This is a genomic window from Giesbergeria anulus, assembly GCF_900111115.1.
In the GTDB taxonomy this organism is placed as follows: Bacteria; Pseudomonadota; Gammaproteobacteria; order Burkholderiales; family Burkholderiaceae_C; genus Simplicispira; species Simplicispira anulus.
The window spans coordinates 112425-225185 of the sequence record NZ_FOGD01000003.1; the positions used below are offsets into that span (position 1 = coordinate 112425).

Here is a 112761-nt window from a genome sequence, read left to right on the forward strand (position 1 = left end):
CCAGCGCGCCGAGCGCACCTTGCGCGCTGCCCAAGATGAATTGGTGCAGGCGGCCAAATTGGCGGTATTGGGGCAAATGGCGGCAGGCATTACGCACGAGCTGTCGCAGCCGCTGGGGGCCATCCGCATCTTGTCGGAAAACGCGGCAGAGTTTATGCGCCGGGGCGATCAGGCCACCGCTGAGCGCAATCTTGCCACAGTAGGGCAGTTGGCGGGCCAGATGGGCAATATCATCAATCCGCTCAAAACCTTTGCCCGCAAATCGTCTGCGGTGTCTTCTGCCGTGGATTTGGCCCATGCCACAGATGCAGCGCTGTTCTTGTTTGAGCAACGCTTGCAAAAATTGCAGGTGAAAGTGCAACGCAATCTGGAGCCGGGTGTCTGGCTGGCCTATTGCGACCCCAACCGCTTGCAACAGGTGCTGGTCAATTTGATTGGCAATGCGCTGGACGCGATGGCCCAAGCGCCACAGCGGCAATTGGGTTTGCAGGCCGAACGCCAAGCGCAACAGATTATCTTGCGGGTGTCCGATACCGGCTGTGGGCTAAGTGAACAGGCCCGCCAGCATTTGTTCGAGCCGTTTTTTACCACCAAGCAACCCGGCGAGGGGCTGGGCTTGGGCCTGACGATTTCGCGTGACATCCTGCGTGATTTTGGCGGCGACCTGCAAGCCGAAGCCTCCCCCAACGGCGGCGTATGCTTCGTTATTAGCCTGCCCAGTATTCCTTCTGAACAAGACGATCCCACCCATGCTTAAAGTCCTGCTGGTCGAAGACGATCCCCATGTGCGGCTGGGCTGCGAACAAGCCCTGCAACTCGATGGCATTCCTGTCTTGGCCGTGGGTTCGGTAGAGGAGGCCGAGCGGGCGCTGCTGGCAGAAGATTTTGGCACCGTGGTCACGGATATGCGCCTGCCCGGTGCCAGTGGCATGGAGTTGCTGCGCCGCGTGGTCGAGCGCGACCCCGGCCTGCCCGTCATCATCATTACCGGCCACGGCGATGTGACGCTGGCGGTGGAGGCCATGCGCAATGGGGCGTACGACTTCATGCAAAAGCCCTTTTCTACCGCCGATTTGGTTGATGTGGTGCGCCGGGGATTGGAAAAGCGCGGGCTGGTGCTGGAAGTGGAAACCCTGCGCCGCCGCCTAGACCACCGCGATGTATTAGAGACCCGACTGATTGGCCGCTCTCCCCAGATGAGCCGGGTGCGCCAGCGCATTTTGGACGTGGCCGAGGCCGCCGTGGACATCCTCATCATTGGGGAGACTGGCACCGGCAAAGAAATGGTGGCTCGCTGCCTGCACGACCTCTCCCACGGTAGCCAAGAAAATTATGTCGCTCTCAACTGCGGCGGCATGACCGACACCTTGCTCGACAGTGAACTGTTTGGCCACGAACCCGGTGCCTTTACCGGCGCACAAAAGCGTCGCATTGGCAAAATCGAATACGCCAGCGGCGGCACATTGTTCTTGGATGAGGTCGAATCCATGCCCATGGCGATGCAGATCAAGCTGCTACGGGTGCTGCAAGAGCGCGTGATTGAGCGGCTGGGGGCGAATCAGCAAATACCGGTATCGTGCCGGGTGGTGGCGGCCAGCAAAGCCGACCTCAAGGTGCAGGCCGAGCAGGGCCGCTTTCGCGCCGATTTGTACTATCGGCTCAATGTGGTGCCGATTGAGTTGCCGTCGCTGCGCGAGCGGCGCGAAGATATCCCTGAGCTGTACAACGAGTTTTTGCTCCAAGCCGCCAAGCGCTACAACCGCCCCCCGCCCACGCTCACTTCCGAGGCCCTGCGCCGTTTGATGGCACAGGACTGGCCGGGCAATATCCGAGAGTTGCGCAACGTGGCCGATTGTCATGCGCTGGGCATTAACCGCAGCACAGCCAGTGCCAAAGAGTTGCCCGTGCAGTCCCTGACCGAGGCGGTAGAGAGTTATGAGCGCCTGTTGATTGCAGACGAGTATGGCCGCCAATCGTGCAACATCACCCGCACCGCAGAGGCCCTGAAAGTGGCCCGCACCACCTTGCACGATAAATTGAAAAAATACGGCCTGCTGTAACTGCCCGTCTGGCCCGTTAGGCCGGGTGGTCTTGTGGGCAGGGCTGTGCTTTAACCGGGGCTGCGCCCTATACTTGGGCCTGCTCCGGGGTGTGCGTTGCACTGAGATGGGGGTGGCCAAGCCAATGGCGCATCCGCGAACCCGACGAACTTGATCCGGTTCATGCCGGCGGAAGAAGAGCCAATGCCCCCCTGCCCGCCTTGGCGCAAGGGCCAGGGCAACGATCTACACCGGAGCGCAACCCCCGCCACAGCCTCCGGAGATTGATTGATGAATGCCCCCGACACCCTTGCCCGCGAAAAGTTTGCCGACTTGTTGGCCCTGACTCGTGAGCCATTTCCTGCCTCGCGCAAAGCCTATATCCCCGGCCAATTGCACCCTGAACTGCGCGTGCCCGTGCGCGACATCGCCTTGACCAATGGCGAAACCGTGAGCGTTTACGACACCTCCGGCCCCTACACTGATGCTACCGCTGTGATCGATGTGCGCAAGGGCCTGCCCAGCGTGCGCAGCGCTTGGATTGAAGGCCGTGGTGATGTCGAGCACTACCAAGGCCGCCCCCCCGTGGCGCTGGACGACGGCCAAAAGAGCGACGATGCCGCCCGCTTGGCCGCCCTGCGTGCCGAAGCTGCTGCGCTGCAACGTCAGCCCCTGCGCGCTAAAAGTGGTGCCAACGTTACGCAGATGCACTATGCCAAAAAGGGCATCATCACGCCAGAGATGGAATTTGTAGCTATCCGCGAAAACGGCAAGCGCGAATGGATGGCGCAGTATCAACAAGATGCCGCCCGCGAGCAGCGCCTGATGGGCAACCCGCTGGGCGCGAGTATCCCCAAAATCATCACCCCAGAATTTGTGCGCGATGAAGTGGCCCGTGGCCGCGCCATCATCCCGGCCAATATCAACCACCCCGAAGTGGAGCCGATGGCTATTGGCCGCAATTTCTTGGTCAAGATCAACGCCAACATTGGCAATTCTGCCGTCACGTCCAGCATTGAAGAAGAAGTCGAAAAGCTGGTGTGGTCGATCCGTTGGGGCGCAGACAACGTGATGGATTTGTCCACCGGCAAAAATATCCACACCACCCGCGACTGGATTGTGCGTAACAGCCCGGTGCCGATTGGTACCGTGCCCATCTACCAAGCCTTAGAAAAAGTGGGCGGCATTGCCGAAGACCTGACTTGGGAAATCTTCCGTGACACGCTGGTGGAGCAGGCCGAGCAGGGCGTGGATTACTTCACCATCCATGCTGGCATCCGTTTGGCTTATATCCACCTCACGGCCAACCGCCGCACCGGCATTGTGTCGCGTGGTGGCTCTATCATGGCGAAATGGTGCATGGCCCACCACCGCGAGAGCTTCTTGTACGAGCACTTTGAAGACATCTGCGACATCATGAAGCAGTACGACGTCGCCTTTAGCTTGGGCGATGGCCTGCGCCCCGGTTGTGCGTCGGATGCCAATGATGAAGCCCAGTTTGCCGAGCTGCACACCTTGGGTGAATTGACGCAAGTGGCTTGGAAGCACGACGTACAAACCATGATTGAAGGCCCCGGCCATGTGCCCATGCACATGATCCAAGCCAACATGACCGAGCAGCTCAAGACCTGCCACGAAGCACCGTTTTACACCCTTGGCCCGCTGACCATCGACATCGCCCCCGGCTATGACCACATTGCCAGCGCTATTGGTGCTGCCATGATTGGTTGGATGGGCACGGCCATGCTGTGCTACGTCACGCCCAAGGAGCATTTGGGCCTGCCCGACCGCGATGACGTCAAGCAGGGCATCATTGCCTACAAAATTGCCGCTCACGCCGCTGACGTGGCTAAGGGCCACCCCGGTGCGCGCGCCCGCGATGATGCACTCAGCCAAGCGCGCTTTGATTTCCGTTGGCAAGACCAGTTCAACCTGGGCCTCGACCCCGAAACCGCCAAGGAATACCACGACGAGACCCTGCCCAAAGATGCGGCCAAGGTGGCGCATTTCTGCTCCATGTGCGGCCCCAAGTTCTGCTCAATGAAAATCACGCAAGAAGTGCGCGACTTTGCCGCACAAAAGGGCTTGGCCGAGGCTCAAGCGTTAGAGCAAGGCCTGCACGCCAAGGCTGAAGAGTTTCAGCAGGGCGGCGGTAGCCTGTACGTGCCGATCAAGCGCGTGGACTGATCGGCGTTTTCCGCCCGCTCAGTCGAAATACTTGACCAGCTGATCTAGCTCGCGGGCGGTTCGCTCTAGCCGCTGCGAGGCAGCCCAAGCACCTTGGACGTCTTCGCGGTTTTGTACGATCAGCCGCGCCACTTGGTGCAGTTGGCTAGACACCTCTTCCACCGCCAGCGCTTGGCTGCGCGCTTCGCTGGCCACGGTTTGCACCTGTGGGCCTAAATCGGTGGGGGCGGGGGTGAATGTAGGCCCTGCGCTCGGTGCCGGTGCGACGACTGGCTGCGCGGCAGGTTCTGGTGTTGGTGCGGGGGCTGGTGGCGACAGGCTGTCGCCAAACACCGCCATCAGTTCTGCGGGCATCAACTCAAAAGCGGGCATGGGGGCTTCGGCCTGCACTGGTGCCATCAACGCGGGGTGGCCGTTGTCGTTGTCACCAGCATGAACGGCTTCTAGCAAGGCGTCCATGTGCTCAGCAATCGCCGTCATGGCGGTGCGTGAGGCTTTGACGGCATCCACGGTTTGGTAGATGCGCTCTTGCTGCTCATCTGAGTGCTCTGCCAAGTCCATCATCACCCGGTTAAGCTGGTTGCATTGCTGGTGGATGGAGCCAGACGATTGCCGGATTTCGTGCAGCATCACTTTCAGGTGCATTTGTGTCACCATCACGGCGGTCATCACACGGCCCGGCTCGCCGTAGCCCGAAGGATCGACGTTGTCCGACAGTTTGCCTTCGGCAATGTTTTCTAAGGCCAGTACCGCTTTTTCCAGTGGGCGCGCCGTAATGCGGAAGAAGAAGAATCCGGCCACAATCAGCACCAAGCAGCTCAGGGCAATACCTGCCACGGCCATCTTGAAAATTAACTCACCGCGCTCGGTGGTGTCTACCAGTTTGTTGTGGGCGCGCTCAGACAGGTAGGTCAATAACGCCGAGGCGTGGGTATTGGCCGTGTCGTACAGGGGATTGACTTGGTTAAAAAACACCCGCTGCGCTTGTAGGTAGTCTTCCTCCTCCACCGCTTGGCTCCCTTGTGTCAGCCCCTCATTGACATAACGGTTGCGTGCTTGGATGTAGGCGCTGGCTAGTTGCTGCTCTTTGGCATCGGTGACTTGGCCGATATAACTGGCCCAGAGGCGGTTGATTTCGCTCTTGTTGGCGGCAATGGCCTGCATGTGGTTATTGCCTGCGCCATTGTTAAGCACCACATCCGAGTGGGCACCAAACTTAAAATTGAGGGCCAGTGCTAGCTGGGTGCGGTTGTCGGCCATCAAAAAGTTGATGCGCTGGATGGCCTGCACGGGCACCATTTCTTTGTGATAAAGCGCCTGAATATCCGCCTTGGACAAATTGAGGCCAGTAATGCCCAAAACGCCACCGCCAATCATCAGCAGGGTGACAAATGCAATCCACAGCGGAATCCCATTTTTGATCGATAGGTGTTTTTTCCAGCCCGGCGACAAATCTTCTTTCAGGATTTCAGGGCGGCTCTTGGCGCTTTCGTAGGCCGCTTCGGCGGCTGCCACATCTTCGCGCGAGGGGCAGCTACGCACCGACATATAGCCAGTGACCTCACCGTTTTTCTTGATGGGCACGATGCGGGCATCGACCCAATAATGGTCGCCGTTCTTGCAGCGGTTCTTGACGATGCCGCGCCACGGTAGGCCACGTTTTAAGGTTTTCCACATGATCTCAAAGGCCACCGGCGGCATGTCCGGGTGCCGGATCAAATTGTGGTTTTTGCCGACCAGTTCTTTTTCCGAAAAGCCACTGACCTCGACAAAATCTTGGTTGGCAAAGGTGATGATGCCCTTGGTGTTGGTCTTGGTGACCATGCTCTTGTCGGCAGAGAAGCGTTGTTCCTGTCCGGTGACCGGTAGATTCATTTTCATGGTGAGTCCCTTCAGGCTTCAATGGCGTAAATGTGGGCGTATTTAACCGGCCCAGACTTGCCGGATGGAGACGACAGCCGTCTGGCAGTCAGAAAACGGCACCAGACCGACAATTTCGCAGCCAGGCTGCGAGGTGTCACGGCGTGCGGGTGTGGTCAAAATCATGCCAGTTTTGCCATAAACGCTATAGACAATCGCGGCGTCCGATTTGACGGTGGGGCTTTTGACCACAGCAATCTCACCCGACTTGAGTCTGACCAAGGTTCCGGGCGAGAGTAGCCCAACCTTAGAGATCAGGATGCGCGCGATTTCTTCATCCACTTCCGTATCCTTTTTCAGATAGATTTCTTTCAGGGCGTTTTGCGGAAAGTGGGCTTGAGCGCGGTAGGGGCGCATTTTGGTCATGGCGCTGTAGCGATCAGACACAGCCAATATTTTGGCACCTAGGCTGAGTTCTTCGCCGCGCAAACCTGCCGGATAGCCCTTGCCGTCTGGGCGTTCGTGGTGGCTACGTACAGTAGCCAGCCAGACTGGATCAGTCACCCCGGCATGTTCTAGCAATTGGGCGCTACGCTGTGGGTGCTGGCGCATTTGTGTGAGCACATCGTCGGGTAGGTAGCCGGGGTGCTTGTCCAATTCAGGCTGCAACATGATTTGTCCGATGTCGCGCGTCAGGGCTGCGCACAGCAGTGGCAACCGCTGCGTGGCGTCTAGCCCTTTGCCTTGGGCAATTAGCTCGGTGAGTACAGCACCCATCATTTGGTGCGCTACAAGGTAGGGCACATGGGTATCTACCGAAGGGGCAGCCAGAGCGCTGTCCACATCTTTATGGCAAATGGTTTGCACGGCTTGGGCCATTTTGCCGATACGTGCGGTCACGTCTATTTGTTCGGGGCTTTTGAGGGTGGTGCCCAGTACGTGCTTGAGGTTGAGCAGCAGCCCGCTGAGGTGATCAAACGGGGGTGGGTCTTCGTAGACTGGTTCGGGTGGCGGCTCATTGGAGGCGTAGGGGCGTGGGTCGATAGTTTCGGCCTCGTTGTATTGGGCACCACGCACTAGCAAGCGCGATATCTGGTCGGGCATATGGATGACCGATCCCCGGCGAAAAAGCAGGGTGCCGTCCTCGCTGTAGATGGAAAACCCGATGGGTTGGCCAAGAACGATATCGCTGTGCATTACCTTCTTCACTGCTGCGCCTTTTCTTGCTCGCCCAAATTTAGCTTTGCTATAACAAAAAAATCGCTGGCGCACAGGGCATCCGCGATCAGTAGAGGACAGGGTACAGCAAAAAATGGCGGCTTTGGGTTGGTGGTGCTATGCCTTTTTGCTATCGATATTGCAAACAGCGTAGGAAATTTATTACATCGCATTGAACAAGAGTGCCCGCCACTTGCATGGCTAATGCCTGTAGCCAAAAATGCCGCTGCCTACGCGCACCAAGGTGCTACCGGCCAGAATGGCCGCTTCAAGGTCGGCGGTCATGCCTAGAGACAGGGTGTCCCATTGTTCTAACCCGGCGCTGGCACTGTTTTTGATCTGCTCAAACAGATTTTTGGCTGCTAAGTGAACGGCATACTGTGCGTGAAACTCTGGGGCAGGCTCTGGGATAGCCATCAGGCCACGCAGTTGCAAGCGGGGCAGTGTAGCCACGGCTTGGGCCAGTGCCAAAGCCTCGTCGGGGGAGACGCCCGATTTGTTCATCCCGCCATCCATATTGACTTGAATACACACTTGCAGCGGTGGCAGGTGCGCTGGCCGCTGCTCGGACAGGCGTTGTGCAATTTTGAGCCGATCCACCGTGTGCATCCAGTCAAAGTATTCGGCCACCAGCCGCGTTTTGTTGCTTTGCACCGGGCCAATGCAATGCCATTGCAGGGGCTGGGCCAGTGTGGCATCGTGGCGCAGCAGCGCGATCTTTTCTACGGCTTCTTGGAGGTAATTCTCGCCAAAAGCACATTGTCCGGCATGGGCAGCCTCGCGCACGGCGTCGGGGCCAAAGGTTTTGGATACCGCCAGCAGAGTCACACTGTGGCGCTCGCGCCCGGCGGCAATGCAGGCGCGTGCGATGCGTTCATGCAGCTGTTGGAGGCTGTGGGCAATGGTGCTCATTCAAGCAGCCACCAAGTCAAAACTGGTGGTGATGTCAGCCGTTTTGCCTAGCATGATGCTGGCCGAGCAGTATTTGTCGTGACTCATGGCAATGGCGCGCTCTACGGCACCGGGCGGGATGTCTTTGCCGGTCACGGTAAAGTGCATGTGGATTTTGGTAAACACCTTGGGGTCGGTATCGGCGCGCTCGGTGGTCAGTTTGACGCTGCAAGCGCGTACATCGTGGCGGCCACGCTTCAAAATCAGCACCACGTCGTAGGCGGTGCAGCCACCGGTGCCTGCCAGCACGGTTTCCATTGGGCGTGGTGCTAGGTTCTGGCCGCCGTTTTCGGGCCGGGCGGCATCGGGGGCACCGTCCATCACCAGCGTGTGGCCACTGCCGGTTTCGGCGATAAAACCCATGCCTGAGCGTGTGCCCGCAGCGCCCGTCCAGCTCACTGTGCATTCCATGATGGTTTCCTTGATGGTTGTTTTTTAACCACAGCATTGTCGTGGATTTTGTTGCTGTGCAACATAAGATCACACCGTGGCTTATAATTCAAATCACGCAATGCTTACTTTGGTATTAACCCGAAGCATTGCACCATTTGTCTCCTCCATCTCCTCAAAGGATGGATTCAGCCCCAAGCCTCACGGCTTGGGGCTTTTTTTTGCTTTGGGCCCTATGATGTTCGCCATATTCTCTGCTGTCCAATCATGACTGAGCCTCTTTCTCCCCTTGATTATCTAAAAAAAATCCTCACGGCCCGCGTCTATGACGTTGCCATTGAGACCGACTTGCAAGTGGCGCGTACCCTGAGCCAGCGCTTGGGCAACAAAGTCTTGCTCAAACGCGAAGACCAGCAGCCGGTGTTCAGCTTCAAGCTGCGCGGTGCTTACAACAAGATGGCGCACCTGACGCCCGGTCAGTTGGAGCGTGGCGTGATTTGCGCCTCAGCGGGCAACCACGCCCAAGGCGTAGCCATGAGCGCGCGCAAGCTGGGGGCGCGGGCGGTCATTGTTATGCCCACCACCACGCCACAGCTCAAAATTGACGCCGTGCGGGCTTTGGGCGGCGAGGTGGTGCTGGCAGGTGAGAGCTATTCCGATGCTTACGCCCATTCGGTCAAGCTAGAGCAAGAGCAGGGCCTGACTTTTGTCCATCCCTTTGATGACCCTGACGTCATTGCCGGGCAGGGCACTGTTGCCATGGAAATTTTGCGCCAGCTGCAAAAGCTAGGCAGCAACCGGCTCGATGCGGTGTTTGTCGCCATTGGCGGCGGTGGCTTGATTGCCGGTGTGTCTAACTACATCAAAGCCATCCGCCCTGAGATCAAGGTGATTGGCGTACAAATGAGGGATTCTGACGCCATGGTGCAATCGGTGCTCAAGGGGGAGCGCGTTACGCTGCCCGATGTGGGCCTGTTTTCTGATGGCACGGCGGTCAAGTTGGTGGGTGAAGAAACTTTCCGCATTGCGCAAGGGTTGGTGGACGAGTTCATCACCGTCGATACTGATGCCGTGTGTGCGGCCATCAAAGATGTTTTTGTCGATACGCGCTGCATTGTGGAGCCAGCGGGTGCGCTGGCGGTGGCCGCCATCAAGCAGTATGTGACCACGCACCACACCGAAGGCGAAACCTACGCCGCCATTTTGTGTGGTGCCAATATGAACTTTGACCGCCTGCGCTTTGTGGCCGAGCGTGCTGAGGTGGGCGAAGAGCGCGAGGCCCTGCTGGCTGTGACCATCCCCGAAGAGCGTGGCAGTTTTAGGCGCTTTTGCGAGATCATTGGCGGTTTGCCGGGTGGCCCGCGCAACGTCACTGAGTTCAACTACCGCATCAGTGATGCCGCACGCGCCCATGTTTTTGTCGGCCTGACCACGCACGGCAAGGGCGAATCAGCGCAATTGGCCCAAGCCTTTAGTCAGCACGGCTTTAACGCCCTCGACTTGACGCACGACGATCTGGCTAAAGAGCACCTGCGCCATCTGGTGGGCGGCCTGTCGAACTTGGCGCAAGATGAGCGCTTGCTGCGCTTTGTCTTTCCAGAGCGCCCCGGTGCCTTGCTCAAGTTTTTGAGCCTGATGCAGCCCAGCTGGAATATCAGCTTGTTTCACTACCGCAACCAAGGGGCCGACTATGGCCGTATTTTGGTTGGTATTCAGGTGCCGCCTGAAGATGGCGCGGCTTTTGCTGATTTTCTGGCAACCTTGGGCTACCCTTACGTGGAAGAGACGCAAAATCCGGCTTATCGCCTGTTTTTGCAGGCACCCGCCACCCACTAAACAAGGCCCATGCTGCCCCAAGTCCAACCGATCGGTTCACTCAAGACCCGCATCACCTTGTTCACGCTGGCCATTTTTATGACCAGCCTGTGGTCATTGACGTTTTATGCTGGCCATATGCTGCGCCAAGACATGCAGCGGCAGTTGAGCGATCAGCAGTTTTCGGTGGTGTCCTTTATTGCCAGCGCCGTGGATGTGCACTTGACGGAACGCATCCGGACGTTGGACTTGGTGGTCAGCAGCATTGACCCGTCGATGATGGGTCAGCCCACGGTTTTGCAGCACCTGCTGGATAACCGCACGGTGCTAGGAACCATGTTCAGTGGTGGCGTGCTCATTACTGATAAGTTGGGCACTGCCGTGGCCGAGGCCCCGCGCTCGGTAGGGCGGGTGGGCCTCAATTTTATGGATCGAACCGCAGTGGCTGGGGCCTTAAGTCAAGGCCAAACCGTGATTGGTACTGCCGTACTGGACAAGCGTTTGGGCGTGCCGGTAATTGGTATTGCGGTGCCGATACTCGATGCTCACGGGCGCAGCATTGGCACCCTCGCGGGGGTGATGGCACTAGAACACGCCGGGTTTTTAGACCAACTGACCCAAAGCGCTTATGGCAAGACGGGCAGCTATTTTTTGATGGATCGCCAGCAGCGGCTGATTATTGCAGCCACCAACAGAGAGCGCGTGTTGCAGCCTTTGCGCCCGCGTGGTGAAATTCCGGCCATTGACCGCTTTGTGGATGGCTTTGAAGGCTCGCAGGTGTACAGCAACTTAGCTGGGGTAGAGGTGCTCAACTCGGTCAAGCGCCTCACGGTGGCCGATTGGGGCGTTTCGGCCTCTATTCCTACGGCAGAAGCGTTTGCGCCTATCCGCGCCATGCAGCAGCGCATGGTGATGGCGGCATTGCTGCTCACGGTGCTGGTGGGCGCTTTGACTTGGTGGCTGTTGCGGCGCAATTTATTGCCACTGACCAACACTACCAAAATTTTGGCGCAGATGGCATTGTCGCCAGAGCTGCCGCAGCCCTTGCCGGTAGAGCGCCAAGACGAGATTGGCATCCTGATCCAAAGTTTTAACCACCTGCTCCACAGCATGGCGCAGCAAAAAGAGGCGCTAGAAGTGCAGTTGCGCTTGTTTTCTGCGTTTATCGATGCGCTGCCCAACCCGGTTTTTATCAAAAACAAGGAAACGGTTTTTACGGCCTGCAACAAAGCCTACGAGGAAGCCTTTGGCATCGAGCGCGCCCACTTTATCGGCAAGACGGTGCTAGAGCTGGACTACCTGCCCTTGGCAGCCCGGCAAGCTTTTCAAGTCGCTGATGTGGCCTTGATAGCACAGGGTGGCCAGACCAGCGAGGAGATTGAGCTGATTTTTTGCGATGGCCTGCGGCGTACGGTGCTGTACCAGCGCTGCACCTTTGATTTGGGGCCAGAGCAGGGCGGGGGCATGTTGGGCTTGCTGGTGGATATTTCTGAGCGCAAACAGGTAGAAGAAGCCCTGAAGCTGCGCGAAGCGCAGTACCGGCTGCTGGCAGAAAATGCCAACGATGTGATTTGGACACTGGATGTGCAGGGGCGCTTTACCTATGTTAGCCCCTCGGTGGCTAAACTGCGCGGCTACACCAGTGCCGAAGTAATGCAGCAATCGTTGCAACAAGCCCTGATGCCCCAAGGCGTGCCGTTGGTGCTACAGGCCTTGCAAAAAAGCCAAGCCGCTGCCAAAGCGGGTTTGACCATTCCAGAATGGCGCGCTGAGTTAGAGCAGCCTTGTAAGGACGGCAGTACAGTTTGGACGGAAGTTACTACCAATGGGGTGCTAAATGCCGACGGCGAGTTTTTGGGCCTGTTGGGCATTACCCGCGACATTTCTGAGCGCAAAGAACGTGATGATTACCGGCGCTTTCACAGCCAAATTTTAGAAAAACTGGCCGCTGGCACCCAACTCAAGGCCATCTTAGAAGCCATTGTGTTGGGCATTGAGGCGTTGCACCCCAACAAGCTGTGCAGCATTTTGCTGCTGGATGAGGCGGGCCAGCGTGTCACGGGCTGCATTGGCCCTAGTCTGCCCGACTTTTACAACAAGGCTTTGGAGGGGTTGGTGGTAGAGCTGGGCATGGGCTCGTGCGGTACCTCGGTATGTACTGGGCAGCGGGTGGTGGTGGAAGACATTGCCACCCATGCTTACTGGGCACCGTTTCGGGTGTTGGCCGCCCAAGCACGGTTGGGGGCTTGCTGGTCGGAGCCGATCCGCTCTGGTTCAAACCGGATTTTGGGGGTTTTTGGCATTTACCACCGCAACAAACACACCCCCAGCGATGCCGACATCGCCTTGATCGAACAAACGGCCCGGCTGGCTAGTATTGCGATTGAGAAAACGGTTGCTGAGGAGCAAATCCGCAATTTGGCCTACCGCGACAGTCTGACCCGGCTGCCCAACCGGCGTCTTTTGGATGAGCGTTTGGCCTTGGCCTTGGCCAGCAGCCGACGCACTGGGCTGCATGGTGCGCTGATATTGTTGGACTTGGACAACTTTAAGCCACTCAATGACACCTACGGCCATGCGGCAGGCGATTTGTTGTTGATCGAGGTGGCTCGCCGCTTGAGTGCCAGCATCCGGGAGGTAGATACTGTGGCCCGTTTGGGCGGGGATGAGTTTGTGGTGGTGATTGGTGATTTGGAGGCTGATGCCAAAGTGGCCTTAGAACACGCGCAGGCAGTGGCCGAAAAAATTCGGGCAGCATTGGCCCAACCCTACCTGTTGACCGTGGTAGCACACCAAAACACCCCAGCCATCATGATTGAGCACCACGGCTCATGCAGCATGGGTTTGGCCCTGTTTACGGGGCAAGATACCCAGCGCCAAACAGAACTGCTCAAGCAAGCCGACGATGCCATGTACCGAGCCAAGCAATCGGGCCGCAACACCATTCATCTGTGAGGTTGCCGTTTCTCATGCAAGCTATTCGCCACTATCTGCTGGCCGTGCAGTTTTTTACCCGCATCCCTATCACGGGGCGGTTGGCCCACTGGGTTGGCTTTAGCCCAGCCATGTTGCGTGCCAGCAGCGCGCATTTTCCCGGCGTTGGTTGGATCGTGGCGGTGTGGGCGGCGTTAGTCTATGCCGCATTGCATGCAGCGCTGGGTAGCAACCCTTTTGCCCCAGCGGTGGCCGCTGTGGGTTGCACCATTGCCACGGTGCTGCTGACTGGCGGCTTTCATGAAGATGGCTTGGCCGATGTGACCGATGGCTTGGGCGGTAGCTATGACCGCGAGCGTGCGCTGGACATCATGAAGGATTCGCGCATTGGTGCTTTTGGCGCGATGGCCTTGGTGCTGGCTTTGTTGGCTAAGTGCAGCTTGTTGGCGCTGCTGGGGGCGCACAGTTTGGGGGCAGCATTGGCAGCGTTGGTGGGCGGTCATGTGCTATCGCGCTGGTGGCCGCTGTGGCTGGTGCGTTGTTTGCCCCATGTTGGGGATACGGCCAAATCCAAAAGCAAGCCCCTGGCTGATCAGATCAGCAACTTCTCTTTGGCTGCGGCGGGTCTGTGGTGCGTAGCACCACTGGCGCTGGTGTGGCAACTGCAATCGGTGCTTTTGGTGGCGCTGGCGGCCTTGTGCAGCGCTGTGGCTGCGGCGCATATGGCGCGCCGACTGGCCCGGCGCTTGCAAGGCTTTACCGGCGATGGTTTGGGCGCGGTACAACAGCTGGGCGAGGTGGGGTTTTATTTGGGCGCAGCCTTGGCACTGGGGCCTCTGGCACAAGGCGTTAGCGCATGAGGGTACCGCAATTGTGGCTGGCCCGCCATGCACAGCCCTTGGTGGCCCCCGGCCATTGCTATGGCGTGCTGGATGTGCCTGCCGATGCGCTGGCTACAGCACAGGCCGCGCAGCGCCTAGCGCAAGCCTTGCCTGCAAGCCTTGCGGTTTGGCATTCGCCGCTGCAACGTTGCACCCAACTGGCGCATGCTTTGCAAGCGCAGCGGCCTGAGCTGCACAGCCAGCCCGACACCCGTTTGCAAGAAATGGATTTTGGCTGCTGGGAGGGCCGTGCTTGGGACAGCATTGCCCGCACCGACATCGACCGGTGGGTGGCAGGTTTTGCCACGCACCGCCCCGGTGGGGGCGAGAGCTTGCAAACCATGCTGGCACGGGTAGCAGCAGCCCTGCAACAGGCCAAAGATACGGCGCAACAAAAGCACACCGATGTGCTCTGGCTCACCCATGCCGGGGTGGCGCGCTGTGTGCAATGGTTGCTAGAAAGGCACCATCAAGCCCCGTGCGCCGCGCAGTGGCCGGTAGTAGCCCCTGAGTGGGGTGGCTGGGTCTGCTGGCCCTTGGCCTGAACCGTGGGTTAGGTAGTTGTGTTTAGTGCCGTGGCGGCATGTCCAGCGTCAGGGTGGCTGGCCCATTGAGCGTAGCCCCTAGGCGGGCTTGGCGTGGCTCTAAGGCTTGCAGTACCAGCCCGTCAGCCACTTGTGCGCCCACGCGAAATGGCTTGGCAGGTTGGCCTCCGACGGCAATCAGCGCTGCGCCCAAGCTGCTGCGCTGCCCGGCCAGTACACCCAGCAGAGTGAGTGGTGCTTTGGTGGCTGGTTCTGTGGCCTGTGGCTTCTCGGCTCCTGTGGGAGCTGCTGCGCTGCCCAGTAAACGGCTGATGGCGGCCACATCGGGTGCCACCGGCGCAGCCACAGCCACGGCAGGCACGGCCCCACCCAAAGGGGCGGACAGGCGCAGGCCCCAATAGGCCGCGCTGGCAGCGGCGGCGGCCCAAAGCGCCAAGGTGGCTAGGCGCACGCCCCAGCCGGTATCTGTAGTGGTCACCATCGTCGGATTATCATTCAGGCGCTTTGTGTGACTGCCCTTCTTCTGGATACCGATGCATCTTCTTGACTTTGCCCGTAGTGCACGCCACTCTCTTCAACGTGGCTTTACCCTGATCGAACTGATGGTGGTGCTGGTCATTATTGGCGTGCTGGCCGCGCTGATCGTGCCCAATGTGCTGGATCGGGCCGACGATGCACGCACCACAGCGGCGCGCACCGACGTGACCAACGTCATGCAGGCCCTCAAGCTCTACAAGCTCGATAACCTGCGCTACCCCACCGCAGAACAGGGCTTGCAGGCCCTCGTAGCCAAACCCAACGCTGGGCCACCAGCACCCAATTGGAAGCCCTACCTAGAAAAACTTCCCAACGACCCTTGGGGTCGCCCGTACCAATACCTCAACCCCGGCATCAAGGGCGAGATCGATGTGATGTCCTTTGCTGCGGATGGTCAACCGGGTGGCGAAGGCAAGGATGCCGATATCGGTAGCTGGCAATAAGCTGCCCGTGGTACATGCCCCTGTGGCCTGCACAGCACACCAACGCCAGCGCGGCTTCACGTTGCTGGAGTTGTTGGTGGTGATCAGCATCATCGCCGTAGCCACGGCTGGTGTGGCACTGGCCCTGCGCGACAACGCTGGGGCCACGCTAGAGCGCGAGGCGGTGCGCTTGGCTGCGCTGCTAGAGGCGGGCCGGGCGCAGTCGCGCGCCAGCGGTGTGCCGGTGCGCTGGCGCAGCGTGGCTGGGGGGTTTAATTTTGAGGGTCTGGCCGAAGGCCAGTTGCCCACGCAGTGGCTATCGCCCAGCACCTCGGTGCGTGGCGATGATGCCTTGCTACTGGGGCCAGAGCCTTTGATTGCCGCCCAAGGCGTGACGCTGGTGAACCGCGATGAGCCGCAAACGGCGTTGCGCGTATCTACCGATGGCCTGCGCCCGTTTGCTGTGCAGGCCACGCCATGAGGCTGCACTGCACACCGTCGCCTGTCACGAGGGCCGCCGGTTTTACGCTGGTTGAAGTGCTGGTAGCCTTGGCGATTGTGGCGGTAGCGCTGATGGCCGGGTTACAGGCCAGCGCGGCACTGATCCGCAATGCCCAGCGCCAGTCTGATATTTTGCTGGCCCAGTTGTGCGCTGAAAATGAACTGGTCAAAATCCGGCTAGCGCGCCAAATGCCCGCCATTGGCGACAGCAGCCCATCGTGTGAGCAAGCTGGGCGCACCCTGACCGTGGCTCTAGCGGTGCGGCCCACACCCAACCCGACCTTTCGGCGCGTAGATGCCTTGGTGCTCGATGGCAGTAGCCCCATCTTGCGCCTGAGCACCATTGTGGGCCGACGCTAAACAGCCATGCCGCGCGCTCACCCCCGTTTACCGCTACCACCCCAGCGCCCGCTGGCGCAGGGCTTTACGCTGGTCGAATTGTTGGTGGCTTTGGCGATGATGGCGCTATTGGCCATCATGAGCTGGCGTGGGCTGGATGGCATGGTACGCACGCAGCAACACACCCGCGAGCGCAGCGAGCAATTGTTGGTGTTGCAAACCGCCTTGGCCCAATGGGGCACCGATCTGGATGCGTTAGTCACGCTGCCTTACACCACACCGCTAGACTGGGATGGCCAAGTGTTGCGCCTGACGCGCCGCAGCAACGCCACGCCCGATGAGGGTGCGCTGGTGGTTGCGTGGGCACGGCGCAATGTGCAGGGCAGCGAGCAATGGCTGCGTTGGCAGTCTGGCCCAGTGCGTACACGGGCGCAGTGGCAACAGGTTTGGCAACAAGCGGCCATGTGGGCGCGTACCCCCGGCGACGCCGAGCGCGCCCATGAGACCGTGCTGCTGCCTCTGGCGGGCTGGCAATTGTTTTATTACCGGGGCGATGCTTGGAGCAACCCGCTATCGAGCAGCGGCAGCCCTGGCGAAGGTGCAGGCAGCGCCAGCGTGAGCATTCCTGATGGCATTCGTTTGCAACTGGAGTTGCCACCGGGCCAAGGCTTGACCGGGCTGATGACCCGCGATTGGGTGCAACCCCTGCAAGGCGGAGGCAAAAATTGAGCGGCCAAAGATTTTTTGGCTACCGCCAACGTGGTGCGGCCCTGCTGGCGGCCATGCTCACAGTGACGCTGGTGGCTACCTTTGCTGCTGCGGCGCTGTGGCAGCAATGGCGCAGCATTGAGATCGAGACCGCCGAACGCGCCCGCGTGCAATCGGCGTGGATTCTGATCGGCGCGCTAGACTGGTCGCGCCTGATCCTGATTGAAGACTACAACGCCAACCCCGGCGGTTCCGACCATCTGGCCGAACCCTGGGCTGTGCCACTGCAAGAAGCGCGGCTATCCACCTTTTTGGCCGCAGAAAAGAACATCTCACAATTAGACGATGCCAGCACCGATACCACTGATGCCTTTTTATCCGGCCAGATACTGGATTTGCAGGCCCGCCTGAACCTGAGCAACCTGCTCGATGGTGCCACCATACAGCCCGAAGCGCGGGCCCAGTTTGAGCGGCTGTTTACCCGTTTGGGCTTGCCCAAGGCTGAATTGGAGCAACTGATCCAAGCCCTGCTGCAAGCCAACAACCCTGACAGCGCCGATGCCCTGCTGCGCCCGCCCACGCTGGGCCAGTTGGGTTGGTGGGGTGTGGCTCCGGCCAAGCTGGCTCTGTTGGCACCACACACGACGCTGCTACCGCAGCGCAGCAAAATCAACCTGAATACCGCCAGCGCCGAGGTGCTGCTGGCCGGCATTGAGGGGCTAGACCAAGCCGGGGCCAACCGACTGCTGGCGGCACGCCAAACCCAGCACTTGCGCAGCCTAGAAGACGCCCGCGCCTTGCTGGGTCAGAACGCGCAAATTAAAGAGGCCCTGCACGATGTGAGCTCTAGCTATTTTGAAGTGTATGGCCGCTTGCGCTTGGGTAATGTGACCGTGCAAGAGCGCTCCATCGTTTATCGCCAACGCCGTGAGGTACGTACTCTGTGGCGTGAACGGATGGCCTTGCCGCCCCCTACAATGGCCCGCCAGACCTACCCATGACCACCCTGATCCTCCACCTGCCGCTGGCTTTGCCGGGGCCTGCCACTGAATACCGCTACACCCTGAGCAGCGACGGCCAAAGCGTCAGCAGCCATGCCAGCGCCGCCTTGGCCCTGCTGCCGCGCCCCGGACGGGCCACTGGCGAAACCGTGGCGCTGGTGCCCGCACAAGCGCTGTCGTGGCAGCGGGTCTCTTTGCCCCAAGGGGTGGGCTTGGCCTCGCCGCGCTTGCGTGCCGTGCTCGAAGGTTTGCTCGAAGAGCGCCTCTTGGACGACCCGGCCCAACTGCACTTTGCTTTAGAGCCGCAAGCGCGCAGCGGTACGGCCATTTGGGTGGCCGTGTGTGATCGGGCTTGGCTGCGCGCCCACTTGCAAGCGCTAGAAAACGCGGGCATCCCGGCAGCGCGGGTGGTACCAGAATGTGCGCCCAGTAGCGCTGATGCCCCCCCGGCACCTATACAAGTGCTGGGTACCCCCGAAGACCCCCGGTTGCTGCTGCCGCGCTGTGGCCCCGATCAAGGCGTGCTGTGGCTGCCGCTGTCCGCCGCTGCCCTCGCGCTGATGCCCCGCACTAGCGCCGCAGATGGCTCCATCGTCCCCATGATCTATGCCGAGCCTGCCGTGGCCGCACTGGCTGAGCAGCTCTTGGGCCAGCCGGTGCCACTGCAAACGGCCAGCGCACGGGCGCTGCACGCCTTGGGCAATGGCTGGAATCTGGCGCAGTTTGATCTGGCCAGCACCGGCAGCCTGCGCCTACAGCGCAAGCTAGCCGCCGCGCTGGGGGCTTGGTTTGGGGCACCACAATGGCGCGCTGCCCGCTGGGCGTTGGGGCTGTTGGCGGTGGTGCATCTGCTGGGTTTGAACGTTTGGGCTTGGCAAGAACGCCAAGCACTGGCCGCCCAAAAAACCCAAGTGCAGGCAGTGCTGACACAAACCTTCCCACGGGTGCAGGTAGTGGTAGATGCTCCTGTACAAATGGAGCGCGAATTGGCGCTGCTGCGCCAAGCCACTGGCAGCTTGTCTGCACGCGATTTAGAACCCTTGTTAGCCAGCAGCGCCAGCGCCCTGCCGCCCCAATGGCAAGCGCGCAGCATCGACTACAGCCCCGGCCAGTTGCGCTTGCAAGGCCCGGCACTCAGTGCCGCTGAGCAAACCCAAGCCACACAAGCGCTGCGCGCCAGCGGCCATACCCTCGACACCGACGGTGACACCTTGGTGGTGCGCGCTGTGACTACCCCATGAGTTCTGCATCTTCTTCTCTTTCAGCATGGCGCACGCATTGGCAGGCGCTGGCCCCGCGTGAGCGGCAACTGCTGCGTGCCGCAGCAGCCTTGGTGGTATTGGCCTTGCTGTGGTGGCTGGCGCTGGCACCGGCTTTAGATACCCTGCGCCACGCCCCAACCCGCCATGCCAAGCTCGATAGCCAATTGCAGGCCATGCAAGCCTTGCAAGCTGAGGCGCAACAGTTGCAAAAGGCCCCGCGCTTGCCCACCGATGCCGCTGCCCGTGCGCTACAGGCCGCTGTGGCCGAACACTTAGGCAACAGCGCCCGCCTGAACATCACCGGCGACCGGGCCACGCTCACTTTGCAAGGCACACCAGCCACAGCGTTAGCCCCGTGGTTAGCCCAAGCACGTGCCAATGCCCATGCCATCACCCAAGAGGCCCGGCTGGTGCGTAACCCCGGTGCGGGCAGCCCGCGCTGGGATGGCACCATCGTGCTGGCTTTGCCTGTACGCTAACAACGTGTTGACCACCCCGCGCCCATCCCCCCGCCGACCAGCCAGCGCTGCGTCTCGCACCCCTTGGGGGTGGGCGGTGTCTGGCGTGCTGTTGGGCACCAGCGTGGCTGTGCTGGCCTTTGCCCCGGCCTATTGGCTGGGTTGGGGGCTGGCACAGATCAGCGAGCAACGCTTGCAGTTGCTCCAGCCACGCGGCACGGTCTGGAATGGCTCGGCGCAACTGGTTTTGACTGGCGGCGGTGCCAGCCAAGACCGTGCCAGCCTGCCTGGGCGTGTGAGCTGGAAAATGCAGCCCTCTTGGGATGGATTACACGCCCAGATCGATGCCGCGTGTTGCACCACGGCACCGCTGGCAGTGCAGGTGCAGCCGCAGCGCCAAGGCGTGAGCGTGGTGCTGGCCGATGGCACGAGCCAATGGCCCGCTGCGCTGCTGGCCGGGCTGGGCACGCCTTGGAACACGGTACAACTGCAAGGCCAATTGGCCTTGAGTACCCAAAATTTGCAAGCGCAATGGGCCGCCGGACGCCTGCGCCTGCACGGGCAGGTGCAGCTGGATGCGCTGGCCCTGTCCTCGCGCTTGTCTACCCTGCACCCTTTGGGCAGCTACCGTATCACCGTGCAAGGCGGGGATGTGCCGGGCTTGAGCGTCCAAACTCTGCAAGGCGAGCTGCAACTGAGTGGCACCGGCCAATGGGTAGGTCAGCGGCTGCGCTTTACCGGGCAGGCCAGCGCCAGCCCAGGCCGTGAGGCCGCCCTGTCCAACTTCCTGAACCTTCTGGGACGCCGCCGTGGTGCCAGCGCCCTCATCACTTTGGGTTGATTCCAAATACTGTCTCGTATGTACCCCCCCCTGACCTCCACTCCTCTGCGCACCACCCTTCACGCCCTGTTCGCCAGCGCCTTGCTGCTGCATTCTGGCGTTCCCCTGTATGCGCAAAACACCCTCAGCCCCAGCAGTACCAGTGTGCGCCTTCATGAGCCGGTCACGCTCAACTTTGCCGGTGCCGATATTGAGGCGGTGGCCCGCACTTTGGCTACCATTACCGGGCGCAATGTGGTGGTCGATCCACGGGTGAAGGGGCAGATCAATTTGGTGACGGAACGCCCGGTCAGCCCGGCAGCGGCCTTTGAGCAGTTTTTGGCCGCGCTGCGCTTGCAGGGCTTTACCGTGGTGGAAGCGGCGGGCTTGTACAAAATCGTGCCGGAGGCCGATGCCAAATTGCAAGGCGGCAGCGTGAGCGTAGCGCGTGAAGGGCGCTCGGCCCCAGCAGGCGGGCAGATCATGACGCAGATTTTTCGTCTGAATTACGAAAGCGCCAATAACCTCGTGCCGGTCTTGCGTCCGCTGATTAGCCCGAACAACACCATCAACGTCAATCCGGGCAGCAACGCCCTCATCATCACCGACTACGCTGACAACCTGCAACGCTTGGCCAAAATCATTGCGGCAATGGATGTCTCTAACGCCAGCGATGTCGAAATCATCCCGCTGCGCCATGCTGTGGCTACCGATCTGGCCCCGCTGGTGGCCCGGTTGATTGATTCGGGCAATGGCAGTGCTGGTACCAACGCCACCCCCGGCGTTAGTGACACCGCGTTCAAAACCACGCTGCTGCCTGAACCGCGCAGCAATGCCTTGATTTTGCGTGCCGCCAACCCGGCCCGCGTAGCCCAAGTGCGGGCGCTGGTCGCCAAGCTCGATCAGCCGGCCCTGCCCGGTAGCAGTGCCGCCACTGGCAACATCCACGTCGTTTACCTGAAAAACGCTGACGCCACCAAGCTGGCCGTGACCCTGCGCGCCGCCATCGCTGCCACCTTGGGCACCAGCGGTGCCAGCCCATCCACCCCTAGCACGGGCAGTAGCGGCAGCAACGCTGGTGTGCAAAATACCAGTATGGGCGGCAACGCGGGCCTCAGTGGCAGCGGCTTGAGCACGGGCGGCGGTAGCCTTGGCAACAACGCCAACAGCAACCAGCCCTCCACAGGTGGCATTATCCAAGCCGATCCCAGTACCAATTCTTTGGTGATTACGGCCCCTGAGCCGCTGTACCGCCAGTTGCGTACCGTGATCGACCAGCTCGATGGACGCCGCGCTCAAGTGCTGGTAGAAAGCTTAATTGTTGAAGTGGCGGCCAACAAAATGGCCGAGTTTGGCATCCAATGGCAGGGCGTGCTGGGCAAAAGTGGCGATGGCACCGTGGGTGTAATTGGCACCAATTCCAGCAATGCTGGGGCCAACATTGTGAGCATGGCGGCGGGCATTGCCAAGGGTGATGCAGGCGTGTTGTCCTCGTTGGGCAAGGGCCTGAATTTGGCGCTGGCACCGCGCACCAACGGCCAGTATTACTTGGGGGCTTTGGCCAATTTTCTGCAAAACAGTGGTGATGCCAATGTGCTCTCCACCCCCAACTTGATGACGCTGGACAACGAAGAGGCGCGTATCGTTATTGGTAACAACGTGCCTTTTGTTACCGGCTCTTATGCCAACACCACCGGCACCAGCACCGTCAACCCCTTTACCACTGTAGAGCGCAAAGACGTGGGCTTGATGCTGCGTGTGCGCCCACAAATCAACGAAAACGGCACCGTCAAGCTGGCAATTTACCAAGAAGTCTCCAAAATCGACTCGGCCACGCTCAAAGATGCCAACGGCCCGACCACCAGCAAGCGCTCGATTGAATCGAATGTGCTGGTCGAGGATGGCAGCATCATCGTCATTGGCGGCCTGCTCGAAGACAGCTATGCCCAAGCCGAAGACAAGGTGCCGCTGCTGGGCGATTTGCCCGTGGTGGGCCACTTTTTCCGCAGCGAGAACCGCTCGCGCAAAAAGACCAACCTGATGGTATTTTTGCGCCCGCAAGTCATCCGCGATGCGGCTGCCAGCGACGCTCTGATGGTTGACCGCTACGAAGCCATACGTGCCTTGCAACAGGCCACGCAGCCCAGTCCCCATCTCATTTTGGGGTCGGTGCCAGACTCCCCCGTGCTACCCGCGCTGCCAACACAGCCCTTGGCCCGTCCGCTGGGAGAAGGCCAAGCTCCCCCGCCCGCAGGCACCCTCTAAGGCATGGCCATGCGCTACCCCCTGCCCTACGCTTTTGCCCGCACTGCGCAGTTGCTGCTACAAGACGACGGCCAGCAATTGCTGCTGTGCCACGGCCCCGCGCCCGATGTATCAGCCCTGTCCGAAGTGCTGCGCAAATACCCGACGCTGCAATTGCAAGCCGTGGACGCTCCAGCGCTGGCCCAGCGCATCAGCAGCGTCTATGCCCAAGGCGAATCCAGCGCCGCCACCGTGGTCAGCGAAGTTGAAAGCGATGCCGACCTCTCGCGCATGATGCAAGAACTGCCCGCCGTGGAAGACTTGCTCGAAGCCGCCGACGATGCCCCGATCATCCGAATGCTCAACGCCCTGCTTACGCAAGCGGCGCGCGATGGTGCCAGTGACATCCACATTGAGCCTTATGAGCGCCACAGCAGCGTGCGCTTTCGTGTTGACGGCACACTGCGCGAAGTGGTGCAGCCCAACCGGGCGCTGCACGCGGCACTGATCTCGCGCCTGAAGATCATGGCCGATTTGGATATTTCCGAAAAACGCCTGCCGCAAGATGGCCGCATCAGCCTGCGCTTGGGCACTCGCGCTATTGACGTGCGTGTTTCCACCTTGCCCAGTGCCCACGGTGAGCGCGCTGTACTGCGCTTACTGGACAAAACCAGCGAAAAAATCAGCCTAGAGGCCGTAGGGATGCAAGGCGAGGTGCTCACACGTTTTGAGCAGCTCATTGCGCAGCCGCACGGCATCATCCTTGTCACTGGCCCCACCGGCTCGGGCAAAACCACCACTCTCTACGCGGCGCTGTCGCGGTTGGACGCCAGCCAGAGCAACATCATGACGGTAGAAGACCCGATTGAATATGAACTGCCCGGTATCGGCCAAACCCAAGTCAACACCAAAATCGACCTAACTTTTGCCAAGGCCCTGCGCGCCATCCTGCGCCAAGACCCAGACGTCATCATGATTGGTGAAATCCGCGACTTTGAGACCGCGCAAATTGCCATCCAAGCCTCGCTGACCGGCCACTTGGTGCTGGCGACGCTGCACACCAACGATGCCGCCAGCGCCGTCACCCGCTTGACCGATATGGGCGTGGAGCCGTTTTTGCTCAGTTCCTCCCTGCTGGGCGTACTGGCGCAGCGGCTGGTGCGCAAACTGTGCGCACATTGCGCGGGCAAGGGCTGTGATGCCTGCGGCCACACCGGCTACCAAGGCCGCACCGGGGTGTTTGAGCTGCTCACTACCACCGATGCCATTCGCGCCCAAATCCACCAGCGCGCCGCCGAGGCCGACATCCGCGCCGCCGCCATCGCCAGCGGCATGGCCCTGATGCGCGACGATGGCGAGCGCCTGATTGCCAGCGGCATTACCAGCCGCGAAGAAGTGCTGCGCGTGACCCGCGATTGAGGCTCTGGCAAGACTTCAGCTGCTTTGGGCCGCACGGGGTTAGTACATCTTGACGACGATCTTGCCCTTGGATCGTCCTTGGGCCAGGTAATCAAGTGCTTCCTTTGCTTGCTCGAAAGGAAACACCTTATCGATCACTGGCCGGATGCGCTCCGTTTCGAGTAGTTTGCCTATTTCGCCAAGCTGGGCACCATCGGGGCGCGCGAAGAGGAAGGAGTAAGTGACGTCCCGCCTTTTCGCGAGGCGCATGATCTTGCGGCTCATCAAACCGAACACGAAGGTCAGGACGAAGTTGAGTCGCTTGGCACGAGCGAATGCCGCGTCCAGCGGCCCGACCAGAGAGACAATCGTGCCCCCTGGCTTGAGGATGCCAAGGGATTTCTCAATCGCATCCCCCTTGACGGTGCCGAGCACCGCATCGTAGCCGTGCAGCACTTTCTCGAATTCCTGCTGCTTGTAGTCCACCACCTCATCGGCGCCAAGGCTGCGCACCAGGGCGACATTGCCCGTGCTGGTGGTTGTTCCCACCTTGGCTCCTAGGTGCTTTGCCAACTGGATCGCGAACGTGCCGATACCACCAGAGCCTGCCGGGATGAACACCTTTTGGTCGGCCCGAAGCTTCGCACGCTCCTTCAAGGCTTGCCATGAGGTAAGCCCGACCATCGGGATCGATGCCGCCTGCACGAAGTCCAGATTGGCCGGTTTCAATGCGGCAAGATGCTCCGGCACCACCGCAAACTCGGCGATAGCGCCGGTACCTAGATCGAAGATATTGGCGAAGACGGCATCGCCGGGCTTGAAACGGGTCACGCCACTGCCGACCTCGGTGACTACACCGGCCAAGTCGCTGCCCAGCGTGGCCGGTAACTGGAAATGCAGAATCGGTTTGAATATTCCCGTCAGGATCATGTTGTCAACCGGGTTCACGCTGGCAGCGTGGACTTGCACGAGCAACTCATCGACCTTCAGCGTGGGGCGAGGCACGTCGGCGAAGCCGATCCCAGGCGACTTGCCATAGCGTTTGAAGGTCAGTGCTTTCATGGTTTGAGTGTTCATTTTTGGTCTTTCATCGGATGAGTCGGCGAGGAAGTCCAAAACCGCAGGCACAAAAGCCCGGTGGTGCTGGAAAATTCCGCCGTGCCCGGAGTCTGGGTAAATCGTCAACTGAGCATGGGGCAGACGGCGAGCCATGTCCGCCGAAAGGCTGCTGGCCACCATGAGGTCTTGGTCGCCATTGGCGACGAAAACGGGTTGTTGAATCACCGAAAGGTCGTCGGGCGTGCTCAGTCCGGCGGTTCTGATCGCCTGCAATTGGGCGCGTCTGGCTTGCAGGGAAATGGGCTTGTCGCGGTTCTCGGTGCGCTCCTTCAGCCGGGAGAAGTAGTCTTTTGCGGCGTGCTTGCCCTCCGGGGTACGGGGGAAGAACAGAAAATTCCTCGGATCGCTCAACGTGAGCGCCGCTTTGAGGTAAGCAACGACGGCGATTTTGTTGATCTCGTCGATCCCGCCACCACCTCTGGGCCCCGTTCCGGCAAGAACCATCCGACGCACGAGGTCAGGGGCTTGCAACGCAACCATTTGGGCGACGCCACCGCCCAAGGAGAAGCCGAGCAGATCCACCTGCTGGAGCCCCAAGGCCCGAATGAAGGCGATGGCATCCCGCCCCATCTCCTCAAGGGTGTGCGGTGCCGCTCCTCCCGAAGCACCGACGCCGCGATTGTCGAAGGCGATGACCCGGCGGTGTGCAGCGATGCCGTCGATCACACGCGGATCCCAGTCATCGAGCACGGCCATCAGGTGGTGCAGGAAAATGACCGGCACGCCGGAATCGGAACCAAGCTCCCGGTAGGCGAAAGGCACCCCGCACACATCAATGGTGCGGGTTGGCACGTTTTTCCATGTCACATGGCTCATCTACAAATGCTCCGTACGGGGTGGATTGCCCATTGTTCAAGTGTTACTATCAAATTGAAACGAACGATACTACCAATTTGAAAGTTAGTCACTACTAAAATGGTATGAACAACGAAAATAATGGCCATGAGCCTTGCCCCATCGCGCGCAGCTTGGCTTTCGCAGGTGATGCGTGGAGCATCCTGATCCTGCGGGATGCCCATGCTGGCCTCACGCGCTTCGACCAATTTCGCAAAAGCCTGGGTATCGCTCCAACGATGCTGACGCGGCGGCTAGCGACGCTGACGGAGGAAGGATTGCTGGAGAAACGACGCTACTCAGAGCACCCACCGCGTGAGGAGTATTTATTGACTGCGGCGGGTCGCGATTTTCTGCCGGTGCTCTTCATGATGGGTGCGTGGGGACGCCAATACCGGGGCGGCGGAAAATTGGTTCGCTTCTTGGATGCAGAAACAGGAACAGAAATTAAGGCAGTGGCTGTGGATGAAGTCACGGGGGCAAAGATTGGGACTCGCCCCATACGGATAGTCACGCCCGATGAAAGCTGATAGGTGGTGTGGCGCTGTAAGGTCAACGCGCCCAGTGCAAAAATCCAAAACAGTATCGGGAGATCGCCCCCAGAGTACACAACAAGCTGTAAGCTGATTGGACTGGCACCAGACCAGAGACAAAGGGGGAGCACTGTGGGAACCTTGCTGCAACGTTGGATTTTTGGGCAGGTCAGTTTTCAGGACAACGAGGAGTTTGACGAGTTCCGTTTTCGTTTCCTGATGATTGTGTTGCTGTCAGGCGCTGTGTGTACGGGTTTGCTGATCGTGGGCGACCATTCCAGCATCAACCGAATCGCTCCGTTGCACGTGCGCTCCATGCTGCTGTTTACCCTGTGCTCAATGGTGCTGTGGTGGTTGCTGCGTAGCCACAAAGAGCGGTTTTTGCCTGTCGCGGTGGTGTACGAGACCATTTGCCTGATGGAATACGTCTCTGCCTTGATCTTTGTTTCAGAAGATGAACTGCGGGTGCTTTGGTTTATGACCAACATTCCCGGCGTCTATATTTTGCTGGGACAACGGGCCGGGGCTTTTATCACCGGGCTCACGCTGGTGGGGTTGGCGTGGGGCAATCGTTATCTGGCCGCGCCGTATTCGCCCAATGCCTTGGCTACCCTGCTGACCAGCATTGCCTATACCGGCGTTTTCTTCCACTTTTATGGTGCGCGCTCGATTTCGTACTTTGTACGGATGCGCCAATCGTATGAGCGGGTGTTGCACATGGCCACCCACGACCCCCTGACCGGCGTGCTCAATGCCCGTGCTTACTATGCCACTTGCGACCAGTTGATCGAACTGGCCAAACGCCAGCGTACCCCCTATACCGTGCTGTTTGTGGATCTCGACCATTTCAAAGCCATTAACGACACCCACGGCCATGCCGCCGGAGACTTGGTGTTGCAAGCGGTGGCCTCGGCGCTGCAACAGGGTATCCGGGCCAGTGACGCTTTGGGCCGCATTGGTGGCGAAGAGTTTTCTATTTTCTTGCCCCATACCGATTTGACCAGCGCTAGCCGACTGGCCGAAACCCTGCGCCAGACCATCCAAGACCTGATGCCAGCCATCAGCGCTGCGCAGCGTATCCGCATCACTGCCAGCATTGGTGTCGCCCGCAACCAGCACAGTGACCAGACCATGCTGGCGATCCAGCAACAGGCCGATCAGGCCATGTACTTAGCCAAATCCCAAGGCCGCAATCGGGTTTCCTGCTTTGCTCAAGAAGATGCAGGCTTACAAACGGCTACCGGCACCCTCTGAGCCTATCGCGCCCTAGGGGCTTGAAAATACGATAATCCAAGGCTTCGCCGTTTGGCATTTACCCACCCACCTTCACCATGATTCTTGTCACCGGCGGCGCAGGCTTTATTGGCGCCAACTTCGTCCTCGACTGGCTGGCAGGCAGCGACGAGCCTGTTATCAACCTCGACAAGCTCACCTATGCGGGCAACCTCAACAACCTGTCTAGCCTGCAAGGCGATGACCGCCACATTTTTGTCCAAGGCGACATTGGCGACAGCGCCCTGCTGGCGCAACTGTTGGCACAGCACCAGCCCCGCGCGGTGGTCAACTTTGCTGCCGAAAGCCATGTAGACCGCTCTATTCACGGCCCGGAAGACTTTATCCAGACCAACATGGTCGGCACCTTCCGGCTGCTGGAGGCCGTGCGCCACTACTGGCAGGCCCTGCCCACTGATAACAAGTCAGCCTTTCGCTTTTTGCACGTCAGCACCGATGAGGTGTATGGCACCCTGAGCAAAGACGCTCCGCCCTTTACCGAAGAGCACACCTACGAGCCCAACAGCCCGTATTCGGCCAGTAAAGCCGCCAGCGACCACCTCGTGCGTGCTTGGCACCACACCTATGGCCTGCCGGTGCTCACCACCAATTGCTCCAACAACTACGGCCCCTACCACTTCCCAGAAAAACTCATCCCGCTGATGATCGTCAACGCGCTGGCGGGCAAGAACCTGCCGGTCTATGGCGATGGGATGCAGGTGCGCGACTGGCTGTATGTCAAAGACCATTGCAGTGCCATCCGCCGCGTGCTGGAAGCCGGGCAACTGGGCGAGACCTACAACGTGGGCGGCTGGAACGAAAAACCCAACATCGAGATCGTCAACACCGTTTGCGCGTTGCTCGATGAATTGCGCCCACGCACCGACGGCCAAAGCTACGCCAGCCAAATCACCTATGTGCAAGACCGCCCCGGCCACGACCGGCGCTACGCCATCGACGCCCGCAAGATCGAGCGTGAACTGGGCTGGAAGCCCGCCGAAACCTTTGATACCGGCATCCGCAAAACCGTGGCTTGGTACTTAGACAACGCTGACTGGGTAGCCAACGTGCAAACCGGCGCTTACCGCGACTGGGTGAGCAAGCAATACACCACCAAGGACGCCGCATGAACATTCTTCTTTTGGGCAAAGGCGGCCAAGTGGGCTGGGAGCTGCAACGCAGCTTGTCGGTGCTGGGCCAAGTGACGGCGCTAGACCACGACAGCACCGACTACTGCGGTGACTTCAGCAACCCCGCTGGCGTGGCCGAGACCGTGCGCGCACTGCGCCCGGACGTCATCGTCAATGCTGCCGCCCACACGGCGGTGGACAAGGCCGAGAGCGAGCCAGAACTGGCCCGCCTGCTCAATGCCACCACCCCCGGCGTGCTGGCCCAAGAGGCGGCAAAGCTGGGCGCATGGCTTATCCACTACAGCACCGATTATGTCTTTGCGGGCAACGGCAACCGCCCGTGGGTTGAGCAAGACGCCACCGGCCCCCTGAGCGTTTATGGCCGCACCAAACTCGAAGGTGAGGAACTGATCCAACAATCGGGCTGCCAACACCTGATTTTGCGCACCAGTTGGGTTTATGCGGCGCGGGGTGGCAACTTTGCCAAGACCATGCTGCGCCTTGCGCAAGAGCGCGACAGCCTGACTGTGATTGATGACCAATGGGGTGCGCCGACCGGGGCTGATTTGCTGGCCGATGTCACTGCCCACGCCATTCGCCACCTGCAACAGCGCCCGCAAGATGGCGGCCTGTACCACTGCGTAGCCGCTGGCGAAACCAACTGGAACCAATACGCCCAATTTGTGATTGAACAGGCGCGGCAACTGGCCCCGGCTTTACCGATTCAAGCCACCCAAGTGGCCCCGGTGCCCACCAGTGCCTTCCCCACTGCCGCCACACGCCCGCACAATTCGCGCCTCGATACCAGCAAACTGCAAGCCACCTTTGGCCTGCGCCTGCCACACTGGCAACAGGGCGTGGCCCGTATGCTGGCTGAAATTCTTTGATTACCCCCTGACACCATGACCACACGCAAAGGCATCATCTTGGCCGGAGGCTCCGGCACCCGGCTGCACCCCGCCACCCTGTCCATCAGCAAACAACTGCTGCCGGTGTACGACAAACCCATGGTTTACTACCCCCTGAGCACCCTGATGCTGGCGGGTATCCGCGACATTCTGCTCATCAGCACACCGCAAGACACGCCGCGTTTTGAGCAACTGCTGGGCGATGGCAGCCAATGGGGCGTGAATCTGCAATACGCCGTGCAACCCAGCCCGGACGGGTTGGCCCAAGCCTTCATCATTGGTGAAGAGTTTGTCGGCAACAGCCCCAGCGCCTTGGTGCTGGGCGACAACATCTTCTACGGCCACGACTTTCACCTGCTGCTCAATCGCGCCCATGCCCGTACCGAAGGGGCCAGCGTCTTTGCCTACCATGTGCAAGACCCAGAGCGCTATGGCGTGGCCGAGTTTGATGCCACTGGCAAAGTGCTGTCACTGGAAGAAAAGCCCACTGCACCTAAATCCAATTACGCCGTCACCGGCCTGTACTTTTACGACAACCAAGTGGTGGAGCTGGCTAAACACCTGCAACCCTCGCCACGCGGCGAGCTAGAAATCACTGACCTCAACCGCCTGTACCTAGAGCAAAGCCAGCTCAACGTCGAAATCATGGGCCGGGGCTACGCTTGGCTCGATACCGGCACCCACGACAGCCTGCTCGATGCCGGTCAGTTCATTGCCACGCTAGAGCGCCGCCAAGGTCTGAAAATCGCTTGCCCCGAAGAAATCGCTTGGCGCTACGGCTGGATTGATGCGGCCCAGCTAGAACAACTGGCCCAGCCGCTGCGCAAAAATGGCTACGGCCAGTACTTGATGCGCCTGCTGCAAGAAAAAGTCTATTAAGGTTTCATCCCATGCAAGCTACCCGTCTGCGTATTCCTGAAGTCGTGCTCATCGAACCCAAAGTGTTTGGTGATGCACGCGGCTTTTTTTACGAGAGCTTCAACCAACGTGCCTTTAACGAGGCCACCGGCACCAACCATGCGTTTGTGCAAGACAACCACAGCCGCAGTGCCAAAGGCGTGCTGCGTGGCCTGCACTACCAAATTGAGCAAGCCCAAGGCAAGTTGGTGCGTGTGGTGCAAGGGGCCGTGTTTGATGTGGCGGTGGATATTCGCAAAAGCTCGCCCACCTTCGGCCAATGGGTCGGGGCAGAACTCAGCGCCGACAACCACCACCAGCTTTGGGTGCCACCGGGTTTTGCCCACGGCTTTCTGGTGTTGAGCGAGAGCGCCGAGTTTTTGTATAAAACCACCGACTACTACGCCCCCGCACACGAACGCTGCATTGCTTGGAATGACCCCGATCTGGCTATCACTTGGCCCGATATTGGCATGGCCCCGCTGCTGTCTGCCAAAGACAGCCAAGGCCAAGCCTTGACCAGTGCCGCTACCTACCCCTAGGCCCTGCTACCCCCCAGTACAAAAAGCCCCCTTTTTGGGTGGGGTAGGACTATCATGTTCTCTCATCTGGTTTATTGAGAGAGAAATATGAAGCCATATACGCAATATTGGGTTCGCACGGCACTGGCAGCCGCTTGCGGCGCCGCATTGAGTTTGGGGGTAGTTGCCCAAGGCACTACGGTCGATTTCTCCAGTGCTCGTGGCACGGGCATGAACCAGCAAGACGTGCTGATGGAAAACGTGCGCGTGCAGGTGCCCGTGCCCAATCCGTTCCAGCCCGGCACCACCAGCGTGGTCACTACCAACTACAACGTCACTTTCCGCTTTGATCCCACTACCCTGCATCTGGTACCGGTGGGCATCCAGACTACGGATGGTGTGGGCTGTGCCGAGGCCCAAGTCACGGTGTATGATGCTGTGCGCGGTGCTGCTGCGCCGCTAGCCAATGCTTCTGTCACCATTGGTAGCCGTACCCTGACCACCAATGCTTTGGGCGTTGCCACCTTCTCGCAACTGCCTGAGGGCATGACCAGCCTGTCTGCAGCAGCATCTAACTACACCTCTGCCAGCCAAACCGCCGTGCTGCAATGTGCCAGCCCCAATCAGGTGGCTGTGGCCTTATCGCCTGCGGGTGGTACCCAAGGGGGATTGGGCAGTGGTCAGTTCCGCATCATTCTCACTTGGGGCGAAAATCCCCGTGATCTGGACTCGCACATGACCGGCCCTGCCGCCGATGGCAGCCGCTGGCATGTTTACTACAGCGCTAAAACGGCAGGTGGTATGTGCGCTCTGGATGTGGACGATACCAGCTCGTTGGGGCCAGAGACCATCACCTGCCCGCCCACCAACACCACAGCCACCTTGCAACCCGGTGTGTACCGCTATTCCCTGCACCATTATTCTGGGACGCAAAACATCGGTACCTCTGGGGCCAGTGTGCGGCTGGAGTTTGGCAACGGCCAAACCTACAACTTTACGCCCCCGGCCACCAACTATGTGGGCAGCAAGGATGTCTGGACGGTGTTTGAGCTGACAGTGCAGGCCAATGGCAGCGTCAGTGTGGCCCCGGTTAATGCTGTTATGCCCGGCATTTCTGCGGGTAGTGTGACCAGTACCCAGCCTATCGCCGCAGGCACTGGCTTGGGTCAGATGGAAAGCCCCGTGACTTTCCGCGATCTGACAAAATAAGCCCTTGAGTGCAGGGCCAGCCCCTGCGCTGTATCACCAGCCCCTGTGCCCTGTGGTTTTACAGCCCACGGGGCTTTTTTTGACGTCACCGGATGACCACGATGGTAACTACTGCCACCGATTTAGAAACCATTGTTTATTCTGGCGACCACCGCGTCGATGCTCTGCTGGGTTTTCCTGCCGTTTGGAACTTTTGGCCCGATGGCCGCAAGGTGCTGTACTACACCTTTGATGCCAGCACTGGCAGCATCATGGATGTAGAGACCACGCAGTCGGTCACGGCGTTCAATGTTGCGCAGCAGCAGGCTGCGCGCCAGATTTTGCAATATGCCAGTGCGGTTACTGGCATTGTCTTTAGCGAAGTGGGCAGCAGTGCCTTGGCCGATGTGCATTTTGCAGCCACCAACTTGCAAGGCCGCACCACTGCTGGTCTGACCTCCTCGTTCTACAGCTATTACACCGACCGCAATGATGTCCTGACCGATCTAGATGCCGAAAGCTTGGTGTATCTGGACAATGTGGAATACGCCAGCAGCAACCAGCAACCTACAGCAGGCTCGGTGGGCTATGAAGTCCTGCTGCATGAAATCGGCCACATGCTGGGCTTGGGCCATCCCTTTGATACCACCTACGCTCTACCGGCCTCCGAAGACCATACCAATAACACGGTGATGTCTTACACGGATCGGGGCAGCCCCAAATCACAGTTTCAAGCCTACGATTTACTCACCCTAGACTGGATTTATGGCCGCGATGGCTTGGGTGGCAGTTGGGGCATGAATTCCAGCCACGGCCCCACGCTCAATTTGGGTAGCACCGAGCCGGTCATTGAGCGCGGTACGCTGCAAAATGACCGCCTCATCAGCACTGCTGCCAACCAATCCTTTGATGGTCTACAAGGCATCGACACCGTGGTGCTTGATGGCTTGCGCTCCAGCTATACCCTCACGCGCCAAGGCAGTGGCTGGCAATTGCAAGACAGCGTGGCAGGCCGCGATGGCACCGACACCCTGAACAACATCGAGCGCTTGCAGTTCTCTGACAAAGCAGTGGCTTTGGATTTGACTGGTGCCGCTGGCACTGCTGCTCGCTTGCTGGGGGCCGTCGTGGGGGTTGCGGGGCTCAACCGTGCTGATTGGGTGGGCGTGGTGCTAGACGCTGTTGATTCCGGGCTGCCCAGCACCACTTTGAACCAACTGGCCTTGCAGGCGGTGCTTGGCCCCAACGCCAGCCATGCGCAAATTGTTTCGCACCTGTACAGCACGCTCTACCACCAAGCCCCTGCGGCTGCCACCTTGCAGTCCCTCACGGCTGCATTGGACTCTGGGCAGTACACACCGGCAGATTTTGTCGCGTGGGTAGCTGCCAGTGATACCAATGCCAGCAATATCGGCCTGGTGGGTCTGAGCACGCAGGGGTTAGCTTTTGTCCCGGTCTGAGGCCCAGCACTGTCGCACTACTACTGCGGGGATAATCGCTGCTTTGGCCGTTTGGCATTCGCATGGGGCATTTTTTTGAGACACAACAGCAGGCCGGTGCTGCGCATTGCCATTTTGGGCACGCGGGGCATACCCGCCAGTTACGGCGGCTTTGAGACCTTTGCCGAGCAATTGGCCACGCGCCTAGTGGCCCGGGGCCACCAAGTCACGGTCTATGCCGAGGCCGATAGCGCTGGGTTGCCTGACACTTGGCACCAAGGCGTGCGTATCCGGCACATCCAGCGTCCGCGCTGGGGGGCGGCCTCCGTCATCGCCTACGACTGCCGCTGCTTGGCCGATGCCCGCCACGGCCATGATCTGCTCTATATGCTGGGCTATGGCGCCGCTTGGGCCTGCTGGTGGGCACGCAAGGTCTGGGGGCAGAAGGTCTGGCTCAATGTGGATGGCCTAGAGTGGGCACGCAGCAAATGGAGCCCGCTGGCCCGTGCCTATCTGCGGGTGATGGAGTGGGTATCGTCTTGGGCACCTACGCGGGTGTTGGCCGATGCCCAAGCCATTGCAGACCGGTATCGCCAAATCTATCCGCATGGAGTGCCGTGCAGCTTTATTGCCTACGGTGCGCCGCTGGTGGATGCCGGTGCCCAAAATACCGATGCGCTGGCGCAATGGGGTTTGCAACCGGGGCGCTATGTTTTGGTGGTCGCCCGGCCCGAACCAGAAAACCATGTGTTAGAGATCATCCAAGGCCATGCCCGTGGTACTTGTGCTTGGCCGTTGGTCATCGTCGGTGACATCAAGCCCGTCACGGCTTACCAGCGCACCCTGCTGGCCCACGCCAGCGAGCGGGTCAAATTGATTGGTGGCGTTTATGACAGCGCACTGCTGGGCTGTTTGCGACTGCACGCTGGCTGCCATGTGCACGGCCATTCTGTGGGGGGCACCAATCCCTCACTGCTCGAAGCGTTGGCCTGTGGCAATGTGGTCATTGCCCACGACAACCCCTTTAACCGCGAAGTCGCGCGCAGTGCTGCGCTGTATTTTCAGTCGCCGCAAGAACTAGCCGAGTGTTTGGCTAGCGTTGCTGCCTTGACGCCTGTGGCCCGGCAAAGCATGGCCGAGCAAGCGCGGCAGATTGTGGCTACCCACTACACATGGGAAGGTATCGCCGACGCCTACGAGGCGCTGATGCAGGCCGAAGTGGCAGGCGCTGTACCCCCGGCAGCCCGTCCATGAGCGCCGCAAACCAAGTCTATGCCGTGGTGGTGTCGCATTGCAGCGATGCAGAGCGCCTTGTATTGCAATTTGAGCGCCTATTAACGCAGGTGCATACCGTGGTCTGGGTAGACAACGCCTCAGGCGAGGCGCTGCGGCAATTGCAATCACGCTGGCCGCGTGAGCGCGTACACCCCCTTTGGCTTGATGAGAACCAAGGCATTGGCGCAGCGCAAAACCGTGGCATAGAGTGGGCCTTGGCACGCGGTGCCTCGCACGTTTTGTTGATGGACGATGACAGCCTGCCCGCCCCCGACATGGTAGTGCGCTTGCTAGAGGTGTTGCACGCCCAACCTTTGGCCGCCGCTGTCGGGGCCTGCCATACCGATTCCAGAAGAGGTGTCGCCCGCAGCCCCTTCACCACGGTTCGGAGCGGGCGTTTGCATTGGCTGGGCTGTACCGATGCGCAGCAGGTCTGGCAGGTCGATCATGTGATTGCATCGGGCTGCTTGATTCCTGCGTCCGTGTTACAGGCCGTGGGCTGGATGCGCGAAGATTTTTTTATCGACTGGGTGGATATCGAATGGTGCCTGCGCGCACGAGGCCACGGTTATCGTATTTTTGGCGCTTGTGGTGCTTTGCTAGAGCACTCGCTGGGCGATAAGGTGGTGCAGGTGCTGGGCCAAGAAATCGCCCAACACGCGCCGTGGCGGCATTACTACCAAGCGCGCAATTTTGTTTTGATGCTGGGGGCTTGCCCGATAGATTTGCCAACCAAGATCCACATGGTGCTGCGCCAGTTGAAGCGCTTTTTGGTGTTTTCTACCTTGGTGCCGGGGCGTGGGCAGTATTGCAAAATGTGGCTGCGGGGATGGTTCGATGCTTGCCGGGGGCGCTCTGGGCCGTTGTTGCCCCCCGGCAGTCGGTAAGCCACCGTTACCACCATCACTCCAGCAATACAGGTACCATCGCCCCCCTATGATGTGGTTGTCTTTGGTGGCGTTTTTGGTTTCGGCTATTGTGGCCGGTTTGGTGGTGCGTTGGCTGCGGGGCCATGCCGCACGGTACGGGCACGAAATGCCGCAACGCTTTCACTTGGGCCATGTGCCCCGGCTGGGTGGGGTGGCCTTATTGGCCGGTACCGGGCTGGGCTGGTTGCTTGGGCTGGCACAAATGGCTTGGCGCGACCCCGGCAACTTGGCCTTGGGCCACTGGACGGCGCTGTGGCTCATTACCCTGCTGCCTGCCGCTGTGGGCGGTATTGCCGAAGACATGACCCAACGCCTGCCAGTGCGCTTTCGGCTGGCCTTTACAGCGCTGTCGGGCTTGCTGGCGGTGGTCTTGCTCGATAGCACGGTGGCGCGCTTGGGCCTGCCTTGGCTCGATGCACTGCTGCACATGGCTCCGTGGCTGGGCTGGGCCATTGCGCTGCTGGCGGTGGCCGGTTTGCCCCATGCCTTCAATATCATTGATGGCTACAACGGCCTAGCAGGCATGGTGGCGCTCATTGTTTGCTTGGCGCTGGCCCATGTAGCGCTGCAAGTGGGTGATCGGGCGCTGGCTACGATGTTGGTGGTCACGGCGGCGGCCACTGGGGGCTTTTTGGTCTGGAATTACCCACGCGGTATGTTGTTTGCCGGTGATGGTGGCGCTTATATTTGGGGCGTGGTGATTGCGTTGGCCAGTTTGGCGCTGGTGCAGCGCAACACTGATGTGTCGCCGTGGTTTCCGATGCTGTTGCTCATCTATCCGGTGTGGGAGACGGTGTTTTCGATCTATCGCAAGCTGGCCCGTGGCATATCGCCGGGGTGGCCGATGCGCTGCATTTTCACCAGTTGATTTACCGGCGCATTGTGCGCAGCGTGTTCCATGATGATGAATCACGCCGCATGCTGATGCGCAACAACCGCACCTCGCCCTACCTGTGGGGCTTTACCATGCTTACCGTAGTGCCTGCGGTGCTGTTTTGGAACCGCACTTGGGTACTGATCGGGTTTTGCCTGCTGTTTATTGTTAGCCATGTGACGGCGTATCTGGCCATTGTGCGCTTTAAAGTACCCAACTGGTTGCGTCATTAAACTGCCCATCTGCTGCGGCACAATTTGCACTCTGTTCTTCTTTTTGGATTGATGCCATGACCGACACCCTCGCCGCCATCGCCCCGCGTGACCATGCCCAATTGCTGGCACAAATGCTGCCAGCCCTGCGCCAGTTTCGCGGCAAAACGATGGTGGTCAAATACGGCGGCAACGCCATGACTGACCCGGCTTTGCAACAAGCCTTTGCTGAAGACATCGTACTGCTGCAATTGGCGGGCATCCAGCCCGTGGTGGTGCATGGTGGTGGCCCGCAAATTGAAGCCGCGCTCAAGCGCGTGGGCAAGCAAGGCCAATTTATCCAAGGGATGCGCGTCACCGATGCCGAAACCATGCAAATCGTGCAATGGGTGCTGGCCGGTGAAGTGCAGGCCGACATCGTTGGGCGTATCCAGCAGGCCGGTGGCCGGGCGGTGGGCCTGACCGGGCGCGACGGTGGCCTGATCCGCGCGCAAAAATTGCGGCTAGTGGATCAAAATGATCCTAGCCTGACCCACGATGTCGGTCAGGTGGGCGACATCACCGCTATCGACATCAGCATTATTCAAACGCTGCAAGGCGCGGGGCTGATCCCGGTGGTCAGCCCAGTGGGCTTTGGCCCCGACAACGAGAGCTACAACATCAATGCCGACGTGGTGGCCGCTGGGCTGGCCGTGGCCCTGCAAGCCGAAAAGCTGCTGATGCTCAGCAACATCCCCGGCGTGCTAGACAAACAAGGCCAACTGCTGACCGAACTGACGCCCCAGCGCATTGACGCCTTGGTGGCCGACGGCACCATCAGTGGTGGTATGCTGCCCAAAATTGCTGGGGCACTGGATGCTGCCAAGGCCGGGGTCAATGCCGTACACATCATTGATGGCCGTGCGCCGCACACCATGCTGCTCGAAGTGCTCAGCGGCCAAGCCCACGGCACCATGATCCGGGCGCAATAAGCACCAGAGCAACGCTCAATCGAGCATCAGCACATAGCCCGGCCAATCGTGGCTGTCGGCCACCCCCACCACCTGAATCACCGGGCCACTGCCTTCGGGCAGCGGCAGGTGGCTTTGTAGCAGGCAGGCATTGGGAGCCAGCCAAGTGCTGTACGGCCCCACCAGCCCCTCTATGGCACTGCCCATGATGGGCGTGGCCATCAGATCGTCCTTCATCTGGATAAGAGCAAGTGATGGTGCACTTTGCACTTAACCCAGCGATGCCAGCTGGATGGTGTCGCCACCACCCACCACCGGCAGTGCTGCCTTGAGGGCCTGTACATAGGCATTGCGGGCTGTTTGCAACGCTGCAACATGGGCTTGCAAGCGAGCCAACTCCTGATCGACAAACTGGATGCTGGCCAATTGGGCTTTGGCTTCGTTGGGTAGGGAGGCCAAATCGTAATTTCGGTTGTCGATAGTAATGGTAGTCATGGTGGTGTGCAAAAAGTCGTAGATCGTACCCAACTGCCAACTGCGTGTGGGCAAACAGGGCCAGTTTATCTAAAAGATAGAGTCAACGTCGTATCCAGCCTTAATAGCCCAAGCGCGCTGGAAGCCACAGGGCCAGCGCCGGAAACGCGATCACCAGCACCATGACCAGGAACATGGAGAACAACATCCACCCCACCCAGCGCACGGTGGACTCCATGCGCACGCCAGCAATGCGGCACGACACCATCAGATTGACGGCCAGTGGCGGCGTAAATTGGCCCAGCGCTACTTTGAGGGTCAGGATGACGCCAAACCACACCGGGTCCCAGTGGTAGTGCTGCATGATGGGCAACAGCAGGGGAACAAAAATCAAAAAGATGGAGATGCCATCCAAAAACATGCCCACCGTGACCAGCAGCAAGATCAGCAGGGCCAGTACGCCATATTCGCCCAGCCCTGAGTTCACAATCGCCTTGGCTACTGGGTCAATCACCCCCAGCGTCGAGAGCGAATAGGCAAAAATACCGGCCAGCGATACCACCAGCAAAATCACGGCTGACAGCTCGCCAGACTCGCGCAGAATGGGGAACAAGTCACGCACCGCAATGGTGCGGTGGATCACCATGCCAACAAACAAGCCATAAAACACCGCTACCACTGCAGCCTCGGTGGGCGTAAACCAACCGGCGCGCATACCGCCCAAAATGAGTACTGGCGCAGCCAAGCCCCAAGCGGCTTCGCGCAGGCTTTGCCAAAACAGGGGGCGGGGCAACTCGGCTTCTAGCGCCCCCATTTTGTGTTTGCGTGCCATCCACACAGCGGGCACGATCAAGGCTAAACCGGCCAAAATGCCGGGTATCATGCCCGCCGCAAACAGCGCGGGCACTGAGGCCCCCGGTACCAGCACCGAATAAATAATAAAAGCCACCGAGGGCGGAATCAAAATATCGGTGGCTGCTGCCGCCCCCACCACACTGGCCGAGAACGAGGCCGGATAGCCCGCCCGCGACATGGCGGCAATCATCACGCCACCCACCGCTGCGGCATTGGCCGGGCCGGAGCCAGAAATACCGCCCAAAAACATCGCCACCGCAATGGCTACCAGCGGCAACATGCCGGGGCCGCGCCCCACAATCGCTACGGCAAAATTGACCAGCCGCAGGGCCACGCCTGATCGGTCAAAAATGGAACCCACCAGCACAAACATCGGAATCGCCAGCAGGGGGTATTTACCCAGCCCGGCATAAAAGTTTTGTGGCACGGCCAGCAGGCCAAACCACTGGCTGTCTAGATTGGCTACGGCAATGGCAGCAGCACCGGCCAGCCCCAAGGCGGCACCAATGGGCACGCCTACCAACATCATCAGCAGAAACGCTGCAAACAACAGGGTGGCGATCATGGTTGATGCTCCGGCAAAAACTCTACATCCGGCTGCTTGCCGCGCCGAATGAACAAGCCAATGGCTCGCACCGTGATCAACGCGGAAAAAATAGGCAACCAGACCGAGTACCACCACTGCGGCACGCCAATACCGGGCGAGGTCTCTTCAAAGCGGTAGTCATCCCAGACCACACGCACACTCAACACCGCAATGGTGCCAAACAGCAAAGCCACCATCAGCGCACCAAAACGGGCCAAAAAACGCCGCCGTGCACCAGAGCCGCTCTCGGCAAAGTACTCGATACGGATATGCCGGTCACGGGCCACCGCAGCCGAACCTGCCACTAGCGCCAGTGCAATCATCAAAAATACGGAAATCTCTTCTGTCCAAGCAATCGAGTTGTTGGTGAAGTAACGGGCCAGCACATTAGCCAAAGTAATGAGCGCCAAGGCCGCCATGATGAGCACGGTCAGTCCATCTTCAATGTACAAGGCGCGAGGCTCGGTGCCAGCAGAGGGTGTCGCACCCCCGGTGTCGGGCTGCTCGGTGGGGGAAGGAGAGGGCATGGGCAAAGACAAGTTCGAGAAAAACAAAATGCGCCCTGAAAGCGCGGGGCCTATTATGCGTTTGGCCTGCGCCTGCTCCGCAGGGCCTAGGCAGCGCCCCATAATCAACCCATGGAAACCAAGTGGCTTGAAGACTTTGTCAGTCTGGCAGAAACCCGTAGCTTTAGCCGGTCGGCGCAGTTGCGCCACGTTACGCAACCGGCATTCTCCCGGCGCATTCAGGCGCTAGAGGCTTGGGCGGGCACCGATCTGGTCGATCGCAGCTCCTACCCCACACGCCTGACCGCCGCAGGCAAAACCTTGTACGACCAAGCGCTGGAGATGTTGCAAGCGCTGCACAACACGCGCACTACCTTGCGCGCACACGGCAGCTCTAGCCAAGACATGATCGAGTTTGCTGTGCCGCACACGCTGGCCTTCACTTTCTTTCCCGCTTGGGTATCGGGCCTGCGCACCCAGTTTGGGCCATTCAAGAGTAGGCTGATTGCGCTCAATGTCCATGATGCGGTGATGCGGCTGGTAGAAGGCAGTTGCGACCTGCTTATCACCTACCACCACGCGGCGCAGCCCTTGCCACTCGATGCCCAGCGCTACGACATGGTGATGCTGGGCCAAGAGGTGTTGGCCCCTTACACCAAGCCTGATGTACGGGGCAAACCACTGCATGTGTTGCCAGGCCGGGCTGGTCAGCCCTTGCCCTATCTGGGTTATGCACCGGGGGCCTATTTGGGTGAGGTCACGGACATGATTCTGAAACGATCGGCCTTGCCGATGCACTTAGACCGGGTTTATGAAACCGACATGGCCGAGAGCCTAAAAGCCATGGCCCTGCAAGGGCATGGGATTGCTTTTTTGCCCTATAGCGCTGTGCAGAAAGATCTAGAACAGGGCCGTTTGGTACGTGCCGAGCCTGCCGGGCTGCCAGTGTTGGAGCTGACGATGGACATACGTGCTTGCCGCAACATGTCTTCAGGCAAAGAAACTAGCAAAAGTACCGCACAAGCCCTATGGACATTTTTGCAAACCCAATCTACCGTGCAGACAGAGGCCCATATTGCCTGATTCCGTAAAAATTGGAGTGTCATCTGTCACCACGAGGCCATCTGGGCAAGTATCTTGCTAAGGTAATGTTCTGTGCGATGTCACCGTTTTTGCACCTTCCATTTCATCCACAAGGAGAGCTCCATGAAAAAACACCTGCTGGCCCTGGCCATTACCACTTTGGCTGCCACAGCCGCCGTTGCACAAACTGGCGACACCTTGGCTAAGATCAAATCCTCAGGCAGTGCCACCTTGGGCGTGCGTGAATCCTCCGGTTTGGGTTACACCCTTGGCAATGGCAAGTATGTTGGTTTTCATACAGAAATGGGCGAACGGGTGCTGGCGGACATTCAAAAACAGCTGGGTTTGGGCAAACTAGAGCTTAAGTACCAGCCCGTAACGTCGCAAAACCGCATTCCGCTGATCACCAATGGCACCGTAGATTTGGAGTGCGGCTCCACCACCAACAATGCAGCCCGCCAAAAAGATGTCGCTTTTGCCATCACCACCTATGTCGAAGAAGTGCGCATTGCCGTCAAGGCCAATTCGGGCATTCAGGCCATCAAAGACCTGAACGGCAAGAACGTGGCTGTGACTACTGGCACCACTTCGGTGCAGCACTTGCGCAAGCATGAACGCGCAGGTGGTGTGGACTTTAAAGAAGTCATGGGTAAAGACCATGCCGACAGCTTCTTGTTGCTTGAAACAGGCCGTGCTGATGCTTTCGTGATGGATGGCTCCATTTTGGCGGCCAATATTTCTAAGGCCAAGAACCCAGCAGACTTCAAGATCGTCGGTGAAGTCATCTCTGTCGAGCCTATTGCCTGCATGTTGCGCAAGGACGATCTTGCCTTCAAGAAGGCGGTAGACGACAGCATCAAGCGCCAGATTGCCGATGGTTCGCTGGCCAAGCTCTACGACAAGTGGTTCATGCAGCCCGTGCCTCCCACCAACACCAAAATCGGCCTGCCCCTGTCTGAGGCTACCAAGGCCGCTTGGGCCAATCCTAACGATAAGCCTTTGGAAGACTACGCCAAGAAGTAAGCCTAGCTAGCCACTGCACCCCTTCAAGCGGTGGCGTTTGAAGGGGATTTTTTGTCCATACAGGAAAGGACCACGCTATGGCCTGGGATTGGCAGGTGTTCTGCGAGGACACCATTGAACGCGCGCCCGTGCAGGGTTGTTTTGGCAAGGGCGGGGACATTACTTACCTCGATTGGATGTTGTCCGCTTGGGGCTGGACGCTATCAGTATCGCTGTTGGCCTTGTTGCTGGCCTTGTTGCTGGGCACCTTGGTAGGCACCTTGCGTACCCTGCCCGACCGCCCCCGTATCGTGCAATTGGGCAATGCTTGGGTAGAGTTGTTTCGCAACATACCGCTACTGGTACAGATTTTCTTGTGGTACCACGTGCTGCCCACTTTTTTTCCGGCTTTGCAGGCTGTGCCGGGGTTTGTGCTGGTGGTGCTGGCACTGGGATTTTTTACCTCGGCACGCATTGCCGAGCAGGTGCGCTCCGGTATTGAAACTTTGCCTCGCGGCCAGCGCTATGCAGCCATGGCGATGGGTTTTACTACCTTCCAGAGTTACCGCTATGTGCTGCTGCCTGCCGCCTTTCGGATCATCATCCCGCCACTGACCAGCGAGACGATGAACATCTTCAAAAATTCTTCGGTGGCCTTTGCCGTTTCGGTGGCTGAATTGACGATGTTTGCGATGCAGGCACAAGAAGAAACCGCACGTGGTGTTGAGGTCTATCTGGGTGTCACAGCGTTGTATGTGGTGTCAGCTTTTGCTATCAACCGCATCATGGCTTTTATCGAACAACGGGTGCGCGTGCCCGGTTTGCACGCTGCCAGCGGCGGAGGACATTGATATGAATCTCGATCTGTCCTTTTACAACTGGGACCTCATCAGCAATTTTGTGCTCAAGGGGTTGGGCTTTAGTCTGATGCTCACAGTGGTGGCTACCATTGGTGGTATTTTGCTGGGCACCGTGCTGGCACTGATGCGCCTGTCGGGGCGCAAATGGCTGGATGTGCCCGCCACCATTTACGTCAATGGGATGCGCAGCATTCCGCTGGTGATGGTGATTTTGTGGGTATTCTTGCTCGCCCCGATGTTGATTGGCCGCCCGATTGGCGCAGAGTTGTCGGCCATCGTCACCTTTGTGGCTTTTGAGGCAGCTTACTTTAGCGAAATCATGCGCGCTGGCATCCAAGCCATTCCACGCGGCCAGATTTTTGCTGGGCAAGCCTTGGGCATGACCTACGGCCAAAATATGCGGCTGGTGGTGTTACCGCAGGCGTTTCGCAACATGCTGCCGGTGCTGCTCACGCAAACCATCATTTTGTTTCAAGATACCTCGCTGGTCTATGCCATTGGTGCTTACGACATGCTCAAGGGCTTTGAAGTGGCAGGCAAAAATTTTGGCCGCCCGATTGAAGCCTACCTCGCTGCTGCCGCAGCGTACTTTGCCATTTGCTATGCACTGTCGTGGACGGTCAAGCGCTTGCACCGCAAAATTGCCATCATCCGCTAAAGCCGACTGCCGAAAGGAATTACCATGATTGAACTTAAAAATGTCTCCAAATGGTATGGCAGCTACCAAGTGCTGACCGATTGCTCGGCCCGTATTGGCCGGGGTGAGGTGGTGGTGGTGTGCGGGCCATCCGGCTCAGGCAAGTCCACCCTCATCAAAACCATCAATGCGCTAGAACCGATCCAGTCGGGCGAGATTTGGGTCGATCGTGTGCCCCTGCACGACCCGCACACCAACTTGCCCAAGTTGCGTGCTCACGTGGGCATGGTGTTTCAGCATTTTGAGTTGTTCCCGCACCTGTCGGTGACGGAAAACCTGACCATTGCGCAAATCAAGGTGCTGGGGCGTACGGCTGATGAGGCCAAGCAGCGTGGCCTCAAAATGCTAGACCGCGTAGGCTTGATAGCGCACAAAGACAAGTTTCCGGGCCAGCTCTCCGGTGGTCAGCAGCAGCGTGTGGCCATTGCCCGCGCCCTGAGCATGGACCCCATCGTGATGCTGTTTGACGAGCCGACTTCGGCCCTCGACCCCGAAATGGTGGGCGAGGTGCTCGACGTGATGGTGGGCCTAGCCCAAGAAGGCATGACCATGATGTGCGTGACCCACGAAATGGGTTTTGCGCGCAAAGTAGCCAGCCGTGTGATTTTTATGGATGTGGGCGGCAAAATTTTGGAAGATTGTTCCAAAGACGACTTCTTCAATCACCCTGAGGCACGCCAGTCCCGCACCAAAGAGTTCTTGAACAAAATCCTGCAACATTGAACTGTGCCAATGTGGTCTGCCTGCATGGCGGCCACGGCGTTGTTTCGCATTTTTTAGAAAGGAGACGCCATGCGTTGTTCCACAATCATCCGCCGTTGTATTGGCTTGCTGGGGGCCGCTGCCGTCAGTTGGGCCGGAGCCGTAGAAACAGCCAGTTTTGATCTGGCTACAGGGCGGTTGACGTTGCCACTGGTAAAAATTGATGGCAACACCCAATTTAGAGATGTGATTTTGCGACTGAGCAACCCCGGACAGCTGCAACTCAATGACAGCGCAGTGGGTAGCCAGATTGAGTTTTTGTCTAGCGGCAATGTGCTGCGCCTGCCCCAAGTGACGGTGGCTGGTGTGACTTACCCGCGAGTTAGTTTGGCCAACCCGGCTTTCTCATTAGAGAGCTATGGTGCCATCGTGCTCGACACCAATCTACAAGGCCAATATCGGCTAGAAGTGCAGGTCACGGCCCAAGGGTTTGCTGCCCCCCCCATCGTGCTTGAAAACGTGCCCAAGCCCAGCACCCAAGACGAGTTTTGCAATGATCCGCAACTACGCGAGAACATCATCCAATCCACCAGTGGCATCACCGGCTCTTGGGCAATGAACTCGTGCAGCTTCAATGGCACAGTGGGCAACATCAGCATGACACTGACCACGCCCTTCTTTACCCTGCCTTACAGCGCTACCTACACTTACCGCTAAAGAAAAGAGGGCTGGGCAATGGGAAAATAGCGCCATGACCACGCCTACCTCTGCCCCCACCCGCATCACCCTGACCCGCCCTGACGACTGGCACCTGCATGTGCGCGATGGTGCTGCTTTGCACACCGTTGTACCGCATACTGCTGCCCAGTTTGGCCGGGCCGTCATCATGCCCAACCTCAAACCGCCAGTGACCACGGCGGCACAGGCGTTGGCTTACAAAGAGCGCATTTTGGCTGCTGTGCCCGCTGGCGTGGCTTTTGAGCCACTGATGACGCTCTACCTCACAGACAAGCTGCCGCCCGAAGAAATTGGCCGTGCCCAAGAAGCTGGTGTGGTGGCCTGCAAACTTTACCCAGCCGGTGCCACTACCAACAGCGATGCCGGCGTCACGGATTTACGCAAAATTTACCCCACGCTGGCAGCCATGCAGCGCGCTGGTATGCCGCTGCTGGTGCACGGCGAAGTGACCAGCGCCGATATTGACCTGTTTGACCGCGAAGCGGTGTTTATCGACACGCAACTGATTCCGTTGCGTCGCGATTTTCCAGAACTCAAGATTGTGATGGAGCACATCACCACCAAAGAGGCTGCACAGTACGTGTCCGAGGCTGGCCCCCATACCGCCGCCACCATCACAGCGCACCACCTGCTCTACAACCGTAATGCCATTTTTACGGGTGGTATTCGCCCGCATTACTACTGCCTGCCAGTGCTCAAGCGCGAAACCCACCGTGTGGCACTGGTGCAAGCGGCCACCAGCGGCGCGCCCCAGTTCTTTTTGGGCACCGATAGCGCTCCGCACCCGGCGCACCTGAAAGAGCATGCCAGTGGCTGCGCCGGTTGTTATACCGCCCATGCCGCGATGGAGTTGTATGCCGAGGCGTTTGACAACGCAGGTGCCTTGGACAAACTCGAAGGCTTTGCCAGCTTGCATGGCCCGGCTTTTTACGGGTTGCCGCGTAACCAAGGCAGCATCACTCTGCAACGAGAAAGCTGGACATCACCTGAGAGCTTTGCCTTTGGCGAGGCCCAACTCAAGCCGCTGCGCGGGGGCGAGGCCCTGCCGTGGCGGCTGGTCACAGGGTAAATACGCACCCCAGCAGCACATCTGTGTTGCTGGGACTGTCGTGTTTCATGAATCGTTTGATGGTGAGCCTAAGCAGCCAGCCAAAAGCCCACCACCCACCCCCTTGATTGGCCGATTACTGCCCCATGGCCGGTGATACCATGAACCACTCAATTCTTACCCCCCTACGGTTTCATGGCTGCTGTTGACACCCCCCTCAAAGACCCAGCAACAGTTGCACTCCCAGGTTTGGGACGGGCACTCATTTCTGCCGGCAAGCTGACGCAGAAGGTTGCTGAGGACATCTATCGTAAATCGCAGTCCAGCCGCACCAGCTTTATTGCTGAGCTGACCGGCTCTGGGGCCATTTCTGCGGCGGATTTGGCCCATGCGGTATCTTCAGTGTTTGGCGCGCCCCTGCTCGACCTTAGTGCCGTTGATCCCCAGCGCCTGCCCAAAGACTTTCTAGACGCCAAAATTTGCAGCGCCTACCGTGTGGTGGTGCTGGCCAAGCGCAACAACCGGCTCATCATTGCCTCTGCCGATCCTACCGACCAAGAAGCGGCCGAGAAAATCAAATTCACCACCCAGATGGGCGTGGATTGGATCATTGCCGAGTACGACAAACTCAGTGCATTGGTCGATGCGGGCAGCAAAAGTGCTGCTGAGACGCTTGATGCCTTGAGCAACAGCGGCGATTTCACGTTTGACGACGTGCCGGTGGAAGAGGCTACAGAAAGCCAAGACAACGCTGCGGCTGAAGTTGAAGATGCCCCGATTGTCAAGTTCTTGCACAAAATGCTGATTGACGCCTTCAATATGCGGGCCTCAGACTTGCACTTTGAGCCTTACGAGCATTACTACCGCGTGCGCTTTCGCATTGACGGTGAGTTGCGCGAGATTGCCACGCCGCCTATTGCTATCAAAGATAAACTGGCCTCGCGCATCAAGGTGATCTCGCGTCTGGATATTTCAGAAAAGCGCATCCCGCAAGATGGCCGCATGAAGCTCAAAGTGGGGCCAGACCGGGTGATTGACTTTCGGGTCAGCACCTTGCCCACGCTGTTTGGCGAAAAAATCGTGATCCGTATTTTGGACCCCAGCAGTGCCAAGATGGGCATTGACGCCTTGGGCTACGACCCGGAAGAAAAGACCCGGCTCATGCAGGCCATTGGCCGCCCCTACGGCATGATTTTGGTGACTGGGCCTACTGGCTCCGGTAAAACCGTGTCGCTCTACACCTGCTTGAACCTGCTCAACCAGCCGGGCGTGAACATCGCCACCGCCGAAGACCCGTCCGAAATCAACTTGCCCGGTGTCAATCAGGTCAATGTGAATGAAAAAGCGGGCCTGACTTTTGCCGCCGCGCTTAAATCTTTCTTGCGTCAAGACCCGGACATCATTATGGTGGGGGAAATTCGCGATTTGGAGACGGCAGACATCTCTATCAAAGCGGCCCAAACTGGTCACTTGGTGCTCTCGACCCTGCACACCAACGATGCGCCCACTACGCTCACCCGGATGCGCAACATGGGCATCGCGCCTTTTAACATTGCTTCCAGCGTTATCTTGATTACCGCCCAGCGTTTGGCGCGGCGTTTGTGCCCACAATGCAAAGCGCCTGCCGACATTCCCCATGAAGCGCTGCTAGAAGCAGGCTTTAGTGACGAGGAAATCGATGGTTCTTGGGCACCCTATAAGGCGGTAGGTTGTTCGGCTTGCAACAACGGTTACAAAGGGCGTGTCGGTATCTACCAAGTGATGCCTATTTCTGAAGAAATTCAGCGCATCATCCTGCGCGACGGTAGTGCGATGGACATCGCGGCACAGGCCAAGGCAGAGGGGGTGCGTTCCTTGCGTGCGTCGGGTTTGCATAAAGTCAAGGTGGGTCTGACCTCGCTAGAAGAAGTGCTGGCTGTTACCAACTTATAAATATTGCACAAGCAAGGGAGCGCCATGGCAACTGCTGCATCACGGGGAGTCAAAGACTTTATTTTTGAGTGGGAGGGTAAAGACCGCAACGGCAAAATCGTGCGCGGTGAGACCCGTGCCTCCGGCGAAAACCAGGTGCAAGCCATGTTGCGCCGCCAAGGGGTCTTGCCCAGCAAGATCAAAAAGCGGCGCATGAGCTCGGGCAAGAAGATCAAGCCCAAAGACATTGCCTTATTCACGCGCCAAATGGCCACCATGATGAAGGCCGGTGTGCCGCTGTTGCAAGCCTTTGATATTGTGGGGCGGGGCAACACCAACCCCAGCGTGGGCAAGTTGCTCAATGACATCCGTGCTGATGTTGAAACCGGCACCTCGCTCAATGCGGCCTTTCGCAAATATCCACTCTACTTTGACAGCCTGTATTGCAACTTGGTCGAGGCCGGTGAGTCTGCCGGTATTTTGGAAGCGTTGCTTGACCGGCTAGCGATGTACATGGAAAAAACCGAGGCCATCAAGGGCAAGATCAAATCAGCGTTGATGTACCCGATTTCGGTGGTGATTGTGGCCTTTGTCGTGGTCACGGTGATTATGATTTTTGTGATCCCGGCCTTCAAGGAAGTGTTTACCTCCTTTGGCGCGGATCTGCCTGCACCTACGCTGTTTGTGATGGGCATCAGCGAGGTTTTTGTCAAATGGTGGTGGCTGATTTTTGGCGTGATCGGCGGTAGCTTTTACTTTTTTATGCAAGCTTGGCAGCGCAGCGAAAAGGTGCAGATGTTCATGGATCGTGCTCTGCTCAAACTGCCCGTGTTTGGCATCTTGATCGAAAAATCTGCGGTAGCGCGCTGGACGCGCACCTTGTCCACCATGTTTGCTGCGGGTGTGCCGCTGGTGGAAGCATTGGACTCGGTGGGCGGTGCGGCGGGCAACTCGGTCTACGCTATGGCTACCGAGAAAATCCAGCAAGAAGTCTCTACTGGCACCAGCCTGACGTCAGCCATGTCCAATGCCAATGTATTTCCGTCGATGGTGATACAAATGTGCGCTATTGGCGAAGAATCAGGCTCGATTGACCACATGTTGGGCAAGGCGGCTGATTTTTACGAAGAAGAAGTCGATGAAATGGTGGCGGGCTTGTCTAGCCTGATGGAGCCTATCATTATTGTGTTCTTGGGTGGCCTGATTGGTGGCATTGTGGTCTCCATGTACCTGCCTATTTTCAAACTGGGACAGGTGGTCTGATGATGGGTGTCGATCCGTGGCTGGATGCCATTTTGCTGGGTGTGGTGGGGCTGTTGGTAGGCAGCTTTTTGAATGTGGTGATTCACCGGTTGCCCAAAATGATGGAGCAGCAATGGGCGGCAGAATGTGCCGACTATGTGGCCAGTCAAGCTCCCGCAGGCAACCCCCCTGCCCCTGCTGACGCACCTGCACGTTTTAACCTCTGGACGCCACGCTCGCGTTGCCCCTCTTGTGGGCACCCCGTGCAGTGGTATGAAAATATTCCGGTGTTGAGCTATCTGGCCCTGCGCGGGCGCTGCTCAGACTGCAAGACCCGCATTAGCTTGCGCTACCCGCTGGTCGAGTTGCTCACCGCCGGATTGTTCTTCTTTTGCGCCCAACGGTGGGGCCTAACGCCCACTGGACTGGCTTGGTGTGGCTTCTCTGCCACGTTGGTGGCGCTGGCCTTTATTGACTGGGACACTACACTGCTGCCCGATGATTTGACCTTGCCCTTGTTGTGGGCGGGGCTGCTGGCCTCGGCGCTGCAATGGACGAGCCTTGCGCTGTTTAGCAGCGTGATGGGGGCGGTGGCGGGTTACTTGTCGCTGTGGCTGGTGTATTGGGCTTTTAAGCTCGCTACTGGCAAAGAGGGCATGGGTTATGGCGATTTCAAGCTCTTTGCGGCTCTTGGTGCTTGGTTTGGCTGGCAGGCGCTGGTGCCACTGATTTTGATGGCCTCTGTGGTGGGTGCCGTGGTGGGTATTGCCCTTAAGTTAGCCAGCTCGCTGCGTGAAGGCGGCTATGTACCTTTTGGGCCATTTTTGGTCGGTGCTGGTTTGATTGCACTGGTCTGGGGGCCACAGGTGGTGTTGCAAACCATTTTGGGCGCACTGGGGCTGTGAGTATGGCGCTGCATCCCAAACGCTTGGGCCTGACGGGTGGCATTGGTAGTGGCAAAAGTACCGTGGCGCAGATGCTGGCCGAGCACGGCGCAGCGCTGGTCGATGCCGACCAAATTGCCCGCGAAGTCACGGGGCCGGGTGGCGCGGCCATGCCGACCATTACCCAAGTGTTTGGTGCCGATTTTGTCGATGCCCGTGGCGCTCTCGACCGAGACCGGATGCGTGCCCACGCCTTTGCCCACGCAGCGGCACGCCAGCAGCTTGAAGCCATCATCCATCCGTTGGTGGCCGACTTGTCCCAGCAGCGGGCGCAGACAGCACTGGATGCCGGAGCATCGCTGGTGGTGCTGGATATTCCACTGCTGGTGGAGTCTAAGCACTGGCCAGCGCGGCTCGATGCCGTATTGGTGGTGGACTGTCGCCCAGAAACCCAAGTGGCCCGCGTCATGGCGCGCAATGGCTTAGAGCGCGCTGCTATTGAGCGTATTTTGGCGGCCCAAGCCAGCCGCGAGCAGCGGCTGGCCCATGCCGATATGGTTCTTTACAACGATGGGCTGTCATTTGCTGCACTGCAACAAGAGGTGCACGCACTACTACAGTGGTTCGGGCTATGATCGAAGGCTTTGCTTTAGTGGCCTGCTCTGCGCAGGTCGTTTGCGCCCCTCTTTTCTCAAAAATCCGGCAGTGTGATCCTCTACGAATACCCCTTCAACGAACGCATCCGCACTTATTTGCGGCTGGAGCAGCTTTTTCGCCGCATGGGCGAACTGATTCCGCGCAGCCATCCGCTCGATCACCACTTTGCCCTAGCCACCCTGTTTGAAATCATTGAGGTAGGTGCGCGCACCGACCTCAAAACCGATGTACTCAAAGACATCGATAAGCAAAAACAGTTGCTTGAAAGTTACCGCAGGAATCCGGCCATCTCAGAAAAAGCGCTCAATGCTGTATTGGCACAATTAGAGCGTTGCTTTGCGGCACTCAATGAGCAAACCGGGCGTAGCGGCCAAGTCTTGACTGAGAACGACTGGCTCATGAGCATCCGCAGCCGAATGGGTATTCCGGGGGGCACCTGTGGCTTTGATCTGCCCAGCTACCATGCTTGGCAGTGTGCCGAGCCGGGGGTGCGGCAAAAAGCCTTGCAAGAGTGGACGGCCACGCTGGCACCACTGGCCGAGTCCATTTATATATTGATGCAGTTGTTGCGCGATACCGGGGTGCCGCAAAAAATGGCGGCGCTGCAAGGCAGTTTTCAGCAAAATTTGCCGCAGGGGCGTACCTTTCAGCTACTGCGCTTAGCCATTGACCCCACCTTGGGCTTGGTTCCAGAAATCAGTGGCAATCGGCTGCGGGTGTCGGTGCGTATGCTGCAAATGCAGCCCGATGGGCAATTGCTGCCCAGCACTGAAGACGCCGCCTTTGAACTCTCTTTGTGTGCTTGATGTCCGCCAAATCTGCCATGCCTGTAACTGCCGCCCTGACCGATTCCACTCCTTTGGTGGCTACGCGCACCGTGACCTGCCCAGCGTGCAAGGGGCCAAGCCTGTACGGCCCCGGCAATCCGTGGCGGCCCTTTTGTAGTCAGCGCTGCAAGCAGATGGATTTGGGCGCTTGGGCCAGCGAGAGCTTTGCCTTGCCGGATACCGACCCTGCCAACGAAACTATGCAATCTGAACAGCCATAGCGATAATTGAGGCTCGGTTGCTGGTTTTAGCGCACTTTTCTGGGGCGTATTGAGATAATCTTCTACCACGAGGAGGGCTATCTCGTGGTCAATTTCAATTTCGGTTTTGGCACGGTGGCAAACGGTGCCGCTCCAGTGCTGCCCGACCCGGTGCCAGCACATCCGTTGCTGGATGGCAAAGAAGAAATTGGGCGCGGGCAGTATTCTGTTGTGCTAGACAAGGGCGATGGTGAACGGGTTTACAAAGTGGTGAGCTCGCCTGCCGATTATTGGTTGCATACGGCTACCGATAGGCCCCAAGGAAAGCACTTTCCTATCGTCTATGCCGACCACGGTGACATTGGTCAGGCACAGTCTGGCTACCGCTTTTGCCTGCTAGAGATGGAGCGGCTCTACCCGCTAACCCCGGAGTCGCAGGCGGCCATCGTGGCTGCCCAGTTGAGCAAGGCTTATTGGGAAGGGTGCAGGCGCTGGAGCCAGTTGGGCGCACGCATGGGCCGAATGGCGATGTACCACCTAACGCAAGGCGATCAGCCATTTGGCGATGTGCCGATGCAATCGGCACTCAGGGCCCTGTCAGAATTTATTGAAGAATACCAGTTGCTCCCGGACATCCTGAAAGCCGACAACCTGATGGTGCGCAAAGATGGCACCTTGGTTTTTTCTGACCCGGTGTTTGTTTCCTGAGCCGCCACCAGGCAGCAGTTATCGGGCAGGGTGAATCTCGGTAATCACCATCTTCCCGCTCTCTGTGACCACCATAAATTGGATTTTTTCGCCCGGTTTCAGGGGAGTGAGTAAGTTTTTGTCCTTGGCGCTAAAAACCATGGTCATGCCCGGCATATCGAGGTGCCGGATGTCGCCATGTTTGATGGTGATTTTGCCGTTGTCTAGGTCAATCTTTTTGACTTCGCCATCGGTCAGGGCTGCGGCCAGTGGTGTGCCGTCATGCGGATGATGGTGCTCTTCTGCCGTAGCCTGTGCCAAGCTACTGAGAGGCACCGCCATTGTCACAGCCAAGGCCCACAGGGTAAGCGTCTTTTTCATGGTGTTTATTTTTTAGCTTGAACTCACAGATTTAATGACCCCGGTGCGCGCCGGGCTTGCGCACTTGCACCGAGGTGGGCGTGGCCGTTTTTTGTACACGCGGCATGGATTGACCGCCTTCAGCCTTGAACCGCGCCGGTTCAGCCAAGGGGCGGGTGTACTCATGGGCCACGGTGCCAGCAGGGTGTTGAAACCAGCCGGGGTCTTGGTAGTTGCCCGGTTTTTGCTCTTTGCGCACCTTGAGCACGCTAAACATGCCACCCATTTCGACCGAGCCAAACGGGCCTTGGCCGGTCATCATGGGTATGGTGTTATCGGGCAGGGGCATCTCCATTTCGGTCATGTCTGCCATGCCGCGCTCGCCCATGACCATGTAATCTGGGATGAGTGGGTGGATTTTGGGCGCTATGCCGCGATGATCGACGCCAATCAAGGTAGGTACGGCGTGGCCCATCGCGTTCATGGTGTGGTGGCTTTTGTGGCAATGCAGCGCCCAATCGCCTTCTTCGTCGGCAACAAACTCTAGCTGGCGCATTTGCCCCACGCCAATATCGGTGGTTACTTCAGGCCAACGGCTGCTTTTGGGGGTGGGGCCACCGTCGGTACCCGTTATAAAAAACTCATGGCCGTGCAAGTGCATGGGGTGGTTGGTCATGGTCAGATTGCCCACGCGGATGCGTACTTTGTCGCCCAAGCGTACGTTGAGCGAGTCAATGCCCGGAAAGATACGGCTGTTCCATGCCCACAGGTTGAAGTCGAGCATGGTCATGGTTTTGGGGGTGTAGCTGCCCGGATCAATGTCAAACGCATTGAGCAAGAAGCAAAAATCGCGTTGCACGGTGTCGATCAACGGGTGCTTGCCCTTGGGGTGCGTGACCCAAAAGCCATACATGCCCATCGCCATTTGCGTCATTTCGTCGGCGTGCGGGTGGTACATGAAGGTGCCGGGCCGCCGTGCCACAAATTCATAAACAAAGGTTTTGCCCGGCGCAATGGCGGGCTGGGTCAATCCGGCCACGCCGTCCATACCATTGGGCAGGCGTTGGCCGTGCCAGTGTACGGCGTGGTGTTCGGGCAGCTTGTTGGTGACAAAAATGCGCACCCGGTCGCCTTCGACCACTTCAATTGTTGGGCCTGGGCTTTGACCGTTGTAGCCCCAGAGGTGGGCTTTGAAGCCGGGGGCCATTTCGCGCACCACCGGCTCGGCCACCAAGTGGAACTCCTTGACACCTTGGTTCATGCGCCAAGGCAAAGTCCAACCATTGAGCGTGACCACGGGGTTATAGGGGTGGCCGGTGCTGGGTAGCAGTGGGGCCATGGTGTCTGCCGAGGTTTGGATGACCGGCTCAGGCAAGGCGGCCATCGCCACACGGCTGACGCTGCTGGTGGCCACAGCCCCCCCAGCGACGCCAGCAAATTTGAAAAAATCTCTTCTGGAGGTCATGGCAGGGTTCTCGTGTTCAATGGCCTGCACTACCGCCGCTGGGGGCGCTGGTGGTCGTTATGGACAGGGAAGCGTTATGGCTGGTGGGGCGGCCCATCACCGCCGCTTGCAGGGCGGCATCGGCCAGCCAAAACTGCTGTTCGGCATCGATGGCGGCCATCACCGTATTGACTTGGTCGCGGGCATCGGCCAGTAGCTCAAAGACCCCAATCATCATGCCGTTGTAGCGCAGTTGGTTCTCATCCGAGATCACCTTGCGCAAGGGAATCACCTCGTCACGGTAATGGCGGGCGATGTCGTGGGCGGTGCGGTAGGCGGAGTAGCTCTCACGCAGCCCGGAGCCTGCTGCGTGCAGGGCCGCTTCAAGCTGGTGGGCGGCGGCCAGTGTGCGCGCATTCCACGCATCGCGCTGCATGGTGCCCCAGTCAAAAATGGGCAGGCGCACACTGATTTCGTAGCCCCGCGCTGTCGAGCGGCTGCCCGCTGCATCGTCAAAATGGTTGTTGCGGCGGGCGGTTAGCTCGATGTCGGTCAGGCTGGTTACTTGCTTGATGCCCTGTGCTTTGCTGGCCTCGTCTAGGGCGCTTTGTGCCAGTCGGATGTCCAGACGTGCCTTGCTGGCGGTGGCGGCCACCACCGCTGGTGCCAGCGCTTGCTGGGGCAGATCGGGCAAACGTGCTGGTAGTTGGAGCATGGCCGCTTGCGCTGCGTCTAGCCCTAGCCAACGCACCAATACTTCGCGGCTGGACGTGGCCTGATGCTGCGCCGCCGCCAAGCGCGTGGCTGCGTCGGCATAAAAGGCCTGCTCTCTGGCCCGGCTGAGGCGGTTGAAGTTGCCCACGGCCTGCATACGACGGGCCAGCTCGGCGCTGGCCTGTGCATTCTCCAATACCTGTTGGGCGTAGTGGTGTAGCTGTTGCGCTGCTACGGCACGCACCCAAGCTTGGCGCACTTGGGTGAGGTGATCGACGACATCACCTGCCAAACGCAGCTGTGCCTGTTCTATGCCGCGTTGGGCCATGTTGTGGCGTGCAGGCAGCGTGAGCACATCGAGCAAGCCCCAAGACAAGGCGCGGCCCAGTTCCAAGCTGTCACCGGCCACCATGCGTTCAAAGCTGAACACGGGGTTGGCTATGCGGCCCGCTTGGGCCGCGTCTGCCGATTGCGCCCAACCTTGGGCCAGCAAGGCTTGTAAGGCTGGGCTGTTGACCAAAGCGAGCTGCACAGCTTCTGGCTGCCCCACGGGGGCGCGCAATAGCTTGGTGGCTGCCTGCTGGCGCTGCATATGCTCTGTAGGGTCGCGGGCCAACGACAGGGGGCCGCCAGCGAAAGCAGCGGTCTCTGCGTTGACTCGCTCAAGGTTCTGCTCAAGGCTGACGCTGGTGCAACCCGACAGCAGCGCCACCATGACGGCGGCGAAGGCCCATTGTGTGCCGAGGCAAGGCCGTGCTTGCCTCCTCCTCATGGTTGGGCGTGCTGGTGCTGTCCAGCGTGTGGGTTAGCCACGGGGGCTTGTGGGGCAGATGTGCCGCGCGCTGCTTCTTTGGCATAGGTACGCCAGCCCCCGATACGGCCCACGCGCTCATTGGCCTCGCGCCAAGGCTGCACCTGCTCGTCGGTATAGGCTTGGTAAGCGCTCAGAGCCGATGTGTATGGCAACGGGCTGGGTGGTGCTGCACCCGCAGGGCCTGCAGCGCTGGTCTGCGCCGCCGCTGCTGTGGTGATGAGCAACAGCGACCAAGGCCACCAGGACAGTAGGCTGCCGGGGAGAATGGGCGTGGATGTCGGCATGGGCTGCTCGTGCGGTCTTTCTGGTTGGAGCCTTAATGGCTTACCAGAAAGAGCACCGTTTTTCCCATTGGTTCCCACGCTGTGGTGGCGGTGGTTCAACCGCCGCGCTATTGGCTGTCAGCAGCCAGTTGCTCGCGCACCAGCGCAAACAGTTCGCGGTAGGCCCGCCCCTTGCGGGGGGCCAGCCCTTGCGATTCGGCCACGGTTGCGTCGTGCGGTGCTGGCGCATCTTTGCGCGCTTGCCGGATCAGTGCGCGCAGCTGCTGAATATCGGTGTCGGGGTACTGGGCAATCCATTCTGCTTGGGCAGCATCTTGGGCAATCAGTACATCGCGCCAGTGTTCGGCTTGGTGCAGCCGCTGCTTGTCGGCGGCAGAGCCGTTGCGCTGCTCATCTAAGGCGGCGCGTGCCGCCGCTACGGTGTTTTCATCCAATTTGCGCATCAGCTTGCCCACAAACTGCATTTGACGGCGCTTGCCTTCAAAGTTAGTGATGCGCCGGGCCTCAGCCAAGGCGTCGGCCAGCTTATCGGGCAGGCCAATGCGGTTAAACAGATCGGCGCGCAGCGTGAGCAATTCTTTGCCCAAGTCTTGTAGGGCATCGCTTTCGCGCTTGAGGTCGGTACGGCTGGCATCAGGGGTGCCTTTGAGCTCGGCCTTGAGCTCGATATCGAGTTCGCTGCCTTCGGCAACAAAATGGCCTCGGACAAAATAGCCTTTTTTGGGTTTACGTGACATGGTAGATCCGGGAGATAGGGGCGTGGTGGCGGTGTTGCAGCCCAACGCCCCCGCTGCCCGGTCATACAGGGCCGGGGAGCGGGCGCAAGTATCATAGCCGGGCAATGAAACCCACACGCTCTGCCGCTTCCCCTTCTCGCCGCGCTGCCCCAGCAGCCAAGTCCACCCACACCCCCGCTGCCGGTGCCGACCGCCCCGACACCGGCTTTAGCTACAGCCGACCCTTTTTTGAAGGACTGGTCGATAGCGCCTTGGCCCATGCCAAGAAGCTGGGAGCCACCGATGCCGGTGCCGAAGCCTCTGAGGGCTGCGGCCTATCCGTTAACGTGCGCAAGGGCGAACTAGAAACCGTCGAGCGCAACCGCGACAAATCCTTGGGCATTACCGTCTATGTCGGTCACCGGCGTGGCAATGCCAGCACGTCCGACTTTTCACCCGCTGCCGTCGAGCGCACGGTGCAGGCGGCTTACGATATTGCCCGCTTTACCGCAGAAGACCCGGTGGCAGGCTTGCCCGATGAGGCCGATATTGCGCCCCCCAGCAGCCACCGTGACCTAGATTTGTTCCACCCGTGGATTTTGAGCAGCGAAGAAGCCGCCCGCCTCGCCATGGAGTGTGAGGCCGCTGCCCTGGCTACCCACAAGCGCATCACCAACAGCGAAGGCGCAGGTGTCTCAGCCCAGCAAAGCCACTTTTTTAGTGCCCATACGCATGGCTTTCGGGGCGGCTATGCCACCTCGCGCCACAGTATCTCGGTGGCACCGATTGCCTCGCTGCCGGGGCGCAATGCCGAAATGCAGCGCGATGCTTGGTACAGCTCCATGCGTGATGCTGCCGATTTGGCGGCACCAGCTGCGGTGGGCCGCTATGCCGCCGAACGTGCGTTAAGCCGCTTGGGCAGCCGAAAAATTGCCACGACCGAATGCCCGGTGCTGTTTGAATCGACCTTGGCTGCTGGCTTGCTCGGTGGTTTTGTGCAAGCCATCAGTGGTGGTGCGCTGTACCGCAAGAGCACATTTTTGCTCGACTCGCTGGGCAAAAAGGTGTTTCCCAAGCACATCGACATCTTAGAAGACCCGTTCATCCTGCGTGGCAAGGGCAGTTCACCCTTTGACGAAGAAGGCGTGCGCGTAGCGCCGCGCCAAGTGGTGGAGGCTGGCCGCGTAGAGGGTTATTTCCTGAGTAGCTATTCAGCGCGCAAGCTGGGCATGAAAACCACTGGCAATGCGGGCGGTTCGCACAATTTGGTCATGGCTTCGCGGCGCACCAAGGCGGGCGATGATCTGGCCGCCATGCTGCAAAAGCTGGGCACCGGCCTGTTTGTCGTTGAGCTGATGGGCCAAGGCGTCAATTACGTGACCGGCGATTATTCACGCGGTGCCAGCGGCTTTTGGGTCGAAAACGGCCAGATTGCCTTCCCGGTGCATGAAATCACTATTGCGGGCAACCTCAAGGATATGTTCAAAGGCATCGAGGCCATTGGCGCTGATGCCTACAACCACGGTGCCAAAACCGTGGGTTCTTTGCTTATCAACCGGATGAAGGTGGCGGGTAGTTGAGGCTTAGCCTGCCAGCGCTGCCTTCACGGCGGCAGAAACTTGGCCCATATCGGCCTTGCCTGCCAGTTGCGTTTTGACCGCACCCATCACCTTGCCCATGTCTCCGGGGCCTTTGGCACCCAACTCGGCCACAATGGCTTGTACGGCGGCTGTGACTTCTTCGGCAGACATGCGCTGGGGCAGGTAGGCTTGCAGCACCGTCAGCTCGGCCTTTTCTTTGTCAGCCAGATCTTGGCGCTCGGCTTGCTCAAAGGCGGCAATGCTGTCTTTGCGTTGCTTGACCAGCTTGTCCACGATGGCTACCACGGCGGCATCGTCCAGCACCACGCGCTCATCGACTTCTTTTTGCTTGAGGGCCGCCAGCAACAGGCGGATGGTGCCTAGGCGCTCGCTGTCTTTGGCGCGCATGGCGGTTTTCATGTCTTCGGTGATCTGGTCTTTGAGGCTCATCGTTATCTCCTAGAGTGAACAATCCACGGGCTTTTTGCCAGCCCGAAAAACAAAAAACCCGCGCTCGGCGTCCCTAGCGCGGGTTGAAATTCCAAGCAAACTTGGAGTTTGTCGATCAGTACAGCTTTTTGGGCAGTTGCATGGAACGCACACGCTTGTAGTGGCGCTTAACGGCAGCAGCCTTCTTGCGCTTGCGTTCGGCAGTGGGCTTTTCGTAGAACTCGCGGGCGCGCAGGTCAGTCAGCAGGCCCAGCTTTTCGATGGTGCGCTTAAAGCGGCGCAGAGCAACGTCAAAGGGTTCGTTTTCTTTTACACGGATGGTGGTCATTAGCTAATGTTTTCCAAATATATGCCCGCAGAGGGTCTTGGGGAGATCGGGCCTCAAGACCATGCATGGCGGGTTCCCCGTCTCGTAACTAGTATTGGCCGACGGGGTGATGCCAGCAAAGCCGGACATTATAGCGATTGTGCCCAAAGGTTCAATAGCGTGTCTGTCCCAGTTCAGCAAAAAGATCGCCGTAAATGCGGTAGCGGTTGGCGCTGATGTGGCCCGCTTGCAAGGCCGACAGCACGCCACAACCGGGCTCGTGCAGGTGCGTGCAGTTGTAAAACTTGCAGCCGCTGGCGTGGGCAGCAATGTCGGGCATACAAGATGCCAGTTGCATGGGGGCAATGTGCTGCAAACCAAACTCCTGAAAGCCGGGCGAGTCGATCAGTGCGGTGCTGCGCTGGGCATCTACCCAATACAGCGTGGTGCTGGTGGTGGTATGTTTGCCAGAATTGAGCGCCTGTGAGATTTCATTGGTCAGCACGGTGGCACCCGGCACCAACAAGTTGATAAGCGTGCTTTTGCCTGCACCCGATGGCCCCAGCACGAGGGTCGTTTTTCCCTCTAAATAAGGCAACAACTCGGCGCGCTGGGCTTGCGGGTTGGCATTGAGTGATAGGCCCAGCACGGGGTAATGCGGCTGCCCATCTTTGCCTGCAATGTGGCAGTAGGGTTGCAGACGTGCCCAAGCGGCGGCAAACGGCCCGGCCAAGTCGCTCTTATTGAGCGCAATAATGGGTTTGATGTGGGCGGCCTCAGCGGCCACCAATGCCCGCACCAGTTGGCTCTCAGAAAACACTGGCTCGGCGGCAATCAGGATCAGTATCTGATCGAGGTTGGCGGCAAATGATTTGGTACGGATTTCGTCTTGGCGGTAAAAAAGGTTGCGCCGCTCTTGCACCTTCTCTATCGTGCCCTCCTCGCCTTGGCCGGGGGGCGGGGCTTGCCACAGCACCGTATCGCCCACCACCGCTTGGCTTTTTTTGCCCCGTGGGTGGCAAATGCGGCGTTGGCCGTCGGGGGTTTCTACCATGCAGTGGCGGCCATGACTGGCTACCACTAGCCCGGCTTCTAGCGCACTGGCTGCGCTGGCAGCGGCCGCTTTTTTGGATTTGGAAAAATGGCTCATGCCGCTGTGTGTGGTACCAAAGGCATCCGGGCCAGCCGTTCACTGGCAGGGGGATGGGAATAATAAAACTGCACGTACACCGGGTCGGGGGTGAGCGTGGAGGCGTTGTCTTTGTAGAGCTTGAGCAAGGCACTGGCTAAATCGGCACCATTGGCCTGTTGCATGGCGTAGGCGTCGGCTTGGAACTCATCGCGGCGCGAAAACTGCGCCAGCACCGGCCCCAGAAACACGGTAAACACCGGCACCACCAACAAAAACAGCAACAGCGCCACGGCATCGTTGGGGGCGGCTGAGGCGTTGGGCACCAACAAGGCCAAGCTGGGCTGCACGCCCAAGCCGGTATAAAACCACGCCTGTGTGGCTAACCAACCCAACAAGGCAAAACCGGCCAGACTCAAGGCAAACAGCATCACCATGCGCTTGGAAATATGGCGGTGGTGAAAATGCCCCAACTCATGGGCCAGCACTGCTTCTACCTCGCCGGGGGTCAGTTGCTTGAGCAGGGTGTCATAAAACACCACCCGTTTGGCGGCACCAAAGCCGGTAAAGTAGGCGTTGGCATGGGCGCTGCGTCGGCTGCCATCCATCACAAACAGCCCCTGCGCCTTAAAGCCACAACGCTCCATCAACGCCGTGACACGGGCCTTCAGTGCTTCATCGGCCAAGGGCTGAAATTTGTTAAACAGCGGTGCAATCCACATCGGATAGGCCACCATCAGCAACAGGTTAAAACCCATCCATAAGCCCCAAGCCCACAGCCACCACCAAGGGCCAGCGGCCCCCATCAGCCAAAGCACGGTAGCGGCCAGCGGCAGTCCGATGATGGCTCCCACCAGCATAGATTTGAGCGCATCGGCCAGCCACAAGCGCCAAGTCATCTGGTTAAAGCCAAAACGCTGCTCAATGACAAAGGTTTGGTACAGCGTGAGCGGCAGCTCGATCAAGCTACCGATCAGCACAAAACAGGCCAGCAGGGCCAATTGCTGCGCCATGCCGCCGCCTAGCCACTCCAGCAAACCTTGGTTAAGGGCATTCAACCCCCCCAGCAGTGTCCAGCCCAAAAGTACGGCAGCACCTAGCGCCATCTCGATCAACCCCAGCTGTGCTTTTGCCAAGGTATATCGGGCAGCTTTTTGGTGTGCTGCCAAGGTGATATGTCCGGCAAAGGCTGCTGGCACGGCATCGCGGTGGCGGGCCACGTGGCGAATCTGGCGCGAGGCCAGCCAGAACTTGAGCAGCAGGCCCAACACCAGCGTGGCCGCAAAGGCCATGCTCAATGCCAGAGAAGGCGTAAAAAAAGCAGAAGGAGCAGCAGGCATGGAGCCGGAGTGTAGGGCATGGGCGACAATCGCGCCCCATGTCAGACACCCCGCACATTACCCCTCCCACCTTGGCCAAATCCGACCAAAATCTGGTCTGGCTCGATTGCGAAATGACCGGCCTGAACCCCGAAGTTGAGCGCATTATTGAGATTGCCGTGGTCATCACCGATGCCCAATTGACCGTGCGCGTTGAAGGCCCGGTGCTGGTGGTTCACCAGTCCGACGAGCTATTGGGCAAAATGGACGCTTGGAACAGGGGCACGCATGGCCGCAGCGGCCTAATCGACAAGGTCAAGGCTTCTACTACCACCGAGGCCGAGGCCGAGCACGAACTGATCCATTTCTTGAAGAAATACATCCCTAAGGGCAAGGTACCTTTGTGCGGTAACAGCATAGGCCAAGACCGGCGCTTTATGGCGCGCTACATGCCTAAGTTAGAAGCGTACTTTCATTACCGCAATGTGGATGTGAGCACCTTCAAGGAGTTGGCCAAGCGTTGGAAGCCAACGGCCTACAGCAGCTTTAAAAAGGCGCAAAAACATACCGCTTTGGCTGATGTGCATGAGTCCATCGATGAGCTATTGCACTACCGCCAGCATTTTTTGGCCGTATAAAACTTGCGGGGAAACCCTTAACTATGTAATAATCGGTAACTGCACAGCAAATGCTGATGCAGATTGTGCATCTCCCTTCACACATCGGGTCTGCGAGCTAACAAGCCAAGCGCTTTGTAGTTCGTGTTAGATACCCAGCCGCGCCAACACGTCCGTTGGTGCAGGTTTCGTTTGATGGTTGATGTTTTTTAACCATAAACGAAGCCACCGTTGGCACCTTGCCAGCGTTGTTCTCGTGTGAGAAAAATATGACTGACACTTTTCAAGTGCAGGGCGATTTCGCCTCTGCTGACGCCGCTATTTCCGAAGTTTCTCTGCAAGACACCATTGCGCTGGCCGATGACGCTGCCGTGACCGCAGAACCCAATGGCTTTATCGAGCTGGGTTTGGCCCCTGAGCTGGTGCAAGCCGTAGCCGATCTGGGCTACACCCAGCCCACCACCGTGCAACTCAAAGCCATTCCGTTGGCTATGGGCGCTGGTGGCGAAAATGGCCGCTACATTGACCTGATGGTCTCTAGCCAAACCGGCAGCGGCAAAACTGCCGCCTTCTTGCTGCCCGTGCTGCACACGCTGATTGGCCAAATGGCCGAAGCCGAAGCCGAAGCCCGCGCCGAATACGAACGCGCCGCTGCCGAGGCTATTGCCCGTGGCGAAGCCCCCCCCAAGCGTGCCAAGCGTAAAGACCCGACCAATCAACGCAACTTCAAGGCTGCCACCCCCGGCGCTTTGATTCTGTGCCCCACCCGTGAGTTGGCCCAACAAGTAGCCCACGACGCTATTGATCTGGTCAAGCACACCCGTGGCCTGCGCGTAGCCAATGTGGTGGGCGGTATGCCTTACCAATTGCAAATTGCCAAGCTGCAAAACGCTGATCTGGTGGTAGCCACTCCAGGCCGCCTGCTGGACTTGCAACGCTCGATGCAAATCAAGCTGGACAAGGTGCAGTTCTTGGTGGTGGACGAAGCCGACCGTATGTTGGATTTGGGCTTCTCCGATGATTTGGCCGAAGTCAACCAATTGACCAGCCAACGCAAGCAAACCATGATGTTCAGCGCGACCTTTGCGCCGCGCATTCAGCAGTTGGCCATGCGCGTCATGCACGATGGCGGCTCGTCGGTCAAGAAAATCCAAAACGATGCTCCCCACGAGAAGCACGTCAACATCAAGCAAGTGCTGTACTGGGCCGACAACGCGCAACACAAGCGCAAGATGCTCGACCACTGGCTGCGTGATACGTCGATCAACCAAGCCATTGTGTTTGCCAGCACCCAAGTCGAGTGCGATGGTTTGGCCGCTGACTTGCAACAAGAAGGCTTTAGCGCCGTTGCTCTGCACGGTGCCCTGAGCCAAGGCTTGCGCAATCGCCGCCTGATGGCCTTGCGCCAAGGCCAAGTGCAAATTTTGGTGGCTACTGATGTGGCAGCACGCGGTATTGACGTGCCCACCATCACCCACGTCTTTAACTACGGTCTGCCCATGAAGGCCGAAGACTACACCCACCGCATTGGCCGCACAGGCCGTGCTGGCCGCGATGGTTTGGCTATCACCTTTGCTGAATTCCGCGACCGTCGCAAGATTTTCGACATCGAAGGCCATACGCACCAGCAGTTCAAGGCGGAAGTGGTTCCGGGCCTAGAGCCTGTGCAACGCTTCCCGCAGCCCGGTAGCCGCCCACAAGGTGACTTTGGCGGTGGCCGCAGCGGTGGTGGCGGTGGCCGTAAGTTTGGCGGCGGCGGTGGCTCTGGCTCCCGTGGCGGCTTTGGCGGTGGCTTTGGTGGCGACCGTGAGCGCAACTTTGGTGGTGCCAGCGGCTTTAATGACCGTCCGCGCGTTCAAGGTCGCCCCGATGACCGTGGCGGCAGCTTTGGTGGCCCGCGTGAAGACCGTGGCTTTGCCCCGGCAGCCCCCCGCCGTGACGGTGAAGGCTATGGCCGCAAGCCCGGTTTTGGTGATGGCGGTGGTCGTGGCGGTTTTGCTGACGGCCCCCGTGGTGGCGCACCACGCGGTGATTTTGCCCCCCGTGGCGAGATGGCTCCCCGTGGTGATTTCGCACCGCGCAAGCCCGCCTTCTCTAAGCACGCTGGTGGCGGCGCTGCCGGTGGCAAGCCCTCCTTTGCGCCGCACGATGCACGCAAGCGTCCTGCCCGTCCCGCACGTTAAATACTACTGAGAGCTGCCCTTTCATCAGGGCGGCACACTTTAGACGATAAAAAAGCGCAGCCCGTTGTGGGTTGCGCTTTTTTTATGCGTGGGTGGTTTTAGCCCACCAAAAACAGCGCCGGATCGACCATAGCGCGGTTGAGCATCACGCCCCAATGCAGATGCGGGCCGGTGGCACGGCCTGTAGCCCCTACGGCACCCAAGCGCTGTCCGGTCTGCAATAGCTCGCCCACCTGTACATCCGTGCGGCTGAGGTGGCACACCATTGAGAGCAGGCCGCCGCCGTGGTCAAGCCAAACGGTTTGGCCGTTGAAGAAATAATCACCCACGTCTATCACCCGCCCCGGCAGTGGTGCGAGCACCGGCGTGCCGGTGGCAGCGGCAATGTCCATACCGCTGTGCGGATTGCGCGCTTGCCCATTGAACACCCGCCGCAGGCCAAACGAGCTGGAGCGCCGCCCCGGCGTGGGCACCTGCATCCGCAGGGTAGTGGGTAAAGGTTCGCTCCAGGTAGCCATGATGTGGCGTTGGTGGTCGCGTTCGCGTTCGTAGCGTGCGTTGTCTTCAGGAGACAGATCAACCGTGCGCTGCGCTACCTTCAATTGTTGCTCTTGGTATCTTTTCGGGGCCACGGTATAGGGCAGTTGCCTGATGCCACCTCCGGGCTGTTGCACTGCAAGCTGTGCCGCGCCCGGAGTGGCTGCCAAAGGAATACCAACCAAGGCCGTCCACTCAATGGCATCACCTAGCACCAGCACAGGCACCTCCCCAGTGTGGGCCACGGGCCGCTGCGGCGCTGGCCCCAGCGATAGACGCGCTACACCACCGGGCACCGACAAATGCCGGGGCCAGTGATCGGCGGACATAGATTCTGCGGTTGGCGTAGCGGCCAAAGCCATCGATGGCAGGGTTAGGCAAGCCAGCCCGCCCAGCAAGGCAGCTCGGCGCTGCAATAGGGGATCGACAAAAGGAGAATGAATATGGGACATCACGGCATTTCAATGAGGCACAAAGTGGGCCTAAAGATACCGCAGATGTACGCTTTGGTCCGCAAAAATTGGGTCAAGGCTCCTAGGGCCAATGCCTGCCAGCGCCCCAGACAGCAGGCGGCAGACTGTGCGTTGTGGCTTATAAAAAGCGCTCCAGCAGGCGGCGCGAAGCCTTGTCCAGCGTCGTGCTGTCATCGATCTTGAATTGCACGCCATCGGCACTGGCAATCAGCAGACGTGTGCGCCCGGCCAACCGGCGAATGTCTTCTTCGGCCTTGAGCACCAGTTGCGCCGCCCCCCGGTCGGTCTCTACCTCCCACGTGCTGGGGGTGGAAAAGCTGGACACCGCACAGATTTTTTGGATCGCCGGGATAAATTCGCGCACCGCCAGTTCTTCTTCGATCAGGCTGCGCGGCCCGGCAGGCAGGTCGGCCAGACGCTCAATCCAGAGCAGTTCGTGGCCGTTGCTGCCCACCAACGATAGGCCCTCACCGGGGGCGGCAATGGGAAAGGCGCGCACCGGCTGCACATCGGTGTGTTGGGTGCCATTGGGCAGTGTTAGTACTAAGCGGCCATGCGCATTGCGCTCTAGCAAAACGCTGGCGGTAGTGGTGGAAGAAATGCTCATCAGTGTGCGCGGGAAACCTTGGCCCTAAAGGCCAAGAAGGGATAGCGCGGCGTGCCCAGCACGCCCTTTCTCCCGCATCCTTGCTTCAAACTATCCTTAGGAAAACAGAAAATGCCAGCACCCCTATTCGGTGCCAGCACACTGATTACACCAAAGAAGTGCAGGCGCGGCGCGTTGCGCTACCGCTTTCAAGACAGGTGAAGTGAGCCAGCAGGAGCTTGCATGGCTTGCTCGACCACGGCACGGGTCAGGGTGGGCACAAATGACTCAATGAAGCTGTAGGCGTAGCCGCGCAGCCAAGCCCCCCGGCGCAGCCCCAAGCGGGTCAGGTTAACCTCAAACAGGTGGCCTGCATCAATCAGGCGCAAATGGCGGTCGCGTTCGGCATCTACGGCCACCGAGGCCACAATGCCCACGCCCATGCCCAGCTCAACATAGGTTTTGATGACGTCGGCGTCCATCGCACTGAGCACGATATCAGGGGTGATGCCCTCGCGCGCAAATGCCTCGTCAATATGGGCGCGTCCGGTGTAGCCCAGCTCGTAGGTGATGATGGGGTAACAGGCCAATTGCTCTAGCGTGATCGGCCCGGTATGGGCCAACAGCGGATGCTCAGGCGGCACCACAATGCTGTGTGTCCAGCGGTAGCAGGGCAGGGTGAGCAGTGCATCGTAGCCTGCCAGCGCCTCGGTGGCTACGCCAATATCAGCCTCACCAGAGAGCAGCATTTGCGCCACTTGGCTGGGAGAGCCTTGGTGCAGGTGCAGGCTCACTTGCGGAAACAGCACCCGAAAATCGCGTACCACTTGGGGCAGCGCATAACGGGCCTGTGAATGGGTGGCAGCAATGGAGAGGCGGCCCTGTTCGCTGGCTTTAAAGTCTTTGCCTACCCGGCGCAGGTTGTCTGCCTCTAGCAGCAGGCGCTCCACAATCGGCAGCAGGGCGTCTCCGGGGGGGGTCAGGCCCGTGAGGCGTTTACCAGCACGGGCAAAAATTTCGACACCCAATTCTTCTTCCAGTTCGCGAATCTGGCGGCTCACGCCCGGTTGGGAGGTGTGCAGCATGGCTGCCACCTCGGTCAGGTTAAAGCCGCACCGTGCGGCCTCGCGGACAGAGCGTAATTGCTGGAAATTCATCTCAAACGGCCCAGCGCAAGCCGTGGGCCGGAATGCCGGGCCACAGTGGTTCATCATGGGGCTGGTCAGGCTTTTGCAACACCCGGTCAAGGATGCGTTTTTCCAGCGCAGCAAAGCGGGCATCACCGTGCGAGCGGGGCCGGGGCAGATCAATCACTTGGTCTAGGGCGATTTGGCCGTCCTCAATCAAAATCACCCGGTCGGCCAAGGCCACGGCCTCTTGCACATCGTGCGTCACCAGCAGGGCCGTAAAGCCGCTGCTGCGCCACAGTCCTTCGATCAGGCGGTGCATTTCGATACGTGTCAGGGCGTCAAGGGCACCCAGTGGCTCGTCTAGCAGCAGCAGGCGCGGCTGGTGTACCAGCGCACGGGCCAAAGCGACGCGCTGGCGTTGCCCGCCGGACAGGCGCGCAGGCCACTCGTGCAGGCGCTCTCCCAAACCGACACGCTCTAGCACTTGCGCGGCAGCATCATGCTTTTCGGGCGGCAGGCCCAAGGCTACATTGGCCTGTACCCGCTTCCAAGGCAGCAGGCGCGAGTCTTGAAACATGATGCGGGTATCGTTGGACAAGCCGTTCAGGGGCTGACCATCGACAGTGATCTGGCCGCTGGTGGCTGGCTCTAGCCCAGCCACCAGCCGCAACAACGTGCTCTTGCCGCAGCCGCTGCGCCCCACAATCGCCACAAACTGGCCCGGTTCAATGTCCAGATGGGCATGGTGGAGCACGGTGCGGCTGCCGTAACGTTTGCTCAGGCCGCTGATGTGCAGGCGCACGCCACCAGCACGGGGGGAGGAGGAGGGTTCAGTGCTCACAATAAGGCTCCAATGCGGGTAATGTCAGTCTTGGTAGCCGGGGTGCCAGCGCAGCCAGTAGCGCTCTAGGCTCTTGGCAAACACGTCGGCCAGTTTGCCCAGCAGTGCGTAGAGCAAGATGCCCACCAGCACGATGTCGGTTTGCAGAAACTCGCGGGCGTTCATCGTCAGGTAGCCGATACCGGCTTGGGCCGAAATGGTCTCGGCCACAATCAAAATCACCCACATCAAGCCCAGCGAAAAGCGCAACCCCACCAAAATCGACGACATGGCACCGGGCAAAATGATCTGGCGGTACAGCTCCCAGCGGCTCAGGCCATAGGTGCGGCCCATCTCGATCAGGCCCGTATCCACATTGCGGATGCCATGAAAGGTATTAAGGTAAATTGGAAAAAACACCGAGACGCTAATCAAAAACAGCTTAGCGGTCTCATCAATCCCAAACCACAAAATCACCAACGGAATCAGCGCCAGCGCTGGGATGTTGCGCACCATTTGGATGGTCGAGTCCAGCAGGGTTTCGGCCATACGCACTGAGCCAGTCAGCAACCCCAGCAGCAGCCCTAGGCCACCGCCCACGGCCAGACCAGCCAAGGCGCGGCCTGCACTGACTTGGACGTGCGTCCACAACTCGCCAGAGAGCGTCAGCGTCCAAGCGGCGCGCAGTACATCCACGGGGGCGGGCAATACGCGGGTGGACAACCAACCCAAAGCCGAGGCGATTTGCCACAGCACGATCAAGCCCACGGGTACCGCCCAAGGCAGCAGGCGCTGCCAGAGGGCCGTGACCCAAGTGCTGCCGTGGGCTGTTGCGTCATTGGCAGCGGCCAGACCGGCTGCCCGGTGGGTTGGTAATGGCTCCACAGCTTGTGTCATGCGGCGTACTCCTGTTCGGTATCGGGTTCCAAAAACTCCAGCTGGTTGCCAGCGGGGTCTTTGACGTAAAAGCGCAGGTAGCCGGGCAGGGCGCGGTTTTCTACCAAGGCCAGCTGCGCTTGCAGCAGGCGGCTGCGCAGTTCGGGCAGGTTGTCTACTTCCAGCGCCAAATGCGAGGCCGCACTGGCCGCTGGCCCGCGTTCGGTGGGCACCAGTTCAATGCGCTGTGGGCCAGCAGCAAAGCGCAGGGCCTTGCCAGTGGGGTAACGCAGTTCAGGTAGCCCCAGCAAATCGCTGTAAAAGTTGCGAATCTGACCTTCTGCCCCCGCAGGAAAGGTCAACTGCACATGGTTGATCGAATGGATAGCCATAGAGGTGCTGCTTTCAGTAGGAGATGGCAAACCCGCCCTTAGGAGCGCGAGCCAGCACACGGCAAGAGCGTGGCGCGTTCAACCCCCAGGCAGTGGCCGTGACGCATAACAAACGTTGCAGGCGTTGGTGCAAGGGAAAGGGCATAGGTGCGGGCATAGCGTTCTCCTAAACAGAGGCGGGGCAGACGCTGCGCTTTAGCGCAGGTCGATAGGCGCGGCGTGGCGCAAATTGAGCTTTTTCGGGATCAACTTCAGCTCAAAAAAAGTGTCGGCAATGGCTTGCTGCTCGGCCAAAATATCGGGCGTGACGGGTAGGCTGCCGTAGCGCAGGTTATTGAGATACAACTCCACAATCGAGCGATCCAGCCCCAACACCTTCGAGAGTTCTTGCGCGGCCTCGGCCTTGTTTTTGGCTGCCCAAGCGTCAATCGCGCTTACTTCCTCAATGGCGATCTTTAGGGCGTCGATGTTCTTGGTGGCAAACTCGCGCGAGGTGAAGTAATACTGCCGGTTGTTAGCCACCCCAGCAGCATCGGCCAGCACCCGCGCCTCTAGCGTCTTGATGGCCGAGGACAAGAACGGGTCCCAAATTACCCACGCATCCACCGAGCCGCGCTCAAAGGCGGCACGGGCATCGGCGGGGGGCAAAAACACCACTTGCACATCAGCGTATTTCAGGCCGTGCTTTTCTAGCAGCTTGACCAAAAAATAATGCACATTGGAGCCTTTGTTCAGGGCAATCTTTTTGCCCTTGAGGTCGGCCACTTTTTGCAGGGTCGAGCCTTTGGGCACCAGCACTGCTTCGTTGTGTGGGCGCGGCACGGTGGTGCTGGCATAGACCAGCGGCGCACCGGCGGCTTGGGCAAAAATGGGCGGCGCTTCGCCCACATCGCCAAAGTCAATCGAGCCGACATTGAGCGCCTCTAACTGCACTGGCCCGGCAGTGAACTCCGTCCAAGTCACGCTCACGCCCAATGGGGCAAGGCGTTTTTCTAGCGTGCCCCGGCCTTTGAGGATAGAGAGCCAGCCCTTTTGGTAGCCAATGCGCAGCACACGGCCTGTGCTGCCCGATTGGGCCAGTGCGGTGCCAGTAGCGCCCAGTGTGGTAGCCACAGCAGCAGCACCAGAAGCCAGCAAACGGCGGCGCGAGAGGGTCAGAGTAGTAGTCATGGGGGTGTTTCTTTCTTCATCAATCGGTGAACCAAAGCGCAAACAAAGCGCCGCCCAGCCCCAGCATCGGGGCCAAAATGCAATACAGGAAAAACTGGCGGGCCGGGTGTTCACCCGCCGGTGTGGGGTGGGGCGTTACACGCTACAGCGCACTTGAGAAAAACTCACTGCCTCAAACGCTCCAGCCGCCAAGCTGGCCGGGCGCAGGGTGTCGCTCAGGAGGATATGGGTGGCATCGTCTAACCGGGCACCAATGTCGGGGTGAACGGTGTAGGCCCCTTCTGGCGTCAGTGTGACTTGGGCATCGGTGGCATAAATGCCGGGCAAGATGTGTTTGGCCCCCAGCGACTGCAACACTGGGCGCAGCGCATAGTCCAGCGCCAACATATGGTGCGGGCTGCCACCAGTAGCCAAGGGTAATACCGTTTTGCCCTTGAGTGCCGTTTGCGGTAGCAAATCCAAAAAAGCCTTGAGCACGCCGCTGTAGGCCGCCTTATAAACTGGCGTAGCCACCACAATCACTTCGGCCCGCTCTACTTGGGCTGCTGCCGCTACCACCGCCGGGTGGCCAAAATCGGCACGCACCAAGGCTTCGGGGGCTACGTCGCGCACATTGATGCGCTCGCTGCGAATGCCCTGCACCGACAAGCGCAGCGCCACGGCATCCAACAAAGCAGCGGAACGTGAACGCTCAGTGGGGCTGCCAGCAATCAACAAAACAGACATGATGGGCTCTTTTCTGTGGGTGTTTGCTTACTTGCGGGCGTAAATTTGGTCAAAACTGCCGCCGTCGGCAAAATGCTCTTTGGCCGCCTTGTCCCAACCACCAAAGGCATCGTCAATCGTGAACAGGTTCAGCTTGGGAAACTGCGCTGCATACTTGGCCTTGGCTTTGTCCGACACCACCGGGCGGTAAAAATGCTTGCCCGCAATGTCTTGGCCTTCTTCGCTGTACAGGTACTTCAGGTAGGCTTCGGCCACAGCGCGGGTGCCCTTTTTGTCCACGTTTTTATCCACCACTGTGACGGCAGGCTCGGCCAAAATGCTGATGCTGGGCACCACAATCTCAATCTTGTCGCCAAACTCTTTTTTCAGCAGATAGGCTTCGTTTTCCCAAGAGATAAAAGCATCGCCTTGGTTGCGCTGCGAGAAGGTGATCGACGAGCCACGTGCCCCGGTATCGAGCACTGGCACATTGGCGTAGAGCTTTTGCACAAATTCTTTCGCTTTGGCCTCGCCGCCATACTTGCGCTTGGCAAACTCCCACGCTGCCAAATAGTTCCAACGCGCCCCGCCAGAGGTTTTGGGGTTGGGGGTAATCACGCTCACGCCGGGCTTGACCAGATCGTCCCAATCTTTGATGGCCTTGGGGTTGCCCTTGCGCACCACCAGCACAATGGTGGAGGCGTAAGGCGAAGAGTTGTGCGGCAGGCGCTTTTGCCAGTCTTTGGGAATCAACTTGCCGTTGGTGTGCAGCGCATCGGTATCGCCCGCCAAGGCCAGAGTCGCCACATCGGCATTGAGGCCATCAATCACCGCACGGGCTTGCTTGCCTGAGCCGCCGTGCGATTGCTGGATGGTCACATCTTGCCCGCCTTGGGCCTTCCAGTGCTTGGCAAACGCTTGGTTAAATTCAACATACAGTTCGCGGGTCGGGTCGTAGGATACGTTCAAGAGCGTCACGCCTTGGGCGAGAGCCGACACTGTGCTGAGGGTCAAAGCCGCAGCGGCCAAAGGAATCTTGATAAAGTGGCGACGAAGGCTCATGGCGAATCTTTCTGGGGTCTGAAATGCAATGGCCCGATTCTGAAAGCCATGCCTCCAAACTGGAACGACTGAATTTTTGGTTTTTAATTACTTAAACATCTAAAGAAAAGAATTGATATGGCAAGAATGGTTCAATGCGTCAAGCTCGGCAAAGAAGCCGAAGGTTTGGATTTCGCCCCGTACCCCGGCGAACTGGGCAAGCGCTTGTGGGAAAACGTGAGCAAAGAAGCGTGGGCCGCGTGGCTCAAGCACCAGACCATGCTGGTTAATGAAAACCGCCTGAACTTGGCCGACGCCCGTGCGCGCCAGTACTTGGCCCGCCAGATGGAGCAGCACTTTTTTGGCGGTGGTGCCGATGCCGTGCAGGGCTACGTACCCCCCAGCGCCTGAATGGCCGAACCGATCCACTGGCTAGACGACGGCACCCCCTATAGCCCGCGCTTTAACGACCGCTACCACAGCGAGCAGGGGGCCGTATTAGCGCAGGCGCGCGAGGTGTTTTTGCAGGGCTGCGGCTTGCCCGAAGATTGGGCCGGTCAGCCGCAATGGCGGATTTTAGAAACCGGCTTTGGCTTTGGTCTTAACTTTCTCGTCACTTGGGCTGCATGGCGTGCTGACCCACAGCGCCCCAAGCTGCTGCATTTTGTCTCCCTAGAGGCATGGCCGGTAGCGGCAGACGATCTGCTGCGGGTGGCCTGCGCGCACCCAGAACTGGCCGAACTGGCGCAAGCCTTGGCCGCCCAATACTGGGGTTTACTACCGGGGGTGCATCGCTTGGCCTTTGACGGTGGGCAGGTGCTGCTCACGTTGTGCATTGGCGATGCGCAAGCGCTGCTGCGCGCACAAGAGTGGACGGTGGATACGGTGTATCTGGATGGCTTTAGCCCCGCCAACAACCCAGACCTGTGGAGCTTGCAAACCCTCAAAGGCGTCGCCCGTTGTTGCCGCCGTGGCACCCGTCTGGCTACTTGGACGGTAGCTCGCCCGGTGCGCGATGCCCTGACGCAATGCGGCTTTACCGTGGCTAAGGTGCCCGGTGTGCCGCCCAAACGCCATAACGTGCAAGCCACGTTTGACCCGCGCTGGGAGCCGCGCAAAGCCCGCCCAGCACAGCCGCCGGTAGAAGCGGCCTCGCAGTGTTTGGTGATTGGCGGTGGTTTGGCCGGGGCCGCAGTGGCCTCTAGCCTAGCCCGGCGCGGTTGGCAGGTGCAAGTGCTAGACCGCGCCAAAGCGCCTGCCGCCGGGGCCTCCGGTTTACCAGCAGGCTTGTTTTGCCCGCATATTTCTCCTGATGATGGCGTCATTTCGCGGCTGTCACGCAGCGGCATCCGGGTGTTGCTGGCCCAAGCACAAAATTTATTGCAGCTGGGGGTAGATTGGCAACCCAGCGGGGTGCTAGAGCACAGGGTGGAGGGGCGGCTGGGGTTGCATCCCCAGTGGCACGATGGCCTCGGTGTCGATTGGAGCCACGAGGCGCTGGCTCACCAGCTTGCTGCTGCCAGCTTGCCGCCAGACGCCACAGCCTGTTGGCATGTTCGGGCAGGGTGGATTCGTCCGGCACGGCTAGTGGCTGCCTTGCTGGCGCAGCCGGGCATTGTCTGGCGCGGTGGGGCCGAAGTGGCCCGGCTGCATTGCACCGAGGTGGAAGGCTGCATCCAGTGGCATGCCCTCGATGCCCAAGCCCAAGTCTTGGCCCAAGCCCCGATGGTCGTGTTGGCGGCGGGTTTTGCCAGCCGTGCCTTATCGGGGGAACATTTATCCTTACAGGCTTTGCGCGGCCAAATCTCTTGGGGGGTGCAAGATGCAGCCCTAGACGCCGCACTGCCGCCGTTTCCGGTCAATGGCGAGGGCAATTTGGTGACCCATATTCCGCTGGGCGATGGCCGTCGGGCTTGGTATTTAGGCTCTACCTTTGAGCGCGATATCCACACCCTGCCGCCCACCCCGGCTGAACGTGTGCAAGCCCACGCTGCTAACCGCCAGCGCTTATCTGACCTACTGCCCGGTGTGCTGCCTGCACTGGAGCCTGCATTCACGTCAGCCCTGGAGGAGGTGAGCGCCGATCAACCCTTGCCTGCCCATGCTGTCCAAGGCTGGGCTGCCGTGCGCTGTGCCGCACCCGACCGCCTGCCTATGGTTGGGCCCTTGGATAGCGCTGCCTTGCCCGGCCTGTGGGCTTGCTCGGCGATGGGGGCGCGTGGCCTCACGCTGTCCCTGCTGTGCGCTGAACTGCTGGCGGCTCGCCTGCATGGTGAACCCTTGCCATTGGAAGCCAAACTGGCACAGGCATTGGCAGCGGAGCGTCTGTAACGATAGTTGTTGCGCCATCGACCAGTGCGGCCACGCCACTGGCGATGGATTTTTGGTGCTTTTGCCTTATGCAAAAGCCCTGTGAAACGGTAGATGTCTTATTGCACCAAGGAGATCAAGCACTGCACGCTGCCAAGGCCAGAGGGCAGAACAATGATTCTCCTTCTGTGCTCTTTTGAAAATATTGTGAGTAAAAGTATATTACGTAATTCTTTGTATTTATTGCAGGCTATTTGAATTGAATGCTTTATCATTAAATCTAAAGATTAGCTTTTAATGGGATGTAAAGTTATGGTTATCCGCTCCATCATTGCCGCAGTAGCCTCTCTGCTATTGGTTGGGCAAGTTCATGCAGGCCGTACAGGCTATAATATGCAGAAAAATATACTCACTATTCCCAGTATGGTGGTGGAGGGTGTGCGTTACAACTTTCCAAGATTTCGAATCGTTTCCGTGGAGTTGGTTGATCCTGGAGTCTCTAGTCAGGCTCCATCTGGTTTGCCTGTATGCGCCTTGACAACGAGTGCCGATCCTTCTGTCATCACGCAAGAGAAGTTAGATAGAATTCAACTAGGCATGACCCTAGATGAAGTCAATCAGATCATTGGGTGCCAATATGAAACGCCCGTCAGTAGCATCTACGATAATATGTCTTGTGATGGCCCCGGTTGTCCGGATGAGTCCTATGAGAATTTTATATGGTATGGGTTTCGTTGTGGCGATTATTGTGTTAACTCAATATCAGTAAGTGTGGATATGATTAGCCGTCGGGTGGTTGAGAAATCTGGTATTTTTCGTCAATAGTTTTAATGGTTTAGCAGATAATTAAAATAGTCAAAGCAAATTTTGACCCCTTGATTTTTGCTCAATAGCCCATAGCGCTGGTGTCGGCATATCTATTTCCTCTGAAAGACGTTACATTGCAGCTAGGGTGTCTTGAAAACAAGATGCCCCTGCCCCAATTGCCAGTCATTCAGAGGAACAACCCATGCGCATCGACAAACTCACCACCAAGTTTCAGGAAGCCTTGGCCGACGCCCAATCGCTGGCTTTGGGCAGTGACAACGCTTACATCGAACCCGTCCACCTATTGGTGGCCCTGCTGCGCCAAGAAGATGGCCCCCGTGCCCTGCTAGAGCGTGCTGGGGCCAATGTGCCCGGCTTGCTGAAAGATGCCGAGGCGGCCGTCAAGCGCCTGCCGCAGGTGCAAGGCCAAGAACAGGTGCAGGCCAGCCCCGAACTGGGCCGCGTCTTACAGGCCACCGAGAAAGAGGCCATCAAGCGCGATGACAACTTTATTGCCAGCGAGTTATTCTTGCTGGCCCTGACCGACAGCAAAGGCGATGGCGCACGCATTGCCAAAGACAACGGCCTGACGCGCAAAAGCCTAGAAGCTGCGATCAGTGCGGTGCGCGGCGGCCAAAAAATGGACAGCGCCGAAGGCGAAGGCCAGCGCGAAGCCCTGAAAAAATACTGCATCGATCTGACCGAGCGTGCCCGCGCAGGCAAACTCGACCCCGTGATTGGCCGCGACGACGAAATCCGCCGCGCTATCCAAGTGCTGCAACGGCGCACCAAAAACAACCCGGTGCTGATTGGCGAGCCGGGTGTGGGCAAAACGGCCATCGTCGAAGGGCTGGCGCAACGCATTGTGGCCGGTGAAGTGCCCGAATCGCTCAAAGGCAAGCGGGTGCTCAGTTTGGACATGGCAGCACTGTTGGCCGGGGCCAAATTCCGGGGCGAGTTTGAAGAGCGCCTGAAAACTGTGCTCAAAGAATTGGCCCAAGACGAAGGCCAAACCATCGTTTTTATTGACGAGTTGCACACGATGGTGGGCGCAGGCAAAGCCGAAGGGGCAATGGATGCGGGCAATATGCTCAAGCCTGCGCTGGCCCGTGGCGAACTGCACTGCGTAGGTGCCACCACGCTGGACGAGTACCGCAAATATATCGAAAAAGATGCAGCGCTAGAGCGGCGCTTCCAGAAAATATTGGTGGGTGAGCCTACCGTCGAGGCCACCATTGCCATTTTGCGCGGCCTTAAAGAGCGCTACGAAAAGCACCACAACGTCGATATTACCGACCCAGCCATTGTGGCCGCCGCTGAGTTAAGCCACCGCTATATCACTGACCGCTTTTTGCCAGACAAAGCCATTGACTTGATCGATGAGGCCGCCTCCAAAATCAAGATTGAGATGGATTCCAAGCCGGAGGTGATGGACAAAAAAGACCGCCGCCTGATCCAGTTGCAGATTGAGCGCGAAGCCGTGCGCAAAGAAAAAGACGAAGCCTCGCAAAAGCGCTTTGAACTCATCAACGAAGAAATTGCTACCCTGCAAAAAGAAATAGCCGATCTGGATGAAATCTGGAAGATGGAAAAAGCCTTGGCTTTGGGTTCAGGCCAGTTGCGCGAAGAAATCGAAGACCTCAAGCTGCAAATTGAAGATTTGACGCGCAAAGGTGATTTTGCCAAGGTGTCCGAGCTGCAATATGGCAAGCTGCCTGAGCTAGAGAAAAAACTCAACGAGGCCCAAGCCAAAGAATCTAATAAAGACGGCAGCAACGCGGCCCCGCGCTTGTTGCGCACTCAAGTGGGCGCAGAAGAAATTGCCGAAGTGGTTAGCCGCGCTACCGGTATTCCGGTCGCCAAAATGATGCAGGGTGAAAAAGACAAACTCTTGCAAATGGAAACCAAGCTGCACGAGCGCGTCATCGGCCAAAACGAAGCCATTGCTGCCGTGGCTAATGCCATCCGTCGCTCACGTTCGGGCTTGTCCGACCCTAATCGCCCCACGGGTTCTTTTTTGTTTCTTGGCCCCACTGGCGTCGGCAAAACCGAACTGTGCAAGGCGCTGGCGGGCTTCTTGTTTGACAGCGAAGACCATCTGGTGCGTATCGACATGAGCGAGTTCATGGAGAAACACTCGGTGGCCCGCCTGATTGGTGCGCCCCCCGGTTATGTGGGTTACGAAGAAGGCGGCTACCTGACCGAAGCCGTGCGCCGCAAGCCCTACAGCGTGCTGCTGCTCGATGAGGTAGAAAAAGCGCACCCCGATGTGTTCAATGTGTTGTTGCAGGTGCTTGATGATGGCCGCTTGACCGACGGCCAAGGCCGCACCGTAGACTTCAAGAACACGGTCATCGTCATGACCAGCAATATCGGCTCACAGTTGATTCAGGCGATGGTGGGCCAAGACTCCGACGATATTAAAGATGCGGTGTGGGGCGAGCTGAAAAACTACTTCCGCCCAGAGTTCCTCAACCGCATTGATGAGACGGTGGTATTCCATGCCTTGGATGCGCAGCACATTGCCGCCATTGCCCGCATCCAGTTGCAACTGTTGCAGCAGCGGCTAGAGCACATGGATTTATATTTGCATGTCTCAGAGGCTGCGTTGGCCGAACTGGCTAAGGTGGGCTTTGACCCGGTGTTTGGTGCGCGTCCCCTCAAGCGTGCCATCCAGCAGCGTATTGAGAACCCGCTGTCTAAACTGCTGCTTGAAGGGCGTTTCCCACCCAAGAGCACGATTGCTGTGGATGTTGATCCGGTGCTAGAGCCAGGGGTGTTCCACTTTAGCGTTCAGGCGGCTGCATAAGCGGGCCTGCTGCCCCAGCTTCGGTATCGGATGGGGGTATTCCCACAGAATGGCGTAAAAAAACCATTTTGTGGGAGATTTTTTTGCGCAATGTGCGTACTATGGCTTCTCTGAGGGATTTCTTTATTGAAGAGAACCGGACAGGTTCGGGAGAACGCCATGACGACACATCTGCGCAGGATCACCAAAAACACTGCCGCTCTATCGGCTGCTGTTTTGTCATTCACACTGGTTCCGGCATGGGGGCAGCCTGTAGGGGCTGCGGCACCCTTGTCCCGTCTGGAAGAGATCGGGCGTCAGATTTTTCATGACCAAAATCTGTCCGAACCACGCGGCACTGCCTGCATCAGTTGCCATATCCCCAACCGAGGCTTTGCAGGCAACCACGGTTCAACCATTGGTGTTCCGTTGGGCAGCCGTGCCAACGTTCTAGGTGGGCGCAATGCCATGTCCAATGCCTACACGGCTTTCGTGCCCAAATTCACATTCCGGGTGCAGGGTGGCGATGTAGACCCGGTGGGGGGCCTGTTCTGGGATGGGCGGGCAGACACACTGGCACAGCAGGCGCTGGGGCCGTTGCTTAATCCGCTAGAAATGAACAACCCGGATGCGGCGTCTGTGCTGACCAAAATTGCCAGTGGCATTTATGGCAAAAAGTTTCGTGATGAGTTTGGGGCCAACATCTTCAGCAATCCAACGCTGGCCTTTCAAAAGGTGGGTGAGGCGGTTGCCGCCTACGAGAGAACCGCAGAGCTACAGCCGTTTACCAGCAAATACGACCAGTTTATCCAAGGCAAGGCATCACTAACACCGCAAGAAGCCAATGGCATGAAGGTGTTTATGGACCCGAACAAAGGCAATTGCGCCTCGTGCCACACAATGAACCCCCAGTCGGCCAATCCGCGTGATTCGCTGTTTACCGACTTTTCCCACTACGCGCTGGGGGTGCCCCGCAATGCGCGCATTCCGCGCAATGCCAACCCGTCTTTTTATGATCTGGGGCTGTGTGGCCCAGATCGGAACAAACCTGCGCTCACGGCGGATGTTCCTGCCAACGTCACCATTGAGCAGTTTTGTGGGCGCTTCCGTATGGTCTCTTTGCGTAATACGGCAGAGCGGCCCGCTTGGATGCACAACGGCTATTTCACCCGGCTGCGCGATGTGGTCAGCTTTTATGCCACGCGCAACACCGACCCCAAACGTTGGTATGGCCCGCAGGGTGTACCTGATGACCTGCCCCAAGCCTACCTTGGCAACATCATCCGTGACCGTGTGCCCTTCAATCGGCTGCCTTCGGCTGGCCCGGCCCTGACCGCGCGCGAAATTGACGATGTGGTGGCCTTCCTCAGAACGCTGAGTGATACCGTGCCTGCGGCTCCTACCGCTCCAGTGCCTGCTGCCCCGCCGCCCAACCCGCGCACAGCCACCATCAATCCCTTCCAGTAGGCAGCGCACAGCAACGCGATGCCAGCGCAGCGAGGCCCGCTGCCCTCTTTGCGGGGCAGTGTGGCCTGTGCTTGCATTTTCTTTTGGCGCAGTTTAGAGTGTCAGAAAAATATTACAAGCGCTGTTTCATTAGGGTCTCTTTTTCCTAGTTTTCCTAGTGTGGCGCTGCCAAGCTTTCAGAGAGTTCTCCATGTCGCATAAGCCATTCACTCTTTCGCTCGTTTCTATGGCTTTGCTCGGTGGCTGCGTCACCCCTAAAGAGCATCAAAATTGGAAAGAGCCAGAAGCCAATGTCACTGTGGCTGCTGCTCCCAAGGCCTCAGCGGTCAAAACCATTACCAGCTTTTCACCCGCTCTGCGTTGTATGGATGAGTTGTTTTTAGCCTATGGCAAAAACGGCATCGTCATTACCTCCACCGGCATCCCCGATGAAACCGGCAAGGTACGCACTGGCACTAAAGAAATGCTGATTACCGCCATAGCCAAAATGACGGTCAAGAGCAATGCTTTTGAGTTTATTGACTTTCATGGTGGTGGCGATGATTTGGCCCGTCTGTTTGATGCCAAGGGGGCGGAGCGGATGCGCATCCCCGACTATTACATCCGTGGTTCTGTCACGCAGATGGATGACAACACCATCCGTAAAAACAAAGGTATAGGGCTTTTTACCCAGTTTTTTGATGTCAGTACCGCCACCGATGTAGCCTATGATTTGATGAGCATGGACATGAGCATTGGCGATGCCAGTTCGCGCAAAATTTTGCCGCAAACCAGCACCTCTAACACCATGCTGATCAGCAAAATGGGCAAGTCTGCCGAGTTGGGAGCTGGTAAAGTAGGCAAAATCGGCCTTACCTTCAACCTCGACTTCAGTCGCTCCGAAGGCTTGGGGGCCACTACGCGCACCTTGCTGGAGTTGGGCCTGATTGAAACCTTGGGCAAATTTACCCAAGTGCCCTACTGGCGCTGCCTGGATGCCGACATTACCAATCCCGTAATCCGCGAGCAGGCGCTAGAAACCTACAGCACCCTGACCGAGGTTGAGCGCGTCACCTTTGTCCAGCGCAAGCTCGGTGGCAGCATGAAGCGCTACACCGGCCCGATAGATGGCCAAATGAACCCCGCCCTCAAAGAGGCGCTCCTAGAATACCAAGCGCAAAATGGTTTGGTGGCAGATGGCAAGATCAACTTTGATGTCTATGCCAACCTGATGGACGATGTGCAAAACGTCTTGGCCTATGTTCCGGTAACGCCTCCCGCCAAAAACGTTGCCCCTGCACGTGCTCCCATGCCCCAAAGCCCCAGCCCTGCACCGGCGGCTCCTGTGGCATCGAGCTTTCGCATCAACCTTGACAGTGACCGTGGTGCGCGCCCCAATTACAAAGTGGGTGATTTCCTGAATATGTCTTTGTCACTGAGCGGCGACGGTACGGTGTATTGCTACTACGAAGACAGCAATCGGCAGGTAGCACGCATCTTTCCTAATCAGTTTGCGGGCAACCCCACTTTGCGGGCGGGCAGCTCTTTGCGCTTGCCAGCCGGTGGCTTCAAAATCCGTTTCGATCAACCGGGCAAAGAGCGTGTCGCTTGTATCGGTTCTGACCGTGAACAGGTACTTCCTAGCCACCTGAAAGGTGCCAAAGACCTCACGCCGCTGCCTGTGCGCTCGCTCGATGAGGTGGTGCAGCAGTTCCGCCAAGCCAACCCAGCCGCTGTAGTCAGTTTCGTTGATATTACGGTGGCCCGTTAGGATGGTAATCATGCCAACGCTCCTTCCCTTTGCCCGCAGTTGTCTTCTAGCCAGCTGTCTGGCAGTGGCAGGAGCGCAGGCAGAACCCGCGCTGCAAGTAGCCGAGTTGATTTTGGATTCGGGGCCAGCCACACCAGCGGCGGCCGCCAAAGCCACGGCCCAGACCCAGCGTGAAAAGGCAGAGGCGTTGTACAAAGGGCACCCATCCACCATCGTTGTGGAGCCCGACGATGAAGATGGCGTACTTAGCCCGCGTGGTGGTGCGCCAGCCCAAGAGCGTGCATTTGAACAACGTTGGCGCGGACGTGTTCTGCGCGACAGTAGTACCAAACCCATCACCCCTGAGTTGCCATTGGGGCCTGTCCCAACCCAGTTACAAAATGCGCGTGACACCAATGCTCGCTTGCGTAGCCGGGGTGCAGCCTACACTGGCTCTGGCAATTGGCACGACCTTGATTTAAGCCACCGCGATAAAGAAGGATTGCCCCTAGTCAACTGTCACAGCATTGACAATGTTTCTGGCCGTATTGGTGACGACACGGCCTCTGGCAGCACGGTGTTTCTGATTCGCAACGGTCAACAAATTAAAGTTCGGTGTCGCTAAGAAATGCGTCAACCAAGCTACAGCGACAATCGTTGCTGCTATGAAGACGTTGTAAGAGAGGGGCTGCCATTATGAAAAACATTCTCATTTACAGCGTGGGGTTGCTGTTTTCCACAGCGCAGGTCTATGCTCAAGTGGCCGTTGATATATCTGGCACGGGCATCAAGGTGCAGACGAGCGGTGCGTATGGTGCTTCGGTAGCCACCAATAGCACAGGCTCTTTGGGGCCTGAGGTCGAAATGGAGGGCGTTGCCGTCATCAACGGTGAAGTCTTTGTTGATGGTGTCAAAGTGCCACGCGGAAAAACTAGCTATTTCTCCAAAAAATCGGGTAAAACTTATATTATCCAATGGGGAAAAGATGGCAATGTGGCAGTTCACGAAAAATAACGGTTGCGCTATGATGCACTCATAAAAAACGAGACGGGAGGGTAAGATGGCTTATCAGTTAGAGCAGCTCAAGAAAAAAGTGCGCCTTGTTTGTGCTACGGGTGCGTTGCTGGCTTGTCTGCAAGGGGCTTGGGCCATACAGCCTGTCAGTGCCAATTTTACGCAAGTGTTTGATGCCCAGTCTCAGGCCCTAACCATCTGGAAGATGGCTGACAATCCCGATGTTTTCATCTTTGATTTTCCGGGTTTGGTGTATCAGGGGCGCAGCTTTAACCGTATTACCCAATTTACGGAGCAACAGTTCACTGAACCTTATCCTAAGGTATTAAATAACCAAGAGTTAGCCAGTTATATCCAAGCATCGCGCCGTACCCAGTCAGATTTTGCTTTTGGGCACGACGTCTTGGTCTCTGAATTGGTGCAATTCTTCAATTATGCCCTGCGTGATAAGATTGAGTTATATCCAGAAGAACTGGTGATTCGTGATTTTTTGCTAGAGCAGGAGTTGGTTCGTTTTTGGCGTGGGTTTTACCAAGCAATGCGGCCAGATGCCGTGGTGTTGGCGGTGCCTCAAACCCAGCACCGCAAAACAGACGAGCCTATGATTACGGCAGGGGCACGCTATACGATCCTGTTGCATGAGTTGGCCCATGCCGAATATTACACCAATAGCCATTACCGAAAGTTCTGTCAGCGTTTTTGGTATCAAACACTGAAGCAAGAGCAGCGCAATGCTTTCAAAAATTTCCTTGCAAGTTCTAATTATTCGGTAGAAAATGAAGAACTCCTGATTAATGAAATGCAGGCTTACCTGATTTTCACACCAGACCGCCGGTCATTCAGCGCCCACAGGTTAGGAATTTCTGATCTGGAGTTGCAGTCTATGCGTGATGCCTTTCGTCATGGTGCCCCACCAATCGCACTGCCCATGTCTGTCCCGGGAGGTTTGTAATGCGATGCACCCACGCCAAGCCTTTTTTATTGCTGGTAAGCCTATCGGTCGGTTTTGTTGCTAGCGCTACGTGGGCGCAGACCAGCCAGCGCACCCGTATTCAAGGTAATACTGAAATCAATGCCACCACTGAAAACATGACGGCGATTGCCACCGGTGAAAATAATGTAGCCAAAAACCGGGTAGGTGTAGTACAAGGTGAAAAACGCGGCAATACACGTATCAATGTGGTCACTAAGAATATCACTACTATCACCAGTGGCCGCAACAAAAAAGCATGTACCAATATTGGAGGAATTGTCAGCGATGAATGCAAATAAATATGCGATGGGAATGCTGTGGATAACTCTGGCGCTGGCCCTGCCGTTTAGCGCCCAAGCCGTGCAAGGACTCGATTCTTCTGGGCAAACCAAGGTAAATAAGGCGATGGCTCAACGCTGGATGCAAAAAGGCGGCACAGAAAACACCCCAACACAAGATAAGCGGGTGGTCAATGTGGGCAATAAGCGTTCGGGTACCTGCAATGTCAATGTAGGTACCGCGCCAGCAGATAGCCGCACGGGCCGTGCGCCCAAGGATATCGTCGTAACGACGAAGGAAGTTATCAATGTTTGCAAATAAGCCAACCACCCAAAAGACAGTGAGCGGCATGGCCTTGTCTCGTCTGGCTGTCATCGCTTTGGGTATGTGTGCTATGGGGATGGTGAACGCGCAAACTAATATGGACGATGAAGAAAAATTGCGCGAGTTGGAGCGTGCTATTCACGCACCTTCTGAAAATACCGGAGCAGCAAAGCCAAAGCCAGCTCGGCGTACCCGTGCCATTGTTTTTGATGGTGAACCAGAGCCACAAGCTGCTGAGCCGGGCAATGCTGCGCCTACCACGAGTGCCTCTGCGGCGATGGATTGCGCTGCTTTGCCACCTGGGACTAAAACCATTGGTGTCGATTTTGCTATCCAGTTTAATGTTGGTAGTGCTACGGTATCGCCAGCTTCAGAGCGTACCCTCAATCAAATTGCACGCATTTTGGCTTTGTCGCCAGACCGTTGTGTCATTGTAGAAGGGCATACAGACGCCACGGGCAACTATGATAGAAACATCATGCTTTCCCGCGACCGTGCTGGTTCTGTTGTCAACTTTATTTCCAACCGCAACGGAATTGATCGTAAGCGCCTCGTACCCGTAGGTAAAGGCTCTAGCGATTCAATACAGAACCTCGACCCGCGCGACCCCAGAAACCGTCGCGTAGTATTCAAGGTAGTCACTGGCTAAGCCAGAAAATTTTTGTTAATCAGGAGAATCTCATGCGTCTTATTTCTATCATGATCGCTGCCGCTGTTGTTGCTGTCCCCGCTTTTGCCCAGCAAGCCCAACGCTCTAGCAGCCCCCAAGGTGTGCAGATTCAGGGCAACACCAATATTGATGCCCAAAACAAGAACGTGACCGCGATTGCAGTGGGTGAAGGCAACGAAGCCAAAAATACCACAGGTGCTATCAAGGGTGGTACCCAGATTCAAGGCAACACCAACATCAAGGCTAAGCAAACCAATGCTACCGCTATTGCTGTAGGTAAGGATAACAAGGCCGCCAACGAAGCTGGCGTGATTGGCGGTAAATAAACCGACTATGCCCAAGCCTGAAAAGGCTCAAGCTAAAAATGACAGCTGCCCGGAGTTTTTCGGGCAGCTTTTTTTTATTAGAGAAAGATAAAAATATTACTTTTTGCGTGCAGCAATGTCTTTTTCGGCTTGGGATACCAGATCAGCACCAATCTGGCTTTTCCACTTTTCTACCACTGAACGGGTGGCTTTGACAAAAGCATCGCGCTCAGTGGCTGTAAGCTCAGTGACGGTGGTGCCATTGGCCATGAGTTGTTTGACCAAGGGCTTATCGGCTTCGACCAGTCCTTTGCGAGCAATCACGATTTGCTCTTTAGCAGCATCGATGGCGGCTTGTTTCACAATATCACGGTCTGCGGGTGTCCAAGAGTTCCAGATGTCTTTATTCACCACAAAAACCAGTGGATCATTCATATAACCCCACAGGGTGACATATTTTTGTGCCACGGTGTGCAGTTTGGCAGTTTGATAGATGGACAGGGGATTTTCCTGACCATCCACAGCACCACTGGCCATGGCGGGCTGGGCATCGGCCCAGCTCATTTGTGTCGGATTAGCACCCAATGCGGTAAAGGTGTCCAAAAACAGGGGCGAGCCTACCACGCGGATTTTCATGCCCTTGAGGTCGTCTGGGGACTTGATCGGCTTTTTGGAGTTGCTGATTTCGCGGTAACCATTTTCACCCCAAGCCAGCGGCACGACACCGGCTTTGTCTAAGGTTTGGAACAAGCTCTTGCCCACAGCGCCTTGGGTCAGGGCGTCGGTGGCGGCGTAGTCGGGCATCAGGAAGGGCAGCGAGAACAGATTGAGCTGTTTGACTTGGGGCGACCAGTTGATGGTTGAGCCAATCGCCATGTCGATCACGCCTTGGCGCAGGGCAGAAAACTCACGGGTTTGGTCACCTTGGATGAGAGAGACGCCAGGGTAGAGCTTGATATTGATGCGGCCTTGGGTGCGCTCACGTACCTTGTTGGCCCACAACTCGCCACCCTTGCCCCAAGGAAAGGCCGTGCCCAATACCAGTGAGAGGCGGTATTCGCTCTTGTAGGCCGCTTGCTGTGCCAATGCTGCTGGGGCGGTAAAAGCCAACGTAGCTGCCGCAGCCACGGTGCTCATCAAAAAGGTACGCAGTTTCATGGATTTTTCCTTGGAGTGGTGCAATTGCCCAGATAGGCAGGGAGCCTACCGTGCCAGTGCAGGGTTCGATACGGTGATTTTGGGAGTTTGCTTGCGCGTAAATCTTCGTTGGCGCTTGCGCCCCCTGTAGCCATTATGACGAGGCCGGATGCCTCCGGCCTAGGCCAGCATCCCGCAGCCTAGCGTTTCTTTCTTGTTAGGACTGCACGATGAGTAACCATGTCTATCAGATTCTCGAATTTACTGGCTCTTCCAGCATTGGCTCGGACGAAGCGGTAAAAAATGCTATTGCCAAAGCCACCGATGCGACACGCCAGATCAAATGGTTTGAAGTGGTAGAGACGCGCGGCCAAGTGCAGGAGGGCCAAGTGGCACATTGGCAGGTGACGCTCAAGGTGGGCCACACCCTGCCTTGAGGATTGGTTTGGTGCGTGCGCCGGTGCCGTGCCACGGCGTTCGGTGCAGCAGAGCAGATTGGCTGCGCCTCAAAAGATGTTTAAGTTATTTAAACTCTGTTTTTTATTCTTTTGTGAAATGAATGTTTTCTTCTAAATTGGCGGCCATAGCCATCTGAGAACCCCAAGGAAACATTCGCCATGACTGCCGACGCTGTAGAAATTGCCCTGCCTGTAGCACTAGAACAAGCCCATGCTGATGCTGTGGCACAAGGACTGTCGTATGCCGGGGGCGTGTCGCCCACCACCGCTTGGGCACTGGTGCAAAACGGCCAAGCCCTGCTGGTGGATGTGCGCACCACCGAGGAGCGCAAGTTTGTCGGTCATGTGCCCGGCAGCTTGCATGTGGCCTGGGCCACCGGCACGGCCCTGACGCGCAATCCGCGCTTTGTGCGCGAACTGGAAGCCAAACTGGCACCGCACGGTGGCAAAGAAGCCGTGGTGCTGTTGCTGTGCCGCAGCGGCAAGCGCTCGGTGCTGGCGGCTGAAGCAGCAGCGGCGGTGGGCTTTAGCCATGTCTTCAATATCTTAGAAGGCTTTGAGGGCGAGATTGATGCTACGCAGCAGCGCGGCAAAGATGACGGTTGGCGCTACCAAGGCTTGCCTTGGGTGCAAGATTAAAAAGGCCCGCCACCATGTCTACCTTTGATATTGCGGGCATTGCCCAAGCCTTGCATACCGTGCGCAGTGAATGGCGCGAAGCACAAAACCGCTCGCAAGAGCCGGGCGGGCGCGAATTGCCCTCACGCGATGCCTTGGCCAAAATTGTCGATCAGCTCAAGGAGGCGCTGTTTCCGATGCGTCTGGGGCCGCTGGACTTGCGCCAAGAGAGCGAAGACTTCTTTGTGGCCCACCGGCTAGATGCCGCTCTGCACGCCTTGCTGGGGCAGGTCACGCTGGAGTTGCGCTATAGCCAGCGCCACAGTCCGCGCACGGGCAGCGATCTGCAAGCTCAAGCGCTGACTGCCACGCGCAGTTTGGCCCAATCGTTGCCGGAGATTCGCCGCCTGCTCGATAGCGATGTGCTGGCTGCCTACCACGGCGATCCGGCGGCACGTGGCGTGGACGAAGTGCTGCTGTGCTACCCCGGCATTTTGGCGATGATCCACCACCGGCTGGCGCATCGGCTGTACCAATTGGGGCTGCCGCTGCTGGCGCGCATTGTCTCGGAGTTAGCGCATGGGCAAACTGGCATCGACATCCACCCCGGTGCGCAGATTGGCGCTGGTTTTTTTATCGACCACGGTACCGGCGTAGTGATTGGCGAAACCGCTGTGATTGGCCAAAACGTGCGTATCTACCAAGCGGTAACGCTGGGTGCCAAGGGTTTTCCGAAAGACAGCCAAGGCAACCCGCAAAAGGGCCTGCCGCGCCATCCCATCGTAGAAAACGATGTGGTGATTTATGCCGGGGCCACCATTTTGGGGCGCGTCACGCTGGGGCAAGGGGCGGTGATAGGCGGCAATGTCTGGGTGACGCACGATGTGCCCGCTGGCGGCCATGTCACCCAAGCTATCTCCCGCGAGGGCCAAGCATGAGCAACCTGATTCAGAGCTTTGGCGTGGCTGTGCGCCAGTCGCGCGAGGCGCAGGGCTGGTCACAAGAGCGGCTGGCCGAACACGCCGACCTCAATCGCTCCTATGTCGGTGAGATTGAGCGGGGCCGCGCCATTGCCTCTTTGCAGACCGTCGAAAAGCTGGCGTTGTCACTGGGCATGGCCCCCTCGACCTTGGTGCTGCGCGGTGAAACCCTGCGCCAAGCCAATTTGGTGCGTGGCCTGCAATTGGCGGCTATAGCCTGTTGAAGCAGGCCCACAGAACTTTGACACTGCACTTCGAATTTTTTGAATTTTTCCATTGTTGTTTTTTGAGGGAGTTTTTCTATGTCGGCAACTGTAGGCGGCACCACCGCACTGGGCGATAACGCAGCGCGGCAACTAGCCAATGCCACCAAGACAGCACCACAGCTGTCTACCATCACGCCCCGCTGGCTCACGCACCTGCTGCAATGGGTGCCGGTAGAAGCAGGTATCTTTCGCCTCAATCGCGTCAAGAACCCCGAAGACATCAAGGTGGTTTGCACTGCCAAAGAAAAAGACAACAAGCAACTGCCACGCACTTTTGTGGAATATGAAGAGCATCCACGCGAGTTCTTCCTCAATGGCGTGAGCACGGTGCTGGATGTGCACACCCGCATCTCTGATCTGTACAGCAGCCCGTACGATCAGGTCAAAGAACAGTTGCGCCTGACCATCGAGACCATCAAAGAAAACCAAGAAAGCGAACTCATCAATAACCCTGAATACGGCCTGTTGGCCCAGGTCACAGATGAGCAACGCATTTTCCCGCTGACTGGCGCGCCTACCCCAGACGATCTGGATGAGCTGCTGACCAAGGTTTGGAAAGAACCGGCCTTTTTCTTGGCCCACCCGCTCACTATTGCTGCTTTTGGCCGCGAAGCCACCCGCCGGGGCACACCACCGCCCACTGTGAGCCTGTTTGGTTCGCAATTCATTACTTGGCGCGGCGTGCCGCTGATTCCGTCGGACAAAATTCCGGTAGCCGATGGCAAGAGCAAAATTTTGCTGCTGCGCGTAGGTGACAAGCGCCAAGGTGTGGTTGGCCTGTACCAGCCCGGCTTGCCCGGCGAGCAAAGCCCCGGCCTGTCGGTGCGCTTTATGGGCATCAACAACCATGCGATTGCCTCGTACTTGATCTCGTTGTACTGCTCGCTGGCTGTGCTGACCCCCGATGCACTGGCGGTGCTTGATGATGTCGAGGTGAATAAGTACCACGACTACCCCGACACCTACAAATAAAGTGGCCGCGTGGTGACTACCCTTTCATCCACCTCTACCGGCGGCGTGCCCACAGCCCCTGAAGCGCCCATCGATCCAGCCCTGCTGGCGCGCATGGCTACGGCGTTTTTCACGGCGCTACCGGGGCAGCAGCCCCATTTTGCGGGTGATGTTGCCGCCACGCCCCCGGCCTCGGTGCCGGGCGTGGGGCAGGCATCGCCCCTGCCGCCCGGCGTGCAAGCGCCGGTGAACATTGCGCCTGCTGGGTCGCCCTTGGCCAGCCCAGCGGGTTTTGGCCCCAGCGTGCCCGGCACGCCGTTTCCGCAAGGCATCGTTCCCGGTGCCAATCTGATTCCGGCATCGCCGACACCGCTGGCCTCGCTGGCACACCGGGCACCAGCGTTGCTACCCCATGCCCCAGCAGGCAATGGCGTGCCCGACACGGTGTCTAGTGCTCTGCCCGCTTACGAACCGCGCTTTGGCAGTGGTGTTTTGGGCGTGCCCGAAGCCGCTACCGCTGCACGGCCCGCAGCCGCTACGGCGTCGCCGTTCTACTTTCTGGCAGATCAACAAGGGCAACCCACGCCGCAAGTTGCCAGCACGGCCAGTCGTGGCCCAGACGCGCTCGATACCTTGGCCCATGCACCGTTTGCTGCACCGGAGGTGCCTCGTGTTAGCACGCCTACGGCAGGTAGCGGCGTGCCCAGCACCGTGCCCTCGGCGGAGCCAAAGTTTTACTTTGTGGATGCCGTGGTGTTGCCCGGCGGCTACACCACACCGGCGCACCCTACGCAGGCAGGGGCCGCCGTTCCCCAAACTGGTCACAGTGCCCACCCGGCGTTTGATGTCCATGCGGTGCGGCGCGATTTTCCGGTGTTGCAAGAGCGCGTGAATGGTCGGCCTCTGGCTTGGCTAGACAACGCTGCCACCACACACAAGCCCAAATCGGTCATTGATCGCATCGCCTACTTCTACGAGCATGAGAACTCGAACATCCACCGCGCTGCCCATGAACTGGCCGCTCGTGCTACCGACGCCTACGAAGGCGCACGGGAACGGGTGCGCCGTTTTATCAACGCGCCAGATGTGAACGAAGTGATCTTTGTGCGCGGCACCACCGAAGCCATCAATTTGGTGGCTAAAAGCTGGGGCTGGCAGCACATTGGTGAGGGCGATGAGATCATCGTTTCTAACTTGGAGCACCACGCCAACATCGTGCCTTGGCAGCAACTGGCTGCGGCTAAAGGGGCCAAGCTGCGCGTGATTCCGGTCGATGATTCGGGCCAAGTGTTGCTCGATGAGTACCAAAAGCTGCTCAACAGCCGCACTAAGCTGGTCTCAGTCACTCAGGTGTCCAATGCCTTGGGCACGGTGGTGCCAGTCAAGCAGATCGTGGAGTTGGCGCACCGTGCCGGTGCCAAAGCGTTGGTAGATGGCGCGCAATCCATTTCGCATATGCGGGTGGACGTGCAAGACATCGGTGCCGACTTCTTTGTCTTTTCCGGCCACAAGGTATTTGGCCCGACCGGCATTGGCGTAGTTTGGGGCAAACGCGAAGTGCTTGAAGATATGCCCCCGTGGCAAGGCGGCGGCAACATGATTGCCGACGTTACCTTCGAGAAAACCGTGTTCCAGCCGATTCCGAACAAGTTTGAGGCCGGTACAGGCAACATTGCTGATGCCGTAGGCTTGGGCGCTGCCATTGACTATGTGAACCGCATTGGTATTGAAAATATCGCCCGTTACGAGCACGATTTGTTGGTTTACGGCATGCAGGCTTTGGGTGATATCCGGGGCGTGCGCCTGATTGGCACCGCCGCCGATAAGGCCAGTGTGATGTCATTTACCTTGGCGGGTTACACCACCGCTGAGGTGGGCGAAGCGCTGAATGCCGAAGGTATTGCCGTGCGTACCGGCCACCACTGCGCGCAGCCCATTTTGCGGCGCATGGGGGTAGAAACTACGGTGCGTCCCTCATTGGCGTTTTACAACACCTTTGACGAAATAGACCGTCTGGTGAGTGTGGTGCAGCGCTTGTCTAGCCAGCGGCGCAGCGGGTAAATTCCTGCCGCCTACCACCTGCCAACCCAGCGCCAGAGGCTCGTGCCTGCTGGCGCTTTTTTGTCCCCCTCTAGAATGCCCGAAGTCACCTGAACCACATCCAAAACACCCTGGCCCGCTGTGCAAGCCCTGAATTATGGAGAACGACGGTATGAAGCGCTTTGCCTGCCGCTATGCCATTGGGTGGCCCTGACGCACCCGCGCGAGGCCATCGTGCGCTTTGGAGTAGTGCGCCCGATACTGACCCCAGACCCAGCGACGCAATTGGATCAGTTGTTCAGCCACTATGTAGATCGCGTCTTTGCTACACACGAGGTACAGCGTTTACATGGGCAAGTTGCCAAGGTCATCAAACCTTTTAATCTTGCGCAAAACGAAGCCAACGCTATCTATGTGCATGGCGATGCTTGGTTGCAAAAAGTTCGCCGACTTCGCCAGCGCCAACTGCTGCCACATGATGTGTTGTTTGCGGTGGAAGCACCACCGCCAGCGGATGCCCAACGGTTTGCCGCCTACCAAGAGATTTCTGGCGAGTTGCAAGAACAGGGCGTACAACTGGTACAGAAAGACCAAGAATCAACCATCTTGGCGTTTGCTGCTGCGACGGTTGACCTGCACTGACCCGGTTTCACACCAACTCCCGCTATGGCTTTGAACAGCATTTTTTGTATATCGATGCGCGCATTGGTCGTTTGTTAGCGGGTGAGCAGCGCGGTACATTGACTGCACTGCGGTAGGTTGCGCAGCACATCCAGTGATGGATGGATCGAAGCTGGTAAGGGGAACTTTGATAGCCCGCCTTGTGCGGGCTATTTTTTGTTAGAAGATGCGTAATCGTTTAACCTTCAACCTGTGCCGCCCCACCTATCCCAGTAACGCCTTGGCTGGCTGGTCAGGCGGGCTTCCTTTCGCTATCCCGACACGATTGATTCCAACATGCCCTCTCTTCGTACTTCCCTGACCGCTCTGGCCTTGGGTCTGGCCGCCCTCGTGCCCGCCCATGCGGGCAAAACCCTCGACACCATCCAGCAGCGCGGCCAGATCGCTGTGGGCGTGAGTACCGGCGTGCCCGGTTTCTCTGCGGCCAACAGCCAAGGCCAATGGGTCGGCTTGGATGTGGACATTGCTAAAGCCGTAGCCGCTGCTGTGCTCAGTGATGCCAACAAGGTGAAATGGGTGCCGCTGGCCTCGCAGCAGCGCTTTACGGCCCTGCAATCGGGCGAGGTGGATGTGCTCTCGCGCAACACCACCGTGACGCTGACGCGTGATGCCTCGATGGGGTTGGCCTCCACCGCTGTGGTGTTTTATGACGGCCAAGGCTTTATGGTGCCCGCCAAGCTCAAGGTGAAAAGCGCCAAACAGCTCAAGGGAGCGACGGTGTGCGTGCAATCAGGCACCACGTCGGAGAAAAACCTGACCGACTTCTCGCGCTTGCATAGCCTGAACCTCAAGCCAGTGGTGTTTGACAAGTTTGATGCTGCCAACGCCGCCTATTTTGCTGGGCGCTGCCAAGCCTACACCACCGATACCTCGGGGCTGGCCTCGGTGCGGGCCAAAGAAGCCAAGAACCCGCAAGAGCACGTCATCTTGCCCGAATTGATCTCCAAAGAGCCACTGGGGCCGCTGGTGCGCCGGGGCGATGACGAATGGCAAGCCATCGTGCGCTGGGTGGTGTATGGCCTGATCGAGGCCGAAGAAAACGGCATCACCCAAGCCAATGTGAACCAACTCAAGGCTGACAGCACCGACCCTGTGGTTGGCCGCCTGCTGGGCAAGACCGAAGACACTGGCAAGCTGCTGGGCTTAGACCGTGACTGGCTGGCGCGTGCCGTTCAAGCTGTGGGCAACTATGGCGAAATCTACGAGCGCAACGTGGGTGAGAAAACCCCAGTCGGCCTGTCGCGTGGCCTCAACCGCCTGTGGAACCAAGGTGGCCTGCTCTACGCCTTGCCGGTACGTTGAGCCCATCTCCTTCGCTGATCGCTGCCCGCCCCGCGCCACCCCGCGCGCGGCGGCGCTGGTCTTGGCACCACCCCGGCACGCGGGCGTTGGTCTGGCAACTGTTGGCCTTGCTGGCCGTAGTGCTCGGCTTGGGCTGGCTGCTGCACAACACCCAAGCCAATATGGCGGCACGGGGCATCCAGAGCGGCTGGGATTTCCTCAGCCAAACGGCAGGCTTCGATATTGGTGAGCAAGCCATCGCCTTTGTTTCCACCGACAGCTATACCCGCGCCTTTGCCGTGGGTGTTCTTAACACCTTGCGTGTGTCGATCATCGCCATCGTCCTGTGTACGCTGCTGGGGATGCTGGTGGGCATTGGGCGCTTGTCGCGTAATCTGCCGGTGCGGGCGCTGTGCCGGGCTTATGTCGAGGTGTTTCGCAATGTGCCGCTGTTGGTGCAGTTGCTGCTGTGGTACCTGCTGCTGGTGGAATACCTGCCTGACCCGACCGAGGCTTGGCACTGGGGCGAATCCGTGTTTTGGAGCAAGGCCGGTCTGAGCCTGCCCTTTCCGGTGCAAGACGCACAAGGCTGGCACTGGAGCTTGCCGACGCTGCAAGGCTTTGCCATTGAAGGCGGCGCGGCCCTCTCGCCCGAATTTTTAGCGCTGCTGCTGGGCTTGACGCTCTACACCGCTGCTTTTGTGGCCGAAGTGGTGCGCGCGGGCATCACCGCCGTACCACGCGGCCAGATAGAGGCAGCTTTGAGCATTGGGCTGGGCCGATTCCAAACGCTGCGCCATGTCACTGGCCCGCAGGCGCTGCGCATCATCGTGCCACCGTTGACCAACCAATTTTTGAACCTAACCAAAAACTCCTCGCTGGCGGTGGCGGTGGGCTACCCGGATGTGGTGTCCATTGCCAATACCAGCATGAACCAAACAGGCCGGGCGCTGGAGTGCATTGCCGTCATCATGGCGGTGTATCTGGGCTTGTCGCTGTGTACCGCGTTGGTGATGGGCTATGTCAATCGCAGGGCCGCCTTGCGGGAGCGTTAAGCCATGCCTGAAGAAACCCCTGCGCGTTGGATTGCCGCCCGCCCTGCCCCTGCCCGTAGCGGTGGCCTGCTGGGCTGGCTGCGCCGTGAACTGTGGGGCGGCTGGGTCAGTAGCCTGACCACGCTGGCCCTGTTGGGTTGCGCCCTGTGGTTGCTGCCACCGCTGGCCGATTGGGCTGTGTGGCAAGCCATTTGGCAGCCCGATGTTGCCGCCTGCCAAGCGGCCCGCGGTAGCGGTGCCTGCTGGGGTATGTTGGCCGAGAAATACCGCTTCATCATTCTGGGCCGCTATCCGCAGGAAGAGGGCTGGCGTCCCTGGTTGGCTACGGGGTTGCTGCTGGCGCTAGTTGTAGCCAGCGGGGTGCGCCGCTGCTGGAACCGTTGGCTGCTGTTGGCTTGGGTGCTGGTGTGGGTGGTGTTTGTGGCCCTGATGGGCGGTGGCGTGTTCGGCTGGGCTGCCGTACCCACGGATCGCTGGGGCGGCCTGCCCCTCACGTTGATGCTCAGTACCCTGTCTATCGTGCTGGCTTGCCCTTTGGCTGTGGCCTTGGCATTGGGGCGGCGGTCGCAAATGCCTGCTATTCGCGCTTTGTGTAGCTTGTATATCGAACTGGTACGCGGTGTGCCGCTGATCTCGGTGCTGTTCATGGCCAGCTTTTTGTTTCCGCTATTTTTGCCGGTGGGGGCTACGCCCGATGTGTTGCTGCGCGTGTTGCTGGGCATTGCCTTGTTTGCTGCCGCCTATTTAGCCGAAACCGTGCGCGCTGGGCTGCAATCGGTGCCACGCGGCCAAATCGAAGCTGCGGCCAGCGTCGGTTTAGGTTGGTGGCAAACCCAGCGTTTGGTGGTGTTGCCCCAAGCCTTGGGGGCGGTGGTGCCGGGGCTGATGAACAGCTTTATCTCCATCTTTAAGGATAGCTCACTCATCACCATTGTCAGCCTGTATGAATTGACGGGTTCGCTGGGGTTGGCGCTCAGTGGTGATCCAGTCTGGCGTCCGTTCATGCTGGAGGGCTACCTGTTTATCACGCTGATCTATTTTGTTGTCTGTGCGGCCATGTCGCGCTATAGCCTGTGGGTGGAACAACAACAGGCCCGCAGCCGCGCCCGCTGATCTTTTTTTGAATGGGATGCTATGACTGCTCCTGCCAATACGGCCCCACTGATCCACTTTCAGCAACTGAACAAATGGTTCGGCAGCGATTTTCATGTGCTGCGCGATATTGACTTGGACATTGCCCGTGGTGAGCGGGTGGTGGTGTGCGGGCCGTCGGGTTCGGGCAAATCGACGCTCATCCGCTGCATCAATGCGCTCGAATCGTTCCAGCAGGGCGGCCTGTTGGTGGCGGGGGTGCGGTTGTACCCCGAAGGCCAAGAAGACGAGCGCGCCATTGCCCAAGTGCGCCGCCATGTGGGCATGGTGTTTCAGCAATTCAACCTGTTTCCGCACTTGAGTGTGCTCGACAACCTGACGCTGGGGCCGATCCATGCTGCCAAGGTGCCGCATGCGCAGGCCCAAGCCCATGCCTTAGCGCAACTGGAGCGCGTACACATTGCCGATCAGGCGTATAAGTTTCCGCTCCAGTTATCGGGCGGGCAGCAGCAACGGGTGGCGATTGCGCGGGCGTTGTGCTTGTCACCAGAGATTTTGTTGTTTGATGAACCCACCTCGGCCCTCGACCCCGAAATGGTGCACGAGGTGCTGGACGTGATGACCGCGCTGGCACGCCAAGGCATCACGATGGTGTGCGTGACGCACGAGATGGACTTTGCCCGTTCTGTGGCCGACCGTGTGGTGTTTATGGACCAAGGCCAAATCATTGAGCAGGCCGCCCCAGAGGCATTTTTTGCCCGGCCCGCCACCGAGCGGGCGCAGCAGTTTTTAGACAAACTCATCGGACGCAGCGGCGGCGTTCAAGCTGCCTGAAGCGCGCCGTAGGCGCTGCCGTTATAGCGGCAGCATCGCAACTTATGACGACAACATCTTTGTCTTTGTACATCGCTTTTTATTATTTATAAGTTTTAAGAAAATGTTTTACATTCGTTTTGGTTATTAAAAAACGGATGGGGACTGCTCCCGTCCGGTGCCAACTTCACCACCGTTTAGGAGTTATCCCATGTCGATTCAAGCTATCAACGTACGCAACCAATTCAAGGGCAAAGTCAAAGAAATCATCCGTGGCGATGTGGTCTCGGAAATTGATGTCGAGACCCCTTGGGGCATCGTCACCTCCGTCATCACCACGCGCTCGGTGGATGACTTGGGCCTGACCATTGGCTCCGAAGTGGTCGCACTGGTCAAATCGACCGAAGTGTCTATCGCCAAGCTCTAAACCCATAGGAAGAGGGAGACGCGCCATGACCACCGCTGCTGCACCGCGCCAACTGCATTTGGGCGCTTTTTTGTTTGGTGTCGGCCACCACATTGCTGCTTGGCGTCATCCCAACGTAGACCCGGCTGCCGCTTTGCGCCCAGCCCACTATAAGCAACTGGCCCGCATTGCCGAATCGGGCCTGTTTGATGCCATCTTCAGTGCCGACACGATGGGCCTGCCCGGCACGCCCGCCGAGGCGCTGTCGCGCAACGTGCCGCCGCACCAGTTTGAACCGCTAGAGTTGCTCACCGCCTTGGCTGGTGTCACCGAGCGCATCGGGCTGGTGGGCACGGTTTCTACCACCTACCTGCCGCCCTACCATCTGGCGCGCAAGGTAGCCACGCTAGACCACCTGAGCGCAGGTCGCGCGGGCTGGAACCTCGTCACCTCTGGCTCTGACCCCGAAGCCCAACTGTTTGGCTTAGACCAACAAATTTCGCACGCCGACCGCTATGAACGCGCCCGCGAATATGTCGATGTTGTTAAGGGGCTGTGGGATACCTTTGAAGACCAGCCCAACTTGTTTGATAAGGCCGCTGGCCGTTATTTTGATCCGGCCAAACTGCACCGCTTGGCGCACGATGGCAAATACTTTAAGGTACATGGTGCCCTGCAAAGCCAGCGCCCAGTGCAAGGCTACCCGGTGCTGGTGCAGGCAGGCTCCTCTGAAGATGGGCAAGAACTGGCTGCCGCCACCGCAGAGTTGGTGTTTACCGCACACCAATCAGTCGAGAGTGCGCGCACGTTCTACGCTAGCCTCAAGGGCCGTTTGGCTGCGCATGGCCGCAGCCCCGATGCCCTGAAAATTTTGCCCGGCGTCTCGCCCGTAGTGGGCCGCACCGAGGCCGAAGCCCAAGAAAAATACGAGCAACTGCAAGCGCTGATCGAACCTTCGGTGGGGTTGGGGTTGCTGTCGCATTTTGTTGGGGGCTTTGATTTCTCGCCGTATCCGCTCGATGGCCCAGTGCCCGACTTGCCTCCCACTGAGGGCTGGCAAAGCCGCCAAGATTTGTTCTTGAAGTTGGCCCGCGAAGAAAACCTCACCCTACGCCAGCTCTACCAGCGCGTCGCCACAGCACGCGGCCATTGGACAGTGGTGGGCACGCCCGAATCGGTGGCGGATCAACTGGAGCACTGGTTTACCACGGGCGCTGCCGATGGCTTCAACATCATGGCCCCCACACTGCCTTTTGACTTGCAAGATTTTGTCGATCTGGTGATTCCAGAACTGCAACGGCGCGGATTATTCCGCACTGCCTATACCGGCCATACCCTGCGCGAGCATTTGGGTTTGCCACGGCCTGCACACCCTGCCCAGCGCTAAAAGGGCAACGCTCAAGGTTCAGCCTACCCCCTGCACCTTGAGCCGAATGCTGCTGACCTCCCTGCCTTGGGCCTGCAAGCGGGCCTGAAAGGTGGGTAGCAACTGGCGTAGCTTGGCCGCCACGGCATTGTTTTTGACCACCAAACACCAGTGGCCGCCCTCAATCGGCCCGGCCTGCACGCTGGGGCGCAGCAGCACCGGAATCAAGGGTTGAATGGCTTGTAGGCGCTCGCTAGACTCGCGCATCAACGCCAGCAACGGGGCCAGTGTGGGCGCTTCTTCTGAGGCTTGCAGCAGCGTAACGGCATGGTGGCGGCGAACAGCGGTCATTCTGGATGCTGATGGTTAATAGCGAGGATCTCCGGCAGGTGTGCCAAAAAGCACGCTACTACCGCCGGATCAAAGTGACTGCCAGCGTTGTCGCGCACAAAGGCTATGGCATTGTCTATCGTCCAAGGATTTTTGTAGGGCCGCGAAGAGGTCAGTGCATCGAACACATCAGCGACCGCCACAATGCGTCCGGATTGTGGAATCGCTTCGCCTGCCAGTCCGTTTGGATAGCCACTACCATCCCATTTTTCGTGGTGGCTTAGGGCGATTTCTCGCGATAGACGCAACAGTGCAGAATCATCATCGTCTAGCAATGCAGCACCGATAGTGGTGTGGGTATTGATGATTTGTCGCTCTTCTGGTTCAAACTTACCTGGTTTGAGTAGCACATGATCTGGGATGCCAATTTTGCCCAAGTCGTGCATGGGGCTGGCGTGCAACATCAGTTCGCTGTAAGCATCGCTCCAGCCCAACTTCTTTGCCAGCAGGGCTGAAACTTGGCTGACCCGAATGATGTGATTACCGGTCTCGTTATCGCGATATTCTGCGGCACGGCCAAGGCATTGCACGATTTTCAAGCGCGTGCGCTCGAGTTCTTGGGTGCGCAGGCGCACCATCTCATCTAGCACCTCTTTCTGCTGGTACAGCATGCGGTGGCCCAGTTGTGCATCCAGCAAGTTGCGCACACGCATCAGCAGTTCAACGCGGTCAAAGGGTTTGCCGATAAAGTCGCGCGCGCCAGCAGATAGCGCCTTGAGCAGATAGTCGCGCCCATGCTGGGCTGTGAGGACAACAATCGGCGGTGCCAGCGGATCGTCTAAGTCCCTGAGTTGCTCCATCACTTGGTAGCCGTCAAGGTGCGGCATATTGATGTCGAGCAGGATCAGATCGGGACGTGCCTCGAGATAGCGGGCCAGCACATCGCGCGCATCTTGAATCAGAATGCGCTGTTGGTAACCTTGGCTGGCCAGCATCTTGTCGAGCAGCTTGAGGTTGGCCGGTTCATCATCAATGATGAGAATACGGGCCTGATCGAGTAATAGTGCGGTGCTCATGGCAATGGCTTCTTGGTGTCTTTGAGGCAATACTCGATGGTCTCCATTAGAGCGCTGATTTGTATCGGCTTGGTCATGTAGTTGGCAAAACCAGCTCTCTTGCCGCGTTCAATATCGTGCGGCATAGCATTGGCCGTGACGGCAATGACCGGAATAGCGCGCAGCACCATGTGAGATTTAAGTACCTCAAGTACCTGATAGCCGTCCATGCCGGGCATATTGATATCGAGCAAAATCAGGTCAGGCCGGTGCGCTAGTGCCAGCTCAATGCCCAATTCTGGCGTATGGGCAGACAGTAGGTGAATATTGTCGCGTGTGCCCATCACTTTGGCAATCAGCTTGAGGTTGGCCGGATTGTCGTCAATCGCTAGCACGGTAGATGTTGCCATGCCGACTTCAACCGGGGTATTTGCGTCGTTGAGCATCTCGTCAGTGCCGATCTGTGCCGTGAGACCTACTGCCAGATTGACCCAGAAAGTGGAGCCGACGCCAAGGGTGCTTTCGACGCTGATCTCCCCCCCCATCATCTCTACTAACCGGCGCGTGATGGTCAGGCCGATGCCAGTGCCTTCGATCTCGCTGGCTTCAGCACCAAGGCGGTTAAAGGGCTGGAATAACTCGGTGATGCGTTTGGACGCAATGCCTAAGCCCGTATCCGCCACAGCCAAACGCAGATAACCGGGCTTGCTGGCGGTTACGCTCAGACGGACGGTGCCATGGGGCCGGTTGTACTTGATAGCATTAGAGAGCAAATTGAGCAACACCTGCTTGAGACGTACACGGTCGGCGAACACCACGCTCTTGCTGGGCAGTTCGATGCCAAGGTGGATGCCTGCTTGGTCAGCAATGGGTTGGAGCAACTGGCGGCAATCTTCGCCCAGTACAGCGAGGTCAATCCCCTCCATCGACAGGTCAACCCTGCCCGACTCAATTTTGGCCAGATCGAGAACCTCGTTGATGAGGTCAAGCAGATGGCGTCCCGCCTTGAGGATTTCATGCACATTGTCCTGCTGGTCAGCTGTCAACTCGCTGTCGTATTCCAGCATCTGGGCAAAACCGATGATGGCGTTCATGGGCGTGCGCAGCTCGTGGCTCATGCTGGACAGGAAATCAGATTTGGCTTGATTGGCGCGGTCGGCGGCTTCACGAGCTGTAATCAGCGCCTCTTGGCGCGCCATCTCCTCGCTGTAATCAATGAACATATTGAAGCTGTGCAGGAGTTCACCCGACTCTGGTGAGGTGATGCTGCGGATATTGCTTTGGCTGATAAATTCACTACCGTCCTTGCGTCTGAGCTTGAAAAGGCCCCGCCATCCCTCGCTTCGAGAGAGGCAGTCCATGATGCCCTGCACTTGCTGATTTTGGTCTGGGGCTGTACCGATGAGGGCAAAGTCTTGGCCGATGACTTCTTCGGCTTGGTAGCCCAAAAGGGCTTGATAAGCCGGGTTGACGTATTGGATACGGCCATCACGGTCAGCCACGCGGATGGCTTGGTCAGTGCTTTCTACCAGCCGCCGAAACACCAGCAGTTCATTTTCAGCCTGCTTTTGCGCCGAAATATCGCTGTGAATGCCGATCATGCGGGCCGGTTTGCCATCGGCGTTGTGTTGCACTACGGTGCCTCGGCACAGAACCCACTTGTAGCTACTATCTTTGCAGCGCAGACGTACTTCCACCGTATAGTGGGGGACTCGGCCTTCTAGGTAGTCCGTTAAGTTTTTTTGAACACCGGGCAAGTCTTGCGGATACACCATAGCGATCAAGTGGGTGATATCGTTACTGAGCTCGCCCTTGGCATAGCCCAGCATGCCTTCGTAATTGCCCGAAAAGGATATGACACCTGTGGCAATGTTCCAATCCCACACTCCATCACCGGCACCTTCTACCGCGAATGCGAAGCGCGTCTCGATGTACCTGCTCTCGGTAACATTGACAAAAGAAACCACAGCTGCCGAGATCTGCTGTGGATTGTCTGGGGCCCGAATAGGCTCAGATGATGCACTAAGCCACACAAGGCTGCCATCGGCACGATACACCCCCATCAGAACATCGCGCAGGCTGACACCAGTTCTGAGCGTTTGGATGGCCGGATAGTCTGTGTCAGCAAACGCGCGCCCATCAGGATGAATGCAGCGCCAGACAGCATCAGCGTGTAAGCGTTCTAGGATCTGTTCTCTGGGCAAACCCAAAATTTGTTCGGCAGCCGGGTTGCATTCCGTGATGGCACCGTGGCGGTTGTGGAGCACGATACCCACACTGACTGAGTTAACCAGAGAGCGGTAACGCAGTTCATTTTCTCGGAGCACCAGATCCACCGCTTTGATGTAGGTGATGTCGGTACGGATGGAGATGTATTTTTCCGGTAGGCCATCTGCGCCCGGTATGGGTGTAATGGTGGAGCGCACCCAGTATTCTTTGCCATCACGCGCCCGATTGCACAGATCACCCTGCCAAGTGTGGCCGGCGCTGATGGTGTTCCACATTTCTTCGTAGAACTGAGCCGGGTGCCGCCCCGATTTAAGCGCCCGATGATTTTGCCCGAGCAGTTCTTCGCGTCGGTAGCCACTGATAGTACAGAACTTGTCATTGACCTCAAGGATGTTGCCCGCTGCGTCAGTCAAGCTCACGATGGCGTGCTGGTCAAGGGCGTGGCGGAGAATCTCTGTGCTGGTCATGTGCTAGTAGGCGGTTATTTGGTTTTGACATCCTCGTCGCCGTAAAGGACGGAGATTCCGGCTGCCAGACGGCGATGTCCCGCCGCGAAAATGTTGCCTGCTGCATTCACGTCGCGCTCGTGTATCGCCGCGCAATCGTTGCGCGTCCATTCTCTTATGCCAAATCCTGCTTGATCCTTGGGCAAAGGCGTTGACTGTCGCTAAACCGGTTTCGACGTGGGTGACGGTATGCCCCTCGTGCTCAAGAAAGGCAATAACGAGGCTGGCAAGGGATTTGGAGTCGGAGTCTTTTGCGAAAAGGATACGCATCGTTATCGATCTGTTACATCTTGAAATATTTTCGGTGACAAACCGCTAGTCGCCATGTGTGATACAGAAAAAATAAACAACGGTAAGCCGCTGTTGCACCATTGCAACGCCAGCAGCCGAGCCTGTGCTGGGGCTTGTTTCCAAGCTTGCACCAGCGTAACCGCATGGTGGCTGCGCACATGGGTCATGGCAGTGCAAGGGTGTAAGGGGCGGGCAGAAGAAGGGCCGATTGTCGGCAGCTAAAATCAAACTTCTGGTGCCGTTAGACTCTCTCGTGCTGTCCACAGCTACAGTGCTGACTGGCACCACCCGACATCTTTATATCTTCACAGGGATTCGGACACCTTGCGGGCTTGGGCCTGCTCTGGTGTTCCCGCGCGCATGGCCATCAACTTCCTCACCAAACTTTTCGGCAGCCGCAACGACCGGTTGCTCAAGCAGTACCGCAAGACCGTGGCACGCATCAATGCCCTAGAGCCAGAGTTAGAGAAGCTCGACGATGAGGCATTACGGGCCAAAACCGAAGCCTTCAAGCAGCGCGTGGCCCAAGGCGAATCGCTCGACGACCTGTTGCCCGAAGCCTTTGCTGTGGTGCGCGAAGGCTCCAAGCGCGTCATGAAGATGCGCCACTTTGATGTGCAATTGCTCGGCGGTATGGCTCTGCACTACGGCAAAATTGCCGAAATGCGCACTGGTGAGGGCAAAACCCTCACTGCGACGCTGCCGGTGTACCTCAACGCCCTGTCGGGGCAGGGCGTGCATGTTGTGACCGTCAACGACTATTTGGCTAACCGCGATGCGCAGTGGATGGCCCGCCTGTACAACTTTTTGGGCCTCACGGTGGGTATCAACCTGCCCAATATGCAGCGCGAAGAAAAGCAAGATGCCTACGCCGCTGATATTACCTACGGTACCAACAACGAATACGGCTTTGACTACCTGCGCGACAACATGGTCTACGAATCGGTAGACCGGGTGCAACGCCAGCTCAATTACGCCATCGTCGATGAGGTCGATTCGATTCTGATTGACGAGGCGCGTACACCGCTGATCATCAGCGGCCAAGCCGAAGACCATACCGCACTGTATCTGGCGATGAACCACGTCGTGCCGTTGCTCACGCGCCAAGAGGGCGAGGCCGACCCGCGCACTGGCGAGGGTGTGACCAAGCCCGGCGACTTTACGCTGGACGAAAAATCGCACCAAGTCTTCTTGACCGAACAAGGCCACGAAACTGCCGAGCGCGTGCTGGCCGCCCAAGGCTTGCTGCCCGAAGGCACCTCGCTGTACGACCCGGCCAATATCTCGCTGATGCACCACCTGTATGCAGCGCTGCGCGCCCACAACCTGTACAACCGCGATCAGCACTATGTGGTGCAAAACGGCGAGATCGTGATCGTGGATGAGTTTACCGGCCGCCTGATGGCGGGCCGCCGCTGGAGTGAGGGCCTGCACCAAGCCGTAGAAGCCAAGGAAGGCGTGGACATCCAAGCCGAAAACCAAACGCTGGCCTCTATCACCTTCCAAAATTATTTCCGTCTCTACAACAAGCTGTCGGGCATGACCGGCACCGCCGACACCGAAGCCTACGAATTCCAAGAAATTTACGGCCTTGAAACGGTAGTGATTCCGCCCAATCAGCCCAGCAAGCGCGAAGACCAGCTCGACCGCGTTTACAAAACGACCAAAGAAAAGTACGACGCCGCCATCCAAGATATCCGTGAGTGCCATGAACGCGGCCAGCCGGTGCTGGTGGGCACCACGTCGATTGAAAACTCCGAAATCATCGACCAACTGCTGACGCAAGCTGGGCTGCCGCACCAAGTGCTCAATGCCAAGCAGCACGCCCGCGAGGCCGACATCATTGCTCAAGCAGGCCGCTCCGGCATGATTACCATTGCCACCAACATGGCTGGTCGTGGTACCGACATCGTGCTCGGTGGCAACATCGAAAAAGACATCGCCGCCATTGAACACGACGAAGCACTAGACGCTGCTGCCAAAGCCACCCAAATTGAAGCCCTGCGTGCTGCTTGGAAGCAAGAAAACGACAAGGTCAAGGCCTTGGGTGGCCTGCGCATCATTGCCACTGAGCGCCACGAATCGCGCCGCATTGACAACCAGTTGCGGGGCCGTTCGGGCCGCCAAGGCGACCCCGGTTCTTCGCGCTTCTATCTGAGCTTAGATGATGCGCTCATGCGTATCTTTGCCGGTGATCGGGTGCGCTCCATCATGGACCGCCTGAAGATGCCCGAAGGCGAAGCTATCGAGGCGGGTATCGTCACGCGCAGCATTGAATCGGCCCAACGCAAGGTTGAGGCACGCAACTTTGACGTGCGCAAGCAACTGCTCGAATACGATGATGTGGCCAATGATCAGCGCCGCGTGATTTACCAGCAGCGCAACGAGATTTTGGATGCCCCGGCCCTGCACGATGTCATCCACGCCATGCGCGAAGATTGCTTTACCGACTTGGTACGCCAGCATGTGCCCGCCGAATCGGTAGAAGAACAATGGAATCTGCCTGCCCTAGAGGCCACCCTGACCCAAGAATGGCAACTGCCACTGGAGCTGCGCAGCTTGGTCGAGGGTGCAGAATCGATCACCGATGAAGAGATTTTGGAAAGGGTGCTGGCTGCTGCCCATGCCGCATTCCAAGCCAAGGTCGATTTAGTGGGCGAAGACAACTTCACCCATTTTGAGCGCATGGTGCTCTTGCAAAACTTTGATTCCAACTGGCGCGACCACCTCAGCGCCTTGGACTATTTGCGCCAAGGTATTCACCTGCGCGGTTATGCACAAAAGCAGCCAAAACAAGAATACAAGCGCGAAGCCTTCGAGCTGTTCCGCCAATTGATCGATACCGTCAAAACCGACGTCACCCGTACCTTGATGACGGTGCAGGTGCAGTCGCCCGCCCAAATCGAACAAGCTGCCGAAGACATGGAGCAGCGCGCCGAGCACATTGCCAACGTGACCTACACCGCGCCCACCGAAACCGGCGAGGCCCAGACCACGCTGGACGAAAGCACCGTGCCACACCTATCCAAGGCCGCCATGGTGGCAGCGGTAGCCGGTGCCCACATAGGTCGCAATGATCCCTGCCCTTGCGGTAGCGGTAAAAAATACAAGCAGTGCCACGGCAAACTGGCTTGAGCCACGGCGTCATAAAACCACTGCACAATGGCACGGGCTTTGGCCCGTGTCGGCTTTGCCTCCCTTCTTTTCGCTTGGTTCGATTTCATTCAGGAAGCTCCCTATGCCCGTGAATTTGTCTGCCCCTGTGGCCTCTGATCTGCTGTCGGTGGCCGGTGTGCGCATTGGCGTCACCGAAGCCGGTGTGCGCAAGGTCGATCGCAAAGACCTGACCGTGTTTTTGCTCGATGAAGGTGCCAGTGTGGCCGGTGTGTTCACCCAAAACCGCTTTTGTGCGGCCCCAGTGCAGGTCAGCCGCGAGCATTTGGCCGCAGGCCAAGGCATCCGCGCGATGGTGATTAACACTGGCAATGCCAATGCTGGCACGGGCGCACAAGGGTTAGAGAACGCCCGTGCCACCTGCGCCGCACTGGCAGCACAACTGGATGTGGCACCAGCGCAAATCCTGCCGTTTTCTACTGGCGTCATCATGGAGCAGCTGCCGGTGGAGCGCATCACCGCCGCCTTGCCTGCCGCTTTGGCCGATGCCCAAGCCGCCCACTGGGGCCGTGCTGCCGAAGGCATCATGACCACCGACACCCTGCCCAAAGCCTACAGCCGTCAGGTAGAAATTGGTGGCAAAACCATCACCATCACCGGCATCAGCAAGGGTGCGGGCATGATTCGCCCGAACATGGCTACCATGCTCGGCTTTTTGGCCACCGATGCGGCCATTGACCCAGCGCTGGTGCAGCCCTTGGTGAAAGCCTTGGCCGATGGCTCGTTCAACCGTGTCACCATTGATGGCGATACCAGCACCAATGACTCGTTTGTGCTGGTGGCTACGCACCAAGCGGGTAATACAGCCATCACCAGCTTGGAGAGTGCTGAAGGCCAAGCCCTGCAAGCGGCCCTGCTGGATGTGGCGCAAAAGCTGGCCCAAGCCATTGTGCGCGATGGTGAAGGTGCCACCAAATTTATCACCGTGCGTGTGGAGGGTGGCAAAACTGGCGCAGAGTGCCGTCAAGTGGCCTACGCCATTGCCCACTCGCCGCTGGTCAAAACCGCCTTCTATGCCAGCGACCCGAACTTGGGCCGCATTTTGGCGGCAGTGGGTTACGCGGGCATTGACGACCTCGATCAAACTGGCATCGACTTGTATTTGGACGATGTGCATGTCGCTATCAAGGGTGGCCGCAACCCTGCCTACCAAGAAGAAGACGGCCAGCGCGTGATGAAGCAACAAGAAATCACTGTGCGCGTGCTGCTGGGCCGGGGCGAGGCGCAAGACACCGTTTGGACTTGCGACTTCAGCCACGAATACGTCACCATCAACGCCGATTACCGCTCCTGATCGCTTCGGCTTTGCCGGGTGCCTGCTGCTATGACTTCTCCTTTGGATACCTTGATGGCCCGTGCCGAGCAACTGCTGGCACGCATTGAAACCGTGCTGCCGCAGCCGCTATCGGCCCCGCCGGACTGGTCGGTAGCTGTGGCATGGCGCTACCGCAAGCGCAGCAGTGGTCACGCCACGCTGGAGCCGGTGCGCCATGTCAGTGGCATGGCGCTGCACGAGTTAAAAGAAATTGAGGTGCAAAAGGAAAAGATCGAGCGCAACACCCGGCAGTTTGTGACGGGCCGCACCGCCAACAATGTGCTGCTGACGGGCGCGCGCGGCACGGGCAAATCCTCGCTGATTAAAGCCTGCCTGAATGCCTTTGCAGCGCAGGGTCTGCGCCTGATTGAGGTGGATAAGGCTGATCTGGTGGATTTGCCCGATATTGTCGATGTGGTTTGCAACCGCCCCGAAAAATTCATCATCTTCTGTGATGATCTGAGCTTTGAAGATGGCGAGCCGGGCTACAAGGCGCTGAAATCTATTTTGGATGGCTCGGTGGCGGCGGCTACGCCCAACGTGCTAATTTATGCCACCAGCAACCGGCGGCACCTGTTGCCCGAATACATGTCCGAGAACCTGAGTTACCAGCACACCGCCGATGGCGAAGTGCATCCGGGCGAAGGCGTCGAAGAAAAAATCTCCCTGTCTGAACGCTTTGGCCTGTGGGTCAGTTTTTACCCGTTCAGCCAAGAGGAATATTTGGCCATTGTGGCGCAGTGGCTCTCGGCCTTGGGTTTGGATGCCGCTGCCATTGCTGCTGCACGCCCCGAAGCACTGATTTGGGCGTTGGAGCGTGGCTCGCGCAGTGGCCGCGTGGCCTACCAGTTTGCCCGCGACTATGCCGGGCGCACAGACGCGCAAACCACCAGCCCGGCAGGTATTGCTGATGTGGCAGGGCTGGCAGAATCCAGCACCATTTAATTTGACCGTCTGAAAGCCTTGCCGTGAGCGATGCCAACCCCCTAGCCATCCCTGCGCGCCAACACACCGAGGTGGCCGTGGGCGTACTCCTGCGCCCCGATGGGGCGCTGCTGCTCTCCACCCGGCCTCCGGGCAAAGCCTATGCGGGCTACTGGGAGTTTCCGGGCGGCAAAATCGAAGCCGGTGAAACCGTAGAGCAAGCCCTGCGCCGCGAATTGATCGAAGAACTGGGCATCACCATAGGCCCGGCTGAAGTTTGGAAAGTGACGGAGCACGACTATCCCCATGCCTTGGTGCGCTTGCACTGGTGCAAGGTCTGGGATTGGACGGGCGAGTTCGAAATGCGCGAAGGCCAGGAAATGGCGTGGCAACAGTTGCCGCTGCAAGTGCGACCGGTGTTGCCCGGTGCCTACCCGGTGCTAGAGTGGCTGGCGCAAGAACGCGGCCAGCTGTTTGACTTGGCCGCCCTTCAGGCCGGGTAAATGGCCCCCAGCACCCGCGCGCCACGCGCGCCGGTCACGCTGGGCAGATTGCCGGGTGCCCCCAGTAGGGCTTGGCGGGCCAGCCAAGCAAAGGCGGCAGCCTCTACCTGTTGGGCGGGTAGCCCGTAGCTGCCGCTGGCTTGCACTTTCAGGGTGGGCAAGAGCGCTTGCAGGCGCGCCATCAGGTGTTGGTTAAATGCTCCACCACCGCACACCAGCAGCAAGTCACTGTGCGGGCCGTGACTTTGCGCGCTGGCAGCACAGACCAAGGCGGTGAACTCGGTCAAAGTGGCCTGTACGTCCTGCGGGGCTAAATCGGCATAGCCTTCGAGTTTTGCCGCCAGCCAATCCAGATTGAACAGGTCACGGCCTGTGCTCTTGGGGGGCGGCTGGTGCAAAAAAGGCTCGGCTTGCAAGCGCTGCAACAAGGCTGGGATCACCTGCCCGCTGGCGGCCCAAGCGCCCGCATGGTCAAAAGGCTGGCCCATGTGGCGCTGGCACCAGCCATCCATCAGGGCATTACCGGGGCCACAGTCAAAACCGAGCACGCTGCCATCGGCAGCCAATACGCTGAGGTTGGATATGCCGCCGATATTGAGCACCAGTGTCTCTTGTCCCGGTCGGCCAAACACCTGCTGGTGAAAAGCAGGTACCAACGGCGCGCCTTGGCCGCCTGCGGCCACATCGCGGCTGCGCAAATCGGCCACCACGGTAATGCCGGTCAGTTCTGCCAGCAAGGCTGGACTATTGAGTTGCAGGGTATAGCCAGTGCCATCGTATTGTCCGGGGCGGTGGCGCACGGTCTGGCCGTGGGCACCGACGGCCCGAATGGTTTGGGCGGGTAAATCGCTAGCGGCCAGCAAGGCCCGCACCACCTGCGCATAAATGCGTGCCAAGGCATTGGCGGCCAGTGCGGCGCGGTGCAGTTCATCTGGGCCGCTGCGGTTGAGGGACAGCAGTTCGGCGCGCAGGTCTGGCGGCAGCTCTGCTGACTGGTAGTGCGTGACGGTGCAGCGCGAGCCAGAAAACTCGGCCAGCACCCCATCTACCCCATCGAGGGAGGTGCCTGACATCAGGCCGATATAGCGCTCCATCGCTCGGGCCTAGCTTGCTTGTTTATTGTGCGCTGGCTTGGAACACCAAGTCGGCGGAGTTGAATTGCATGCGCATATTGGCTGCAAGGCGGTTAAATTCGGTGCGGTGGGCTGCCGCTACGGGTGCTGCTGCCTCGCTTTGCTTGGCGATCACCATGGGGTCTTGGTGGACGCCATTGACGCGGAACTCAAAGTGCAGGTGCGGGCCAGTAGCCCAGCCAGTAGCGCCCACCGCGCCAATGTTCTGGCCTTGGGATACGCTTTCGCCCTTGCGCACATCAATGCGGCTCAAGTGGGCATAGGCCGTCACGTGCTGGTTGCGGTGCTTGATAACTACGATGTTGCCATAGCCGTTTTGCGTGCCAGCAAACTCCACCACGCCATCACCAATGGTGCGTACGGGGGTGCCAGCAGGGGCACCAAAGTCGGTACCCAAGTGGGCGCGCCAAGTTTGGTGGATGGGGTGGAACCGCATGGCAAAGCCACTGGTCACGCGTGAGAACTCCAGCGGCGAGCTGAGATAGGCGCGGCGCAGGCTTTGGCCTTCGAGGTTGAAGTAAGCACCCTTGTCAGCCCCTGGCGCTTGGAACCACACCGCTTGGTGGGTTTTGCCGTGGTTACGAAACTCGGCACTGAGCACGCGGCCACTGCGCAGTGGCTCGCCGTCGGCTTCTAGCGTTTCGTAAACGACAGAAAAACGATCTCCCTTGCGCAGGGAGCGACGGAAGTCAATTTCTGTAGAGAAAATCTCGGCCACTTGGGTGGCTACATTGTCTGGAATGTTGGCATCGTCGGTGGCAGCAAACAGCGAGCTATGAATGATGCCCCCAGCCAGCCGAGAGGAGACGGTCAGTGGGGCGGTTTCTAGGCGCGAGACGAGTTTGCCTTCGCTATTTTTTTCTACCACCAAGCGTGAGAACATGCCATTGTCTTCATGGGCCCAACGTGCCACCAAGCGCAGTAGGCGGTGGTCATCGGTGGTTTCGGCGCGTACGAGGCGACCATGGCGGCCTAGTAGATTTTGCTGGGTTAGGCTATCGCGGCGCAAAAAGGCTGCTGCTGCTGGATCGGCAATACCCAGACGGCGCAACAGGGATTCTGCGGTGTCAGTGTTGCGCACATTGTCGGCGCGGTACAAAGAGAAAGTGGCACCATCGCTCAAATCGGCCAAGGTGGAGCCGCTGGCCAGCGACTGCACGGGTTCCTCTACCAAGCGCACTGGCAAGTCGGCGGCGTCTGGCCCCAACGAGGCCACAGCAAAAGCACCACCGCCACCGGTCAACAGCACGGTGGCCAAGGCGGCGGTAATGCGTTTAGGGTGTTGTTGCAGGCTGTAAGAAATTCGCGAAAGCAGGGCCGCACTGGCGGTGGTAAAGCCGTTTTTCAAAATGATTTCCCCTAGGTGAGCGTGTGTCCGGGGCAAAATTCCAGCACAAGCACTGGATGCGGCGGAGCGCACAAACTGACAGACTGCAGCGTCTCAGGTGTGCCTGAAAAGGTGGGCCACTAGAATCGGCCACTGCAAAGTGGGCGAAGTATAGCCAAGCCCATCGTCCAAGGTTGTAAAAAATAACATATGAATGACTCTTTTGTGACGTCGACCCCGTTGTCGGACGGGGTACGCCAAGCCCTAGAAACCTCGCTGCGCGGTGCGCAGGAACTGTTGCCCCAAGATGAATGGGTCAAAAAACTGGTGCGTGCTGAAACCACCGGCCAGCCCCTGCGCATCAAATTGGGCCTAGACCCCACCGCCCCCGATATCCATATCGGCCACACGGTGGTGCTGAACAAAATGCGCCAATTGCAGGACTTGGGCCACCAAGTCATCTTTTTGATTGGTGATTTCACCAGCTTGATTGGCGACCCTTCTGGGCGCAACAGCACACGGCCACCGCTCACGCCGGAGCAAATCAAGCTCAATGCCGAAACTTACTACCAGCAGGCCAGCTTGGTGCTAGACCCCGCGCGCACTGAAATCCGCTACAACAGCGAATGGTGCGAGCCGCTGGGGGCCAGTGGCATGATCCAACTGGCGGCCAAGTACACCGTGGCCCGCATGATGGAGCGCGATGATTTTCACAAGCGCTTCCACAGCGGCCAGTCCATTAGCGTGCATGAGTTTTTGTACCCGTTGATGCAAGGCTACGATTCGGTGGCGCTTAAGTCCGATTTGGAGCTGGGCGGCACCGATCAAAAGTTCAACCTGCTGATGGGCCGCCATTTGCAAGAAGAATACGGCCAAGAGCCGCAGTGCGTGCTGACCATGCCGCTGTTGGTAGGGTTGGATGGCGTGGACAAAATGTCCAAGTCCAAGAACAACTATATTGGTATCA

111 protein-coding genes, 2 pseudogenes and 1 riboswitch (2 of these 114 running past the window's edge) are annotated in these 112761 nt (G+C 58.5%); of the genes and pseudogenes, 77 read left to right on the plus strand and 36 right to left on the minus strand.

All coding sequences use genetic code 11. The features are described from left to right. The 3 genes from BMX55_RS07390 to thiC all read left to right on the plus strand — a co-directional run. Nucleotides 1–757: the final stretch of a sensor histidine kinase gene (locus BMX55_RS07390; RefSeq protein ID WP_218144467.1), read on the plus strand. 1163 nt of this gene lie to the left of the window's left edge; only the last 757 of its 1920 coding nucleotides appear in the window; its start codon lies off the left edge, out of view; its stop codon occupies nt 755–757. Next, complete coding sequence (locus BMX55_RS07395) at nt 741–2060, plus strand: sigma-54-dependent transcriptional regulator (RefSeq protein ID WP_091455711.1); 1320 nt, start codon at nt 741–743, stop codon at nt 2058–2060. The genes BMX55_RS07390 and BMX55_RS07395 overlap by 17 nt, the downstream gene beginning before the upstream one ends. A gap of 75 nt (nt 2061–2135) precedes the next feature. Continuing rightward, a riboswitch (TPP riboswitch) is annotated at nt 2136–2254 on the plus strand. Between the two features lie 76 nt (nt 2255–2330). Further along, complete coding sequence (thiC, locus tag BMX55_RS07400) at nt 2331–4226, plus strand: phosphomethylpyrimidine synthase ThiC (protein WP_091455234.1); 1896 nt, start codon at nt 2331–2333, stop codon at nt 4224–4226. Nucleotides 4227–4244: 18 nt separating this feature from the next. Here thiC and BMX55_RS07405 read toward each other — a convergent pair whose 3' ends face one another. From BMX55_RS07405 to BMX55_RS07420, 4 genes are all read right to left on the minus strand, one after another. Continuing rightward, nucleotides 4245–6107 carry a methyl-accepting chemotaxis protein gene (locus tag BMX55_RS07405; protein WP_091455237.1) on the minus strand — a complete coding sequence of 621 codons (1863 nt, stop codon included), beginning with the start codon at nt 6105–6107 and terminating at the stop codon, nt 4245–4247. Between the two features lie 42 nt (nt 6108–6149). Beyond that, a complete protein-coding gene (locus tag BMX55_RS07410) occupies nt 6150–7283 on the minus strand; it encodes an HD-GYP domain-containing protein (protein WP_091455240.1) in 1134 nt (377 codons plus the stop codon). A 222-nt stretch (nt 7284–7505) separates the two neighbouring features. Next, on the minus strand, nt 7506–8216 hold the full coding sequence (locus BMX55_RS07415; RefSeq protein WP_091455242.1) for a YggS family pyridoxal phosphate-dependent enzyme: 711 nt from the start codon (nt 8214–8216) through the stop codon (nt 7506–7508). Then, nucleotides 8217–8666 carry an OsmC family protein gene (locus tag BMX55_RS07420; protein ID WP_091455245.1) on the minus strand — a complete coding sequence of 150 codons (450 nt, stop codon included), beginning with the start codon at nt 8664–8666 and terminating at the stop codon, nt 8217–8219. A 246-nt stretch (nt 8667–8912) separates the two neighbouring features. Here BMX55_RS07420 and ilvA point away from each other — a divergent pair, with 246 nt between their 5' ends. The 4 genes from ilvA to BMX55_RS07440 are packed head-to-tail and all read left to right on the plus strand — an operon-like array spanning nt 8913 to nt 14820. Further along, on the plus strand, nt 8913–10481 hold the full coding sequence (gene ilvA, locus BMX55_RS07425; protein ID WP_091455248.1) for a threonine ammonia-lyase, biosynthetic: 1569 nt from the start codon (nt 8913–8915) through the stop codon (nt 10479–10481). A gap of 9 nt (nt 10482–10490) precedes the next feature. Next, nucleotides 10491–13415, plus strand: coding sequence for a sensor domain-containing diguanylate cyclase (locus tag BMX55_RS07430; RefSeq protein WP_091455252.1), 2925 nt, complete (start codon nt 10491–10493; stop codon nt 13413–13415). A 14-nt stretch (nt 13416–13429) separates the two neighbouring features. Next, nucleotides 13430–14254: an adenosylcobinamide-GDP ribazoletransferase gene (locus tag BMX55_RS07435; protein WP_091455256.1), complete on the plus strand. Its 825-nt coding sequence runs from the start codon at nt 13430–13432 to the stop codon at nt 14252–14254. Further along, nucleotides 14251–14820, plus strand: a complete 570-nt coding sequence (locus tag BMX55_RS07440) for a histidine phosphatase family protein (protein ID WP_091455259.1) — start codon at nt 14251–14253, stop codon at nt 14818–14820. The genes BMX55_RS07435 and BMX55_RS07440 overlap by 4 nt, the downstream gene beginning before the upstream one ends. Nucleotides 14821–14842: 22 nt before the next feature. Here the strand turns inward: BMX55_RS07440 and BMX55_RS07445 are convergent, their stop codons facing one another. Further along, nucleotides 14843–15301, minus strand: coding sequence for a type II secretion system protein N (locus BMX55_RS07445; protein ID WP_091455262.1), 459 nt, complete (start codon nt 15299–15301; stop codon nt 14843–14845). A gap of 52 nt (nt 15302–15353) precedes the next feature. Between BMX55_RS07445 and gspG the strand changes: the two genes are divergently transcribed. Genes gspG through BMX55_RS07495 form a run of 10 tightly spaced genes read left to right on the plus strand, consistent with a single transcriptional unit; the run spans nt 15354 to nt 24531 of the window. After that, entirely contained in the window at nt 15354–15800 is a 447-nt protein-coding gene (gspG, locus tag BMX55_RS07450) for a type II secretion system major pseudopilin GspG (RefSeq protein WP_091455713.1), read from the plus strand. Further along, nucleotides 15775–16260 carry a prepilin-type N-terminal cleavage/methylation domain-containing protein gene (locus tag BMX55_RS07455; RefSeq protein WP_091455266.1) on the plus strand — a complete coding sequence of 162 codons (486 nt, stop codon included), beginning with the start codon at nt 15775–15777 and terminating at the stop codon, nt 16258–16260. The genes gspG and BMX55_RS07455 overlap by 26 nt, the downstream gene beginning before the upstream one ends. Next, nucleotides 16257–16640, plus strand: a complete 384-nt coding sequence (gspI, locus tag BMX55_RS07460; RefSeq protein WP_091455269.1) for a type II secretion system minor pseudopilin GspI — start codon at nt 16257–16259, stop codon at nt 16638–16640. The genes BMX55_RS07455 and gspI overlap by 4 nt, the downstream gene beginning before the upstream one ends. A 6-nt stretch (nt 16641–16646) precedes the next feature. Then, entirely contained in the window at nt 16647–17348 is a 702-nt protein-coding gene (locus BMX55_RS07465) for a PulJ/GspJ family protein (RefSeq protein ID WP_091455271.1), read from the plus strand. Further along, on the plus strand, nt 17345–18328 hold the full coding sequence (gspK, locus tag BMX55_RS07470; RefSeq protein WP_281242828.1) for a type II secretion system minor pseudopilin GspK: 984 nt from the start codon (nt 17345–17347) through the stop codon (nt 18326–18328). Before BMX55_RS07465 ends, gspK begins: the two co-directional genes overlap by 4 nt. Continuing rightward, nucleotides 18325–19569 (plus strand): type II secretion system protein GspL, encoded by a 1245-nt coding sequence (gene gspL, locus BMX55_RS07475; RefSeq protein WP_091455274.1) that lies wholly within the window; start codon nt 18325–18327, stop codon nt 19567–19569. Before gspK ends, gspL begins: the two co-directional genes overlap by 4 nt. Next, entirely contained in the window at nt 19566–20069 is a 504-nt protein-coding gene (gene gspM / locus BMX55_RS07480) for a type II secretion system protein GspM (protein ID WP_091455276.1), read from the plus strand. The genes gspL and gspM overlap by 4 nt, the downstream gene beginning before the upstream one ends. Then, nucleotides 20035–20889, plus strand: coding sequence for a type II secretion system protein N (gene gspN / locus BMX55_RS07485; RefSeq protein ID WP_091455279.1), 855 nt, complete (start codon nt 20035–20037; stop codon nt 20887–20889). The genes gspM and gspN overlap by 35 nt, the downstream gene beginning before the upstream one ends. An 18-nt stretch (nt 20890–20907) precedes the next feature. Then, nucleotides 20908–23133, plus strand: a complete 2226-nt coding sequence (gspD, locus tag BMX55_RS07490; RefSeq protein WP_143059590.1) for a type II secretion system secretin GspD — start codon at nt 20908–20910, stop codon at nt 23131–23133. A 9-nt stretch (nt 23134–23142) separates the two neighbouring features. Further along, nucleotides 23143–24531: a GspE/PulE family protein gene (locus tag BMX55_RS07495; protein WP_143059591.1), complete on the plus strand. Its 1389-nt coding sequence runs from the start codon at nt 23143–23145 to the stop codon at nt 24529–24531. Between the two features lie 39 nt (nt 24532–24570). Here BMX55_RS07495 and BMX55_RS07500 read toward each other — a convergent pair whose 3' ends face one another. Both BMX55_RS07500 and BMX55_RS07505 read right to left on the minus strand, forming a co-directional pair. Continuing rightward, nucleotides 24571–25572 carry an NADP-dependent oxidoreductase gene (locus tag BMX55_RS07500; RefSeq protein ID WP_091455719.1) on the minus strand — a complete coding sequence of 334 codons (1002 nt, stop codon included), beginning with the start codon at nt 25570–25572 and terminating at the stop codon, nt 24571–24573. Nucleotides 25573–25644: 72 nt separating this feature from the next. Then, nucleotides 25645–26445, minus strand: a pseudogene (locus tag BMX55_RS07505) (alpha/beta fold hydrolase); the annotation flags it as partial. Nucleotides 26446–26549: 104 nt separating this feature from the next. On the opposite strand from BMX55_RS07505, the gene BMX55_RS07510 reads away from it, so the two are divergent. The 12 genes and pseudogenes from BMX55_RS07510 (at nt 26550) to argB (ending at nt 38612) form a co-directional block, all read left to right on the plus strand. Further along, on the plus strand, nt 26550–26993 hold the full coding sequence (locus BMX55_RS07510; RefSeq protein ID WP_091455285.1) for a winged helix-turn-helix transcriptional regulator: 444 nt from the start codon (nt 26550–26552) through the stop codon (nt 26991–26993). 135 nt (nt 26994–27128) lie between these two features. Then, on the plus strand, nt 27129–28250 hold the full coding sequence (locus BMX55_RS07515; RefSeq protein ID WP_091455288.1) for a GGDEF domain-containing protein: 1122 nt from the start codon (nt 27129–27131) through the stop codon (nt 28248–28250). A 77-nt stretch (nt 28251–28327) separates the two neighbouring features. Further along, nucleotides 28328–29398, plus strand: a complete 1071-nt coding sequence (gene rfbB, locus BMX55_RS07520; RefSeq protein WP_091455290.1) for a dTDP-glucose 4,6-dehydratase — start codon at nt 28328–28330, stop codon at nt 29396–29398. Further along, nucleotides 29395–30285, plus strand: coding sequence for a dTDP-4-dehydrorhamnose reductase (gene rfbD / locus BMX55_RS07525; RefSeq protein ID WP_091455292.1), 891 nt, complete (start codon nt 29395–29397; stop codon nt 30283–30285). The genes rfbB and rfbD overlap by 4 nt, the downstream gene beginning before the upstream one ends. A gap of 15 nt (nt 30286–30300) precedes the next feature. Next, the gene (gene rfbA, locus BMX55_RS07530; protein WP_091455294.1) at nt 30301–31185 is read left to right on the plus strand and encodes a glucose-1-phosphate thymidylyltransferase RfbA; all 885 of its coding nucleotides are present in this window, start codon (nt 30301–30303) and stop codon (nt 31183–31185) included. 11 nt (nt 31186–31196) lie between these two features. Beyond that, on the plus strand, nt 31197–31745 hold the full coding sequence (gene rfbC, locus BMX55_RS07535; protein ID WP_091455296.1) for a dTDP-4-dehydrorhamnose 3,5-epimerase: 549 nt from the start codon (nt 31197–31199) through the stop codon (nt 31743–31745). Nucleotides 31746–31832: 87 nt separating this feature from the next. Beyond that, a complete protein-coding gene (locus BMX55_RS07540; RefSeq protein ID WP_091455298.1) occupies nt 31833–32933 on the plus strand; it encodes a hypothetical protein in 1101 nt (366 codons plus the stop codon). Nucleotides 32934–33034: 101 nt separating this feature from the next. Then, nucleotides 33035–34372, plus strand: coding sequence for a zinc metalloprotease (locus BMX55_RS07545; RefSeq protein ID WP_091455722.1), 1338 nt, complete (start codon nt 33035–33037; stop codon nt 34370–34372). A 75-nt stretch (nt 34373–34447) separates the two neighbouring features. Then, complete coding sequence (locus BMX55_RS07550) at nt 34448–35605, plus strand: DUF1972 domain-containing protein (RefSeq protein ID WP_245751322.1); 1158 nt, start codon at nt 34448–34450, stop codon at nt 35603–35605. Beyond that, a complete protein-coding gene (locus BMX55_RS07555) occupies nt 35602–36513 on the plus strand; it encodes a glycosyltransferase family 2 protein (RefSeq protein ID WP_091455303.1) in 912 nt (303 codons plus the stop codon). The genes BMX55_RS07550 and BMX55_RS07555 overlap by 4 nt, the downstream gene beginning before the upstream one ends. Before the next feature lie 49 nt (nt 36514–36562). Beyond that, nucleotides 36563–37662, plus strand: a pseudogene (locus BMX55_RS07560) (MraY family glycosyltransferase). 56 nt (nt 37663–37718) lie between these two features. Next, nucleotides 37719–38612, plus strand: a complete 894-nt coding sequence (argB, locus tag BMX55_RS07565) for an acetylglutamate kinase (protein ID WP_091455306.1) — start codon at nt 37719–37721, stop codon at nt 38610–38612. Nucleotides 38613–38627: 15 nt separating this feature from the next. Here argB and BMX55_RS07570 read toward each other — a convergent pair whose 3' ends face one another. From BMX55_RS07570 to BMX55_RS07585, 4 genes are all read right to left on the minus strand, one after another. After that, nucleotides 38628–38813 carry a hypothetical protein gene (locus BMX55_RS07570; protein WP_143059592.1) on the minus strand — a complete coding sequence of 62 codons (186 nt, stop codon included), beginning with the start codon at nt 38811–38813 and terminating at the stop codon, nt 38628–38630. A 48-nt stretch (nt 38814–38861) separates the two neighbouring features. Further along, entirely contained in the window at nt 38862–39086 is a 225-nt protein-coding gene (locus BMX55_RS07575) for a DUF6447 family protein (RefSeq protein WP_091455726.1), read from the minus strand. Between the two features lie 100 nt (nt 39087–39186). Continuing rightward, the gene (locus BMX55_RS07580; RefSeq protein WP_091455310.1) at nt 39187–40485 is read right to left on the minus strand and encodes a TRAP transporter large permease; all 1299 of its coding nucleotides are present in this window, start codon (nt 40483–40485) and stop codon (nt 39187–39189) included. Next, the gene (locus BMX55_RS07585) at nt 40482–41033 is read right to left on the minus strand and encodes a TRAP transporter small permease (protein ID WP_091455312.1); all 552 of its coding nucleotides are present in this window, start codon (nt 41031–41033) and stop codon (nt 40482–40484) included. Before BMX55_RS07585 ends, BMX55_RS07580 begins: the two co-directional genes overlap by 4 nt. A 111-nt stretch (nt 41034–41144) precedes the next feature. Here BMX55_RS07585 and BMX55_RS07590 point away from each other — a divergent pair, with 111 nt between their 5' ends. The 14 genes from BMX55_RS07590 to BMX55_RS07655 all read left to right on the plus strand — a co-directional run bounded on the left by BMX55_RS07590 (nt 41145) and on the right by BMX55_RS07655 (nt 53571). Then, nucleotides 41145–42095 carry a LysR substrate-binding domain-containing protein gene (locus BMX55_RS07590; RefSeq protein ID WP_091455315.1) on the plus strand — a complete coding sequence of 317 codons (951 nt, stop codon included), beginning with the start codon at nt 41145–41147 and terminating at the stop codon, nt 42093–42095. A 123-nt stretch (nt 42096–42218) separates the two neighbouring features. Beyond that, nucleotides 42219–43118, plus strand: coding sequence for an amino acid ABC transporter substrate-binding protein (locus BMX55_RS07595; RefSeq protein WP_091455318.1), 900 nt, complete (start codon nt 42219–42221; stop codon nt 43116–43118). 77 nt (nt 43119–43195) lie between these two features. Continuing rightward, nucleotides 43196–43948, plus strand: a complete 753-nt coding sequence (locus tag BMX55_RS07600; RefSeq protein ID WP_091455321.1) for an amino acid ABC transporter permease — start codon at nt 43196–43198, stop codon at nt 43946–43948. A gap of 1 nt (nt 43949) precedes the next feature. Next, nucleotides 43950–44615, plus strand: a complete 666-nt coding sequence (locus tag BMX55_RS07605) for an amino acid ABC transporter permease (protein ID WP_091455323.1) — start codon at nt 43950–43952, stop codon at nt 44613–44615. A gap of 24 nt (nt 44616–44639) precedes the next feature. Then, a complete protein-coding gene (locus BMX55_RS07610) occupies nt 44640–45377 on the plus strand; it encodes an amino acid ABC transporter ATP-binding protein (protein ID WP_091455326.1) in 738 nt (245 codons plus the stop codon). 69 nt (nt 45378–45446) lie between these two features. Next, nucleotides 45447–46073: a hypothetical protein gene (locus BMX55_RS07615; RefSeq protein ID WP_091455329.1), complete on the plus strand. Its 627-nt coding sequence runs from the start codon at nt 45447–45449 to the stop codon at nt 46071–46073. A gap of 34 nt (nt 46074–46107) precedes the next feature. Beyond that, entirely contained in the window at nt 46108–47163 is a 1056-nt protein-coding gene (gene pyrC, locus BMX55_RS07620; RefSeq protein WP_091455332.1) for a dihydroorotase, read from the plus strand. Nucleotides 47164–47337: 174 nt separating this feature from the next. Then, a complete protein-coding gene (gene pilB / locus BMX55_RS07625; protein ID WP_091455334.1) occupies nt 47338–49074 on the plus strand; it encodes a type IV-A pilus assembly ATPase PilB in 1737 nt (578 codons plus the stop codon). Between the two features lie 24 nt (nt 49075–49098). After that, on the plus strand, nt 49099–50316 hold the full coding sequence (locus BMX55_RS07630; protein WP_091455337.1) for a type II secretion system F family protein: 1218 nt from the start codon (nt 49099–49101) through the stop codon (nt 50314–50316). A gap of 2 nt (nt 50317–50318) precedes the next feature. Further along, nucleotides 50319–51200 carry a prepilin peptidase gene (locus tag BMX55_RS07635; RefSeq protein WP_091455729.1) on the plus strand — a complete coding sequence of 294 codons (882 nt, stop codon included), beginning with the start codon at nt 50319–50321 and terminating at the stop codon, nt 51198–51200. A gap of 2 nt (nt 51201–51202) precedes the next feature. Further along, on the plus strand, nt 51203–51814 hold the full coding sequence (coaE, locus tag BMX55_RS07640) for a dephospho-CoA kinase (RefSeq protein ID WP_091455340.1): 612 nt from the start codon (nt 51203–51205) through the stop codon (nt 51812–51814). 72 nt (nt 51815–51886) lie between these two features. Continuing rightward, nucleotides 51887–52642, plus strand: a complete 756-nt coding sequence (gene zapD / locus BMX55_RS07645) for a cell division protein ZapD (protein WP_091455342.1) — start codon at nt 51887–51889, stop codon at nt 52640–52642. Next, on the plus strand, nt 52642–52884 hold the full coding sequence (locus tag BMX55_RS07650; RefSeq protein ID WP_425432058.1) for a DNA gyrase inhibitor YacG: 243 nt from the start codon (nt 52642–52644) through the stop codon (nt 52882–52884). The genes zapD and BMX55_RS07650 overlap by 1 nt, the downstream gene beginning before the upstream one ends. An 84-nt stretch (nt 52885–52968) precedes the next feature. Further along, a complete protein-coding gene (locus BMX55_RS07655; RefSeq protein WP_218144468.1) occupies nt 52969–53571 on the plus strand; it encodes a hypothetical protein in 603 nt (200 codons plus the stop codon). An 18-nt stretch (nt 53572–53589) separates the two neighbouring features. Here BMX55_RS07655 and BMX55_RS07660 read toward each other — a convergent pair whose 3' ends face one another. The 5 genes from BMX55_RS07660 to yjgA form a co-directional block, all read right to left on the minus strand. After that, nucleotides 53590–53940: a copper-binding protein gene (locus BMX55_RS07660; protein ID WP_091455345.1), complete on the minus strand. Its 351-nt coding sequence runs from the start codon at nt 53938–53940 to the stop codon at nt 53590–53592. Between the two features lie 22 nt (nt 53941–53962). Continuing rightward, nucleotides 53963–55375 carry a multicopper oxidase domain-containing protein gene (locus BMX55_RS07665; RefSeq protein WP_091455738.1) on the minus strand — a complete coding sequence of 471 codons (1413 nt, stop codon included), beginning with the start codon at nt 55373–55375 and terminating at the stop codon, nt 53963–53965. A gap of 16 nt (nt 55376–55391) precedes the next feature. Continuing rightward, nucleotides 55392–56783 carry a TolC family protein gene (locus BMX55_RS07670; RefSeq protein ID WP_245751323.1) on the minus strand — a complete coding sequence of 464 codons (1392 nt, stop codon included), beginning with the start codon at nt 56781–56783 and terminating at the stop codon, nt 55392–55394. 53 nt (nt 56784–56836) lie between these two features. Beyond that, nucleotides 56837–57166 (minus strand): hypothetical protein, encoded by a 330-nt coding sequence (locus tag BMX55_RS07675; RefSeq protein WP_091455351.1) that lies wholly within the window; start codon nt 57164–57166, stop codon nt 56837–56839. A 107-nt stretch (nt 57167–57273) separates the two neighbouring features. Further along, a complete protein-coding gene (yjgA, locus tag BMX55_RS07680; protein ID WP_091455353.1) occupies nt 57274–57903 on the minus strand; it encodes a ribosome biogenesis factor YjgA in 630 nt (209 codons plus the stop codon). A 104-nt stretch (nt 57904–58007) separates the two neighbouring features. On the opposite strand from yjgA, the gene pmbA reads away from it, so the two are divergent. After that, nucleotides 58008–59462, plus strand: a complete 1455-nt coding sequence (gene pmbA / locus BMX55_RS07685; RefSeq protein WP_091455356.1) for a metalloprotease PmbA — start codon at nt 58008–58010, stop codon at nt 59460–59462. A 3-nt stretch (nt 59463–59465) separates the two neighbouring features. Here the strand turns inward: pmbA and BMX55_RS07690 are convergent, their stop codons facing one another. The 4 genes from BMX55_RS07690 to BMX55_RS07705 form a co-directional block, all read right to left on the minus strand. Continuing rightward, the gene (locus BMX55_RS07690; protein ID WP_091455359.1) at nt 59466–59912 is read right to left on the minus strand and encodes a GatB/YqeY domain-containing protein; all 447 of its coding nucleotides are present in this window, start codon (nt 59910–59912) and stop codon (nt 59466–59468) included. Between the two features lie 115 nt (nt 59913–60027). Beyond that, nucleotides 60028–60240 carry a 30S ribosomal protein S21 gene (rpsU, locus tag BMX55_RS07695; protein ID WP_007833691.1) on the minus strand — a complete coding sequence of 71 codons (213 nt, stop codon included), beginning with the start codon at nt 60238–60240 and terminating at the stop codon, nt 60028–60030. Between the two features lie 151 nt (nt 60241–60391). After that, nucleotides 60392–61369, minus strand: coding sequence for a ribosome small subunit-dependent GTPase A (rsgA, locus tag BMX55_RS07700; protein WP_091455361.1), 978 nt, complete (start codon nt 61367–61369; stop codon nt 60392–60394). Continuing rightward, the gene (locus BMX55_RS07705; protein ID WP_091455364.1) at nt 61366–62688 is read right to left on the minus strand and encodes a M48 family metallopeptidase; all 1323 of its coding nucleotides are present in this window, start codon (nt 62686–62688) and stop codon (nt 61366–61368) included. Before BMX55_RS07705 ends, rsgA begins: the two co-directional genes overlap by 4 nt. 38 nt (nt 62689–62726) lie before the next feature. On the opposite strand from BMX55_RS07705, the gene orn reads away from it, so the two are divergent. Next, nucleotides 62727–63305, plus strand: a complete 579-nt coding sequence (gene orn, locus BMX55_RS07710) for an oligoribonuclease (protein ID WP_091455366.1) — start codon at nt 62727–62729, stop codon at nt 63303–63305. 248 nt (nt 63306–63553) lie between these two features. Further along, nucleotides 63554–65467 (plus strand): DEAD/DEAH box helicase, encoded by a 1914-nt coding sequence (locus BMX55_RS07715; protein WP_091455369.1) that lies wholly within the window; start codon nt 63554–63556, stop codon nt 65465–65467. Nucleotides 65468–65565: 98 nt separating this feature from the next. Here the strand turns inward: BMX55_RS07715 and BMX55_RS07720 are convergent, their stop codons facing one another. The 10 genes from BMX55_RS07720 to BMX55_RS07760 all read right to left on the minus strand — a co-directional run bounded on the left by BMX55_RS07720 (nt 65566) and on the right by BMX55_RS07760 (nt 73218). Beyond that, on the minus strand, nt 65566–66456 hold the full coding sequence (locus BMX55_RS07720; protein WP_177172852.1) for a M23 family metallopeptidase: 891 nt from the start codon (nt 66454–66456) through the stop codon (nt 65566–65568). Between the two features lie 139 nt (nt 66457–66595). Next, on the minus strand, nt 66596–67084 hold the full coding sequence (locus BMX55_RS07725) for a cyanophycin metabolism-associated DUF1854 family protein (protein WP_091455372.1): 489 nt from the start codon (nt 67082–67084) through the stop codon (nt 66596–66598). A 188-nt stretch (nt 67085–67272) separates the two neighbouring features. Then, nucleotides 67273–68220 carry a CysB family HTH-type transcriptional regulator gene (locus tag BMX55_RS07730; protein WP_091455374.1) on the minus strand — a complete coding sequence of 316 codons (948 nt, stop codon included), beginning with the start codon at nt 68218–68220 and terminating at the stop codon, nt 67273–67275. 1 nt (nt 68221) lies between these two features. Then, nucleotides 68222–69034: an ATP-binding cassette domain-containing protein gene (locus BMX55_RS07735; protein ID WP_091455376.1), complete on the minus strand. Its 813-nt coding sequence runs from the start codon at nt 69032–69034 to the stop codon at nt 68222–68224. A gap of 24 nt (nt 69035–69058) precedes the next feature. Next, nucleotides 69059–69910 (minus strand): aliphatic sulfonate ABC transporter permease SsuC, encoded by an 852-nt coding sequence (gene ssuC, locus BMX55_RS07740; protein WP_091455379.1) that lies wholly within the window; start codon nt 69908–69910, stop codon nt 69059–69061. Then, nucleotides 69907–70281 carry a VOC family protein gene (locus BMX55_RS07745; protein ID WP_091455382.1) on the minus strand — a complete coding sequence of 125 codons (375 nt, stop codon included), beginning with the start codon at nt 70279–70281 and terminating at the stop codon, nt 69907–69909. The genes ssuC and BMX55_RS07745 overlap by 4 nt, the downstream gene beginning before the upstream one ends. A 13-nt stretch (nt 70282–70294) precedes the next feature. Continuing rightward, complete coding sequence (locus BMX55_RS16415; protein WP_177172853.1) at nt 70295–70438, minus strand: hypothetical protein; 144 nt, start codon at nt 70436–70438, stop codon at nt 70295–70297. Between the two features lie 38 nt (nt 70439–70476). Then, nucleotides 70477–71451 (minus strand): sulfonate ABC transporter substrate-binding protein, encoded by a 975-nt coding sequence (locus BMX55_RS07750; RefSeq protein ID WP_091455744.1) that lies wholly within the window; start codon nt 71449–71451, stop codon nt 70477–70479. A gap of 135 nt (nt 71452–71586) precedes the next feature. Beyond that, nucleotides 71587–72177 carry an NADPH-dependent FMN reductase gene (ssuE, locus tag BMX55_RS07755; protein ID WP_091455385.1) on the minus strand — a complete coding sequence of 197 codons (591 nt, stop codon included), beginning with the start codon at nt 72175–72177 and terminating at the stop codon, nt 71587–71589. Between the two features lie 27 nt (nt 72178–72204). Next, complete coding sequence (locus BMX55_RS07760; protein ID WP_091455389.1) at nt 72205–73218, minus strand: sulfate ABC transporter substrate-binding protein; 1014 nt, start codon at nt 73216–73218, stop codon at nt 72205–72207. 117 nt (nt 73219–73335) lie between these two features. On the opposite strand from BMX55_RS07760, the gene BMX55_RS07765 reads away from it, so the two are divergent. The 13 genes from BMX55_RS07765 (at nt 73336) to BMX55_RS07825 (ending at nt 85884) form a co-directional block, all read left to right on the plus strand. Beyond that, the gene (locus BMX55_RS07765) at nt 73336–73608 is read left to right on the plus strand and encodes an oxidative damage protection protein (protein ID WP_091455392.1); all 273 of its coding nucleotides are present in this window, start codon (nt 73336–73338) and stop codon (nt 73606–73608) included. After that, complete coding sequence (gene mnmC, locus BMX55_RS07770) at nt 73609–75528, plus strand: bifunctional tRNA (5-methylaminomethyl-2-thiouridine)(34)-methyltransferase MnmC2/FAD-dependent 5-carboxymethylaminomethyl-2-thiouridine(34) oxidoreductase MnmC1 (RefSeq protein WP_091455395.1); 1920 nt, start codon at nt 73609–73611, stop codon at nt 75526–75528. Nucleotides 75529–75819: 291 nt separating this feature from the next. Further along, complete coding sequence (locus BMX55_RS07775) at nt 75820–76332, plus strand: hypothetical protein (RefSeq protein WP_177172854.1); 513 nt, start codon at nt 75820–75822, stop codon at nt 76330–76332. 184 nt (nt 76333–76516) lie between these two features. Continuing rightward, the gene (gene clpB / locus BMX55_RS07780) at nt 76517–79123 is read left to right on the plus strand and encodes an ATP-dependent chaperone ClpB (protein ID WP_091455400.1); all 2607 of its coding nucleotides are present in this window, start codon (nt 76517–76519) and stop codon (nt 79121–79123) included. A 159-nt stretch (nt 79124–79282) separates the two neighbouring features. Further along, the gene (locus tag BMX55_RS07785) at nt 79283–80569 is read left to right on the plus strand and encodes a cytochrome-c peroxidase (RefSeq protein ID WP_091455403.1); all 1287 of its coding nucleotides are present in this window, start codon (nt 79283–79285) and stop codon (nt 80567–80569) included. 190 nt (nt 80570–80759) lie between these two features. Next, complete coding sequence (locus BMX55_RS07790) at nt 80760–82319, plus strand: DUF4384 domain-containing protein (RefSeq protein ID WP_143059593.1); 1560 nt, start codon at nt 80760–80762, stop codon at nt 82317–82319. Nucleotides 82320–82329: 10 nt separating this feature from the next. Continuing rightward, entirely contained in the window at nt 82330–82923 is a 594-nt protein-coding gene (locus BMX55_RS07795; RefSeq protein ID WP_143059594.1) for a hypothetical protein, read from the plus strand. 71 nt (nt 82924–82994) lie between these two features. Then, nucleotides 82995–83312, plus strand: coding sequence for a hypothetical protein (locus BMX55_RS07800; protein ID WP_091455411.1), 318 nt, complete (start codon nt 82995–82997; stop codon nt 83310–83312). Nucleotides 83313–83358: 46 nt separating this feature from the next. Further along, nucleotides 83359–84264, plus strand: coding sequence for a hypothetical protein (locus BMX55_RS07805; RefSeq protein ID WP_091455416.1), 906 nt, complete (start codon nt 83359–83361; stop codon nt 84262–84264). Next, a complete protein-coding gene (locus tag BMX55_RS07810; RefSeq protein ID WP_091455419.1) occupies nt 84264–84584 on the plus strand; it encodes a hypothetical protein in 321 nt (106 codons plus the stop codon). The genes BMX55_RS07805 and BMX55_RS07810 overlap by 1 nt, the downstream gene beginning before the upstream one ends. Then, nucleotides 84571–84885 carry a hypothetical protein gene (locus tag BMX55_RS07815; RefSeq protein WP_143059595.1) on the plus strand — a complete coding sequence of 105 codons (315 nt, stop codon included), beginning with the start codon at nt 84571–84573 and terminating at the stop codon, nt 84883–84885. Before BMX55_RS07810 ends, BMX55_RS07815 begins: the two co-directional genes overlap by 14 nt. Next, entirely contained in the window at nt 84872–85537 is a 666-nt protein-coding gene (locus BMX55_RS07820) for an OmpA family protein (protein WP_091455424.1), read from the plus strand. Before BMX55_RS07815 ends, BMX55_RS07820 begins: the two co-directional genes overlap by 14 nt. Nucleotides 85538–85569: 32 nt before the next feature. After that, the gene (locus BMX55_RS07825) at nt 85570–85884 is read left to right on the plus strand and encodes a hypothetical protein (RefSeq protein WP_091455428.1); all 315 of its coding nucleotides are present in this window, start codon (nt 85570–85572) and stop codon (nt 85882–85884) included. Between the two features lie 96 nt (nt 85885–85980). On the opposite strand, the gene BMX55_RS07830 is transcribed toward BMX55_RS07825, so the two are convergent. Further along, a complete protein-coding gene (locus BMX55_RS07830; RefSeq protein ID WP_091455431.1) occupies nt 85981–87021 on the minus strand; it encodes a DctP family TRAP transporter solute-binding subunit in 1041 nt (346 codons plus the stop codon). A 209-nt stretch (nt 87022–87230) separates the two neighbouring features. On the opposite strand from BMX55_RS07830, the gene BMX55_RS07835 reads away from it, so the two are divergent. The 13 genes from BMX55_RS07835 (at nt 87231) to BMX55_RS07895 (ending at nt 99028) form a co-directional block, all read left to right on the plus strand. Continuing rightward, nucleotides 87231–87437 (plus strand): dodecin, encoded by a 207-nt coding sequence (locus BMX55_RS07835; protein WP_091455435.1) that lies wholly within the window; start codon nt 87231–87233, stop codon nt 87435–87437. A 180-nt stretch (nt 87438–87617) separates the two neighbouring features. Next, nucleotides 87618–88097 (plus strand): rhodanese-like domain-containing protein, encoded by a 480-nt coding sequence (locus BMX55_RS07840; RefSeq protein WP_091455438.1) that lies wholly within the window; start codon nt 87618–87620, stop codon nt 88095–88097. Nucleotides 88098–88111: 14 nt separating this feature from the next. Then, nucleotides 88112–89014, plus strand: coding sequence for a serine O-acetyltransferase EpsC (epsC, locus tag BMX55_RS07845; protein WP_091455442.1), 903 nt, complete (start codon nt 88112–88114; stop codon nt 89012–89014). Then, nucleotides 89011–89280 carry a helix-turn-helix domain-containing protein gene (locus BMX55_RS07850; RefSeq protein ID WP_091455445.1) on the plus strand — a complete coding sequence of 90 codons (270 nt, stop codon included), beginning with the start codon at nt 89011–89013 and terminating at the stop codon, nt 89278–89280. The genes epsC and BMX55_RS07850 overlap by 4 nt, the downstream gene beginning before the upstream one ends. A gap of 78 nt (nt 89281–89358) precedes the next feature. Beyond that, nucleotides 89359–90294: a family 2A encapsulin nanocompartment shell protein gene (locus BMX55_RS07855; protein ID WP_091455448.1), complete on the plus strand. Its 936-nt coding sequence runs from the start codon at nt 89359–89361 to the stop codon at nt 90292–90294. A 93-nt stretch (nt 90295–90387) separates the two neighbouring features. Further along, the gene (locus tag BMX55_RS07860) at nt 90388–92334 is read left to right on the plus strand and encodes a family 2A encapsulin nanocompartment cargo protein cysteine desulfurase (RefSeq protein WP_091455746.1); all 1947 of its coding nucleotides are present in this window, start codon (nt 90388–90390) and stop codon (nt 92332–92334) included. A gap of 120 nt (nt 92335–92454) precedes the next feature. After that, on the plus strand, nt 92455–92955 hold the full coding sequence (locus BMX55_RS07865; RefSeq protein WP_143059596.1) for a DUF3037 domain-containing protein: 501 nt from the start codon (nt 92455–92457) through the stop codon (nt 92953–92955). Between the two features lie 315 nt (nt 92956–93270). Next, nucleotides 93271–94296 (plus strand): amino acid ABC transporter substrate-binding protein, encoded by a 1026-nt coding sequence (locus BMX55_RS07870; protein ID WP_091455455.1) that lies wholly within the window; start codon nt 93271–93273, stop codon nt 94294–94296. Beyond that, nucleotides 94293–95330 (plus strand): amino acid ABC transporter permease, encoded by a 1038-nt coding sequence (locus BMX55_RS07875; protein ID WP_245751324.1) that lies wholly within the window; start codon nt 94293–94295, stop codon nt 95328–95330. Before BMX55_RS07870 ends, BMX55_RS07875 begins: the two co-directional genes overlap by 4 nt. A 3-nt stretch (nt 95331–95333) precedes the next feature. Next, nucleotides 95334–96443, plus strand: a complete 1110-nt coding sequence (locus BMX55_RS07880; protein WP_091455458.1) for an amino acid ABC transporter permease — start codon at nt 95334–95336, stop codon at nt 96441–96443. 21 nt (nt 96444–96464) lie between these two features. Further along, nucleotides 96465–97256 (plus strand): amino acid ABC transporter ATP-binding protein, encoded by a 792-nt coding sequence (locus BMX55_RS07885; protein WP_091455461.1) that lies wholly within the window; start codon nt 96465–96467, stop codon nt 97254–97256. Nucleotides 97257–97446: 190 nt separating this feature from the next. Beyond that, a complete protein-coding gene (locus BMX55_RS07890; protein WP_091455464.1) occupies nt 97447–97662 on the plus strand; it encodes a TOBE domain-containing protein in 216 nt (71 codons plus the stop codon). 25 nt (nt 97663–97687) lie between these two features. Then, nucleotides 97688–99028: an LLM class flavin-dependent oxidoreductase gene (locus tag BMX55_RS07895; RefSeq protein WP_091455470.1), complete on the plus strand. Its 1341-nt coding sequence runs from the start codon at nt 97688–97690 to the stop codon at nt 99026–99028. 18 nt (nt 99029–99046) lie between these two features. On the opposite strand, the gene BMX55_RS07900 is transcribed toward BMX55_RS07895, so the two are convergent. From BMX55_RS07900 to BMX55_RS07910, 3 genes are read right to left on the minus strand one after another with little or no spacing between them, the layout of a single operon-like run. Further along, complete coding sequence (locus BMX55_RS07900; protein ID WP_091455473.1) at nt 99047–99358, minus strand: hypothetical protein; 312 nt, start codon at nt 99356–99358, stop codon at nt 99047–99049. Further along, complete coding sequence (locus BMX55_RS07905; protein WP_091455475.1) at nt 99355–100413, minus strand: HD-GYP domain-containing protein; 1059 nt, start codon at nt 100411–100413, stop codon at nt 99355–99357. The genes BMX55_RS07900 and BMX55_RS07905 overlap by 4 nt, the downstream gene beginning before the upstream one ends. Continuing rightward, on the minus strand, nt 100410–103088 hold the full coding sequence (locus BMX55_RS07910) for a PAS domain-containing hybrid sensor histidine kinase/response regulator (protein WP_091455478.1): 2679 nt from the start codon (nt 103086–103088) through the stop codon (nt 100410–100412). The genes BMX55_RS07905 and BMX55_RS07910 overlap by 4 nt, the downstream gene beginning before the upstream one ends. 690 nt (nt 103089–103778) lie before the next feature. On the opposite strand from BMX55_RS07910, the gene secA reads away from it, so the two are divergent. The 4 genes from secA to BMX55_RS07935 all read left to right on the plus strand — a co-directional run bounded on the left by secA (nt 103779) and on the right by BMX55_RS07935 (nt 109334). Beyond that, entirely contained in the window at nt 103779–106553 is a 2775-nt protein-coding gene (secA, locus tag BMX55_RS07920) for a preprotein translocase subunit SecA (protein WP_091455485.1), read from the plus strand. 103 nt (nt 106554–106656) lie between these two features. Then, nucleotides 106657–107886, plus strand: a complete 1230-nt coding sequence (argJ, locus tag BMX55_RS07925; protein ID WP_091455489.1) for a bifunctional glutamate N-acetyltransferase/amino-acid acetyltransferase ArgJ — start codon at nt 106657–106659, stop codon at nt 107884–107886. Between the two features lie 30 nt (nt 107887–107916). Then, nucleotides 107917–108852 (plus strand): ATP-binding protein, encoded by a 936-nt coding sequence (locus BMX55_RS07930; RefSeq protein ID WP_091455492.1) that lies wholly within the window; start codon nt 107917–107919, stop codon nt 108850–108852. 23 nt (nt 108853–108875) lie between these two features. Continuing rightward, nucleotides 108876–109334, plus strand: coding sequence for an NUDIX domain-containing protein (locus BMX55_RS07935; RefSeq protein WP_245751326.1), 459 nt, complete (start codon nt 108876–108878; stop codon nt 109332–109334). Here the strand turns inward: BMX55_RS07935 and BMX55_RS07940 are convergent. Next, on the minus strand, nt 109322–110428 hold the full coding sequence (locus tag BMX55_RS07940) for an anhydro-N-acetylmuramic acid kinase (RefSeq protein WP_091455496.1): 1107 nt from the start codon (nt 110426–110428) through the stop codon (nt 109322–109324). The two genes, BMX55_RS07935 and BMX55_RS07940, sit on opposite strands and share 13 nt — an antisense overlap. Before the next feature lie 22 nt (nt 110429–110450). Further along, complete coding sequence (locus BMX55_RS07945) at nt 110451–111815, minus strand: M23 family metallopeptidase (RefSeq protein ID WP_091455500.1); 1365 nt, start codon at nt 111813–111815, stop codon at nt 110451–110453. Between the two features lie 189 nt (nt 111816–112004). Between BMX55_RS07945 and tyrS the strand changes: the two genes are divergently transcribed. Beyond that, on the plus strand, nt 112005–112761 hold the 5' portion of the coding sequence (gene tyrS, locus BMX55_RS07950; protein WP_091455504.1) for a tyrosine--tRNA ligase. Its footprint extends 476 nt past the window's final position; only the first 757 of its 1233 coding nucleotides appear in the window; it begins with the start codon at nt 112005–112007; its stop codon lies beyond the right edge, outside the window.

Excerpts from the sequence above, each read along its gene's own strand:
- thiC (WP_091455234.1), top strand. The coding sequence starts at position 2,331 with ATGAATGCCCCCGACACCCTTGCCCGCGAAAAGTTTGCCGACTTGTTG.
- BMX55_RS07405 (WP_091455237.1), bottom strand. The coding sequence starts at position 6,107 with ATGAAAATGAATCTACCGGTCACCGGACAGGAACAACGCTTCTCTGCC.
- BMX55_RS07410 (WP_091455240.1), bottom strand. The coding sequence starts at position 7,283 with ATGCACAGCGATATCGTTCTTGGCCAACCCATCGGGTTTTCCATCTAC.
- BMX55_RS07415 (WP_091455242.1), bottom strand. The coding sequence starts at position 8,216 with ATGAGCACCATTGCCCACAGCCTCCAACAGCTGCATGAACGCATCGCA.
- BMX55_RS07420 (WP_091455245.1), bottom strand. The coding sequence starts at position 8,666 with ATGGAATGCACAGTGAGCTGGACGGGCGCTGCGGGCACACGCTCAGGC.
- ilvA (WP_091455248.1), top strand. The coding sequence starts at position 8,913 with ATGACTGAGCCTCTTTCTCCCCTTGATTATCTAAAAAAAATCCTCACG.
- BMX55_RS07430 (WP_091455252.1), top strand. The coding sequence starts at position 10,491 with ATGCTGCCCCAAGTCCAACCGATCGGTTCACTCAAGACCCGCATCACC.
- BMX55_RS07435 (WP_091455256.1), top strand. The coding sequence starts at position 13,430 with ATGCAAGCTATTCGCCACTATCTGCTGGCCGTGCAGTTTTTTACCCGC.
- BMX55_RS07440 (WP_091455259.1), top strand. The coding sequence starts at position 14,251 with ATGAGGGTACCGCAATTGTGGCTGGCCCGCCATGCACAGCCCTTGGTG.
- BMX55_RS07445 (WP_091455262.1), bottom strand. The coding sequence starts at position 15,301 with ATGGTGACCACTACAGATACCGGCTGGGGCGTGCGCCTAGCCACCTTG.
- gspG (WP_091455713.1), top strand. The coding sequence starts at position 15,354 with ATGCATCTTCTTGACTTTGCCCGTAGTGCACGCCACTCTCTTCAACGT.
- BMX55_RS07455 (WP_091455266.1), top strand. The coding sequence starts at position 15,775 with ATGCCGATATCGGTAGCTGGCAATAAGCTGCCCGTGGTACATGCCCCT.
- gspI (WP_091455269.1), top strand. The coding sequence starts at position 16,257 with ATGAGGCTGCACTGCACACCGTCGCCTGTCACGAGGGCCGCCGGTTTT.
- BMX55_RS07465 (WP_091455271.1), top strand. The coding sequence starts at position 16,647 with ATGCCGCGCGCTCACCCCCGTTTACCGCTACCACCCCAGCGCCCGCTG.
- gspL (WP_091455274.1), top strand. The coding sequence starts at position 18,325 with ATGACCACCCTGATCCTCCACCTGCCGCTGGCTTTGCCGGGGCCTGCC.
- gspM (WP_091455276.1), top strand. The coding sequence starts at position 19,566 with ATGAGTTCTGCATCTTCTTCTCTTTCAGCATGGCGCACGCATTGGCAG.
- gspN (WP_091455279.1), top strand. The coding sequence starts at position 20,035 with ATGGCACCATCGTGCTGGCTTTGCCTGTACGCTAACAACGTGTTGACC.
- gspD (WP_143059590.1), top strand. The coding sequence starts at position 20,908 with ATGTACCCCCCCCTGACCTCCACTCCTCTGCGCACCACCCTTCACGCC.
- BMX55_RS07495 (WP_143059591.1), top strand. The coding sequence starts at position 23,143 with ATGCGCTACCCCCTGCCCTACGCTTTTGCCCGCACTGCGCAGTTGCTG.
- BMX55_RS07500 (WP_091455719.1), bottom strand. The coding sequence starts at position 25,572 with ATGAAAGCACTGACCTTCAAACGCTATGGCAAGTCGCCTGGGATCGGC.
- BMX55_RS07510 (WP_091455285.1), top strand. The coding sequence starts at position 26,550 with ATGAACAACGAAAATAATGGCCATGAGCCTTGCCCCATCGCGCGCAGC.
- rfbB (WP_091455290.1), top strand. The coding sequence starts at position 28,328 with ATGATTCTTGTCACCGGCGGCGCAGGCTTTATTGGCGCCAACTTCGTC.
- rfbD (WP_091455292.1), top strand. The coding sequence starts at position 29,395 with ATGAACATTCTTCTTTTGGGCAAAGGCGGCCAAGTGGGCTGGGAGCTG.
- rfbA (WP_091455294.1), top strand. The coding sequence starts at position 30,301 with ATGACCACACGCAAAGGCATCATCTTGGCCGGAGGCTCCGGCACCCGG.
- rfbC (WP_091455296.1), top strand. The coding sequence starts at position 31,197 with ATGCAAGCTACCCGTCTGCGTATTCCTGAAGTCGTGCTCATCGAACCC.
- BMX55_RS07540 (WP_091455298.1), top strand. The coding sequence starts at position 31,833 with ATGAAGCCATATACGCAATATTGGGTTCGCACGGCACTGGCAGCCGCT.
- BMX55_RS07545 (WP_091455722.1), top strand. The coding sequence starts at position 33,035 with ATGGTAACTACTGCCACCGATTTAGAAACCATTGTTTATTCTGGCGAC.
- BMX55_RS07555 (WP_091455303.1), top strand. The coding sequence starts at position 35,602 with ATGAGCGCCGCAAACCAAGTCTATGCCGTGGTGGTGTCGCATTGCAGC.
- argB (WP_091455306.1), top strand. The coding sequence starts at position 37,719 with ATGACCGACACCCTCGCCGCCATCGCCCCGCGTGACCATGCCCAATTG.
- BMX55_RS07570 (WP_143059592.1), bottom strand. The coding sequence starts at position 38,813 with ATGGCCACGCCCATCATGGGCAGTGCCATAGAGGGGCTGGTGGGGCCG.
- BMX55_RS07575 (WP_091455726.1), bottom strand. The coding sequence starts at position 39,086 with ATGACTACCATTACTATCGACAACCGAAATTACGATTTGGCCTCCCTA.
- BMX55_RS07580 (WP_091455310.1), bottom strand. The coding sequence starts at position 40,485 with ATGATCGCCACCCTGTTGTTTGCAGCGTTTCTGCTGATGATGTTGGTA.
- BMX55_RS07585 (WP_091455312.1), bottom strand. The coding sequence starts at position 41,033 with ATGCCCTCTCCTTCCCCCACCGAGCAGCCCGACACCGGGGGTGCGACA.
- BMX55_RS07590 (WP_091455315.1), top strand. The coding sequence starts at position 41,145 with ATGGAAACCAAGTGGCTTGAAGACTTTGTCAGTCTGGCAGAAACCCGT.
- BMX55_RS07595 (WP_091455318.1), top strand. The coding sequence starts at position 42,219 with ATGAAAAAACACCTGCTGGCCCTGGCCATTACCACTTTGGCTGCCACA.
- BMX55_RS07600 (WP_091455321.1), top strand. The coding sequence starts at position 43,196 with ATGGCCTGGGATTGGCAGGTGTTCTGCGAGGACACCATTGAACGCGCG.
- BMX55_RS07605 (WP_091455323.1), top strand. The coding sequence starts at position 43,950 with ATGAATCTCGATCTGTCCTTTTACAACTGGGACCTCATCAGCAATTTT.
- BMX55_RS07610 (WP_091455326.1), top strand. The coding sequence starts at position 44,640 with ATGATTGAACTTAAAAATGTCTCCAAATGGTATGGCAGCTACCAAGTG.
- BMX55_RS07615 (WP_091455329.1), top strand. The coding sequence starts at position 45,447 with ATGCGTTGTTCCACAATCATCCGCCGTTGTATTGGCTTGCTGGGGGCC.
- pyrC (WP_091455332.1), top strand. The coding sequence starts at position 46,108 with ATGACCACGCCTACCTCTGCCCCCACCCGCATCACCCTGACCCGCCCT.
- pilB (WP_091455334.1), top strand. The coding sequence starts at position 47,338 with ATGGCTGCTGTTGACACCCCCCTCAAAGACCCAGCAACAGTTGCACTC.
- BMX55_RS07630 (WP_091455337.1), top strand. The coding sequence starts at position 49,099 with ATGGCAACTGCTGCATCACGGGGAGTCAAAGACTTTATTTTTGAGTGG.
- BMX55_RS07635 (WP_091455729.1), top strand. The coding sequence starts at position 50,319 with ATGGGTGTCGATCCGTGGCTGGATGCCATTTTGCTGGGTGTGGTGGGG.
- coaE (WP_091455340.1), top strand. The coding sequence starts at position 51,203 with ATGGCGCTGCATCCCAAACGCTTGGGCCTGACGGGTGGCATTGGTAGT.
- BMX55_RS07650 (WP_425432058.1), top strand. The coding sequence starts at position 52,642 with ATGTCCGCCAAATCTGCCATGCCTGTAACTGCCGCCCTGACCGATTCC.
- BMX55_RS07665 (WP_091455738.1), bottom strand. The coding sequence starts at position 55,375 with ATGACCTCCAGAAGAGATTTTTTCAAATTTGCTGGCGTCGCTGGGGGG.
- BMX55_RS07670 (WP_245751323.1), bottom strand. The coding sequence starts at position 56,783 with ATGGTGGCGCTGCTGTCGGGTTGCACCAGCGTCAGCCTTGAGCAGAAC.
- BMX55_RS07675 (WP_091455351.1), bottom strand. The coding sequence starts at position 57,166 with ATGCCGACATCCACGCCCATTCTCCCCGGCAGCCTACTGTCCTGGTGG.
- yjgA (WP_091455353.1), bottom strand. The coding sequence starts at position 57,903 with ATGTCACGTAAACCCAAAAAAGGCTATTTTGTCCGAGGCCATTTTGTT.
- pmbA (WP_091455356.1), top strand. The coding sequence starts at position 58,008 with ATGAAACCCACACGCTCTGCCGCTTCCCCTTCTCGCCGCGCTGCCCCA.
- BMX55_RS07690 (WP_091455359.1), bottom strand. The coding sequence starts at position 59,912 with ATGAGCCTCAAAGACCAGATCACCGAAGACATGAAAACCGCCATGCGC.
- rpsU (WP_007833691.1), bottom strand. The coding sequence starts at position 60,240 with ATGACCACCATCCGTGTAAAAGAAAACGAACCCTTTGACGTTGCTCTG.
- rsgA (WP_091455361.1), bottom strand. The coding sequence starts at position 61,369 with ATGAGCCATTTTTCCAAATCCAAAAAAGCGGCCGCTGCCAGCGCAGCC.
- BMX55_RS07705 (WP_091455364.1), bottom strand. The coding sequence starts at position 62,688 with ATGCCTGCTGCTCCTTCTGCTTTTTTTACGCCTTCTCTGGCATTGAGC.
- orn (WP_091455366.1), top strand. The coding sequence starts at position 62,727 with ATGTCAGACACCCCGCACATTACCCCTCCCACCTTGGCCAAATCCGAC.
- BMX55_RS07715 (WP_091455369.1), top strand. The coding sequence starts at position 63,554 with ATGACTGACACTTTTCAAGTGCAGGGCGATTTCGCCTCTGCTGACGCC.
- BMX55_RS07720 (WP_177172852.1), bottom strand. The coding sequence starts at position 66,456 with ATGTCCCATATTCATTCTCCTTTTGTCGATCCCCTATTGCAGCGCCGA.
- BMX55_RS07725 (WP_091455372.1), bottom strand. The coding sequence starts at position 67,084 with ATGAGCATTTCTTCCACCACTACCGCCAGCGTTTTGCTAGAGCGCAAT.
- BMX55_RS07730 (WP_091455374.1), bottom strand. The coding sequence starts at position 68,220 with ATGAATTTCCAGCAATTACGCTCTGTCCGCGAGGCCGCACGGTGCGGC.
- ssuC (WP_091455379.1), bottom strand. The coding sequence starts at position 69,910 with ATGACACAAGCTGTGGAGCCATTACCAACCCACCGGGCAGCCGGTCTG.
- BMX55_RS07745 (WP_091455382.1), bottom strand. The coding sequence starts at position 70,281 with ATGGCTATCCATTCGATCAACCATGTGCAGTTGACCTTTCCTGCGGGG.
- BMX55_RS16415 (WP_177172853.1), bottom strand. The coding sequence starts at position 70,438 with ATGCCCGCACCTATGCCCTTTCCCTTGCACCAACGCCTGCAACGTTTG.
- BMX55_RS07750 (WP_091455744.1), bottom strand. The coding sequence starts at position 71,451 with ATGACTACTACTCTGACCCTCTCGCGCCGCCGTTTGCTGGCTTCTGGT.
- ssuE (WP_091455385.1), bottom strand. The coding sequence starts at position 72,177 with ATGTCTGTTTTGTTGATTGCTGGCAGCCCCACTGAGCGTTCACGTTCC.
- BMX55_RS07760 (WP_091455389.1), bottom strand. The coding sequence starts at position 73,218 with ATGAGCCTTCGTCGCCACTTTATCAAGATTCCTTTGGCCGCTGCGGCT.
- BMX55_RS07765 (WP_091455392.1), top strand. The coding sequence starts at position 73,336 with ATGGCAAGAATGGTTCAATGCGTCAAGCTCGGCAAAGAAGCCGAAGGT.
- mnmC (WP_091455395.1), top strand. The coding sequence starts at position 73,609 with ATGGCCGAACCGATCCACTGGCTAGACGACGGCACCCCCTATAGCCCG.
- BMX55_RS07775 (WP_177172854.1), top strand. The coding sequence starts at position 75,820 with ATGGTTATCCGCTCCATCATTGCCGCAGTAGCCTCTCTGCTATTGGTT.
- clpB (WP_091455400.1), top strand. The coding sequence starts at position 76,517 with ATGCGCATCGACAAACTCACCACCAAGTTTCAGGAAGCCTTGGCCGAC.
- BMX55_RS07785 (WP_091455403.1), top strand. The coding sequence starts at position 79,283 with ATGACGACACATCTGCGCAGGATCACCAAAAACACTGCCGCTCTATCG.
- BMX55_RS07790 (WP_143059593.1), top strand. The coding sequence starts at position 80,760 with ATGTCGCATAAGCCATTCACTCTTTCGCTCGTTTCTATGGCTTTGCTC.
- BMX55_RS07795 (WP_143059594.1), top strand. The coding sequence starts at position 82,330 with ATGCCAACGCTCCTTCCCTTTGCCCGCAGTTGTCTTCTAGCCAGCTGT.
- BMX55_RS07800 (WP_091455411.1), top strand. The coding sequence starts at position 82,995 with ATGAAAAACATTCTCATTTACAGCGTGGGGTTGCTGTTTTCCACAGCG.
- BMX55_RS07805 (WP_091455416.1), top strand. The coding sequence starts at position 83,359 with ATGGCTTATCAGTTAGAGCAGCTCAAGAAAAAAGTGCGCCTTGTTTGT.
- BMX55_RS07810 (WP_091455419.1), top strand. The coding sequence starts at position 84,264 with ATGCGATGCACCCACGCCAAGCCTTTTTTATTGCTGGTAAGCCTATCG.
- BMX55_RS07815 (WP_143059595.1), top strand. The coding sequence starts at position 84,571 with ATGAATGCAAATAAATATGCGATGGGAATGCTGTGGATAACTCTGGCG.
- BMX55_RS07820 (WP_091455424.1), top strand. The coding sequence starts at position 84,872 with ATGTTTGCAAATAAGCCAACCACCCAAAAGACAGTGAGCGGCATGGCC.
- BMX55_RS07825 (WP_091455428.1), top strand. The coding sequence starts at position 85,570 with ATGCGTCTTATTTCTATCATGATCGCTGCCGCTGTTGTTGCTGTCCCC.
- BMX55_RS07830 (WP_091455431.1), bottom strand. The coding sequence starts at position 87,021 with ATGAAACTGCGTACCTTTTTGATGAGCACCGTGGCTGCGGCAGCTACG.
- BMX55_RS07835 (WP_091455435.1), top strand. The coding sequence starts at position 87,231 with ATGAGTAACCATGTCTATCAGATTCTCGAATTTACTGGCTCTTCCAGC.
- BMX55_RS07840 (WP_091455438.1), top strand. The coding sequence starts at position 87,618 with ATGACTGCCGACGCTGTAGAAATTGCCCTGCCTGTAGCACTAGAACAA.
- epsC (WP_091455442.1), top strand. The coding sequence starts at position 88,112 with ATGTCTACCTTTGATATTGCGGGCATTGCCCAAGCCTTGCATACCGTG.
- BMX55_RS07850 (WP_091455445.1), top strand. The coding sequence starts at position 89,011 with ATGAGCAACCTGATTCAGAGCTTTGGCGTGGCTGTGCGCCAGTCGCGC.
- BMX55_RS07855 (WP_091455448.1), top strand. The coding sequence starts at position 89,359 with ATGTCGGCAACTGTAGGCGGCACCACCGCACTGGGCGATAACGCAGCG.
- BMX55_RS07860 (WP_091455746.1), top strand. The coding sequence starts at position 90,388 with ATGGCTACGGCGTTTTTCACGGCGCTACCGGGGCAGCAGCCCCATTTT.
- BMX55_RS07870 (WP_091455455.1), top strand. The coding sequence starts at position 93,271 with ATGCCCTCTCTTCGTACTTCCCTGACCGCTCTGGCCTTGGGTCTGGCC.
- BMX55_RS07880 (WP_091455458.1), top strand. The coding sequence starts at position 95,334 with ATGCCTGAAGAAACCCCTGCGCGTTGGATTGCCGCCCGCCCTGCCCCT.
- BMX55_RS07885 (WP_091455461.1), top strand. The coding sequence starts at position 96,465 with ATGACTGCTCCTGCCAATACGGCCCCACTGATCCACTTTCAGCAACTG.
- BMX55_RS07890 (WP_091455464.1), top strand. The coding sequence starts at position 97,447 with ATGTCGATTCAAGCTATCAACGTACGCAACCAATTCAAGGGCAAAGTC.
- BMX55_RS07895 (WP_091455470.1), top strand. The coding sequence starts at position 97,688 with ATGACCACCGCTGCTGCACCGCGCCAACTGCATTTGGGCGCTTTTTTG.
- BMX55_RS07900 (WP_091455473.1), bottom strand. The coding sequence starts at position 99,358 with ATGACCGCTGTTCGCCGCCACCATGCCGTTACGCTGCTGCAAGCCTCA.
- BMX55_RS07905 (WP_091455475.1), bottom strand. The coding sequence starts at position 100,413 with ATGAGCACCGCACTATTACTCGATCAGGCCCGTATTCTCATCATTGAT.
- BMX55_RS07910 (WP_091455478.1), bottom strand. The coding sequence starts at position 103,088 with ATGACCAGCACAGAGATTCTCCGCCACGCCCTTGACCAGCACGCCATC.
- secA (WP_091455485.1), top strand. The coding sequence starts at position 103,779 with ATGGCCATCAACTTCCTCACCAAACTTTTCGGCAGCCGCAACGACCGG.
- argJ (WP_091455489.1), top strand. The coding sequence starts at position 106,657 with ATGCCCGTGAATTTGTCTGCCCCTGTGGCCTCTGATCTGCTGTCGGTG.
- BMX55_RS07930 (WP_091455492.1), top strand. The coding sequence starts at position 107,917 with ATGACTTCTCCTTTGGATACCTTGATGGCCCGTGCCGAGCAACTGCTG.
- BMX55_RS07940 (WP_091455496.1), bottom strand. The coding sequence starts at position 110,428 with ATGGAGCGCTATATCGGCCTGATGTCAGGCACCTCCCTCGATGGGGTA.